101 protein-coding genes and 1 riboswitch (2 of these 102 only partly in view) are annotated in these 115,343 nt (G+C 53.6%); of the genes, 62 read left to right on the forward strand and 39 right to left on the reverse strand.

Annotation, left to right across the window (positions count from 1 at the left end; all coding sequences use genetic code 11):
• The 5 genes from O1V65_RS00760 to O1V65_RS00780 form a co-directional block, all read right to left on the reverse strand.
• Nucleotides 1-1,681 carry the 5' portion of an ATP-binding protein gene (locus tag O1V65_RS00760; protein WP_227977668.1) on the reverse strand. It extends 1,073 nt beyond the left edge of the window, so 1,681 of the gene's 2,754 nt are visible here — the first part of the coding sequence; its start codon is at nt 1,679-1,681; its stop codon lies off the left edge, out of view.
• A gap of 23 nt (nt 1,682-1,704) precedes the next feature.
• Entirely contained in the window at nt 1,705-2,340 is a 636-nt protein-coding gene (locus O1V65_RS00765) for a response regulator (RefSeq protein WP_017490240.1), read from the reverse strand.
• 10 nt (nt 2,341-2,350) lie between these two features.
• Nucleotides 2,351-3,616 carry an MASE1 domain-containing protein gene (locus tag O1V65_RS00770; RefSeq protein WP_269130084.1) on the reverse strand — a complete coding sequence of 422 codons (1,266 nt, stop codon included), beginning with the start codon at nt 3,614-3,616 and terminating at the stop codon, nt 2,351-2,353.
• A 195-nt stretch (nt 3,617-3,811) separates the two neighbouring features.
• On the reverse strand, nt 3,812-4,195 hold the full coding sequence (locus O1V65_RS00775) for a winged helix-turn-helix domain-containing protein (protein ID WP_017490238.1): 384 nt from the start codon (nt 4,193-4,195) through the stop codon (nt 3,812-3,814).
• A gap of 410 nt (nt 4,196-4,605) precedes the next feature.
• The gene (locus tag O1V65_RS00780; RefSeq protein WP_017490237.1) at nt 4,606-4,806 is read right to left on the reverse strand and encodes a DUF7736 domain-containing protein; all 201 of its coding nucleotides are present in this window, start codon (nt 4,804-4,806) and stop codon (nt 4,606-4,608) included.
• A gap of 1,219 nt (nt 4,807-6,025) precedes the next feature.
• On the opposite strand from O1V65_RS00780, the gene cspE reads away from it, so the two are divergent.
• The 7 genes from cspE to O1V65_RS00815 all read left to right on the forward strand — a co-directional run bounded on the left by cspE (nt 6,026) and on the right by O1V65_RS00815 (nt 12,449).
• The gene (cspE, locus tag O1V65_RS00785) at nt 6,026-6,238 is read left to right on the forward strand and encodes a transcription antiterminator/RNA stability regulator CspE (protein WP_017490235.1); all 213 of its coding nucleotides are present in this window, start codon (nt 6,026-6,028) and stop codon (nt 6,236-6,238) included.
• Nucleotides 6,239-6,497: 259 nt separating this feature from the next.
• Nucleotides 6,498-7,268, forward strand: coding sequence for an alpha/beta hydrolase (locus tag O1V65_RS00790; RefSeq protein ID WP_017490234.1), 771 nt, complete (start codon nt 6,498-6,500; stop codon nt 7,266-7,268).
• Between the two features lie 73 nt (nt 7,269-7,341).
• Nucleotides 7,342-8,016, forward strand: a complete 675-nt coding sequence (locus O1V65_RS00795) for a heavy metal response regulator transcription factor (protein WP_269130085.1) — start codon at nt 7,342-7,344, stop codon at nt 8,014-8,016.
• A complete protein-coding gene (locus O1V65_RS00800) occupies nt 8,013-9,482 on the forward strand; it encodes a heavy metal sensor histidine kinase (protein WP_017490232.1) in 1,470 nt (489 codons plus the stop codon). Before O1V65_RS00795 ends, O1V65_RS00800 begins: the two co-directional genes overlap by 4 nt.
• Nucleotides 9,483-9,495: 13 nt before the next feature.
• Complete coding sequence (locus O1V65_RS00805; protein WP_139802780.1) at nt 9,496-10,125, forward strand: Qnr family pentapeptide repeat protein; 630 nt, start codon at nt 9,496-9,498, stop codon at nt 10,123-10,125.
• Nucleotides 10,126-10,227: 102 nt separating this feature from the next.
• Entirely contained in the window at nt 10,228-11,196 is a 969-nt protein-coding gene (locus O1V65_RS00810; protein WP_165429285.1) for a beta-propeller fold lactonase family protein, read from the forward strand.
• A gap of 95 nt (nt 11,197-11,291) precedes the next feature.
• On the forward strand, nt 11,292-12,449 hold the full coding sequence (locus O1V65_RS00815; protein WP_269130086.1) for a DUF1615 domain-containing protein: 1,158 nt from the start codon (nt 11,292-11,294) through the stop codon (nt 12,447-12,449).
• 60 nt (nt 12,450-12,509) lie between these two features.
• Here O1V65_RS00815 and O1V65_RS00820 read toward each other — a convergent pair whose 3' ends face one another.
• The gene (locus O1V65_RS00820) at nt 12,510-12,779 is read right to left on the reverse strand and encodes a hypothetical protein (RefSeq protein ID WP_192504017.1); all 270 of its coding nucleotides are present in this window, start codon (nt 12,777-12,779) and stop codon (nt 12,510-12,512) included.
• Between the two features lie 183 nt (nt 12,780-12,962).
• On the opposite strand from O1V65_RS00820, the gene licT reads away from it, so the two are divergent.
• The 3 genes from licT (at nt 12,963) to O1V65_RS00835 (ending at nt 17,375) form a co-directional block, all read left to right on the forward strand.
• Nucleotides 12,963-13,823, forward strand: a complete 861-nt coding sequence (gene licT / locus O1V65_RS00825; RefSeq protein WP_269130087.1) for a BglG family transcription antiterminator LicT — start codon at nt 12,963-12,965, stop codon at nt 13,821-13,823.
• Between the two features lie 246 nt (nt 13,824-14,069).
• Entirely contained in the window at nt 14,070-15,962 is a 1,893-nt protein-coding gene (bglF, locus tag O1V65_RS00830) for a PTS beta-glucoside transporter subunit IIABC (protein ID WP_084912143.1), read from the forward strand.
• A 15-nt stretch (nt 15,963-15,977) separates the two neighbouring features.
• Nucleotides 15,978-17,375: a glycoside hydrolase family 1 protein gene (locus O1V65_RS00835; RefSeq protein WP_227955805.1), complete on the forward strand. Its 1,398-nt coding sequence runs from the start codon at nt 15,978-15,980 to the stop codon at nt 17,373-17,375.
• Between the two features lie 6 nt (nt 17,376-17,381).
• Here the strand turns inward: O1V65_RS00835 and O1V65_RS00840 are convergent, their stop codons facing one another.
• Nucleotides 17,382-18,026: an SDR family NAD(P)-dependent oxidoreductase gene (locus O1V65_RS00840; RefSeq protein WP_265578413.1), complete on the reverse strand. Its 645-nt coding sequence runs from the start codon at nt 18,024-18,026 to the stop codon at nt 17,382-17,384.
• A gap of 23 nt (nt 18,027-18,049) precedes the next feature.
• Between O1V65_RS00840 and O1V65_RS00845 the strand changes: the two genes are divergently transcribed.
• Genes O1V65_RS00845 through O1V65_RS00855 form a run of 3 tightly spaced genes read left to right on the forward strand, consistent with a single transcriptional unit; the run spans nt 18,050 to nt 19,562 of the window.
• Complete coding sequence (locus O1V65_RS00845) at nt 18,050-18,166, forward strand: AraC family transcriptional regulator (protein WP_081601381.1); 117 nt, start codon at nt 18,050-18,052, stop codon at nt 18,164-18,166.
• A 25-nt stretch (nt 18,167-18,191) separates the two neighbouring features.
• A complete protein-coding gene (locus O1V65_RS00850; RefSeq protein WP_269130088.1) occupies nt 18,192-18,863 on the forward strand; it encodes an aspartate/glutamate racemase family protein in 672 nt (223 codons plus the stop codon).
• An 18-nt stretch (nt 18,864-18,881) separates the two neighbouring features.
• The gene (locus O1V65_RS00855) at nt 18,882-19,562 is read left to right on the forward strand and encodes a hypothetical protein (protein WP_017490222.1); all 681 of its coding nucleotides are present in this window, start codon (nt 18,882-18,884) and stop codon (nt 19,560-19,562) included.
• Between the two features lie 541 nt (nt 19,563-20,103).
• Here the strand turns inward: O1V65_RS00855 and O1V65_RS00860 are convergent.
• On the reverse strand, nt 20,104-21,471 hold the full coding sequence (locus tag O1V65_RS00860; protein ID WP_017490221.1) for an L-serine ammonia-lyase: 1,368 nt from the start codon (nt 21,469-21,471) through the stop codon (nt 20,104-20,106).
• A 24-nt stretch (nt 21,472-21,495) separates the two neighbouring features.
• Nucleotides 21,496-22,788: an HAAAP family serine/threonine permease gene (locus O1V65_RS00865; RefSeq protein WP_017490220.1), complete on the reverse strand. Its 1,293-nt coding sequence runs from the start codon at nt 22,786-22,788 to the stop codon at nt 21,496-21,498.
• Between the two features lie 399 nt (nt 22,789-23,187).
• Between O1V65_RS00865 and O1V65_RS00870 the strand changes: the two genes are divergently transcribed.
• Nucleotides 23,188-23,421 (forward strand): hypothetical protein, encoded by a 234-nt coding sequence (locus O1V65_RS00870; RefSeq protein WP_139802777.1) that lies wholly within the window; start codon nt 23,188-23,190, stop codon nt 23,419-23,421.
• Nucleotides 23,422-23,572: 151 nt separating this feature from the next.
• Here the strand turns inward: O1V65_RS00870 and O1V65_RS00875 are convergent, their stop codons facing one another.
• Nucleotides 23,573-24,835, reverse strand: coding sequence for an L-lactate MFS transporter (locus O1V65_RS00875; protein ID WP_017490218.1), 1,263 nt, complete (start codon nt 24,833-24,835; stop codon nt 23,573-23,575).
• Nucleotides 24,836-25,225: 390 nt separating this feature from the next.
• On the opposite strand from O1V65_RS00875, the gene O1V65_RS00880 reads away from it, so the two are divergent.
• Together O1V65_RS00880 and O1V65_RS00885 are read left to right on the forward strand one after the other, a co-directional pair.
• Nucleotides 25,226-26,071: a VOC family protein gene (locus O1V65_RS00880; protein ID WP_017490217.1), complete on the forward strand. Its 846-nt coding sequence runs from the start codon at nt 25,226-25,228 to the stop codon at nt 26,069-26,071.
• 387 nt (nt 26,072-26,458) lie between these two features.
• A complete protein-coding gene (locus tag O1V65_RS00885) occupies nt 26,459-27,085 on the forward strand; it encodes a LysE family translocator (RefSeq protein WP_017490216.1) in 627 nt (208 codons plus the stop codon).
• A 103-nt stretch (nt 27,086-27,188) separates the two neighbouring features.
• Here the strand turns inward: O1V65_RS00885 and O1V65_RS00890 are convergent, their stop codons facing one another.
• Entirely contained in the window at nt 27,189-28,088 is a 900-nt protein-coding gene (locus O1V65_RS00890) for a LysR substrate-binding domain-containing protein (RefSeq protein ID WP_017490215.1), read from the reverse strand.
• A 105-nt stretch (nt 28,089-28,193) separates the two neighbouring features.
• Between O1V65_RS00890 and O1V65_RS00895 the strand changes: the two genes are divergently transcribed.
• The 9 genes from O1V65_RS00895 (at nt 28,194) to glnB (ending at nt 36,804) form a co-directional block, all read left to right on the forward strand.
• Complete coding sequence (locus O1V65_RS00895; RefSeq protein ID WP_017490214.1) at nt 28,194-28,508, forward strand: carboxymuconolactone decarboxylase family protein; 315 nt, start codon at nt 28,194-28,196, stop codon at nt 28,506-28,508.
• A 12-nt stretch (nt 28,509-28,520) separates the two neighbouring features.
• A complete protein-coding gene (locus O1V65_RS00900; protein ID WP_017490213.1) occupies nt 28,521-28,925 on the forward strand; it encodes a tautomerase family protein in 405 nt (134 codons plus the stop codon).
• A gap of 12 nt (nt 28,926-28,937) precedes the next feature.
• Nucleotides 28,938-29,474 (forward strand): DUF4865 family protein, encoded by a 537-nt coding sequence (locus tag O1V65_RS00905; RefSeq protein WP_227955808.1) that lies wholly within the window; start codon nt 28,938-28,940, stop codon nt 29,472-29,474.
• Between the two features lie 245 nt (nt 29,475-29,719).
• The gene (locus O1V65_RS00910) at nt 29,720-29,998 is read left to right on the forward strand and encodes a hypothetical protein (protein WP_227953683.1); all 279 of its coding nucleotides are present in this window, start codon (nt 29,720-29,722) and stop codon (nt 29,996-29,998) included.
• A gap of 243 nt (nt 29,999-30,241) precedes the next feature.
• On the forward strand, nt 30,242-32,188 hold the full coding sequence (gene mrdA / locus O1V65_RS00915) for a penicillin-binding protein 2 (protein WP_017490210.1): 1,947 nt from the start codon (nt 30,242-30,244) through the stop codon (nt 32,186-32,188).
• Between the two features lie 532 nt (nt 32,189-32,720).
• The gene (locus O1V65_RS00920) at nt 32,721-34,160 is read left to right on the forward strand and encodes a sensor histidine kinase (RefSeq protein WP_017490208.1); all 1,440 of its coding nucleotides are present in this window, start codon (nt 32,721-32,723) and stop codon (nt 34,158-34,160) included.
• Between the two features lie 13 nt (nt 34,161-34,173).
• On the forward strand, nt 34,174-34,941 hold the full coding sequence (gene qseG, locus O1V65_RS00925) for a two-component system QseEF-associated lipoprotein QseG (RefSeq protein WP_269130089.1): 768 nt from the start codon (nt 34,174-34,176) through the stop codon (nt 34,939-34,941).
• A 19-nt stretch (nt 34,942-34,960) separates the two neighbouring features.
• The gene (gene glrR / locus O1V65_RS00930) at nt 34,961-36,301 is read left to right on the forward strand and encodes a two-component system response regulator GlrR (RefSeq protein ID WP_017490206.1); all 1,341 of its coding nucleotides are present in this window, start codon (nt 34,961-34,963) and stop codon (nt 36,299-36,301) included.
• 164 nt (nt 36,302-36,465) lie between these two features.
• Nucleotides 36,466-36,804 carry a nitrogen regulatory protein P-II gene (gene glnB / locus O1V65_RS00935; RefSeq protein WP_017490205.1) on the forward strand — a complete coding sequence of 113 codons (339 nt, stop codon included), beginning with the start codon at nt 36,466-36,468 and terminating at the stop codon, nt 36,802-36,804.
• A gap of 91 nt (nt 36,805-36,895) precedes the next feature.
• On the opposite strand, the gene hmpA is transcribed toward glnB, so the two are convergent.
• Nucleotides 36,896-38,086, reverse strand: a complete 1,191-nt coding sequence (gene hmpA / locus O1V65_RS00940) for an NO-inducible flavohemoprotein (RefSeq protein ID WP_192504013.1) — start codon at nt 38,084-38,086, stop codon at nt 36,896-36,898.
• A gap of 384 nt (nt 38,087-38,470) precedes the next feature.
• Here hmpA and glyA point away from each other — a divergent pair, with 384 nt between their 5' ends.
• Nucleotides 38,471-39,724 carry a serine hydroxymethyltransferase gene (gene glyA, locus O1V65_RS00945; protein ID WP_017490203.1) on the forward strand — a complete coding sequence of 418 codons (1,254 nt, stop codon included), beginning with the start codon at nt 38,471-38,473 and terminating at the stop codon, nt 39,722-39,724.
• Nucleotides 39,725-39,856: 132 nt separating this feature from the next.
• On the opposite strand, the gene csiE is transcribed toward glyA, so the two are convergent.
• Nucleotides 39,857-41,137, reverse strand: a complete 1,281-nt coding sequence (gene csiE / locus O1V65_RS00950; RefSeq protein ID WP_165429293.1) for a stationary phase inducible protein CsiE — start codon at nt 41,135-41,137, stop codon at nt 39,857-39,859.
• A gap of 221 nt (nt 41,138-41,358) precedes the next feature.
• On the opposite strand from csiE, the gene O1V65_RS00955 reads away from it, so the two are divergent.
• The 3 genes from O1V65_RS00955 (at nt 41,359) to O1V65_RS00965 (ending at nt 44,428) form a co-directional block, all read left to right on the forward strand.
• Nucleotides 41,359-42,015, forward strand: coding sequence for a DUF1007 family protein (locus tag O1V65_RS00955; RefSeq protein WP_227955835.1), 657 nt, complete (start codon nt 41,359-41,361; stop codon nt 42,013-42,015).
• Nucleotides 42,006-43,076 carry a nickel/cobalt transporter gene (locus tag O1V65_RS00960; RefSeq protein ID WP_139802775.1) on the forward strand — a complete coding sequence of 357 codons (1,071 nt, stop codon included), beginning with the start codon at nt 42,006-42,008 and terminating at the stop codon, nt 43,074-43,076. Before O1V65_RS00955 ends, O1V65_RS00960 begins: the two co-directional genes overlap by 10 nt.
• Before the next feature lie 299 nt (nt 43,077-43,375).
• The gene (locus O1V65_RS00965) at nt 43,376-44,428 is read left to right on the forward strand and encodes an acyltransferase family protein (protein WP_227955810.1); all 1,053 of its coding nucleotides are present in this window, start codon (nt 43,376-43,378) and stop codon (nt 44,426-44,428) included.
• Nucleotides 44,429-44,487: 59 nt separating this feature from the next.
• Here O1V65_RS00965 and suhB read toward each other — a convergent pair whose 3' ends face one another.
• Nucleotides 44,488-45,291 carry an inositol-1-monophosphatase gene (gene suhB / locus O1V65_RS00970; RefSeq protein WP_017490199.1) on the reverse strand — a complete coding sequence of 268 codons (804 nt, stop codon included), beginning with the start codon at nt 45,289-45,291 and terminating at the stop codon, nt 44,488-44,490.
• Nucleotides 45,292-45,475: 184 nt separating this feature from the next.
• On the opposite strand from suhB, the gene trmJ reads away from it, so the two are divergent.
• The 5 genes from trmJ (at nt 45,476) to sseB (ending at nt 50,551) form a co-directional block, all read left to right on the forward strand.
• A complete protein-coding gene (trmJ, locus tag O1V65_RS00975) occupies nt 45,476-46,213 on the forward strand; it encodes a tRNA (cytosine(32)/uridine(32)-2'-O)-methyltransferase TrmJ (RefSeq protein ID WP_269130090.1) in 738 nt (245 codons plus the stop codon).
• A gap of 203 nt (nt 46,214-46,416) precedes the next feature.
• Complete coding sequence (gene iscR / locus O1V65_RS00980; protein ID WP_017490197.1) at nt 46,417-46,911, forward strand: Fe-S cluster assembly transcriptional regulator IscR; 495 nt, start codon at nt 46,417-46,419, stop codon at nt 46,909-46,911.
• Nucleotides 46,912-47,195: 284 nt separating this feature from the next.
• On the forward strand, nt 47,196-48,362 hold the full coding sequence (locus tag O1V65_RS00985; RefSeq protein ID WP_017490196.1) for an IscS subfamily cysteine desulfurase: 1,167 nt from the start codon (nt 47,196-47,198) through the stop codon (nt 48,360-48,362).
• A gap of 30 nt (nt 48,363-48,392) precedes the next feature.
• Nucleotides 48,393-49,700 carry an aminopeptidase PepB gene (gene pepB / locus O1V65_RS00990; RefSeq protein WP_269130091.1) on the forward strand — a complete coding sequence of 436 codons (1,308 nt, stop codon included), beginning with the start codon at nt 48,393-48,395 and terminating at the stop codon, nt 49,698-49,700.
• Between the two features lie 2 nt (nt 49,701-49,702).
• Nucleotides 49,703-50,551, forward strand: a complete 849-nt coding sequence (gene sseB, locus O1V65_RS00995) for an enhanced serine sensitivity protein SseB (protein WP_017490194.1) — start codon at nt 49,703-49,705, stop codon at nt 50,549-50,551.
• A 49-nt stretch (nt 50,552-50,600) separates the two neighbouring features.
• Here sseB and O1V65_RS01000 read toward each other — a convergent pair whose 3' ends face one another.
• From O1V65_RS01000 to O1V65_RS01015, 4 genes are read right to left on the reverse strand one after another with little or no spacing between them, the layout of a single operon-like run.
• Entirely contained in the window at nt 50,601-51,761 is a 1,161-nt protein-coding gene (locus O1V65_RS01000; RefSeq protein WP_017490193.1) for a DSD1 family PLP-dependent enzyme, read from the reverse strand.
• Between the two features lie 43 nt (nt 51,762-51,804).
• Entirely contained in the window at nt 51,805-52,755 is a 951-nt protein-coding gene (locus O1V65_RS01005) for an ornithine cyclodeaminase family protein (protein ID WP_017490192.1), read from the reverse strand.
• On the reverse strand, nt 52,752-53,741 hold the full coding sequence (locus O1V65_RS01010) for a threo-3-hydroxy-L-aspartate ammonia-lyase (protein WP_084912133.1): 990 nt from the start codon (nt 53,739-53,741) through the stop codon (nt 52,752-52,754). Before O1V65_RS01010 ends, O1V65_RS01005 begins: the two co-directional genes overlap by 4 nt.
• A 7-nt stretch (nt 53,742-53,748) precedes the next feature.
• The gene (locus tag O1V65_RS01015; RefSeq protein WP_169713487.1) at nt 53,749-54,387 is read right to left on the reverse strand and encodes a helix-turn-helix transcriptional regulator; all 639 of its coding nucleotides are present in this window, start codon (nt 54,385-54,387) and stop codon (nt 53,749-53,751) included.
• A 246-nt stretch (nt 54,388-54,633) separates the two neighbouring features.
• Between O1V65_RS01015 and O1V65_RS01020 the strand changes: the two genes are divergently transcribed.
• The 12 genes from O1V65_RS01020 (at nt 54,634) to katE (ending at nt 74,627) form a co-directional block, all read left to right on the forward strand.
• A complete protein-coding gene (locus tag O1V65_RS01020; protein WP_269130092.1) occupies nt 54,634-59,649 on the forward strand; it encodes an alpha-2-macroglobulin family protein in 5,016 nt (1,671 codons plus the stop codon).
• 18 nt (nt 59,650-59,667) lie between these two features.
• On the forward strand, nt 59,668-62,013 hold the full coding sequence (gene pbpC, locus O1V65_RS01025; RefSeq protein ID WP_017490188.1) for a peptidoglycan glycosyltransferase PbpC: 2,346 nt from the start codon (nt 59,668-59,670) through the stop codon (nt 62,011-62,013).
• Nucleotides 62,014-62,197: 184 nt separating this feature from the next.
• Nucleotides 62,198-62,623 carry a nucleoside-diphosphate kinase gene (ndk, locus tag O1V65_RS01030; protein WP_017490187.1) on the forward strand — a complete coding sequence of 142 codons (426 nt, stop codon included), beginning with the start codon at nt 62,198-62,200 and terminating at the stop codon, nt 62,621-62,623.
• A gap of 239 nt (nt 62,624-62,862) precedes the next feature.
• Complete coding sequence (gene rlmN / locus O1V65_RS01035; RefSeq protein ID WP_017490186.1) at nt 62,863-64,098, forward strand: dual-specificity RNA methyltransferase RlmN; 1,236 nt, start codon at nt 62,863-62,865, stop codon at nt 64,096-64,098.
• Between the two features lie 71 nt (nt 64,099-64,169).
• Nucleotides 64,170-64,922 carry a type IV pilus biogenesis/stability protein PilW gene (gene pilW / locus O1V65_RS01040; RefSeq protein WP_038327571.1) on the forward strand — a complete coding sequence of 251 codons (753 nt, stop codon included), beginning with the start codon at nt 64,170-64,172 and terminating at the stop codon, nt 64,920-64,922.
• Complete coding sequence (rodZ, locus tag O1V65_RS01045) at nt 64,912-65,904, forward strand: cytoskeleton protein RodZ (RefSeq protein WP_165429298.1); 993 nt, start codon at nt 64,912-64,914, stop codon at nt 65,902-65,904. Before pilW ends, rodZ begins: the two co-directional genes overlap by 11 nt.
• 69 nt (nt 65,905-65,973) lie before the next feature.
• Entirely contained in the window at nt 65,974-67,095 is a 1,122-nt protein-coding gene (gene ispG / locus O1V65_RS01050; RefSeq protein WP_017490183.1) for a flavodoxin-dependent (E)-4-hydroxy-3-methylbut-2-enyl-diphosphate synthase, read from the forward strand.
• A gap of 150 nt (nt 67,096-67,245) precedes the next feature.
• Complete coding sequence (hisS, locus tag O1V65_RS01055; RefSeq protein ID WP_084912129.1) at nt 67,246-68,520, forward strand: histidine--tRNA ligase; 1,275 nt, start codon at nt 67,246-67,248, stop codon at nt 68,518-68,520.
• 13 nt (nt 68,521-68,533) lie between these two features.
• Nucleotides 68,534-69,154 carry a YfgM family protein gene (locus O1V65_RS01060; RefSeq protein WP_017490181.1) on the forward strand — a complete coding sequence of 207 codons (621 nt, stop codon included), beginning with the start codon at nt 68,534-68,536 and terminating at the stop codon, nt 69,152-69,154.
• Nucleotides 69,155-69,165: 11 nt separating this feature from the next.
• On the forward strand, nt 69,166-70,347 hold the full coding sequence (gene bamB, locus O1V65_RS01065; RefSeq protein ID WP_017490180.1) for an outer membrane protein assembly factor BamB: 1,182 nt from the start codon (nt 69,166-69,168) through the stop codon (nt 70,345-70,347).
• A 304-nt stretch (nt 70,348-70,651) separates the two neighbouring features.
• Nucleotides 70,652-72,136, forward strand: a complete 1,485-nt coding sequence (gene der, locus O1V65_RS01070; protein WP_017490179.1) for a ribosome biogenesis GTPase Der — start codon at nt 70,652-70,654, stop codon at nt 72,134-72,136.
• Nucleotides 72,137-72,368: 232 nt separating this feature from the next.
• Nucleotides 72,369-74,627: a catalase HPII gene (gene katE, locus O1V65_RS01075; RefSeq protein ID WP_017490178.1), complete on the forward strand. Its 2,259-nt coding sequence runs from the start codon at nt 72,369-72,371 to the stop codon at nt 74,625-74,627.
• A 156-nt stretch (nt 74,628-74,783) separates the two neighbouring features.
• Here katE and O1V65_RS01080 read toward each other — a convergent pair whose 3' ends face one another.
• A complete protein-coding gene (locus O1V65_RS01080) occupies nt 74,784-75,869 on the reverse strand; it encodes a LacI family DNA-binding transcriptional regulator (RefSeq protein WP_269130093.1) in 1,086 nt (361 codons plus the stop codon).
• Between the two features lie 213 nt (nt 75,870-76,082).
• Between O1V65_RS01080 and O1V65_RS01085 the strand changes: the two genes are divergently transcribed.
• Both O1V65_RS01085 and O1V65_RS01090 read left to right on the forward strand, forming a co-directional pair.
• The gene (locus tag O1V65_RS01085) at nt 76,083-77,396 is read left to right on the forward strand and encodes an MFS transporter (RefSeq protein WP_017490176.1); all 1,314 of its coding nucleotides are present in this window, start codon (nt 76,083-76,085) and stop codon (nt 77,394-77,396) included.
• Nucleotides 77,393-79,759 (forward strand): glycoside hydrolase family 31 protein, encoded by a 2,367-nt coding sequence (locus O1V65_RS01090; protein WP_269130094.1) that lies wholly within the window; start codon nt 77,393-77,395, stop codon nt 79,757-79,759. Before O1V65_RS01085 ends, O1V65_RS01090 begins: the two co-directional genes overlap by 4 nt.
• Nucleotides 79,760-79,772: 13 nt before the next feature.
• Here the strand turns inward: O1V65_RS01090 and xseA are convergent, their stop codons facing one another.
• Nucleotides 79,773-81,161 carry an exodeoxyribonuclease VII large subunit gene (xseA, locus tag O1V65_RS01095; RefSeq protein ID WP_269130095.1) on the reverse strand — a complete coding sequence of 463 codons (1,389 nt, stop codon included), beginning with the start codon at nt 81,159-81,161 and terminating at the stop codon, nt 79,773-79,775.
• Nucleotides 81,162-81,341: 180 nt separating this feature from the next.
• Here xseA and guaB point away from each other — a divergent pair, with 180 nt between their 5' ends.
• Nucleotides 81,342-82,808, forward strand: coding sequence for an IMP dehydrogenase (guaB, locus tag O1V65_RS01100; protein WP_017493892.1), 1,467 nt, complete (start codon nt 81,342-81,344; stop codon nt 82,806-82,808).
• A 224-nt stretch (nt 82,809-83,032) separates the two neighbouring features.
• On the forward strand, nt 83,033-84,610 hold the full coding sequence (guaA, locus tag O1V65_RS01105) for a glutamine-hydrolyzing GMP synthase (protein ID WP_017493891.1): 1,578 nt from the start codon (nt 83,033-83,035) through the stop codon (nt 84,608-84,610).
• Between the two features lie 68 nt (nt 84,611-84,678).
• Here guaA and O1V65_RS01110 read toward each other — a convergent pair whose 3' ends face one another.
• Nucleotides 84,679-85,458: an NAD(P)H-dependent oxidoreductase gene (locus O1V65_RS01110; protein WP_017493890.1), complete on the reverse strand. Its 780-nt coding sequence runs from the start codon at nt 85,456-85,458 to the stop codon at nt 84,679-84,681.
• Between the two features lie 85 nt (nt 85,459-85,543).
• Between O1V65_RS01110 and O1V65_RS01115 the strand changes: the two genes are divergently transcribed.
• Together O1V65_RS01115 and O1V65_RS01120 are read left to right on the forward strand one after the other, a co-directional pair.
• A complete protein-coding gene (locus tag O1V65_RS01115) occupies nt 85,544-86,446 on the forward strand; it encodes a LysR family transcriptional regulator (RefSeq protein WP_026110794.1) in 903 nt (300 codons plus the stop codon).
• Between the two features lie 123 nt (nt 86,447-86,569).
• Nucleotides 86,570-87,274 carry a molybdate ABC transporter substrate-binding protein gene (locus O1V65_RS01120; RefSeq protein ID WP_269130096.1) on the forward strand — a complete coding sequence of 235 codons (705 nt, stop codon included), beginning with the start codon at nt 86,570-86,572 and terminating at the stop codon, nt 87,272-87,274.
• A 95-nt stretch (nt 87,275-87,369) separates the two neighbouring features.
• On the opposite strand, the gene O1V65_RS01125 is transcribed toward O1V65_RS01120, so the two are convergent.
• The 11 genes from O1V65_RS01125 to O1V65_RS01175 all read right to left on the reverse strand — a co-directional run bounded on the left by O1V65_RS01125 (nt 87,370) and on the right by O1V65_RS01175 (nt 97,723).
• Nucleotides 87,370-88,041 carry a DUF3313 domain-containing protein gene (locus O1V65_RS01125; RefSeq protein WP_269130097.1) on the reverse strand — a complete coding sequence of 224 codons (672 nt, stop codon included), beginning with the start codon at nt 88,039-88,041 and terminating at the stop codon, nt 87,370-87,372.
• Nucleotides 88,042-88,118: 77 nt separating this feature from the next.
• Nucleotides 88,119-88,553 carry a GNAT family N-acetyltransferase gene (locus O1V65_RS01130; protein WP_017493886.1) on the reverse strand — a complete coding sequence of 145 codons (435 nt, stop codon included), beginning with the start codon at nt 88,551-88,553 and terminating at the stop codon, nt 88,119-88,121.
• 58 nt (nt 88,554-88,611) lie between these two features.
• The gene (locus tag O1V65_RS01135) at nt 88,612-89,892 is read right to left on the reverse strand and encodes an OprD family porin (protein ID WP_017493885.1); all 1,281 of its coding nucleotides are present in this window, start codon (nt 89,890-89,892) and stop codon (nt 88,612-88,614) included.
• Nucleotides 89,893-90,020: 128 nt separating this feature from the next.
• Nucleotides 90,021-91,424 carry an FAD-binding oxidoreductase gene (locus tag O1V65_RS01140; protein WP_165429301.1) on the reverse strand — a complete coding sequence of 468 codons (1,404 nt, stop codon included), beginning with the start codon at nt 91,422-91,424 and terminating at the stop codon, nt 90,021-90,023.
• A gap of 37 nt (nt 91,425-91,461) precedes the next feature.
• A complete protein-coding gene (locus O1V65_RS01145) occupies nt 91,462-92,277 on the reverse strand; it encodes an ABC transporter permease (protein WP_017492374.1) in 816 nt (271 codons plus the stop codon).
• Between the two features lies 1 nt (nt 92,278).
• Nucleotides 92,279-93,109, reverse strand: coding sequence for an ABC transporter ATP-binding protein (locus O1V65_RS01150; RefSeq protein ID WP_017492375.1), 831 nt, complete (start codon nt 93,107-93,109; stop codon nt 92,279-92,281).
• Complete coding sequence (locus tag O1V65_RS01155; protein WP_017492376.1) at nt 93,106-94,083, reverse strand: ABC transporter substrate-binding protein; 978 nt, start codon at nt 94,081-94,083, stop codon at nt 93,106-93,108. The genes O1V65_RS01150 and O1V65_RS01155 overlap by 4 nt, the downstream gene beginning before the upstream one ends.
• A gap of 13 nt (nt 94,084-94,096) precedes the next feature.
• The gene (locus tag O1V65_RS01160; protein ID WP_017492377.1) at nt 94,097-94,978 is read right to left on the reverse strand and encodes a creatininase family protein; all 882 of its coding nucleotides are present in this window, start codon (nt 94,976-94,978) and stop codon (nt 94,097-94,099) included.
• A 15-nt stretch (nt 94,979-94,993) separates the two neighbouring features.
• Nucleotides 94,994-95,464 carry a RidA family protein gene (locus O1V65_RS01165; protein ID WP_017492378.1) on the reverse strand — a complete coding sequence of 157 codons (471 nt, stop codon included), beginning with the start codon at nt 95,462-95,464 and terminating at the stop codon, nt 94,994-94,996.
• A complete protein-coding gene (locus O1V65_RS01170) occupies nt 95,454-96,755 on the reverse strand; it encodes an amidohydrolase family protein (RefSeq protein WP_269130098.1) in 1,302 nt (433 codons plus the stop codon). The genes O1V65_RS01165 and O1V65_RS01170 overlap by 11 nt, the downstream gene beginning before the upstream one ends.
• Nucleotides 96,755-97,723, reverse strand: a complete 969-nt coding sequence (locus O1V65_RS01175; protein WP_017492380.1) for a PDR/VanB family oxidoreductase — start codon at nt 97,721-97,723, stop codon at nt 96,755-96,757. The genes O1V65_RS01170 and O1V65_RS01175 overlap by 1 nt, the downstream gene beginning before the upstream one ends.
• Nucleotides 97,724-97,958: 235 nt before the next feature.
• Between O1V65_RS01175 and O1V65_RS01180 the strand changes: the two genes are divergently transcribed.
• The 10 genes from O1V65_RS01180 (at nt 97,959) to thiD (ending at nt 107,809) form a co-directional block, all read left to right on the forward strand.
• Complete coding sequence (locus O1V65_RS01180) at nt 97,959-98,870, forward strand: LysR family transcriptional regulator (RefSeq protein ID WP_165429306.1); 912 nt, start codon at nt 97,959-97,961, stop codon at nt 98,868-98,870.
• Between the two features lie 281 nt (nt 98,871-99,151).
• Nucleotides 99,152-100,141, forward strand: coding sequence for an ABC transporter substrate-binding protein (locus O1V65_RS01185; protein WP_017492382.1), 990 nt, complete (start codon nt 99,152-99,154; stop codon nt 100,139-100,141).
• 11 nt (nt 100,142-100,152) lie between these two features.
• Complete coding sequence (locus tag O1V65_RS01190) at nt 100,153-101,571, forward strand: amidohydrolase family protein (protein ID WP_017492383.1); 1,419 nt, start codon at nt 100,153-100,155, stop codon at nt 101,569-101,571.
• Between the two features lie 29 nt (nt 101,572-101,600).
• Nucleotides 101,601-102,590 (forward strand): isopenicillin N synthase family dioxygenase, encoded by a 990-nt coding sequence (locus O1V65_RS01195; RefSeq protein WP_017492384.1) that lies wholly within the window; start codon nt 101,601-101,603, stop codon nt 102,588-102,590.
• A 45-nt stretch (nt 102,591-102,635) separates the two neighbouring features.
• A complete protein-coding gene (locus tag O1V65_RS01200; protein WP_017492385.1) occupies nt 102,636-103,148 on the forward strand; it encodes a LysR substrate-binding domain-containing protein in 513 nt (170 codons plus the stop codon).
• A gap of 268 nt (nt 103,149-103,416) precedes the next feature.
• Complete coding sequence (locus O1V65_RS01205) at nt 103,417-103,680, forward strand: hypothetical protein (protein WP_017492386.1); 264 nt, start codon at nt 103,417-103,419, stop codon at nt 103,678-103,680.
• Nucleotides 103,681-103,891: 211 nt separating this feature from the next.
• Nucleotides 103,892-105,163, forward strand: a complete 1,272-nt coding sequence (locus O1V65_RS01210; protein WP_084912116.1) for an OprD family outer membrane porin — start codon at nt 103,892-103,894, stop codon at nt 105,161-105,163.
• 311 nt (nt 105,164-105,474) lie between these two features.
• Nucleotides 105,475-105,780 (forward strand): YdgH/BhsA/McbA family protein, encoded by a 306-nt coding sequence (locus O1V65_RS01215; RefSeq protein WP_017492388.1) that lies wholly within the window; start codon nt 105,475-105,477, stop codon nt 105,778-105,780.
• Between the two features lie 277 nt (nt 105,781-106,057).
• Nucleotides 106,058-106,154, forward strand: a riboswitch (TPP riboswitch).
• Between the two features lie 33 nt (nt 106,155-106,187).
• Nucleotides 106,188-106,994 (forward strand): hydroxyethylthiazole kinase, encoded by an 807-nt coding sequence (thiM, locus tag O1V65_RS01220; RefSeq protein ID WP_227955825.1) that lies wholly within the window; start codon nt 106,188-106,190, stop codon nt 106,992-106,994.
• On the forward strand, nt 106,991-107,809 hold the full coding sequence (thiD, locus tag O1V65_RS01225) for a bifunctional hydroxymethylpyrimidine kinase/phosphomethylpyrimidine kinase (protein WP_017492390.1): 819 nt from the start codon (nt 106,991-106,993) through the stop codon (nt 107,807-107,809). The genes thiM and thiD overlap by 4 nt, the downstream gene beginning before the upstream one ends.
• On the opposite strand, the gene O1V65_RS01230 is transcribed toward thiD, so the two are convergent.
• The 7 genes from O1V65_RS01230 to yegS form a co-directional block, all read right to left on the reverse strand.
• Complete coding sequence (locus O1V65_RS01230) at nt 107,794-108,678, reverse strand: hypothetical protein (protein WP_269130099.1); 885 nt, start codon at nt 108,676-108,678, stop codon at nt 107,794-107,796. The two genes, thiD and O1V65_RS01230, sit on opposite strands and share 16 nt — an antisense overlap.
• 115 nt (nt 108,679-108,793) lie before the next feature.
• A complete protein-coding gene (locus tag O1V65_RS01235; protein ID WP_017492392.1) occupies nt 108,794-109,480 on the reverse strand; it encodes a GntR family transcriptional regulator in 687 nt (228 codons plus the stop codon).
• Nucleotides 109,481-109,606: 126 nt separating this feature from the next.
• The gene (locus tag O1V65_RS01240; RefSeq protein WP_017492393.1) at nt 109,607-110,953 is read right to left on the reverse strand and encodes an MFS transporter; all 1,347 of its coding nucleotides are present in this window, start codon (nt 110,951-110,953) and stop codon (nt 109,607-109,609) included.
• Between the two features lie 47 nt (nt 110,954-111,000).
• Nucleotides 111,001-112,290: an MFS transporter gene (locus O1V65_RS01245; protein WP_017492394.1), complete on the reverse strand. Its 1,290-nt coding sequence runs from the start codon at nt 112,288-112,290 to the stop codon at nt 111,001-111,003.
• Nucleotides 112,291-112,411: 121 nt separating this feature from the next.
• Nucleotides 112,412-113,425, reverse strand: coding sequence for a Zn-dependent oxidoreductase (locus O1V65_RS01250; protein ID WP_084912115.1), 1,014 nt, complete (start codon nt 113,423-113,425; stop codon nt 112,412-112,414).
• A 31-nt stretch (nt 113,426-113,456) separates the two neighbouring features.
• Complete coding sequence (gene manD / locus O1V65_RS01255) at nt 113,457-114,671, reverse strand: D-mannonate dehydratase ManD (protein WP_017492396.1); 1,215 nt, start codon at nt 114,669-114,671, stop codon at nt 113,457-113,459.
• 181 nt (nt 114,672-114,852) lie between these two features.
• On the reverse strand, nt 114,853-115,343 hold the 3' portion of the coding sequence (gene yegS, locus O1V65_RS01260; protein ID WP_269130100.1) for a lipid kinase YegS. 409 nt of this gene lie beyond the right edge of the window; the window shows 491 of its 900 coding nt (coding positions 410-900); the start codon falls outside the window, past its right edge; the stop codon is at nt 114,853-114,855.

Genomic DNA, 115,343 nt, shown 5'->3' on the forward strand with positions numbered 1-115,343 from the left:
TCTGAGTGTATTTCACCGCGTTGCTGAGCAAGTTATTGACCACCTGCCTGAGTTTGCCCTCATCAATCAGATAATACTGGCCAAAACAGCTTTCGATATGGGTATTCAGGTTCAGGCCTTTCCTCTTCGCCAGCGTCTGATAGGCCTCGGCAGCACGGGTCAGCAAGGTAAAGAGTGAGACCGGCGTTGGCTTGAGCTGCATTTCACCGGCTTCGATTTTTGACAAGTCCAGAATATCACCGACTATTTGCAGTAGCCCACGTGAGGCGTTATAGGCCACGGCGATAGGAGACTGTGGGTTGTTGAGGCGCTGATTCTCAATCTCTAGCACACCCATGATAACGTTCATGGGTGAGCGGATTTCGTGGCTCATCCGTGCCAAAAATTCGCTCTTCTCATGGCTGAACGCTTTGGCCTCGGTGAGTGCCTGAGCCAGTTGCCCCTCAAGTTTGATGCGCTCGGTCATGTCATACCAACCAATCACCAGACCCTGTGGCAGCATAGATGTATTGCTGTAGGGCGTTATCCAACCGGCGATGCTGTGCAAATTCTGATTGAGGGTATAGTGCCCCTCGAAAAACTGCGGCTCGGTGGCCTGACTTGCCTTTACCAAACCTGCCGTCTCCAGCGCAGGTGAGGTAAAAAACTGTTTGTTCAACCCTTCGACCATACTGCCAATAATACGCCGCCTGTCGATGTTTAGACTTTGGCAAAGTGCCTGATTCACATGAGTTATTATCCCGGCAGCGTTGCACACCAGAACCGGCGTGGAAAGGCTGTTGAGCAACACCTCCCAAAATTTTACCGAGTCTTTTAACCGCTGCTCGGCCTGTCTGCGGCGAACCACCTGCCCAATCAGGAAGCTAATCAGGAAGAGCGATGCGACGCCGACGGCCACCGCTGCGGTATCGAAGTTACGGTGCGTTTGCCTGAGCATGGGCACAATATTCATCAGGGTCAATACGGTGAAATTACGGCTTAGAATATCTTTGATGGTGTCCTGGGGAAGCTGCGGAATGGCCCGATTAAGTGCCGCGAGAACGGCGGGGTTGTCGGCCCGCATCCTTAAATGGGTCTCGGTTACCAGGCTATCGACGTCGCTGACCTGCAGCTCGCCGGGATAAATGTTTTCGCTCAATACGCTGGCGGCGGCCTGACGGCAGAATACCCCGTCCCCTGCACCGGCTTTTAGCAGCGCAATCGCCTCGCCCAATGACGCTGTGGTGATAAGCATCGCCCGAGGGTAACGCTGTTTTAACGCCGAGAGCGGAGCGTCGTTGACGACGATAATATGTTTATCGTTAAGGTCGTTAAGATTTGTCTCGGCATTCTGACGGCGGTTGGGCAGTGAGACGATGCGCCAGTGGGTGGTGAAGAGCGGAAGTGTTTCAATTTCGCCGTCAGCCACTGGCGGGAATGAGGTTTCCATGAAAACGGCGTCGAGGGCGTTGCTGCCCAACAGGCCGTTCTTGATGATGTTGTCGGAGAGATACACCGCCTCCAGAGTCAGCGATGTCTCTCCCTGAGCATGAAGCTGTTGATTAAGTAAGGAAATAATCGCCGGCTCGATGTCATCATTCTGAACGCGGGTGTTAATTTCACTGTAGCGCACGCTGACGTTATCCACGCCGATGCGTAATACCTCGGCATAGGCCTGCTGCGCCAGGCACAGCAGCAACAAAATAAGGACCCTCGAGCTGCGAATCACAGTTCAATCTTAAGCAGATATTCGTACAGATCGGCATCCGTCGTCAGACCTAACTTGTGCATGGCACTTTTTTTCTGTCCACTGATGGTTTGTTTCGAGCGGTGTAGTATTTGGGCGACCTGATTTACCGTCTGCCCCTGTTTCATGAGCCGTAAGACTTCGGTTTCTTTGGGGCTGATAGGTACGTTGTGAGCGTGGCTGTCATCGGCAAGATTTTTAAGCCCCTGAGTCTTGCGGGTTCGTGTCAGGCTTTGCCCCAGCGCCAACGCCTTAAGACAGGCGTTAAGTTCTGTGCTCAGACTCTGTTTATTAATCACGGCCACCACGCCGGAATTCAGCATCAAGTTCGCGATAGCCTGATTTGACAGCACGCTGATAACAATAATCGGCAGTGAGGGATAGGTGCGGCGTAAAAACTGAATCAGGTGTAAACCGTCAGAATGCTGAGTGCCCGGCATGGTTAAGTCAGTAAGCAATAGATCAGGTTGAGCATTTTTGAGCGACGCCAGCAGCTCATCGACGTTGCTCGCGGTGCCACTCAGGGTGTAATCCCTGGCAAACTGCGTCTCCAGGAGCGATTTAAGCCCGAGCAGATAAACGGGATGGTCGTCGGCAATCAGAACTGTTTTCATGTTAGCTGTCTCACTGGCTCGGGTAAGGGCCCTGATAAAGGGTCAGGACGCCGTTCAGGTAGAGGTTTGCGTTGTTGTCGTGGTCACTCAGCAGGGCGATATGCCCCTTACAGAAATCAGAACTGCTTAAAATAAGCCGCACCGGTTGGGTAAATGGCCTTACTGAGGTCTTATTCGCTCCCATAAACCAGGGTGAAAATAATGTTCTGTCATCGGGATGCATACGCCCGAGAATTTGTGCCGGAGTCATGAGTGCTGCCTGCGGTAAAGCGTCAGGCATCTTCAAGACATCGGTCCAGATAACCTTTTGCTGCGTGACGTTTATGCGAAAGGGGTAACTCTTCTGTTCGGCAAAGTTGGCACTCATCAGTAATATTTGGCGCTCGCTTTGCCGTTTTAAAAAATAGAGATCGGTTATCCCGCTTCGCACCAGCAGTGCTGAGATGAATATGGCTAAAAGATAAAGTTGAGAAGCGGTAATACCGTTGTTATCGGAATAGAAACTGTCTGCGAAAGGGCCGCGATTATAAATGGTTGTGATGCTGATAATAAGCGCAATAATGACCTGTAATAGAGCCAGCCTTCGTTCTGTAATAAACAACAACGAAAGCAATATTAGGCCAAAAAGCAAATAAAGTGAGAAATCCACTGTCGGAATATTTTGCTGATAATCGTAATCAGGTAAAAACAGCGCCAACGTAATGAGCAGTATTCCGGTAATCAAAAGTAGGTTCTGGCTTTTAACCCTTTTATTGATAACCAACTGATTAACCATGAAAAGTGGCGCCATTGCCAGGCATCCGGTCGCATTGGAAATGCTCCAGCTTACAAAATGAGAGACGACAGTGGGGTAAGCAAGCATGCGTAAAGCGAACAGGATAGTCATACCGCCGAGTGCGCTGGCGGCCAGAACGATGCTGATAAACAGGGCCATTGCGCTGAGGTTGCTGGCGATACCGCGGCCCTTCATGAGGGTCAACCAAACGTGGGCGCTGAGACAGAGGATAACCAGATTAGTGACGGCAAAAACCAGCGTAATATCCATTGGGCGGTGATGCAGGTAGCTTGCCAGAACGTGCAGTGTGCCCGCGCTAACTAACCATAGCGGCCAACGTGAAAGGGGAGATGAACAAAGAATACCGAGCGTTAAGCCTGCGGGTAACCAAATCGCCGAGGAAAGGCTGCTGCTGTCGCGTGTTTCAAGGCATAGGAAGGCCAGAGCTAAATAACTTAATGAAAATAAAAGCCATTTCAGTGGGAACGCCCATCTGGTCATCAGACTATCTCTTTGCGAGAGGTGAGCTTTCTGGCTCACGAGATCTTAAGTATACAGGCTTAACGCGTTGATATGCTCTAAGGTCAAAATAAGAGCAAATAAATGGGGGGGATTTGTGACTCAGGTCATTCGCTCCTGCCCGAAAGTTATTGAGATCGGGCAAGAGAAGATGCGCTCAGGTGTTAAGGCGAAAGATTAGCGATACAGCGATTTGGCTATCTGACTAATACTTTCCATAAAGCTGTTGCCCAGGGTAGACAGGCTAAAGGGTTTCCTGGCCTGTAACTCAATGGCAGTAATCTCGCCTGGTGCGATTTCTTGCTCTGGGAGTAATGACAGGTCGAGCATGGCGCCATGGCGCGGGATAGTTCTTAGCATCGCCTTCGGCAGATTATTATCGGCAAGCAGATTGCGAAATTTGTGGATCAGTTGATGGTAATTATTATCACTGACCATGCCACCTTGTTCATACCAGACGATATTTATAATATCGTTTTTCTGAGTGACGCCCTTCAGCAGGCAAATAACCAGCCTTTTATGTTTTTCAGTGACTTCAAAGGTTTTGTTATTAATGCTCATTTGATTTCCCTTACAATTAATTATAGGGGAATCAACGAAAGGGTTGTTAAGTAAAATAGATGGTGCAATATATTTTGTATTCACGTTATCACCCAGCTTAATATTATTAAAAGTTTTTAAATAAAATGTACGAAGGTATAAAATGCGTTGCCCTCTTCTGTATCATTTAAATAAGGGTTTTAAGATAACCTTCGATTGTGAAACTGAGCGTATTAAATAGCAAAGCTGGATGTAATACAACGAGATTTCCCGTATGTTGAATTTTTCCGTACTCGTCCTAATCGTTGTTAAAAATTAAATATTACGAGGGTTGGCTGATTGTTTTAATAAATTTCAGAAGTTAAAAGAGGTATTTAAGGGAAGAAACCGGCGCGGCCATGGGGCAGACCGGTTTTATTAAGCTGCCGCAGTTAATCAGGTATCAGCGCAGAGAAGTCTTCTTCATACAATGCCTTGCATTGTTCCATAAACTCCGGGTAGCCGAGCTCTGAGGTCTGGACCTCACGACCCAGCCTTCTTTCCAGATCGGCATGAAACCATTCGAATTCACCGTGCAGTATTCCGGTAAAGCCGGTGAGAATGATGCACTGTTGCTGGGTTAGTTTGGTCACTGGAGATCCTTGATGGAGGGGGTTAACAGTCAGTGGGATGTTTCATCCTCAAGCCTATTTTGCCCCAGGATAGACAGGGATAACAACCCAAAGCGACAGGGGATATTTATCGTTATATTTTTAGGGAAAAGACGAAAAGTGCTCATTCTTTAAACGTGATATTGATCACATTTGCGCTTTTTGCTATTACTAGCGCGAATAGTCAAGGCTTCTTATTTTTGACCGTTTCGGGAAGGCAAATATCTCCCGCAATGTTTCTCGGGAAGGTCAGCGGAAAAGATTTATTGGATTGATTTTTAAGGACAATATGAAGGTTGTAATTATTGCTTGTGCGGCAAGTCTGGCATTTATGGTCATGCTGGATTGGCCGTTCATGATGCACGTTTCTAAATATTAGTGAACGGGATAGGTTTCCTCGTTCTTATCGCGGTGTTCTGAGGTCCTTATGCTGAAATTAGTCATTTATTCCAGTTTGGCTGTACTGCTTGCCAATCTGATCATTGACTTGCCTTTCGTTCTTGAGTCGAGCGGTTACTAACGTCCGACAGCCTACTGGAAACGTCGTCAACCGATAGCCAATTACGCGCATTTATAAAAAATGCTTAAGTTTGTAGGTGCAATCAGAAACCTGCACAGTAAGATGCCGTCGCCAATCAATCCTGCCAACTGTGGTTAGCTCCATCCCGCTGCTTATTTTAAGACAGGTGATTTCCAGCGCCTGTCTCTGTTAACGCGCAACGATATGCAACGGCATATTTTGCTCTAACGCCTTGTCTGGTAAGGTCTAGAACAGCAGTTCCCAAAGGATGATGGCAACAATAGCCAACATGGCAACCATGACTTCTACATCTTGAATGGTAACTTTGCTGTGAGTTTTACCTTGTACAATGTTCATAGTCACTCCTCCATTTGTTAGACAAATAGTGACGCGAATCTGAACATTTTTTTGTGATTTAGATTAAGTTTTATAAAACTAACCGCCTAAATCTTTAAAAAAAATAATGCTTGCGTAATCTTTGATGGCGTGCGTTAATGCACTCCTCGGTTTGTAGTACAGACCTTATGAAAGCAATTTGAGTAAAGTAGTTCACTGTATTAGCGTTATCCTTACTAGATATCTCTTCACCGCGAATTTCCTTCTTTAGTGCCCCATAAGTATCACAACTAAAAAAACAGACCTCCCTCGCCTTATGGCGGTATAAATTTAAAGGAAATTAATATGTCTACTAAAATGACTGGTTTGGTGAAGTGGTTTGACGCTGGTAAAGGTTTTGGTTTTATCTCCCCTGCTGACGGCAGCAAAGACGTGTTCGTACACTTCTCTGCTATCCAGAGCAACGATTTCAAAACTCTTGATGAAGGTCAAAAAGTTGAGTTCTCTATCGAGAACGGCGCTAAAGGCCCATCAGCAGTAAACGTTGTTGCACTGTAATCAGTGAACAGCGAGGCAAACTTACGATAGCGATGATGGTATAGACCGGAGCAGTTAAGTTGGCCCAAACAGAAAAACCCGCCCATAAAGCGGGTTTTTTGCTTTTCTGGGAAAAAGTTTTGAGCGAGAAGCGGCTTAAAGAGCTGCCCTCCGTCATTTTTTTGTAATGATTGAGTCATGTTGATGTGGGACCCCCGGCCATAGACTGGTCCCCATGGTGCAGCAGCATCCTAACATCAACTATCATTAAGGAAAAATCATGAAAAACTCATTTAAAAAACGTCTGATTACTTCGTCTATTACTGCATTACTGTTCGCGGGTGCGGCGGCACCGGCTTTGGCGGCGCCGGTTAAAAATATTGTTCTGGTTCATGGTGCATTTGTGGGCGGTTCGGGCTGGCGTCCTGTGTACGATATTCTGACCCAGGACGGCTATAACGTGACGCTGGTCCAGGAACCGCTGACCTCCTTTAATGATGACGTCACCGCCACCAAACGCATTCTTGATGAGCAAAAGGGTCAGGCTATTCTGGTAGGACACAGCTACGGCGGCGCAATCATTACCGAAGCAGGGAATGATTCACATGTTGCAGGCCTAGTCTATATCGCCGCACACGCTCTCGACGCCGGTGAAACCGAAGCCAGCAACGGTAAGAAGTTCCCAAATTCGGCGCATCCTTTTGCCAAATCAGCAGACGGCTATCTGACCATCAAGCCGCAATACTTCCCGTCCGACTTTGCCGCCGACCTGCCGTTGAAAGAGGCGCAGTTTGAAGCCAACGCGCAGATGCCCACCAACGCCAGCGTCTTCACCGCGAATATTCCTGACCCAGCGTGGAAGGTAAAACCGAGTTGGTATATGGTGGCTGAATCCGACAAAATCATTAATCCCGATCTTGAACGCATGTATGCCGCACGTGCTCACAGCCATAAGGTTGAAATTCCGGGAGCAAGCCACTCGGTATATGAATCTCACCCTAAAGAAGTGGCCGCTTTGATTGAGCAGGCAGCGCAGCACGCACTGAAATAGTCGTAGTGGTTAACCCGGCAGGGCGCAGTCTTATGCGTGCGCCCGCTGTTTTATGCATAACGGGGGAAGCAATGTGAGAATTCTGGTCATTGAAGATGAACCCAAAGCCGGGGAATATATGCGCAGCGGCCTGACAGAGGAAGGATACGTAGTCGATGTGGCGACTAATGGCCTCGACGGTCTGCATCTGGCGCAAGAATTTCTCTACGATCTCATACTGCTCGACGTGATGATGCCTGAAATGGACGGCTGGGAAGTGATGAGACGCCTCGACAAACAGCTGAAAACGCCGGTGCTGTTCCTGACCGCACGCGGCACGCTGGAGGACAAGCTCAAAGGGCTGGACCTCGGTGCCGACGACTATCTGGTTAAACCTTTTTCCTTTGCCGAGCTTTTGGCGCGAATTCGCGTCGCACTGCGCCGTGGAGCACGGGTTAAGCAGGAAGAAATAGTCGAGTTGGCCGACCTGCAGATAGACATTCCCAAACGGCGGGTTATCCGCGCCGGAACGCGTATTACATTGACCAATAAAGAATTTAATTTACTTCAGCTGTTTATGCAGCACGAAGGGCAGGTGCTTTCGCGCTCGGTGATAGCCTCGCGAGTGTGGGACATGAATTTCGACAGCGATACCAACGTCGTCGATGTTGCGGTGCGCCGCCTGCGGCAGAAAATTGACGATCCCTTCGATCTCAAGCTGATCCATACCGTTCACGGCGTCGGTTACCGCTGCGAAGACGAATCATGAAACCTGCCCGCTCACGTCTCAGCGCCTGGCAACACATTTCGCTCACCACGCGTCTGTCGATCATTTTTGCGTTACTTTCATTTATAGTGATCGCCGCCGTCGGTTTTACGCTATATCGCACGCTGGAAAAACAGATCAGTCTCCGCGATGACGGCGCGTTGCTGACCCGCGTAGAACAGATCCGTACTCTGCTTCGTGACGAAGACGTGATCAATCTGATCCACGAGAAACCTCAGTTGTTTGCCAACATGCTGGGCAACCAGGAATCGCTGCTGGTGCTGCGTTTTCCCGGCCAACCCCCGCTTATTGAAGTCAATCCCGGCCATTCACCGGTGCCTGATATTCCCCCTGTTCCTGCCAATAAAGATCTCACGCTTGCGGCAGTTCAGCACAGTGCCTCGCGCGACGACACGCCATTTATCTCGGTCTCTGCCGCGGCACAAACCTCGGATTCGCCGCATGATCTTGAGATTATCAGCGGCCGACTGATGACCGAACGTACGCGGATTTTAGAGGTCTATCGCGAACAGATTTTCCTGCTTGCGCTGGGGGCGGGGGCATTAACTGCGCTATTGGCTTATCTCATTGCCCGGCGCGGGCTTAGCCCACTGCGGCGTCTTGCCGGGCAAACCGCCGAAATTGGCATTCGTAATTTGTCGGTGCGAATTGACAGCACTCAGGCACCGCGAGAGCTGTCGACGCTTATCGAGGCATTTAATGAAATGCTCGACAGGCTGGAGATAAGCTTTACCCAGTTGAGTCAGGTTTCGGCGGATATGGCGCACGATCTCCGCACGCCGATTGGCAATCTGCTTGGGCAAACGGAGGTCGCGCTAAGCCAGCGTCGCGGAGTCGAGTACTATGAGAAACTGTTGGGTTCGAATTTTGAGGAGCTGCTGCGGTTGTCTAAAATGACCGATAACATGCTCTTTTTGGCGCGCGCCGAGCACGCGGACCACGCCATTGAGCGTGCCCAACTTACGCTTGCCGACGAGTTTGAGCGGGTGGGAGAATACTTTGAAGGTCCCGCGGATGAACGTCATGTGAGGCTTAAATTACGCAGCGACGGCAGCGTCTGGGCGGATGCCAACCTGCTGCGCCGCGCGCTGGCAAACCTGTTGGCCAATGCGATTCGTTATGCCGATCCTGGTTCTGAAATCTTGCTGCTGGCCGAGCAAATGCCTAAAGGTACCTGCATCAGCGTGACTAATCTCGGCCCGACTATCGAGTCGCAGCATCTGGCGCGACTCTTTGACAGATTTTATCGCGCCGACGTGTCGCGTAATACCCGATCCCAATCAAGCGGACTGGGTTTGTCTATTGTACGCAGCATCATGAACCTGCATCAGGGGCGTTGGGACGTCACCAGTGAAAACCGCGAGACGCGATTTACGCTGTTTTTCCCGCTGAAAATGCCTGAACCCTTTCCGAAAAATACCCAGAGGGAAAATGACCGTCCAAAATAAAACCTACAGCGATATGCGTTTCGATGACGCCACTTTTTGCGATGAGAAATTGCAAAACTGCCGCTTTATCCGCTGTGATTTTAGCGGCGCTGACTTGTCAGAAAGCGAGTTCATTGACTGTGATTTTTATGATGACAGTCAGCAGGTTGGCTGCTGTTTTCAGCGTGCCAACCTGCGAGAAAGCAGCTTCGTGCGCTGTGATTTGACCATGGCCGATTTTAAACACGTAGAGGCTATTGGCTGCGAAATCCGTGAGTGTAAAGCGTCAGGGGCTGACTTTCGCGGTGCCAGTTTCATGAATATGATCACCAGCCGCTCTTATTTTTGCCGAGCCTATCTCACCAAGAATAATTTTAGCTATGCCAACTTTCAGAAAGTCGTGCTCGAAAAATGCGAATTATGGGAAAACCGTTGGACCGGTGCCAATATACTGGGGGCCAGTTTTAGGGGGTCAGACTTGTCTGGCGGAGAGTTTCATCAAATAGACTGGACGACGGCAGATTTCACCTTTTGCGACTTAACGCGTTCAGAGCTGGGGGATTTAAATATCCGCCGCGTTAGCCTTGACGGAGTGAAGATTGATATATGGCAGCAGGCGCAGTTATTGGAACGGATTGGTCTGATTGTGGTGAGCTCGGTTTAATACGCTATCGCGATAGTGGAAATAAGCGACTATCCTTATGAGTACAGTTAACAGCATAGGGCTATTACCCGTATTTCTTATTGAAAATATCACGGAGCTGACATGTCTTTATCAGAAAATAACAACCGGTACGGTATTATTGCGGTAGATAAGCAGGGTGGTCGCGTATTATTTTTGCATCCAGAAACATTGGAAGTAGAGAAAGTATTAACCGGATTCCCACGCAATCCCCATGAATTGTTGATTATTCCTGAACACGATAAAGCCTATGTGCCGATATTTGGCGACGGCATTCATGGCGATAATCCACATCCTCAGCATCAGGTTGCCGTTATTAGTCTTATCAACCATGAACTCAGCGGATTCATTGAGCTTAGCCCGCTTGAAGCACCGCACACCGCGCGTCTCGGTGCCGATGGCAACGTCTATCTCTGCTGTGAAAATAGCGCCACGATAGCCGTCATCGACCCTAAAACCGATAAAGTTATCCGCCAAATTTCTGTACCTTCAACCTATACGCATCGTCTGAGCGTAACACCGGAAGGAAATAAGTTGTTCACAGACAACGAGGAAGATGCCAGCGTCACGGTCGTAGAATTAAAAAATACTAATGGGAAAGTCATCGATAATATTGACATGCCGGGAGGTGTGAACGGTATTTCCGCTGCACCGCATGCGCCATTTATTGTGACCAGCAATGCCGATAAACCTGAACTAGTTATTATTGATAGCCAAACGCATAAAATTAAAAGATATGTTCCACTGCGTGGGCATAAGAAAGGGGCGCAAATTGTCCGTTTCAGTCAAGATGGTGAATATCTCATTGTGATTGGCGATCAAGAGCCGGTCGCGACCCTGTTTGATGGCGGCCTAAATGAAGTAGCCTGCTTTAACGTCGGTAATAAGCCGATGGACGGTTGCTTCAGTCCGGATAATAAGCGCCTTCTCATCGCTAACGAAGCTGACGGTACGGTGAGTATTATTGATATCGCCAGCAAAAGGGTGATTGCAACCCCGTCCGTGGGGAAAGGCTGTGAGGTTCTGAACTATTTTGTCGAGAAGGCGGCGTAATTTTCCTGCCAACCTTGGTAAATAAAAGCTTTGTTGTTGTCGTTCATTCTGTGAATAATCGGACCAGGTGACTGGTTTGATTATTCAGGGAAAACATGACGCTCAATAACGTTTTATTTACCAACAACGCTCGCCAAGTGGCACTGTTGCCTCGTGCGCGCATTCTGCTGAAACTGCGCACGCAGCCGGTGGTTGGCGCTTTGCTTCTTTCACTGCTCGCAGGATGCAGTTCCGAAAAAAATACCGTCAGCACCCAGCGACCTGAACAGGTACGAGCGGATATTATGTCACTGATGCCGGCCAACGTTGCCGATAAACAGGGATGGGCGAAGGACATCAGCACCGCGTTTATCACGCAAAAAATCGACCCGACGACGGAAAATATCTGCGCCGTATTGGCGGTCACTGAACAAGAATCCAACTTTAACGCCAATGCGCCGGTGCCAGGTTTGGGGAAAATCGCCTGGAAAGAGATAGATAGACGGGCGGCCGAGGTTCATATTCCTGCATTCTTGGTTCATACCGCGCTAAAAATCAACTCTCCCAACGGCAAGTCCTATAGCGATCGCCTGGACAACGTTCGCAGCGAGAAAGAGCTAAGCGCGATTTTCGACGACTTTATCGGCATGGTGCCTATGGGGCAGAAGCTGTTTGGCAACCTTAATCCGGTGCATACCGGCGGCCCGATGCAGGTCAGTGTCGCCTTTGCCGAATCTAAGGCGAGTGGCTACCCGTATCCCATTGACGGCACTATTCGTCGCGAAGTATTTAGCCGCAGAGGGGGCATGTATTTCGGTATCGCGCATTTGCTCGGTTATCCGACGCATTACAGTGAGCCGATTTACCGCTTCGCCGACTATAACGCGGGTTTTTATGCCAGCCGAAATGCAGCCTTTCAGCAGGCGGTGAGTCGTTTATCCGGGGTAAAGTTGGCGCTTGATGGCGACGTGGTGAGCTACAGCGATACGACGGGGAAAACCGAAATGGCCGTGCGCAGGCTGAGTAAAAGGCTGAGTCTGAGTAATTCGGATATTTCTCGCGATCTCAGGCTGGGTGAGTCAATCGATTTTGAGAAGACGCCGACCTGGAAGTTAGTGTTTGCGCTCGCCGATAAAACGGCGGGTAAAAAGGTGCCGCGAGAAATGCTGCCGGGGATTGAGCTAAACAGCCCTAAAATAACCCGAAATCTGACCACCGCCTGGTTTGCCCAGCGCGTGGACGAGCGCAGACGTCAGTGCCTGACTCGAGGTTAACGCGTTATTTTGTTGATAAAATCCACCCTGCATTAATGAACAAATGCAGGGTGTTGATACTTAAATAACGGTTGGCAGCAGAGAAGACACGCAGTTAAGCACGTCAGTGCGGAATTTCTTCGACGCCTCATCAATCTCGCTGGCGTTCAACGCTTCTTTCTCACGTTCCACGAAGGTTTTTACCCCGGTCGTGAAGCTATTTTCAAACTGCGCATTCATGGTGTTGCCGACGCTGCCAAACAGCATGCGCATGGCAGATATTTGAACCAACAGCTCACGGTTGATGCGTTCCAGTTGATCGATTCTTTGGGATAAATTTTCTTCGCTCATTTCAGCCTCCTGTTTAAAACCCGCAAACCCTACCCCAATTTTACTCAATAAGAAACGAGTCCTCGCTTTTTCCTGCCGTTTACTCAAATAATAATGCTTGTTATCCGCTGTTTTTACGGACTCTTTCACCGTTATCAGCGAAGGACACGCACTGGCGTTATCCTTTTTCATTCAGGGAACATGATGAAAATTATAAAAATTCTAAACAATAACGCGGTCATTGCCGTCGATGATTCTCTTCATGAACAGGTCATGATGGGCAAAGGATTGGCTTTCCAAAAAAGAGTCGGCGAACGCCTCGATATGTCGCAGGTCGAGAAGATTTTCTCGCTACAGGGCAATGCGCTTAATGCTCGACTCAGCGAGCTGCTGGCCGAAATTCCGCTGGAGGTGCTGACCACGACCGAAAAAATCATCGATCTTGCGCAGTCGCGTCTTGGGCAGCAGCTTGGTAATAATCTGTATATTGCCCTGACCGATCACTGCCATTTTGCACTTGAACGTTTCAGGCAAGGGATTTCATTGCCCAATGCACTGCTTTGGGATATCAAACGGGTTTACCACCGTGAATTTGCCGTTAGCCTTGAAGCGTTAGACATCATCGAGCAGCGCCTCGGCGTGCGCTTACCTGAGGACGAAGCGGGCTATATCGCACAGCATTTGGTGAAGGGGCAGCTACAGGGCGAGATGTCTGAGGTGGTACAGGTCACACGGATTATTCAGCAAATTATGCACATCGTGAAATACCAGCTGCGCCTCGATTACCGGGAAGATAGCCTGAGTTATCATCGTTTTATTACCCATCTAAAATTTTTCGCCCAGCGAATGCTCAGTAGCATACTGGTCCGTAATGAAGACGAGTCGCTGCACGATGAGGTCAAAAATCTCTATCCTCAAGCCTACCAGTGCGTGCTGACCGTGGAGCGTCATATTCAGAAAAATTATCTTTACGCGCTGACTAAAGAAGAAAAAATGTTTCTGACGATTCACATCGAAAGGGTGCGTAAAGAAACGCTCAATCAGCCAGCGGTTGAAGGGGAGTGATTCGAGAGATCGCTCACAAAATCCAAACGACGGTGAGACGCGTGCTTGAGTAAAGCTTTCTCTCAGGGCATGCTGTTTACCGAAAGTTAGGATTGTTACTGGAAAGCAGGCAAAACCTAAACCGATTTTTTGTTACGGCATTCATGTGCCGCTAACAGGATATCGGTTTAGGTTTTTTTTTGGCCTGAATTCCGGAAAACGCGAGTTATCAAGCCTCATATCTGTACAGGGAAGAAGGTAAACACGATGAAATATAAAGAATTAGCTTCCGAGGTGTTAGGCGGCGTCGGCGGAACGGGGAACGTGGTCAGCCTGGTTCACTGCGCTACGCGCTTGAGATTCAAACTGCGTGACAGTAGCAAAGCGCACACAGAAGCCTTAAAAAAAACGCCCGGCGTCATCATGGTTGTGGAAAGCGGCGGCCAGTATCAGGTGGTCATTGGCAACGATGTCGATCAGGTTTATAAGCCAATAGCAGAGCAGCTCGACGCTTCACCTTCACAGCCTGTGAACAACGAAAGCACCGCTAAAGAAGGGCTGTTGGCTCGGCTTATCGATATTATTTCTGCCATTTTTACGCCATTTATCGGTATCTTGATTGCCGGTGGGGTGCTTAAAGGGCTGCTTTCTATCTCCCTGGCTGCCGGATGGGCGACTCCGCAAAGCGGCACCTATCAGATTCTGTTCGCCGCCAGCGACGCGATGTTTCATTTTCTGCCTATCTTCCTTGGCTATTCTGCCTGTAAAAAATTCCAGGGTAACCCGTTTGTCGGGATGGCCATCGGCGGTGCCTTAACCCATCCGCTGATGCTCGCCGCCTTTACCGCTTCACAGCTGCCGGGCGCGCAGCCGCATCATTTCTTCGGCATACCTGTTGTGATGATCAACTACGGTTCTTCCGTTATTCCGGTGGTGTTGGCCTGCTGGCTCTCTTGCAAAATTGAGCGCGGCGTACATCCTCGCTTGCCCAGTGCGGTGAGAAACTTTGTCACGCCGCTGTTGTGTATCGCGATTGTGGTGCCGCTGACCTTCCTGATTATCGGCCCCGCCGCAACCTGGCTGAGCAATATGCTTGCGCAAGGCTACGAGCTGATTTACGGCTTTAACTCGGTCATTGCCGGCATGTTGATGGGCGGCCTGTGGCAGGTTTGTGTGATGTTCGGCATTCATTGGGGCATCGTGCCTATCATGGTCAATAACCTCAGCGTTGTTGGGCACGACACGCTCATCCCTCTGCTGGTTCCGGCTATTTTCGGGCAGGTTGGCGCAACGTTGGGCATTTTTCTACGCACCAAAGACGCCCAGTTGAAAGGCAATGCGGCTTCGGCAATGGCGGCGGGAATTTGCGGGATCACCGAGCCTGCAGTCTATGGCATTACGTTGCCAAACCGTCGTGCATTTATTTTTGGTTGCGTCGGCGGGGCGATTGGAGCCGGGATCATCGGCTATTTCCAGACGGCGGTTTACTCGTTTGGTTTTGCAAGCATCTTCACGCTGGCCCAGCTTATTCCTCCCACCGGTTTCGACTTCACGGTGGTCGCGGCAATCATTGGCCTGCTGATCTCGCTGACCCTCGCAACGCTGCTGACTTATTTCTTCGGCATGAAGCCCGCCGCGAAACCTCAGGTCCAGGTGCAGGAGGTGGAGCCTGCACCATTGACCTCAACGACCCATGGCGAAGCGGCGCTTGAAAAAATCTATAGTCCGATGAGCGGCCAGCTGCACCCGCTGGAAAACATCAGTGACCCGATTTTTGCCGGTGGTCTGCTGGGCAAAGGGGCGTTCATTACCCCGACGGTAGGGCGTGTGGTATCGCCGATAGACGGCAAGGTCGCCTCATTGTTTAAAACTTTCCATGCTATTGGGCTTGAGTCGCCGCAAGGCGCCGAAATCCTAATCCACGTCGGAATAGACACCGTGAAACTCGACGGAAAATATTTTACCCCGCACGTCAGTGAAGGCGATGAGGTTATTCGCGGACAACTGCTGCTCGAATTCGACGGTGAGGCTATTCGCCGCGAGGGCTACAGCCTGGATACGCCGATTCTGATTACCAATAGCGACGACTTTGCCGACGTCATTATCAATGACGTGCAGGACATTCAAGAAAATACCCCTTTATTGACCTTGGTGCGTTAACACAGGAGAAAGACGATGAGCCAACAATTTCCAAAAAATTTCTTATGGGGCGGGGCGGTAGCGGCCAACCAAGTGGAAGGCGCCTATCTGACCGATGGCAAAGGGCTGTCGACCTCTGACGTGCAGCCAAAAGGTATCTTCGGCGGTGTGGTTGAGCGTGTGGCCGGTGACCGCGGCATCAAAGACGTGGCCATCGACTTTTATCATCGTTATCCGGAAGATATTAAGCTGTTTGCAGAAATGGGATTTAGCTGTTTGCGGACCTCAATCGCCTGGACGCGTATTTTTCCACAGGGCGATGAGCTTGAACCTAACGAGGCCGGTTTGGCATTTTATGACCGCCTGTTCGACGAGATGGCGAAATACAATATTGCGCCACTGGTCACGCTCTCTCACTATGAAATGCCTTATGGCCTGGTGCAGAAGCACGGTGGCTGGGGCAACCGTAAAACTATCGAGTTTTTCGAGCGCTATGCGCGCACCGTTTTCCAGCGCTATCAGCATAAAGTGAAATATTGGCTGACCTTTAATGAGATCAATATGTCACTTCATGCTCCGCTGACCGGCGTGGGTTTGCCGGAAAACAGCTCGAAGCAGGATATTTATCAGGCCATTCACCATCAGTTGGTGGCGAGCGCCAAGGCGGTTAAAGCCTGTCACGAGATAATCCCGGACGCTAAAATCGGCAACATGCTGTTGGGGGGATTGCTGTATCCGCTGAGCAGTAAGCCGGAAGACGTGATGGAGACTTTGCAGCAAAATCGCGAATGGCTGTTCTTCGGCGACGTACAGGTTCGCGGTAGCTACCCGGCTTATATGAAACGTTTCTTCGCCGATCGCGGTATTGAAATCAATATCACCAACGAAGACCGACAGGCGCTGAAATCGACCATCGATTTTATTTCGTTCAGCTACTACATGACGGGCTGCGTGACCACCGACGAAGAGCTTAATCAGAAAGCGCGTGGCAATATTCTTTCTATGGTGCCGAACCCGCATCTGGCAAGTTCCGACTGGGGTTGGCAGATTGACCCACAGGGTATTCGAATTCTGATGAATGAGCTTTACGACCGTTATCAGATACCTCTGTTTATCGTTGAGAATGGATTGGGCGCTTATGATAAGCCGCAGGCTAATGGCGAAATCATCGACGACTACCGTATTTCCTATCTGAACGATCATCTGGTGCAGATTGGTGAGGCGATTCAGGACGGGGTCGAGGTGTTAGGCTATACCAGTTGGGGACCTATCGATCTGGTGAGCGCCTCAAAGGCGGAGTTCTCTAAACGCTATGGCTTCATTTATGTCGACAGAGATGACCAGGGCAATGGCACGCTGGAGCGCCGCCGCAAGAAAAGCTTCTATTGGTATAAAGAAGTGATTCAAAGCAACGGCGCAGCGCTGAAGCGCTAAGCCTCCCTACGACTCATCGGGGTTAAAGGTGACGCCGGTGAGTTGTTCGCTTAACTTCCAGAGCTTGTGCGCAGACTCAGCATCGACCGCCCACGGCATCACGCCATGAAGGGCGTCTTTTTCAATCTTTAGTGTGGCGATGTCGCAGTCTTCGCAGTACACCCCACCTCGACCCTCCAACTGCGGGCTGGTTGCACACCAGACGGCGGTGGCCGCGCCTTGCTCCGGCGTCTTGAATCCAGCTTCTGCGGTGGTTTTTATTTCACCCTGCTCGTTGAGGGCACCCACAACACCATAGTCTTCATGGGCCATAAAGCGCAGTAGTGGGGTAAATATTGCCCCGGGATGCAGGGAGAAAGCGCGTACGCCAACGTTTTTACCCAACGTGTCTAACGCTAGCGCAAACAGAACGTTAGCCGTTTTGGACTGCCCGTATGCCGGCCATTTTTCATAAGGTCGGTGATAATAGTTAGGATCTTCGAAGTGAATGTCTGACAGGCGATGACCGGCGGAAGAGACGCAGACCACGCGGGCCCCGTTTGCCTGTCTTAACGCCGGAAACAGCCGCGCCGTAAGCTGAAAATGCCCCAGATGGTTAGTGGAAAACTGTGACTCATAGCCACGTGCGTCGCGGGTCAGTGGCGCTATCATAATTCCTGCCCCGTTAATCTTCCATCGGTCAGTCTTTGGGTTATGATTCAGACAGTGCGTTTAGTCACGCGTTTAAGCGTATTATGTCCTGCTCACCAAAACAGTATCGCCAGCAGGCCGCTGAGGGTGCGGCTGATTAGCCGACTTCATTCCGGGGGAAAATGCATGAACGCAGAATTACTAAAACAACAAGCGCAGGCAAAGGTTGCATTAATACGCGTAGTGACCTCGCAGGATAAGGATTTCCTGGATATTCATCAGAATATTATCATTGCAAATCATCCAGAATTGGCGATGACAACTTACTGTCTGCCGGAGCAGTATGACGGTATCCATGATGAGCAAACGCTGGCGCTCGCCGTGCCAAAACTTCTGGCTCTCGGCCTTGAGCTGCAAAAATCCTACGATATTCTTTTGATAAGCTGTGCCTCGGATCCGGCGGTAAAACAGCTGCGTCAGTTGCTCAGCATTCCCGTTGTCGGTGCCGGGCAGTCCTGTTGTGAGCAGGCGCTTACCTTCAGCCACAGCGTGGGGGCCATTGGGATCGAACCGCGAGCACCGGCAATATTTTATGAGGTTTTACACGACAGACTGCGCACTTATCGACAGCCGAAGGGCGTAAACTGCACCCACGATATTCATAGCGAGGCGGGCAAAGCGGCGATTATCGAGGCGGTGCTGGGCTGTGAAAAAGACGGCGCTAAGGTGGTTGCTTTGGCCTGCACCGGCATGGCCACTACCGACGTTGCCGCGCTGGTGGCCCCTTATACCTCAATACCGGTGGTGAACCCGGTCTTGGCGGCCGGACTTGCCGTCAGGAAATTACTAAACAGTTAACGTGGACGAGAGGTTTTCATGGGCTGGAGACAGGAAATTCAGCAGGCTTACGATAATGCACAGTCCAGAACCGAGGCGCTGTGGCAAAAGTCTGCGGATATAGGTGTGCGGCGTGCCACGCCATTTTTTCATCCTACGCTGCTGTGTCAAACCATCGCCATTAAACCTCCGCTGAACTCTAAAATTCTCGCACTGCTGGCTCAGCTCAGGCAGCTAACCGAAGGCGATTCGCTCGCCGAGGTGATGTCATCGGAGGCGATACACTTTACCTATCTGGCTATTGGGACGCAGAAATACGGACCGGAAAAGGCCCAGGATATCAGCCCCGACTTGCTGACTATTTTCGAACAATGCTGCGCCGACCAGCCAGTGCATATCTCCGGGCTGAGGTTATTAGCGCTTGCAGATCAAATTTTGCTGGCCGGTTTTCCCGACGAGCACAGCTACTGGCGCAGGCAGGATCTTACGGCCAGAGTGCTCGGGTCGAGCGTGCGCGAAGAAGTCTTAGCCTGCCATAAAGGCGCCATACCGCAGGTTTTTTGGCACAGCACGCTGTTGCGCTATAACGCCGAAAGAATGCCAACCGCGCTGCGTCAGTTTGTTATCGACCATATTGCCGATGATTATGGTGAAGTTTTATCCACTCTGCGGCTAGTACTTACGGACTACAGATGGGAGAGGACTCTCTACCTGCGATAGTGCTGTGTCGAGAGCAAAAAATTTCCAGAAAACACAAGTGGTAAAGCGAGTAACTATTAGCAGAGCAATTATTGTTAAAAACCAAACTGCCAGAGGCGTATTATCAGACTCATCCCCTTGCAGAGCTAACGCCGTTTTAAACGAGTGCCGGAGATAAGCGCCGGGAAAGGGGATTAATCAAAAAGGCCTGTCATTATGACAGGCCTTTTTGTTGTCTTTCATTCTGAAAGATTGGGGAATCTTTGCCGAAAAATGGGTAAAAAAAAGCCCGCACATCGGCGGGCAAATAACAGGGGTACTACAGGGTTTCTACACAACAGGGTTCTTACAGGGGTATCACAACTGCCTACTACATTACTGGTTCACACATTCACACAGGGACATCACTTTCTCTCGATGAATTTAAGATACCAAACCTAATGTATGGTTTTGTCATCGTCCGGTAAGGTTAAGAATCGATGTGTAAAGCGCAGTATTGGCATTTTAGGCAGAAAAAAGGCTTACTTTTCATGTAAGCCTTTGGATAAGGGGAAAGTGTCAGTTAATGACAGGGCACGACTTTAATAGCCAGACCGCCGCGCGAGGTTTCACGGTATTTGGCGTTCATGTCTTTACCGGTTTCGTACATGGTTTCAATGACTTTATCGAGGCAAACCTGTGGCTTACAGGTGCGACGCAACGCCATTCTTGATGCGTTAACGGCCTTGACCGACGAAATAGCATTGCGCTCGATGCAAGGAACCTGGACTTGCCCGGCGACCGGATCGCAGGTGAGCCCGAGGTGATGTTCCATCGCGATTTCGGCAGCGATAAATACCTGAACCGTGTTACCGCCCAGCAATTCTGTGAGGCCTGCCGCTGCCATCGAGCATGCGACGCCGACTTCTCCCTGACAGCCCACTTCGGCGCCGGAAATCGAGGCATTCATCTTGAATAATGCGCCCACCGCACCGGCAGCGAGGAAGAAACGCCCGCTGGCGTCCGGGCTGAGTGGGCGAATAAACTGGTCGTAGTAGGTCAATACGGCAGGAATTATCCCGCATGCACCATTGGTCGGCGCAGTCACGACCCGGCCTCCCGCCGCATTTTCTTCATTAACCGCCATCGCGTACATGTTTATCCAGTCGACAACGCCCATGGGGTCGATGCTGTTTTTACCCTGTGTCACCAGAATATTACGCAGCGCCGCAGCGCGTCGTCTGACTTTCATCGGACCCGGCAGCATGCCTTCGGTGTGGATTCCTCGCTCGATGCCTTCTTTCATAACCTGCCAGATGGCGGCAAAGTGTGCCTCAATCGACGATTTGTCGTTTAGCGCCAGCTCGTTCTGCATCATGACGGCCGAGAGTGAAAGACCTGACTCGTCGCAGTGTTTCTGTAAATCTGCCGCTGAATTAAACGGATAGGGCACCGTCACGGGATTCATTTCACTCTCGCCGAACTCGGCATCGGTGACAATAAATCCGCCGCCGATAGAGTAATAGGTCTGGCTGTGTAGCAACGTATCCTGAGCGTAGGCGCTTATCTTCATGCCATTTTCATGGCGCGGCAGATTGTTGTCGTGAAACTTCAGGCTGTCCGGCAACACAAAGTCGACCTCTTTACCGAAAGCAGTCAGAGGCAGGCGACCACTAAGCTGAACCTGGGCAATAAACGGTGCGATTGAATCGATATCAACAGAATCGGGGAGATTGCCCGCGAGACCCATAATGATGGCGATATCGGTATGGTGTCCTTTCCCCGTCAGTGACAGAGAGCCATAGACATCCACCTGCAGGCGCGTAGTGCTTGCCAGCAAACCTGCTGCGGCGAGCTCATCCATAAAAGCCTTACCCGCTTTCATTGGGCCGACGGTATGCGAGCTTGACGGGCCGATACCAATTTTAAAAATGTCGAAAACGCTAATCATTGTGGTCCCCTCGGGCTTGCTGCATTAACCGAACAGGCTATAAACAATCGCAGACATTGCGATCAGGCCCATTATGACGATAAAGCCGTTGCTGATATGACCTGAATACTTTCTCATCGCCGGGACTTTGCGAATCGCATACATCGGCATAAGGAACAGCAGCATCGCGATGATTGGGCCGCCCAGTGTTTCAATCAGGCCCAGAATACTTGGGTTCAACGTGGAGATTGCCCAGGTTGAAAGCAGCATGAATACTGCCGTAATGCGATTCATTTTCGCGCTGCTGATTGTCTTGCCGCGGCTGCGCAGTGATTTGGTCACGATGCCGTTAAAGCCTTCGCGCGCGCCCAGGTAGTGGCCGAGGAACGACTTGGTGATAGCGATAAAGGCGATGACCGGGGCAATATAGGCGATAAGCGGTGTCTGAAAATGGTTGGCGAGGTAGGAAAGAATTGAGATGTTCTGTTTTTTGGCTTCCATCAGGTCAGCAGGAGAGAGGCTAAATACGCAGCTGAACACAAAGAACATCACCGTGACAACCATCATCAGCGTACTGAAAGTGAGGATTTTAGAGCATTTTTTCTCTGCTTCGTCGCCATATTCCTTGCGTTTTGCCACGGCGAAAGAGGAGATAATCGGCGAATGGTTAAATGAGAAAACCATCACCGGAATAACCAGCCACAGCGTCATCAACATGCCGCGACCTACATCGCCTGTGGTGGATGAAACGTGGGTGAAAATAGAGGTATTCCAGTGCGGAATGAGATAAAGCGACAGCGCCATTAAAACAATAACAAAGGGATAAACAAGAATGCTCATTGCCTTAACAATAAGATGCTCGCCAAAGTGAACCAGAGCCATCAATGCAACAATTAATATCAATGCTAATAACGCACGGGGCGGAGCATTCATATGCATTTGATGGGTGATGAAACTTTCAACAGTATTAGTTATTGCGACGCTGTAAACTAATAATATTGGGAAAATAGCAAAGAAGTAGAGCAAGGTAATAAACTTGCCCGCGGTAATTCCGAAATGCTCTTCCACAACTTCCGTAATATCCTGCCCAGCATTCTTACCTGATAAAACAAATCGGGTGAGGCCGCGATGGGCATAAAAGGTCATTGGAAAAGCCAGAATAACCATGATAATTAGTGGAATAAGGCCACCAATTCCGGCGTTGATTGGCAGGAAAAGCACGCCAGCGCCGATTGCCGTCCCGTACAACCCCAACATCCACATGGTGTCAGTTTTACGCCAAGCGCCGGTGTTTTCTACGCCTTCCTGGGCAAGTACTTCTACTTGAGAATTGCTCATATAACCTCTGGTGAACAAAATTACGTCATCTCAAAATGAGAGACTGAGTCACAATATTAAAAGCTGCCGTCACTACAATGAGGCAGATTTTGGATGGCGGGATGATACTCATGAGGAGTATGAATGTCCGTGATTTGGATCACCTATGGATTAATATAGGGGTAATTTCATACTTGTACGAGAATCGTACTGGGTTTGATTTGATATAAAGATTAATTAACGTTTTATTCATTTTCAATTGCCATACAGGATGCTAAAAATATTCGAATGCAGAGTAGCATAAACCTTATTTCCCTTAAATTGAGAAACACCGTTCTGGCAACAATAATTGAATAACTAATTTCTGAAGTGATTGTATTAAAGGAAATTACCGGCGATTATTGCCCAAGGAGACAAGCCGTGAAATATCCTGAATCGATCTTAATTAGAGATTCAGGAAGAGATAGCAGCGGGGTGTTATTTGAACAGTTCGTTATTGCCGAACAGTTTATTGTTGTTACTGCTTTGGATGCTAGTCAGGCAGTGGGCAGACGACAAATGCGTGGTTTGGCCCGACGGATTGGCCATATCTTGATGGTCTGTGCTCTGATTAAACGCATTATGTTCCACGCAAGGCTGAGCGGGGGCACTTAAAGGAACTTCTGCGGCCTGTGCGTAAAACGCGGTGCCTGCCAGCAACAGGATAGTGGTCAAAATTTTACAGCGGGTCATTTTGGGTGTCCGAAAACAAAGAAAAACGGGAGCCATGGCTCCCGTTTGTCATAAGAAAAGGTCAGAAAACGGGCTACACATGTTGCAGCGTATTCTGCTCCTGAAGTTCTTTGTTCGGTAGGCGAATCGTGGCAGAAATCGCAAGGGAGATAATTAATAGCACAGTAATCAAGCTGAAGGTCACTACAAATCCGCCGAACAGTGAGGCGATAAGTGAACCCAGCACGCTACCGATACCAAATCCTAGATAAAGCAGGCCATAGTTTTTGGTCAGATTGTTTAGGCCAAAGAAGTCGCTTACCAGTGAAGGATACACGGTAATAGTACCGCCAAAGCTAAAGGCGACGCAGGCGACCGAGGCGAAGAAGGTGGCTTCATTCATATGAGTGAAGAGCAGAATACTCATGCCGACCAGTGAAATAACCTGTGCTAGAGAAATCACGCGAATACGGGCCATTTTATCTGACAGCACGCCCAGAATCAGACGACCGCTGAGGTTGGCGATAGCGATTACCGTTACCGCGTTGGCGGCAGTCATTGCGCTGAGGTGCACCATGCCCTGGCCGATATCTTTTGCCACGCCAATAACGTACAGGCCACTCATGCAGGCGGTCAGGAACATGAGTGCCAGCATCCAGTACTGAGGCACACGTATTGCTTCGGCAAGACTGAAGTCTCGCGGCTGTTCCTGATGGTTGTTAACGACTTTCGCTTCCTGACGTGGCGCATCCGTCATCATCAGCCCCCCGATAACGATCATGGTCATCGCCAGCAGCCCCCAGATAATAAAGGTGTGCTCGAGTGAGTTAACGCTTAGCAGATAGCCGCAGATAAATTTGAAACCAAGGCTGCCCAGGCCATAAGCCCCGATAGCGCAGGCGGATACCACGCCTTTACGTTCTGGGAACCATTTGACGCAGTTGGACAACGACATCAGGTAGCCTGCGCCGTCGGCCAGACCGACCAGCACGCCTGCGCTGAGGTAAAGCATGGCCAGGCTATTGGAGTGTGCGGTCAGGAAAAAACCGACCGCCATTAATACTCCCGCGGCGAGGGTGACTTTTTTGACGCCGTAGCGCTCCTGCAGTTTTCCGGCAACGGAAGAGGCGACCGCCAGGCCGAGGCTCAGGAGTCCAAAAGAGAAGGCGACGCGGCTGATGGGTTCGTCGAGCTTGGCAGAAAGCTGGCCGTTGAACAGGCTCCATGTATAAACCGAGCCTAGCGCGAACATGGTGATGATGGTGCCTATCAGCGTCATCCAGCGAGTACGGTTGAGATTGGCCACGGCAACATTAGACTGCGTTCCGGTACGTGTAAGGCCTGACTTATCACTCATAGTGGGCTCTCCCGAGCGAAACTGATGCGTTTAAATTGGCGCTATGATAAGTCCTAATCGGTGAGTTGAATCGTTTCAGGCATGAAATGCCTCAGAGGAGGAATGAAGTGCATAAATATCGGTATGAATGACCTGATTTAGCCTGAGAAAAGCCTGGTTTTCCCCTGAGAATGGCCTTGCAGGCCGCGTCAGCTCTGGGTTTTTGTTGATCTAAATCACGCTTGATTCATTTAGCATTTCAGCAGGATGACGCGTAACGCTGTTTTCGGGCCCCGATCGTTTGTTTATCTCAAAACAGGGATTAGTTTTGCAGAAAACTTCGTTCTTGAAAAAGCCATCACTCTTTATTCTTTAAGTTATTGCTTATAACTAATTAATGAAGAGAGTCTTATGACCGCTATTGTTCCCCATCTTGATCATGTTGTTATCAACGTTGCCGAGGGTCTGAATTCATCAGAGCTGCTGTTTCGCAGGTTGGGATTCAGTCTAACGTCTCGTGGACATCACTCTTTAGGGTCGAGCAATCATCTGGCCATCTTTAATGACAATTACCTGGAGCTGCTGGGCTTTGAGGATCGCAGCACTTTGCTGCGTAAAGAGCTTTGGCAGGCGCCGTTAGGGTTGAACGGACTCGTGTGGAAAACGCAGAATGCCGACGCAGTTTACCAGCATCTTACACAGCGGCAGGTTGATGATGCAGAGCCAAAGGCCTTCTACCGACCGGTAAAACTTAATGATGGGACTGAACCCAACGCACGATTTCAGACGGTATCGATTGATGCGTCGCGTATTGCGCACGGCAGAAGTTTCTTCTGTCAGCACGTAACGCCCGAATTGGTTTGGCGCGGTGAGTGGCAGTCCCATCCGAATGCGGTGTCAGACATTACCGAGTTTGTGATTGCAGCGGCCGACATCCGACAGGCGGCGCAGGTCTATGTCGACGTGTTTGGCGACGAACAACTGCACGAGGTTGATGACCAGGAGTTGAGTCTCTCGGCGGGGCGAGCGCGAGTTCGTTTTGTGACACCGCAAAAAGCTGAGGCGGAATGGGGGATTGCACCCTTTGAACAGGCTTTTGAATCAAAGATGATTGCGCTGACCTTTGCGACGCATTCGCTCGATGCTGCCCGGCAGAGTTTGCAGCGCGGTGACATCCATTTCACTGAGCGAAACAATCAGCTTGTGGTGCAGGTCGGGCAAGGATTGGGGCTGACGTTAATATTCAGTGAACAATGACAAGAAAGGGTAAAATCTGCAACTAACGCCGTTATTGTGGGTCGAAACAGAACAATACGGCGTTAAGAGATACCTTCAGATGACTTCATTGATACGTAGTTTTTACAGGGCCTTTGCGGTTGCACTGGTGCTTATGCTTCTCAATGGCTGCACGGCGCAGAGTGACTCCGGGCAAACTCAGGTTCAGGGAACGAGTACGATAAGTGCAGGGGCTGCATTTTAGAGTGAGAATTTGATGCAACGTGTGGCTAGCCTGAGAATCTCAACGCTCGCCCTAAAAATTTGAAATCAAAAAAGCCATTACCACTTAAGCCCCCATTGATTATTCACACATTAAGTAGGACATTAATTGCCTTAATTTTGTTCGAATATTCATGGAGGTATTAGATGCACGCTGAACTGCTTTCCCTCTTTTCAATTTCGGTTGCGTTAGCCGTTGGGGCGATGAGCCCCGGACCGAGCTTTATCTTTGTTGCGAAAACCTCAATTGCGTCCTCTCGTCGAGACGGTCTGGCGACCGCGCTTGGTATGGGGGTTGGCTGTGCAATTTTGGTCTTGATCGCCTTTTCGGGGTTGCACCAGCTGTTGGTCACCGTGCCGTGGCTTTTCGTCACTTTGAAAATCCTCGGGGGTCTTTATCTCTTCTCTATGGCGGTCAAGATTTTCCGCGGTGCGAACCAGCCGTTGATTTTTGGGCCAGAAGGGCAGGCTGAGAAAATAGGTTTCGGCAAGAGTTTCAGCGTAGGGCTGGTTACGCAGCTATGTAACCCTAAAACTGTACTGGTGCTGGCAGGTATTTTCGCTGCGCTGATGCCGCGCGATATTCCAGGTTATTTCTATTGGGTTTTGCCCGCACTGGGTCTATTTATCGATACGCTTTGGTACACCTTTGTCGCCTTTGTGTTGTCTTCTGCCCGCCCGCAGCGCGTCTATTTACGCTATAAAAAATCGATTAGCCGAATTAGCGGTGGCGTGATGGCATTATTAGGAATTAAATTAATTTTCACTAAATAGTTTTTAGTTAATAAAGCCGCGTTGAGTTAGTTTTTTAAAACCTAACTCAGTGCGGGTGCTATTTTCTTTTTTGTGTGCTGGTTTAGCTCCGACTTTCATTGGCCTACGCCTTGGCCAAAACCTGTATCTGTTGCGGGAAATAGTCAGAAATTGTCTCATAAAGCGAGTGTGCTGCCTCGGGCAGCCGGTTTTCAGCGCGGTGCAGTGTCACGCCAATATCGCCAACCCGGGGTAACAGGGGGGAGCGAATAACCTTGAGGGTAGAAGGCATCCCCATCTCCGTGCGCAGGGTGACGCCCAATCCGGCCGAGGCGGCGGCCCAGATACCGCTCAGGCTTCTGCTGGTGAAGGCGATACGCCATGGGATTCCTGCTCTGTCGAGCGCGGCAGTTGCGGCGGTGCGCATGATGCAGAAGGGTTCAAAAACCAGCAGCGGTAAGGGGAGGTCTTGGGTCAGATAGGGCGTTAAATCAAATCCTTCGGCGGCTATCCAGCTTAGCGGTAATTTACCCAGCGATTGACTAAACGGCGTGGTGTCATTTCCCTGCCAACTCAGCGCCAGATCAAGCTCGTTCTGGCGAATAGCAGAAAGCAGGGGCTCATTGCGGGTGACGCTGGCTGAAATCTGCACGTTGGGATGCGAGCGGGAGAACTGGCCCAGAATTGCAGGCAATAGGGCCTCGCCGAAATCCTCCTGTAGGCCTAAACGCACCTCCCCGCCAACCTCACTGGCCATCAGCAGCGCATAGGCTTCATCGTTCAGACTAAGCAACCTGCGCGCGTAACCCAGCATAAGTTCGCCTTTTTCGGTGAGTACCAGATGACGCCCCGCTTTCTGAACCAGCGCCGTTCCTGCCTGATGCTCGAGCTTTTTAAGCTGCGCGCTGATGGCCGACGTCGAGCGGCCCAACCGTTCGGCCGCAAGCACAAAACTTCCCAGCTCAATGCCGGTCACAAAGGTGCGTAAAGCCTCGGAATCAAAAGTCAGGGGTCTTTTAGCCACGATCAATCATCCTGTTTTTAGGGACTATAGCTGCTGTTATATCTGATTTTATAAATCATCATAGCCCGTTATCTTCTCCATTACACCCACGCCGAGGAAGATAAAATGAGCAAGTTCCCGATAACCCGCGAAACACTGGCCCAGGTCGCACCCAAGTTAGCGGCACTGAGCGAAGAGGTATTGTTTGGTGATATTTGGCAGCGCAGCGAGCTGTCGCCGCGCGACAGAAGTTTGATCACGGTGAGTGCATTAGTGGCGCTGTCCCGCACTGAACAGCTGCCTTATCACCTGCAACTCGCCGAGAAAAATGGCCTATCTGGCAGCGAAATCACCGAGTTAATCACCCATCTAGCCTTTTACTCTGGATGGCCAACTGCAGCCTCGGCACTGACCGTTTTTGCTCAATTAACGTTGGAATAATCGGAGGCCATCATGCCCATTACTCGTATTGCCATTCCAGAACGCCGCTTCAACGCGTGGCAAAGCAAAATCTCCGAAGCGTTACAGCAGTCGCTCGAAAGCTGTTTCTCAGTGCCGGCAAATGACTGTTTTCAACTGTTTGACCGCTATGGTGAAACCGATCGCGTGTTTGACAAACATTATCTCAGCGGCGGCGAGTCTGGGCGCAGCGAGGACCTGCTGGTGTTTCAAATTACGGCGGGAAGACCGCGTAACATTGAACAGAAACAGGCGCTCTACGCCGCGTTGGTTGAACGTCTCCACAAATCGATAGGCATCAACCCTCAGGACGTGATGATAGTTGTCACTTATACCGAGCCAGAGGATTGGTCATTTGGTGGCGGAAAGGTGTTCCACGTGGCGGATATTCCAAAATAGTGAGGTTTTATCATGCTGGCGATGCAATATAGCTTCACCTTTCCCGCCGATTACGACATGGCGATTATTGAACGCCGAATTGCTGAAAACGGTCATCGGCTTGGCGGATTTCCAGGACTGCTGTTCAAGGCTTATCTTTACGCCCGCCGATCGGCACCACAAACCGCAGGTCGTGAGAATCTCTATGCGCCTTTTTATCTGTGGCAAGACGCAGAAAGCATGCACCGTTTTCTGCTCAGCGACGGATTCAAAGCGTTGACGGAGGCCTTTGGCTGGCCAACGGTGCGGGTAACTCCAGTATTAGCGACAGCGCTCTCGGCGGAAATTGGCGAGGCACGATTTGTCTCACGTGTAATCAAAACCATCGAACCCTACAGCATCCTGCCTGAATGGCAGATTTCACCGCCTTTAGAAGGTGCACTGGCGAGGGTGGTGGCCTGGGACACCCAACATTGGCAGCTTATTCGTTTCGCGCTGTGGAAAAATGCGCCTGAAAACATTCAGCAAGATGAACATTATTATCAGGTTGGGCACATTTCTCTGCCGTGAGTTTTCTTTTGCATTAATTGTTTATTCAAGCCCGCGCCGGATTATGCGGGCTTTTTAATGGGTGAGGAGTGGACTATTTATGACTATTTCTTTGCCACCTACTTTCCATAATATTGCCAAGTGATAGGATGTGGCTCACTTTTCTTAGTTGGGATTTTTCAATGGCCAGGCTCGTCGCTTTCATTGCGGTATTACTGACTTTAACTTCATATACAGCGTTTGCAGACACAAACTATAAATGCGTTTTGACCCACAGCATTCAGCGCCCGGACGGCGATGACTCAGCCGAAGTGCTGAATAAAAATGCACACGTGACGGATGCGGGGAATACTTTCACCGTTTCGCCCGATGGCATAAAAACCATTACCAGCCCCGAACTCACCGATATTATCGGCCAGAACAATCAGCCGATGAAGGCGGGAACGGCAAACAATCTGATGTATATTCACGTGCAGAACAGTTTCGTTATTGCTAATGAAACGGAAGGTTATATCTACGCCGACTGTGTAAAAATAGACAAGTAACATCCCGCGCGCCTCAACCCCATAATCCATGGATTGAGGCTGTTATCCCCCCGTAGTCTCTGGCATCGTCCCTTCTAACATTGTCTTTTGCTTAACCATTCATAAATAGAAACATTACTCTTGCTTGATTAGCACAGTTCTTATGGTCCGACTGACCGATAAGCGCTATTCTTTCGCACTTTCTGCAACTCCGCATTTTTCGTATTAGTACTGACGTCTGACAAGAAAGGTAATCCCCCGGTAATGGCCCTATTGAACGAAGAAATCCGCGACCATACGGCTGAGTCCCGGCTCTTTATCCGTCGTGCCGTTATTGCATTTGTCGTCGTTGTCATGCTGTTCGGCGTGCTGACCTTCAATCTCTACCACCTTCAGGTGGGGATGCACTCTTTCTACCAAACCCGCTCAAACCAGAACGATATCAAGATGCTGCCGATCGCCCCTAGCCGTGGGTTGATTCTGGACCGCAATGGCGTGGTGCTGGCGCAAAATATTACCCTCTACGAAATCCAGGTGATCCCCGGTAAAGTGCCGGATCTGAAGGCAACGCTGCAGGCGTTGACGCCGATCGTTGACCTGACCTCGGACGACATGGATAACTTCAAAGATGCGATGTATCACGGTAGAAAATTTGCAGAAATTCCGCTGAAACTGGCGCTGACCGATGAGGAAGTGGCGCGTTTCTCGGTAAACCAGTTTAGATTCCCGGGGGTATCGATAACCAGCTATCAGCAGCGTAGATACCCTTATGGTGCCGAGCTGGCGCACGTCGTTGGCTATGTGTCGAAAATAAACGACCGCGATGACAAAGAACTTTCCGCGGCCGGAGAGGCAGAAAACTACGCCGCCGACCACGATATCGGCAAGCAAGGCATCGAAAAATACTACGAAAAAGAGCTGCATGGCCGCACCGGTTATCAGGAAGTTGAGGTGGATAACCACGGTCACGTCGTGCGTTTGTTGACCGAAACGCCGCCGCAGGCCGGTCAAAACATTAAGCTGACGCTGGATCTCGGCCTACAGCAATATATCGAGCAATTGCTGAAAGGCCAGCGTGCTGCCGTGGTGGTGGTTGACCCGCGCGACGGTTCAGTGCGTGCCATGGTCTCCAGCCCAAGCTATGACCCTAACCCGTTCGTTAACGGGATCTCGGGCAAGGCCTACAGCGCACTGTTGAAGAACCCGGATCTGCCGCTGATTAACCGCGTCACGCAGGGCCTGTATCCGCCGGCTTCGACCGTAAAACCTTATATGTCTATCTCTGCGCTGTTTGCCGGGGTTATCACGCCGCAGACCACGTTCTTTGGTGCGCCGACCTGGACGCTGCCGGGGACCGAGCGCCACTACCGCGACTGGATGAAAACGGGCCACGGCTACCTCAACGTGACCAAGGCGATTGAAGAATCGGCGGACACCTTCTTCTACCAGGTGGCCTACGAGATGGGGATTGACCGTATCCATGAATGGCTGAGCAAGTTTGGCTACGGTAAATCTTCGGGAATTGACCTCGATGAGCAGTATTACGGCAACCTGCCGAGCCGTGAATGGAAGATGAAGGTTCACAAGAAAGAGTGGTACCAGGGTGATACCGTCTCGGTCGGAATCGGGCAGGGCTATTGGATTGCAACACCCATCCAAATGGTGAAAGCGCTGACTATCCTTATTAATAATGGTAAAATCATGACTCCGCACCTGCTAGATTCTATGCAGTTGGGTAAAGTGATTACCCCTTATAAGGCACCGCCAACGTCGCAGATTGCGGACCCGAAATCGCCTTACTGGACCATCGTTAAGAATGCAATGTTTGGTATGGCCAATGCGCCAAACGGTACCGGCTACAAGCTGTTCCACACTGCGCCTTATAAAATAGCTGCGAAATCAGGCACATCACAGGTATTTAGCCTGCGTGAGAACCAGAACTACAACGCCAAGATGACGCCGATACGCCTGCGTGACCACATCTTCTATACCGCCTTTGCGCCGTTCGATCACCCGACGGTGGCGGTGGCACTGATTCTTGAAAACGGCGGCGGCGACGGTGTGGTAGCAGGTCCGACAATGCGCGCTATTCTCGATCACATTTTTGTGAAAGATGATGCTACCGATTGCCAGGATGATAAGAACAAGAGCAGTCCGGCCTGCCAGTTGACCGAACTTAAACCTGGAACCGCCGGCTACGACGAGCACTAATACTGTCTGCATTCGGCGACAGCGAGACTACGGAGTGTCGCCGAATGGCGACACGTAATTCATTGATAAATAAAGAATCCGTTTTAATAGCCAATAATTGTCTCTTTTTAGAGACTAACTGGCGGATTTCTAAACGAAAGTTTAGGTTCAAAAAAAACAGCCATTAACAAATTTTAAATTTAATTCCATTTAATAACATGGTGTTATAATTTCTCTTTAAAAGTTGGCATGTTTCCTGCTATATTACTCGCGGTTGCTCATTCACCCCGTTATAAATGCCTCTGCAGGACTTTCTGCAATCTGCGCTCATAACATTAGAATGACGCCATAGAAAAGGTGCCTATCGTTCACCAGACCGATATCGTTGCTCCGGCAATCTTATCAAGCATCGAACGACACGTTGAGTGAGGCACCACCTCTTCTGCCCTGTAGGCGATTCTTCCCGAATGCCGACAGGGCAAACTCTCGCAGTGCTCCCTCCTTTAATTTCGACCCAGCCTCGGTTAGCATCAGCAAACAGACTGAGAGCGAGATGATTTCCTTGAAAAAGTGGCGTTTATTCCCCGGATCGTTACGACAGCTGGTGCTGATGGCCTTCCTGCTGGTGCTTTTGCCGTTGCTTATTCTGGCCTATCAGGCCTATGAGAGCCTGAATCATCTAAGCCGCCAGGCAGCCGAAATCAACCGCACCACCATTGTCGATGCGCGGCGCAGTGAATCGATGACCAGCATTGCGCTCGAGATGGAACGTAGTTATCGGCAATACTGCGTGCTGGATGACGATACGCTGTCGACGCTCTATCAAAGCCAGCGCCGTCAATACTCGCAAATGCTGGACGCGCACGCCTCTATTCTTCCCGACGTTCGCTATTATCAGAATTTACGCGACCTGCTGACCCAGCTCTCCTCCTTCAAGTGCCAAAACAACAGCCCTGAACCCAACGCCTCGCGCCAGCTTGAGGAGTTTTCACGTTCCAACGCCGAGATGGTGCAGGCGACCCGTGAGGTTATCTATTCACGCGGTCAGCAGTTGCAGCACGCCATTGCCGAACGGGGCAAGTTCTTCGGTTGGCAGGCGCTGGTCCTGTTTCTGCTCAGCGGCATGCTGGTGGTGCTGTTTACGCGTATGATTATCGGGCCGGTGAAGGGCGTTGAACGGATGATCAACCGCCTCGGTGAGGGCCGTGCGCCGGGCAGCGTGGCGAGATTTCGCGGACCGCAGGAGATTCGTGCGCTGGCGACGCGTATTCACTGGCTGAGCGAACGTCTGGCCTGGTTTGAATCGCAGCGCCACGAATTTTTACGCCACATTTCCCACGAGCTAAAAACGCCGCTGGCCAGCATGCGCGAAGGCACCGAACTGCTGCGTGACGAGGTTGCCGGCCCGCTCACCGACGACCAGCGCGAAGTGGTCGCTATCCTCAATACCAGCAGTCGCCGCCTACAAACGCTCATCGAACAACTCCTCGACTACAATCGCCGACTCGCCGATGCGCCTACCGACAAAGAACAGATTAATCTTCCTGAAATCTTCACCAGCGTGGCGGCGGCACATAGTCTGACGGCGCGAAGCAAGTTGATCCATACTGAGATAAAAACGGAGGCTGCTACCTGTTGGGCCGAGTCTGTTCTATTGGTGCGGGTGCTGGATAATCTCTACTCCAATGCGGTGCACTATGGGGCCGAATCCGGTAACATTTGGCTTCATAGCTGGCAGGACGGGCCACGAACAATGATTGATGTCGCCAATACCGGCACACCTATTCCCATCGATGAGCGCGCGATGATCTTTGAGCCCTTCTTCCAGGGGAGCCAACTGCGCAAAGGTGCCGTCAAGGGCAGCGGGTTGGGGCTGAGTATCGCCAAAGACTGCATCAGGCGTATGGAAGGTGAACTGAAACTGGTTGATGTCGACTATGCCGACGTCTGCTTTCGCATTGAGCTGCCGTCAGTCGCCGAAAAAAATAGCTGAGTATAATTAACCCATGCAGACAAGATTTTTATCCTTTTTTAGCCGTCTTGGCCTGATCTTCACATCCGCCCTGTTGACGCCGATGCTGCTTAGCGGCTGTGCGCGTCACCAGAGTGATGGATTATATCAACCCATTGAAGACGTTATCCCCGACAGTAAAGTGGTTGATTTCCGCATCGCGCCCTGTGAAACGCTGTGGGCGCTGGACGACAGCGCAACCCTCACCAACTCGCTGTATTGGCTGAGGGCGATGGACTGCTCCGAACGCATGAGCACGGCGCAGGCAAATTATCAGGCCGCGCAGATCCCCTCATCAGGATGGGCTAATATCTTTAAACAGAGCATTTTAGCGGCGGGCAACGATCCCGATGTTGCGCAGCGCAGAACGTTGCTCAATAACGTCAATGATTACCGCGCCGAGATGCCGAGCGCCGTACGTCCTCTGCTGCAGCTTTGGCGTGAGCGCCAATCTTTGCAAATCGCCTTTGAAGACGAAAAAGCCCGTAACGCCCGTCAGCAAACCTCTAACGAAGCGAAAATAGAGGAAATGAGCAATCAGCAAAAGCTGCTGGAGGCGAGTCTGGGCGATACCCGACGTAAGCTGGAGAACTTGACCGACATCGAGCGACAGCTCTCGTCGCGCAAGCAGTTGCAGGGAGAATTGCCCGACAGTGACGGCGCGCCTTCATCGACGTCGACCAGCGGCAGCCGCAGCGTGACAGGAGGGAACGTGCAAGCTAAAGACACTTACGTGCCGCCTAAAACGAATCAATTTAAATAATTAACGCGACGAGAGACTCATGACCGCAAGGAGAAACGCCAGCCTGCTGCTGGTCGACGACGATCCCAGCTTATTGAAACTGCTGGGAATGCGCCTTTCAAGCGAAGGCTTTCAGGTCACGACGGCGTCGAGCGGTGAGGAAGCGCTGAAGCTGCTGCGTCGCGAACGTATCGATCTGGTGTTGAGCGATTTGCGCATGGACGAGATGGACGGTATGGCGCTGTTCGCCGAGATTCAGAAACATCAGCCGGGAATGCCGGTGATCATTCTTACTGCCCACGGCTCTATCCCTGACGCAGTGGCGGCCACCCAGCAAGGGGTCTTTGGATTCCTGACCAAGCCGGTTGACAGAGATGCGCTTTACAAGGCTATCGATGAGGCGCTGGCGCAATCGGCACCGGCGAGTGACGAGAGCTGGCGTGAGCAAATTGTCACGCGAAGTCCTGTGATGCTGAGGCTCCTGGAGCAGGCCAAGATGGTGGCCCAGTCAGACGTCAGCCTGTTGATTAATGGACAGAGCGGCACCGGTAAAGAGGTGCTGGCGCAGGCGATTCATCGCACCAGCCCGCGTGGCAAAAAGGCTTTTATTGCCATCAACTGTGGTGCGCTGCCCGAACAACTGCTGGAGTCTGAGCTGTTTGGCCATGCCAAAGGCGCGTTTACCGGCGCGGTGAGCAGCCGTGAAGGATTGTTTCAGGCGGCGGACGGCGGCACGCTTTTTCTTGATGAAATCGGTGATATGCCGCTGCCTTTACAGGTCAAGCTGCTGCGAGTCCTGCAGGAACGTAAGGTGCGTCCGCTCGGCAGCAATCACGATATCGACGTTAACGTGCGTATTATTTCGGCCACCCACCGCGATCTGCCCAAGGCGATGGAGAAGGGCGAGTTTCGTGAGGACCTGTTCTATCGCCTCAACGTGGTCAACCTCAAGCTGCCTGCGTTGAATGAACGTGCGGAAGATATTCCCCTGTTGGCGAATCATCTGCTGCGAGAGGCTGCGCGTCGTCATAAGCCTTTCGTTCGCAGCTTTTCAACAGACGCGATGAAGCGCCTGATGGCGGCGAGCTGGCCGGGCAACGTGCGCCAGTTGGTTAACGTTATCGAGCAGTGTGTGGCGCTGACTTCCGCACCGGTGATTAGCGAGGCGTTGGTCGAACAGGCACTGGAAGGCGAAAATACGGCGCTACCGACTTTCGTCGAGGCGCGTAACACCTTTGAACTGCATTATTTACGTAAGCTGTTACAGATTACACGCGGCAATGTGACGCAGGCTGCGAGAATAGCGGGGCGCAACCGCACCGAGTTCTATAAGCTGCTCTCAAGACATGAACTTGAAGCCAATGACTTTAAAGAGTCATAGCCGATTTAAAGAGTCAAAGAGAATTAGGACGCCGCCGTTATCCCAAGGGTGACGGGAATATGATACTTTATGCGCCTGCTGGTGCCTTGAGCACCTAAAAGCTAAGAATTAAATCTTGCCGCTGCCTCTAAAGCATGGGCAAATGAACGATAAAAGGGCCTGCCATGAAAAAGATTGACGCAATTATTAAACCATTCAAGCTGGATGATGTGCGTGAAGCACTGGCTGAAGTGGGTATCACCGGGATGACCGTGACTGAAGTGAAAGGCTTTGGTCGTCAGAAAGGCCACACTGAGCTATACCGTGGTGCTGAGTACATGGTCGATTTCCTGCCTAAAGTTAAAATCGAGATCGTTGTGGCTGACGATATCGTGGACACCTGCGTGGAAACCATCATGACCACCGCGCAGACCGGCAAAATTGGTGACGGTAAGATTTTCGTATTCGACATCGCGAACGTGGTTCGTATCCGTACCGGCGAACAGGACGAAGAGGCTATCTAAGCGCTCTTTGCGGGCTGGTCGTCACCGACCGGCCCCCGTTTTCTGCTCGCAGACCCTTTCATCGCCTCCGGCTGTTCAGCCCTGAACTCGCCTATAAAACCTTATGTGGGCCAAAGCATTCGTAGTGAATGTTGGCAGCGTCAATGCCTGTTTCAATCAGTTGGCGTGCGGCAAACTGCATGAAACCGACAGGACCACAAAGATAGAACTGCATTCCGGCAGGCACCAGACGGTCTTTTATCGCCGAAAGGTCGAGCAAGCCTTTATGCTGATAGTCCTCGCCCGGCCTGTCTTGTTCGTCAGGATGCTGATACCAGACCTGCGTTTCCAGCAGCGGCAACCCCTTCTCTAAACCCTTCACTTCGTCGGCAAAGGCGTGCACCTGGCCGTTTTCTGCGGCGTGGATCCATTGAATTGGTGCCCGATGATGCTGTGCCGCCAGCTGGTTGAGCATGCTCAGCATCGGGGTTTGGCCAACGCCAGCTGAGATAAGCGCGACGGGGGTCTGCGGAGTCACGTCGAGACAGAAATCGCCGTGCGGCGGCGCGAGACAGACCCTATCGCCCACCTGCGCCTGCTGATGCAGGTAGTTGGAGACCAGACCATGGGACTCCCGTTTCACCGCAATACGATAGGTTTTGCCGTTCGGGGACTGGGTCAGCGAATACTGGCGAATTTCCTGATTCTCAAACTTTTCACTCTGCACGTAAACCGACAGGTACTGACCGGCCTTGAATCCGGCGACCGGCAAATTATCGACCGGCTCCAGCTCAAAACTGGTTATCAGTGAACTCTGTGGTTTTTTCTCTTTGATGCGAAACGCACGGGTGCCTGTCCAACCACCGGTTTGATCGGCGCTGTTCTGATAGAGGGCGGATTCGCGCTGAATAAACACTTCTGCCAGGACGCCGTAGGCTTTTCCCCAGGCATCCAGCACCTCCTGACCCGGGCTCAGCAACTCGTCCAGCGTTGCTAATAGATGAGTGCCCACCGCCTGATATTGTTCAGGCTGAATGTTCAGGCTGGTGTGTTTCTGTGCGATGCGCTCGACGGCGGGAAGCAGCGCGGCAAGATTCTCAATATTGGTCGCATAGGCGCAGATGGCGTCAAACAGCGCCTGGCGTTGGTCACCGTTACGCTGGTTACTCATGTTAAACGTGTCTTTTAGTTCGGGATGATGCGTGAAAAGTCGGTCATAAAAATGTGCGGTGAGTTTCGGGCCGGTAGCGGTAAGAAGGGGAAGGGTAGATTTGACGATAGCGATAGTTTGACTGTCAAGCATGAAGAGCTCCTGAGGGCACGGTCCAATGGCGTTAAGCCACTTTTCGGTTGAATGTTTCACGGTTAAAAATCGTTAAACTTAAAGATGCATTTTAAATGCATGTTATTACCGGGGCCGTAGTTTGTAAATACCCTTAGAAATTAAAAGGAGAAGCAGCACGCTGCGTGCTGGCTCACAAAGCTGAAATATTTGCATGCAAGAATGAAGAAAAGTCCCTTGAACGGGCTTTGTGTATCTCAGATCAAAGCCTTGCCCCAGCTGAAGCCAATCGTTTGCTTAAAAACCTGCGACTGAGACTATGCCAAGGGGGTAAAAACAGTTTACACTGTTGCCCAGAACCCATCTGGGGCGTTTTTTTTAAGTTTGTTGAGTCAGGAGATGCAGATGTTAAAGCGTGAAATGAACATTGCCGATTATGATGCCGAGCTGTGGCAGGCAATGGAGCAGGAAGTTGTACGTCAGGAAGAACATATCGAGCTGATCGCTTCAGAGAACTACACCAGCCCACGTGTTATGCAGGCTCAAGGCTCACAGCTGACCAACAAATACGCCGAAGGTTATCCGGGCAAGCGCTACTACGGTGGCTGCGAATACGTTGATATCGTTGAGCAACTGGCTATCGACCGCGCGAAAGAGCTGTTCGGTGCTGACTACGCAAACGTTCAACCTCACTCCGGCTCACAGGCTAACTTCGCGGTATACACCGCGCTGCTGCAACCGGGCGACACCATTCTGGGTATGAACCTGGCACACGGCGGCCACCTGACTCACGGTTCTCCGGTTAACCTGTCCGGTAAGCTTTATAACGTTGTGCCTTACGGCATCGACGAAAGCGGCAAGATTGATTACGAAGATCTGGCGCGTCAGGCAGAACTGCACAAACCAAAAATGATCATCGGCGGCTTCTCTGCGTTCTCCGGTATCGTTGACTGGGCTAAAATGCGTGAAATCGCAGACAGCATCGGCGCATGGTTCTTCGTTGATATGGCTCACGTAGCGGGTCTGATTGCCGCAGGCGTTTACCCTAACCCGGTTCCACACGCACACATCGTGACCACCACCACGCACAAAACTTTGGCTGGCCCACGCGGTGGTTTGATCCTCGCTAAAGGCGGCGACGAAGACCTGTACAAAAAACTGAACTCCGCGGTGTTCCCGGGTGGTCAGGGTGGTCCTCTGATGCACGTGATCGCAGGTAAAGCCGTCGCGCTGAAAGAAGCGATGGAACCTGAGTTCAAAGCTTACCAGCAGCAGGTTGCTATCAACGCCAAAGCGATGGTTGAAGTGGTGCTTGAGCGCGGTTACAAAGTGGTTTCTGGCGGGACTTCCAACCACCTGTTCCTGCTGGACCTGGTTGACAAAGGCCTGACCGGTAAAGAAGCCGACGCTGCACTGGGTCGCGCAAACATCACCGTGAACAAAAACAGCGTGCCTAACGATCCTAAGAGCCCGTTCGTAACCTCTGGTGTGCGTATCGGTACCCCAGCTGTGACCCGTCGTGGCTTCAAAGAAGCTGAGGTTCGTGAACTGGCTGGCTGGATCTGCGACGTTCTGGACAATATTAACGACGAAGCGACCATCGAGCGCGTTAAGCAAAAAGTTCTGGATATCTGCGCACGTCATCCTGTGTACGCATAATCTTCCTGCTTTTTTGCCCGAAAAACCACGTCCCCGGACGTGGTTTTTTTATGGCCGATTTTTTATATTCAGGCTTCCCGCAGTGTAATCCGGCGTTTTCTCCCTATCATTCAATAGTTCTGTCGAAGCAGGCTAATGCGCCTCCAGCAATGAGCGAATTCTCTTTCTTTCTTCCTTGGTCAGCGGCAGCTGGGTAAAAATAATCAGCGGATCGGCGTCGATAGTTTGCGTGGGGTAAGGGGTCACTATCATCGCAACGCCGCTCGGCGCACCCTGTTGATGAAAATCATCCAGCGTCTGGTATTTGATATTCAAAGGTATCAGTGTCGCCTCACGAATCTGTTGCTCTACCGCCTGTTCAAGTTCCGCATCAGCGTCGGTCAGCAGCAGGATCTGCTTCTCCTGCAACGCGTTGCCCTGCATGAGCCAGGCGCCAAAAATGACCGCCACCAAGCCGACTTCCTCATCGGAAAAGGTTATCTGATAAGCGTCTTTGAAACCTTCCAGCGCGTCGCGGGTGGTGCGCATCAAGCGCGGGTACATGCGATTGACCTCGTCCTGCATCTGGCTGTCCACGGTGATAGCAAAACGGCAGCGTTCAATCGCCGGCCCCAGATGGGCAAATAGCTGACTTATCAGCCCCTCGTAACTGCTAAATCGCATACCTGAGACGTCTTGAAAATGCGCCACCAGTTCTTCAATCTCGCGCATCAGTTTTCGGTCTTCGTCCGACCCCGAACTTTCATAGCTGTGATTTTTAATCAGCCTCAGCAGCAGCGTAATGAAGTCGCGTTCACATTCGGCAATAGGTTCGGCGCACAGGGTTTGAAGCTTGTCGAACACCAGTGAGGCCGCGATATATTCCGGTTTGTCGTGCAGCCACAAACGTTGCTGGTCGGTGAATTCAAGCTGCGTCGGGCTGATATTCTGCCACAGGCAAATCTGCAAAAAGAGGCGCAGGAACTGTTCATCGCGTCCGGTGAACTCACGGTTCAACTGCTGACTCAGACGCTCGATAATTCGGGGGAATTGCTCCTCATAGTGGACATTATCGACGTTGGGCATTTGGCTGAGGAGCTGCTTTAACTGCGGGGAGAAACGGCGGTTAACAAAATCTGGGCTACTGCGTATTGCTCGCCGCAGGCCGTCAATCAGGCAGATGCGCTTATCCAGAAGGCTGCCATATAGCTGACAATGCTGTTCGCCGGTCACGATGATTTCCAGCCGATGCAGGCGCTGAATGTCGGCCGATAGCTGCGCTATATCCTTCTGCGTAGTCGGTAGGTCCACACCGTTGATTTGACCGACGTTCTCCAGTTGTACCGCCTCTAACGGCGCATACAGCATCAACAATAGATTGCAGCGACGTTGTTGAGCTGAGAGCTCAGGCACAGGGGAGGTGTCCAGGCTCATATCACCTTCTGTATTCGCATTATTGAAAATTCTTCAATAGCATAGCAAACCATTGCTGTTTCAACGCGGTACGGCGCGGGCTTTTACACCGGCTTACAACTCAGATCACAGATATTTATCGTGAGTAGCTTATTTGCTTTGTTTTAAAATGTTACTTTATAACAAATTTTGTGAGTTATTGGTTTTCGGACACCCTTTTGGAACAGCAAAAATCGCGCCCGATGAAAAAATATCATGCCCTGAAAACAGCCTGTCGACTAACAGGCATTGCGCTATTAGCGGCCGTCTCGACGTCTGTGTTTGCGCATCCGCACAGTTTTATCGATATGCAAACGACTCTGGTGACCCGCGACAAAAATTTAATTGGCCTGAAAATGGTCTGGACGATGGACGAGATAACCTCCGCCGACCTGTTGTATGACGCAGGCAAGGCAACACCGGACTCCGTAGTGTGGAAGAAACTGGCGGCAGAGGTCATGGCGCGCGTGATGGCTCAACATTATTTCACCAATGTCTATCGCGACGGCAAGCCGGTTAACTATATGCGTCTGCCGAGCGAATATACCCTCTCGCGCAGCGGCGACAAGGCGGTGCTGGAGTTTATTATTCCGTTGGCCGAGCCTGCGCCATTAGCGGGCAAGCCGCTGCTGATTTCCACCTTCGACCCAAGCTATTTTGTCGATATGACCTACAAGGGCGCACAGGCGTTGCATCTTCCGGCTGACGCGGCGGCGGCGTGTAAAATTTCGCTGTTTACCCCGGCCCCCAACGCGTCGCTGCAGGCCTACGCCTTATCGCTGGATAAGGCCGATGCGCCGCCGGAAGACATGGATCTTGGCCAGCAGTTTGCACAAAAGGTAACGCTTCAATGTCAGTAAAAGATACCCTAACGCAGTCTCAACACCGCGTCGCTGGATGGCGCAGGGCGCTGCCTTTCTGGCCATTGGCGTTTTTTTTACTGCTACTGGGCGTGGCCTGCGGCGTGTTATGGCACTTCTGGCCGCGCATATTGTTAAGCAGCATCATCTGGCAGCGCGACCTGCATCAGCAGCTCGCCAGCATTCTGCAACAGGTAAAAACCCATCCAGCGCAGGCAGGCCTCAGCCTCACGCTGTTTAGCCTTTTTTATGGCGTAATCCACGCGATAGGGCCGGGGCATGGCAAGGTCGTGATCACCACTTATCTCGCCACGCATCCCTCACGTCTGAAAAACAGTCTGCGGCTAACCTTTGCCTCTGCCGTCGTACAGGGACTGGTTGCGGTATTGCTGGTTACGCTAGTGTTAGGCGTCCTGCAATTGTCCTCACGTCAGCTTCATCAGAGCAGCTCCTGGCTGGAGAAAGGCAGCTTCGTTCTGGTCATACTGCTCGGCGCTATCCTCTGCTGGCGGGCGATTGGCAAGGCAATCGCCGAACTAAAGGCGGCGCGCAGACGCCAGGTTTTATCTTCGTCTGTGGGGATTAAGATTCAGCGGATCCGTCCTGCCACGGAAAATAGCCTGCTGGCGGCCTCTCATCAACATCATGAAAACTGCGGCTGTGGTCATCAGCATGTGCCAAGTGACAGCCAGCTTCAGGCGGGGACCGGCTGGCGTACTCAGGCGGCGGTCGTACTGGCCATGGGGCTTCGGCCTTGCTCCGGCGCGATTATGGTGCTGCTGTTTTCGAAGGTGATAGGCGTTTACATGTGGGGCGTGCTGTCGGCGCTGGTGATGGCGTTGGGGACCTCGCTGACCGTGTCGCTGGTGGGCTTTCTGGTGTTCTATAGCCGTGAACTTGCGGTCAGGCTCAGCGCCAATCGCGCCTCGTCGGGTTGGGTTCCGCTTGTTTGGGCGATGCTCTCATTAACCGGTGGGCTTATCCTTATCGCGGCCGGCGTGATGCTCTATCAGACCAGCGCCTCGGCATTCGGCGGAGGAATGGGGCCGTTCGGACACTGATAAAATTATTATCAAGAGCTGAAGATAATAAATAAAAATTCAGCTCTTTAATTTATAACGCTTTGTTGATTTAAAATATAATCATCTTGCTTACTTTATAAAAAGAAGCTTATATTCAAGGCTCGCCGTCTGACTCTTTTTACACCTCTTATTTTCCTGCCTTACCTATGTGGTTTTCTTAACCTTAGCGGCGTTTTCTCTGACTCAGTATTTATTTCGGACTTTATTTATCAATTCAGCTTAACTGTTAAATAGTTATTACCTTTCGTGTTTGCCACAACGTCCGGGGAATACTATAGATGAAGACTAACGAAAATATACAGTACCTCAGAGGCGCAGCGGCACTGTCCGTGGTGATGGCGCATACACTTTCTACCTTCACGGAGTTTAAAGACGTCGGCGGTTTTATGAGCGTCATATTGAATAATCTGGTGCTGGTGGGGCAGGTGGGCGTCGGGGTGTTTTTTATTATCAGCGGCTATATTATGTCGATGACGACGGTAAATAAAACAGGAGGAGGGGAAAATGCCGGTAAGTTTATTTTCAAGCGCGCGGTAAGAATATACCCAATCTATTTTATATGGACCAGCGTGCTCATTGGTCTATGGTATTTTGGCTTTATACTTAAATCCCATGAGTATACCTCCGGGAAAATAATCGCCTCGTATTTATTACTGCCTTATATCTCATTCAAAGGCGATGTCATTGATCCTATCCTGCGCCAGGGCTGGACGCTAATCTACGAAGCCTTTTACTATCTCGCCTTCGCTGGGCTAATCTTGTTCGACAAACACCGCAAGCGCGGCATCTACATACTGACTGCCTTCTTCATTCTTTTAAATATTTTGTCTGAATTCGTCACTTCTCCCACGGCCCAATCGTTCTTTTCAATTCATGACATCTATCTGTTCGTGGTAGGAATGTTGATCTTTCAGCACCAGCACAGGCTCCTTCAGGCGATAAAAACCAAGGCATCTCGCTGGCTTCTGCTGCTGCTGTTCTGCGTCCTGTTAGCAACGATTACCCTGAAAGATGCCGCAATGGGTGACTATGCCCAGTACGTTCATTATCTCGCGGCGGTCGTTTTCTTCCTCTATATATTTACCGCCAGGCAGGTCTCAGGATGGGTCCTCGAAATCGGCAACTCTTCCTATTCGCTCTATTTAACGCACGGGTTTGTCGCGATGGCCTATGCGGTACTGGCGCGCTCTGGCCGGTTCGGCACGCCAATGCTCATCGTATTAGGCGTCGTCACCTTCGTGGTGGCCGTTATCGTTGGCGAAATATCCTATCGTCTCATAGAAAGGCGGCTTATCTTTAAACGATCCACCGTCGCGCCCGCCGCGTCCTGATGCTGAAAAACAGGCATAAAAAAAGGACGCCGCAGCGTCCCTGTTTCATTACAAACTGATTAGCGCTTCAGCGCTTCGCTCAGTTCGTCACGCATCGCAGTCAGAATACCTTTAACGACGCGCGGGTTACCGGCAACAATGTTACCTGAAGAGAAGTGGTTGTGACCGCCAACGAAGTCGGTAACCACGCCGCCAGATTCACGAACCAGCAGCTCGCCACCGGCGAAGTCCCAAGGCTTGAGGCCGATTTCAAAGAAACCGTCAACGCGGCCAGCGGCAACGTAGGCCAGATCCAGCGCAGCCGAACCCGTACGACGGAAGTCAGCGCACTGAGTAAACAGTTTGCCTACCACGTTGATGAACGGGGTTGCGTGCTGTTTAACTTTGAATGGGAAGCCGGTCGCCAGAATGGTGCCATCGAGATCTTTCGCGCTGGTGCCGCGCAGGCGGTAACCGTTCAGCTGTGCGCCCTGACCGCGGGTGGCGGTGAACAGTTCGTTACGCATTGGGTCATAAACTACGGCAACTTCGGTGCGGCCTTTAATGCGCACAGCGATAGATACTGCGAAATGAGGGAAACGTTTAACAAAGTTGGTGGTGCCATCCAGCGGGTCGATAATCCATTGTACGTCTTGGTCTTCACCCACCAATTCACCGCACTCTTCGCCGATGATGGTGTGTTTTGGATATGATTTGCGAATAACGTCGACGATCATGCTTTCTGCATCGCGATCTACGTTGGTAACAAAGTCGTTAGAACCTTTCTGAATGGATTCTACAGAATCAGGCGTTTCGTAATGTTTGGCAATTAAGTTACCGGCCTTACGCGCAGCGCGCACGGCGATGGTGAGCATCGGATGCATGGATATCTTCCAACTAGGATGTTAAAGAACGGGAAACGGCGCGCAGTATAGCAATACTTATTGTAAACGCCAACGACTTTGGGAAGCGCTTTTTTATAACATGCCAACGCCGCACAGGCTAAACCATGACGCGGCCACGGTTTGTGATAAACTGTTGCGATTTTCCGCAACGCTCAGAGTTTGTATGCTACACAATATCCGCATTGTCCTGGTTGAAACCTCCCATACCGGGAATATGGGCTCCACCGCCCGTGCTATGAAAACCATGGGATTATCCAGCCTTTACTTGGTTAATCCACTCGTTAAACCTGATTCGCAGGCGATCTCGATGTCTGCGGGCGCCAGCGACGTTATTGGTAATGCCACTATCGTTGACACACTCGACGAAGCGCTTGCCGGTTGCAGCCTGGTGATTGGGACCAGCGCCCGCTCCCGTACGCTGCCATGGCCGATGCTCGAGCCCCGCGAGTGTGGCGAGCACAGCGCCAAAACGGCGTTGACCGCGCCTGTTGCCCTGGTATTCGGTCGTGAACGCGTTGGCTTAACCAACGAAGAGCTGCAAAAGTGCAATTATCACGTCTGCATTCCTGCTAATCCGGAATACAGCTCACTGAATCTGGCGATGGCCGTTCAGCTGATTGCCTATGAAGTTCGCGTTGCCTGGCTTGCGCAGCAGGAAGCGGCCAAGCCGCAGCTTGAATACGAAGAAACGCCTTATCCGCTGGTCGATGACCTTGAGCGTTTTTATCAGCACCTCGAGCAAGTCCTGCTGCAAGTCGGCTTTATTCGCAAGCAACATCCGGGTCAGGTCATGAGCAAACTGCGTCGTTTGTTCACGCGCGCACGCCCTGAAGCACAGGAACTCAACATCCTGCGCGGCATTTTGTCGTCGGTCGAGAAGCAAAAAAACGATAAAGAATAAGCATTTTCATTCTGTTATAAGGTTGTTTATCAAAGTATTACATGCCAACTTTGCCGGGATAAAATAACCCCGAAAACGATGCATGTAATACTTGAGTAAATTACTAGGTTAAATAGTTGACTAAATTAGTCGGGAATGTCAGACTTCTTTCCATGTTGTCCCCCATTAGTATTTTTTGAATTTCACTGACAGGTAATCATGTTATGAGACTGACATCTAAAGGTCGTTATGCTGTTACTGCTATGCTCGACGTGGCACTGCATTCTCAGGAAGGCCCCGTGCCTTTAGCCGACATCTCTGAACGTCAGGGCATCTCTCTTTCGTATCTGGAGCAGCTGTTCTCTCGTCTGCGCAAACACGAACTGGTTGCCAGCGTTCGTGGTCCGGGCGGGGGTTATCTGTTGGGTCGTGACGCAGTTGAAATCTCTGTCGGTGCAGTCATTACCGCGGTTGACGAGTCCGTTGACGCCACCCGTTGCCAGGGTAAAGAAGGCTGTCAGGGAGGCGAACGTTGCCTCACTCACACCCTGTGGCGTGACCTGAGCGAGCGCATCAGCGGCTTCCTTAATGACATCACCATCGGTGAACTGGTTAACAACCAAGACGTGCTTGAAGTGGCCGATCGTCAGAATAACGACCTGCGCCGCATGCCGAATGGCCGTCCGCAAGAAACCATCAACGTTAACCTGCGCGCCTGATTCGAATTCGTCAGCACCAACCGCAGAATAACCGACCTCAGCCAACGCTGGCGTCAGACAAACCGGGTAGAACAAGACAGAGACTCTTCGTCACTGCAACCTTGTCGCCCGGTTTTCTTTTGTCCTTTTTTTGCTATAGGCACTGCCTGAATAAGCATATTCTGCTCTGAACCTCTTCTGTGGCATGATTTCCCTTTTAACCGGTGGTCAAGCCGTTTTAAACTAGCTCGTATATAAAGAAAGCCGCGTTCATTTTGGCGCGTGCTGTACGGAGCACTTTTGCCATGAAATTACCGATTTATCTGGATTATTCGGCCACTACGCCGGTTGACCCACGCGTAGCCGAAAAGATGATGCAGTGTCTAACGCTGGACGGTACTTTCGGCAATCCGGCCTCCCGTTCCCACCGTTTCGGCTGGCAGGCGGAAGAGGCGGTTGACGTGGCGCGTAACAACATCGCAGAGCTTATCAACGCCGACCCGCGCGAGGTGATTTTCACCTCAGGTGCGACCGAGTCTGACAACCTGGCGATTAAAGGCGCGGCGCTGGCCAACTCGCATAAAGGCCGACACATTGTTACCAGCACGACGGAGCATAAAGCCGTACTGGATACCTGCGAGCAGCTTGAGCGCGAGGGCTTTGAGGTCACCTATCTCAATCCGCAGCCAAACGGCCTGCTGGATCTTCAACAGTTGGAACAGGCTCTGCGTGATGACACGGTGCTGGTATCGGTAATGCACGTCAACAACGAGATTGGTGTGATTCAGGACATTGCGGCAATCGGTGAGATGTGCCGCAGCCGCGAGATCCTGTTCCACGTCGACGCCACGCAGAGCGTCGGTAAACTGCCGGTGGATCTCGCCGAGCTGAAGGTCGATCTGATGTCCTTCTCGGCGCACAAGATCTATGGCCCTAAAGGGATCGGCGCGCTTTACGTCAGCCGCAAACCGCGCGTTCGCGTCGATGCGCAGATCCACGGTGGTGGCCACGAGCGCGGCATGCGTTCAGGCACATTGCCGGTGCACCAGATTGTTGGCATGGGTGAAGCCTATCGCATCGCGAAAGAAGAGATGACCGAAGAAGCGCTACGCCTGTCTGCACTGCGTGACCGCTTGTGGAACGGTATTCGCCAGATTAAAGACGTGTTCCTCAACGGTTGTGAAGGCCGGACCGCGCCCAACATCCTCAACGTCAGCTTTGCCAACGTAGACGGTGAATCGCTGATCATGACCCTGAAGGATCTTGCGGTTTCTTCAGGATCTGCCTGCACCTCGGCGAGCCTTGAGCCTTCTTATGTCCTTAAGGCGCTTGGGCTTAATGATGAGCTGGCGCACAGTTCTATCCGTTTCTCGGTGGGGCGTTTTACCACCGAAGAAGAGATCGATTACAGTATTTCGCTTATAGAAAAATCAATAAGCCGCCTGCGTGAGCTTTCTAACGCTAATCATTGAAGATAAACCTAACAAATTTGGAGTGTAGTCATGACGACTAAAGCGACCACTAATGATGTAATGCCTGTTCTACTGTCTTCAAAACCTGCGGACGCGCGTTGGGGCGAAAAGGCCCTGTTAAGTACTGATTCTGAAGGTATTACTATCCATTTCACGGCTGAAGACACGCTGACCTCAATTGCACGCGCCGGGCGCCGCATTGATGGCCAGGGCGTGAAAAAAGTGAAGCTTGAAGGGGCAGGTTGGGATCTCGAAAACAGCTGGGCGTTCTGGCAGGGCTTCCGTGGTCCTAAAGGCACCCGCAGCGTAGAGTGGGCCGAACTGTCTGAAGCGGACACCGAGAGCCTGCAACAGCGCCTGAAGATCATCGACTGGGTGCGTGACACCATCAACAAACCGGCTGAAGACTTGAGCCCGGAAAAACTGGCTCGCAGCGCGGTTGATCTGCTGTGCGAATTTGGTGACTCGATCAGCTATCGCATTACCAAAGGCGATGAGCTGCGCGAAAAAGAGTACAACGGCCTGCATACCGTAGGGCGTGGCTCTGACCGTCCACCGGTTCTGCTGTCTCTGGACTACAACCCTACCGGTAACCCGGAAGCGCCTGTTTTCGCGTGTCTGGTAGGCAAAGGCATCACCTTCGATACCGGTGGCTACAGCCTGAAACCCAGCGCGTCTATGGACTCGATGAAGGCCGATATGGGGGGCGCGGCGACGCTGACCGGTGCACTGGCGCTGGCCGCCGCGGGCGGTCTGAACAAACGTGTGAAACTTTACCTGTGCTGCGCTGAGAACATGGTAAGCGGCAACGCACTGAAACTGGGCGACATCATTCACTATCGCAACGGCAAGACGGTTGAAGTAATGAATACCGATGCTGAAGGCCGCTTAGTGCTGGCCGATGGCCTGATTGATGCCTCCAAGCATAATCCGACGCTGCTGATTGACGCGGCAACGCTGACCGGCGCGGCAAAAACCGCCCTGGGCAACGACTACCACGCGCTGTTCAGCTTCGACGATGCGCTGGCTGCCGAACTGTTGTCCAGCGCTGCCGAAGAGCACGAGCCGTTCTGGCGTCTGCCGCTGGCTGAGTTCCATCGCAACCAGCTGCCGTCAAACTTTGCCGAGCTTAACAACATTGCAGGCCCTAACTACGGTGCCGGTGCCAGCACAGCTGCGGCATTCCTGTCTCACTTTGTGAAAAACTACAAGAAAGGCTGGCTGCATATCGACTGTTCAGCAACCTACCGTAAGAGCGCGGCTGACCAATGGTCTGCGGGCGCTACTGGCCTGGGTGTGCGTACCGTTGCTAACTTGCTGTTAGCCAAAGCGAAATAACTATGAGCGTCCCGCACGATATTCCTGCTGCCTCGCAGCAGGATGAAAATGAACTTGAGCGTTTGCTCAGGCTTTCTGTGACACAGGCGGCGTATCGCCCAGCTTTCTATCAGAAGCTGCTGGAGTCAACGGTGTGGGTTTTGGGCGATGCCGGGCAGGAAGCGTCAGAAATTCAACAGGATATCTCTGCCGGTAGCGAGCTGAATCTGCTGCACTGGGAAAAACAGGATGGCAGTTCGATCATTCCTGTGTTTTCGTCGGTCGAGGTGCTCGAGCGTGCCGTCGCGGGAGAAAGTGAAGACGAACAGTCTTTCGTCGCACTGCCAGCGCGTATCCTCTTTGAGATGACTCAGGGTGAAGAGCTGTTTCTCAACCCTAAGTCAGAATACGGCAAAGAGCTGTATCCAAGCGAAATCACCATGCTGCTTAACACCGGGGGGCTCGCCGCACCGGCCGAGCTGACGCTGGACGCCGAAAGTCAGCTGCTGATTGGTCAGCCGGAACAATACCCTTCGGCGATGGTTGACGCGCTGACCACGCTTTTTAGCCAGAAGAAGCCGGTTCGCCGTGCCTTCCTGGCGTTGATCCACGACAAGGCCGCTGACCCGCAACCCAATCTGCTGGTTGGCGTCGAGGCTGACGGCACCGAGGCGGAAGTTGACGCGTTGATCCGTGAAGCGGGCAACGTCGCGGCTGAAACCTCGCCAGACGACAGCCCGGTAGATTTCTGCATTGTGAATGAGAAGGAGAGGGGGCTGAGCCATTATCTGGTGAGCCATACTCAGCCTTTTTATCAGCGCAAGTGGGGAAGCTGGCTACGCAATATCATTCCTTCGTCGGGCAAAGCCTGAGATAAGGTATCCCGCTAAAGGCCGCCACTGTGCGGCCTTTTTATTACTCTTACCACCCGTGGATAATCGGCCACAGCGCCTCAATGTGTTCACTTCCATCGCGTATGACGGCGAATTCACCGTGCTGGCTGACCGTTGCACAGGCGTGATTAGGCAGGATACGCACCCGACTGCCGTAGGGGAGATAAGGCAGCGTTTGCTGGCTTCCCGGACGCAGCGCCACAATGCCGTGCTCCTGGTTAGCGTCTACCATCAGAAGATCGCCCAGCGGATTGCCAGCCATATCGCACACTATGCCGTAACGCTGGTCGACCGCCTGCGCCGCCGTGCCTCTGTCGCGTGACATCGCCATCCAGCCGGCATCAATCATTATCCAGCCTTTTTCACGCTGGTGGCCAATCACCGTGGCCACTACAGACAGCGCGATATCCGAGGTTTGGCAGACGCCCGCGCCGGTCATCACCAGATCAAACAGCGTGAAAACGCCGGCACGAACCTCGGTAACGCCGGTCAAGTCTTTGCTGAAATGCGCGGTCGGCGTAGAGCCGACGCTGACGACCGGACTCGGCAGACCCGCGTGACGCAGTGCATCGGCACAGGCCACGGCGGCGGCGCGCTCTTTCTCTGCCATCGCCTGATGTTCCTCCAGGCTCTTGCAGTGATAAGACTCACCGGCATGAGTGATAATGCCGCGTAGCTCAGCGCCGTCGTGATGCAGAATGCGGCCGATTTCAATCAGCAGATTGTCGCCCGGCGCTACGCCGCTGCGATGACCATCGCTGTCGATCTCAATCAATGCCGGGATGGCGATGCTCGCCTGGCGGGAGTAGTCGGCGACGGCACGCGCCTGCTCCAGGCTGTCTAAAATCACGCTGATATCGGTGCCGTCTTTTAGCAAGGCAACCACGCGGGCCAGCTTTTGCGGTGCGATACCCACGGCGTAAATCAGATTTTTGCATCCAGCGGCGGCGAACACCTCTGCCTCTTTCAAGGTGGAAACCGTGGCCGGCCCGTTACCCTCAGTAAGGATCAAACGCGCCGCCTCAACGGATTTTACGGTCTTCAGGTGTGGCCTCAGCGGCACGCCGAAACTGTCGGTGTGTTCGCGCAGTCGCGCAACGTTGCGTTCCAGCTTGTCGCGATTAAGCAGCAGAAAAGGCGTTTCTTTGTCGTGAATGCTGACGCCGTTCAACGGGGTATTATCAGTCATAGTCTGGGCCTGGCTAGCGATAAAAAGTCATAAAAGACCGGCATCAGGCGCCGGCGTTATCCAGCGCATTCAGGATGGCGGCGGCGATAAACAAATCCTGTAGTGCGACGCCTGAGCTGTCGAAAATCGTAATCTCTTCGGGACCGCGGCGGCCAAAAGCGTTGCCAATAATGACGTTGCCGATAGCCGTAATAGATTCATCATCGTGTTCCGACACCCTGGGCGCATGCTGAAACTCGCCAAGGGTGCGCGACTGTTCAGGCAGGTCGGCAAACAGCCTGGCGCGTGCAAAGAGTGCGGGCGGGAGCTCCTGCTTGCCCCTGGCATCCGACCCCATGCTGGCAATATGGGTACCAGGCTTGACCCACTCTGCCTGAAACAGCGGAGTGGTTGAGCCGGTCACGGTCACAATGATATCAGCGGTCCGGCAGGCGGTTTCAGCATCGCTAACCCCCGCGTTTACCCCTTTCTCTGCCAGAGCGTCACAGAGCGCTTCGGCTTTTTGCCGGTCTCGATTCACAATCAGCACGTCGGTAATAGGGAAGCGCTCGAGCAGCGCCTCGGCCTCGTACTTTGCCTGATGTCCGGCACCAAAAAGGACCAGCCGCGAGGCGTCCGGACGCGCTAAATAGTGTGCGGCAACTGCATCGGCGGCGGCGGTGCGGAAAGCATTAACTTGCCCACCTTCGAGCACCGCGTTCAGTGCGCCGGTGTCATCGTCAAGCAGCAGTATGTAAGAGTTGTGGCGCGGCAGCCCGTGTTCGCTGTTTTTTGGCCAGTAGGTGCCGACTTTTAATCCGGTCAGCGGGACGTTCACCGACTGGGTCGCCGATTTGACCGTAAAGCGGGTGCCTGGCTCTGAGCCGTGACCGATAACCACGGGAAAAAGCGTGCTGGCGGGCGATGCGGTAGCCACTAACGCCGCCTTTATTGCCTCGAAGGCAAGCCGGTGAGTGACAACTGGACGACATTGCTCTGCGGAGATAAATCTCATCGCGCTGTCTCTTGAGTATTGGCATGCTCGGCTAGCAGGTGCGCGAAGTTGTCGAGGTCGACGTTACCGCCGCTGATGACGACGCCGATACGTTTACCGCGCAGGTTCTCTGCATTGGCACGCAGTGCGGCCAAACCCAGGCAGCCCGTAGGTTCAACGATAAGCTTCATGCGCGAGGCAAAGAAGGCCATGCTGTCGACCAGCTGCGCATCGGTGGCGGTGTAAATATCGTCCACGTCGCGTTGGATAATCGAGAAGTTAATCTGGCCGAGCGACGGTGTCTGTGCGCCGTCGGCAATTGTTTTTGGCGTGCTGATTTTGACGATACCGCCGCTGCGAAACGACTGTTGCCCGTCGTTACCGGCCTCTGGCTCAACGCCATAGATTTTACAATCTGGGGAAAGGGCGCGTGCCGCGAGCGCAGAGCCTGCCAGCAGACCGCCGCCGCCGAGCGGCACAAACAGTGCGTCCAGCTCACCTACCTCTTCAAGCAGCTCTTTTACCGCAGTGCCTTGTCCGGCAATCACCGGCGCGTAGTCATAAGCTGGAACCACCGCGTATCCGTGCTCTTGGGCCAGTGCGTGAGTGATAGCCTCGCGGTCCTGCGTATAGCGGTCATATTCAACGACTTTGGCACCGTATCCCTCGGTGGCGGCACGTTTGGCTTTAGGCGCATCCTTTGGCATGACGATGGTCGCCGGGATACCCAGCAGTGAGGCCGCCAGCGCGATACCCTGCGCATGATTGCCGGAAGAATAGGTGATCACGCCTTTTTCACGCTGTGCTTCATCGAGCAGTGCCAGTGAGTTAAAAGCTCCGCGAAATTTGAATGCCCCCATGCGCTGAAGGTTTTCGCATTTGAAAAAGACCTCGGCACCCAAGGCTTGGTTAAGGATACTCGACTGCATCACTGGCGTTTTATGGGCATAGCCCTCAATTCTTTTTGCGGCGGCTAAAACATCATCAAAAGTAGGCAGTGTATTCATTTCTTCCTCAGAATTTAACGTCGTTATACAGCGTAGCCCTTGATACGCCGAGATGCTGGGCGATGGTGCTTACCGCTTTGCGAACCTCGAGATAACCGGCCTCTTTTAATTCGGCCAACAGTTGGCGGCGCTCTTCGGCCTTCAATGCCTGTGGCGCTTTTGAGCGGCTGGCGGAAAACTTGTCGATGTGCTCACGCAGGGTGTCGGCATTGGCCGGATCCAGCGTCTCAGTGATATCGACACTCCCTGTCTGGCAAAACTGCGCCAGCATGCTTTGCATTTGCCCAAAAAGATTGAGATCGACATTCATGCACAGTGCTGCAACGTAGCGGCCCTGTGCATCTTTAATGCCGATTGAGGTACTTTTGGCGCGACGTCCGTCTGCAAAACGGTTGGCGTAGTTGGCGAGAACCTGCGGATACTCGGGGTCGTTGATGCGCGCCAGACCCAGTTCGGTGGCCGGTGCGCCAATCTCACGGCCCGAGAGATTATTTTGAATCGACAGGATGGCGTGCTTGGGGTCCAGCAAGTCGTGAACCACGACCTCGCAAAAGGGCGCAAAGGTTTCGCCGATGCCTTTGGCTATCTGCTCGAGCTGGCTTAAAAGCGCCTGATTGGCCTGCTGTTCGGGTGTCTGTTTTTTCATCATTGACAATTTATCTAGTATTATACAAATCGTCAATTTTTTACTGTTCCTCCCTTCAGGCCTGAATTCGAATTTGGGAGATGTGTTCCAGCATAAAAAGCAATTAATGTCTTTCGGTTAGTTTTTGCGTACTGCGGTAACACAATTTTTCAAAACATGTGGTTGTATTTCTAAATCGGCTGGCGCATGTTTATTCGCATTCAGGCGTAGTGAGTTTTTACACATCTATTATCAGGGAGAAGTCGCATGGGGACGTCTTTAGGCTTGGGATTAGGCAGGTTAAGCAAGCGCTGGCAGACACTGACCGTTGGCCTGGCGTTACTTTGCCTGAGTGGCTGTGATGATCCTAAACCTAAAGATCCCCCTAAAACGCCCCCTGCGCAAATCGCTGAGAAAGCCACTGCGCCAAAAGCCGCCGAGGCTGCGATGCCCAGGCTCGACAATGCTCAACGTGAAGCTTTGGCTAAAAAGAGTGCGGGGCAGCCTCTTTCGCTGTTGGATGCTTCCGAGCTGCAGCTCGACGGTGCCAGTGCATGGGTCCTGACCTTTTCTGTGCCCCTCGATCCGGCACAGAATTTTGCTTCGCTGGTGCATCTGGTCGATACCAAAAGCGGAACCCCAGACGGTGCGTGGGAGCTGTCCGACAGTCTCACCGAACTGCGTTTCCGCCATCTGTTGCCTGACCGTCAGCTGGTGGTCACGGTTGACGGCGCTCTTAAAGGGCTCAACGGCGCACAGCTGGGGGCTGAACAGCAAAAGACCCTCACCACCCGTAATATTGAGCCTAGCGTTGGGTTTGCCAGCAAAGGATCCCTGCTGCCCACCAGACTGGCAGAAGGTTTGCCGGTTATCGCCTTGAATATTAATAATGTGGACGTGAATTTCTTCCGCATTAAAAGTGCGGCGCTGCCGGAGTTTCTGGCTGACTGGCAATCGAACAGCGCACTTTCATCCGGAGAGTCTGACACCCTGCTGAAGCGGGCCGATTTGGTTTACACCGGCCGTTTTGCGCTAAATCCTCAGATTAATACCCGCGAGCACCTGCTATTACCGATCGGCGGTATTGATGCGCTGAAGCAACCGGGTGTCTATCTTGCCGTGATGCAGCAGGCGGGGCGCTACAGTTACACCAATCCGGCGACGCTCTTCACCCTCAGTGATATCGGTGTTTCGTTACACAGCTACAGTCAACAGGTTGATGTCTATACTCAGGCGCTTGAGGCGGGCACACCGCTGGCAGATATTCATTTGCAGACGCTTGACGAGAAGGGCCACCCGCTGGCGCAGGGTAACACTGACGCTCACGGGCACGCGCAATTCGCCAAAGATCCAAAGGCGGTCTTGCTGTTGGCACAGCACGGCGGCGAAACTAGTCTGATTAACCTCAATGAACCGGCGCTGGACCTGGCCGAGTTTGATATTGCCGGACCCCAGGGTTACAGCAAAACGCTTTTCGCCTTTGGGCCAAGAGATTTATACCGCCCGGGTGAAACACTGCTGCTGAATGCCTTACTGCGTGACGCTGACGGCAAACCCGTGACGGCGCAGCCGGTGAAGACGCAACTGATCAAGCCCGATGGTCAGGTTGCCCGCACCTTTATGTGGCAGCCGCAAAACGGCCTTTACCAGTACCAATATCCTATCCCGCAAGACGGGCCAACCGGCGACTGGAAGGTCAGCTTCAACCTTGGCGATAATCAGCTGCGCTATTACCCTTTCAAGGTTGAAGACTTTATGCCAGAGCGAATGGCGCTAGATTTGAGCAGCAGTCAGGAGCCGGTTCTCGGCGATGCTGCGGTGACCTTTGATGTCACGGGCCGCTATCTCTATGGGGCACCGGCTGCGGGTAATCGTCTTCAGGGGCAGCTGTATTTGCGTCCGCTGCGTGAGGCGGTACCTTCCTTGCCGGGCTATGAGTTCGGGGCTATCAATGAAGAAAACCTCTCACGAACGCTGAGCGACGTTGACCAGACGCTAGACGCCGAGGGGAAAGGCGCTGTTACCGTTGAAAACAGCTGGAATACGGTGCGTTCGCCTTTGACGGTGATTCTGCAGGCCAGCCTGCTGGAGTCGGGTGGGCGTCCGGTAACACGGCGGGTCAGTCAGGCAGTCTGGCCTGCGGAGGTCTTGCCCGGTATTCGCCCCTTGTTCAACAAACAGGATATTTACGACTATCGCACCGACAAGACGGTATCGCAGGCGGTGGTTGATGAAAACAGCCAGGCGGATTTTGAGATTGTTTCTGTTAATAAAGCAGCACAGAGGCTCGCGGCGAAAGGTCTTGAAGTTCGGCTGGTGCGCGAACGTCGCGACTATTACTGGCAATGGTCCGAAAGCAGCGGCTGGCAGTCGCTGTACGATAAAAAGGATCTGGTGCTGGCCCGTCAGCAGATAGATATTGCCGCCGACGGTTCGGCAAAAGTCAGCTTCCCAGTCGAGTGGGGCGCTTACCGTATTGAAGTTGAAGATCCGCAAACTCATCAGTTGAGCAGCCTGCGCTTCTGGGCCGGCTACAGCTGGCAGGACAATACCGACGGTACGGATGCCGTGCGCCCCGATCAGGTGAAACTAAAGCTCGACAAACCGTCCTATCAGCCGGGTGAGCGCGCAAAAATACATATTCAGGCTCCGGCGGCAGGTAAAGGCTATCTGTTGGTAGAGTCGAGCGATGGTCCGCTCTGGTGGCAGGAGATTGACGTGCCTGAGGCAGGCGTCGATATTGATGTGCCGATTAATAGTGAATGGCGACGCCACGATCTCTATTTCAGCGCGCTGGTACTGCGTCCCGGTGACAAAAAGCAGCAGTCGACGCCAAAGAGGGCGGTCGGTTTGTTGCATATACCTTTAGCCTCCGAGGGCCGCAAGCTAAGCCTACAGCTCGATGCCCCAGCCAAGATTCGTCCGAACCAGCTTCTGACCGTCAAAGTCAAAGCCTCGGTGGAGGGCAAGGCGGTTCCACACTCCATTAATCTGCTGCTGTCGGCGGTGGATGCTGGCGTGTTGTCGATTACAGGTTTCAAGACTCCCGATCCTTACGACGCCTTCCTGGGGCGTAAACGTTATGGGGTCGATCAATACGACGTCTACGGCCATTTGATCGAAGGAAAGGGCAGAATGGCCAGCCTGAGTTTTGGCGGCGACGGCGATGAAGATCCTCTTTCGCGCGGCGGTCAGAAGCCAGTTACCGAGGTGACCATTGTCGCTCAGCAGGCAGTCCCTGTGACGCTCGACGACAATGGCGACGGTGAGGTACAGATCCCTATCCCTGATTTTAACGGCGAGCTGCGCCTGATGGCTCAGGGCTGGAGTGACGAAGACTTTGGCAGCGCAGAGTCGAAAGTTGTGGTGGCTGCCCCCATCATTGTTGAGCTTGCAACGCCACGCTTTATGGCAGATGGCGACAGCGCAAATCTGGCCCTTGATGTCACCAATCTCTCGGGCGCTGTGCAAACTTTCAACGTTGAGGTCGTTACCGACGGCTTAATTCAGCTTGTCAATTCAACGGCCGGGCAGAGCGTTTCGCTGGCACAAGGCGAGCGCAAAACCCTGTCAGTCGCTGTGAAAGCGCTGTCAGGCTTTGGTGCGGGGCAGGTGAGCGTCAAGGTCAGCGGCATGACATTGCCGAACGAGAAACTTCAGGACTACCACCGAAGCTGGTCGATTGGCGTGCGGCCTGCTTTCCCGGCGCTGACGCGTAACTTCGCGACCGTACTTCATCCGGGAGAAACCTGGCAGTTGTCGTCTGACGCCAATGCGCAGCTGGTGCAAGAGACGCTACAGGGGCGCTTAACGCTCAGCAGCAAACCGCCGCTGAATCTGGCACGTTATATCAGTGAACTGCTGGCCTATCCTTACGGCTGCCTGGAGCAAACGACCAGCGGTCTTTATCCGTCGCTTTACACCAGCCGTGCACAGCTGGCGGCGTTGGGAATCAAAACCTCGACCGACGATGTACGCCGTCACAACATCGATATTGGCATCGACAGACTGTTAGGTATGCAGAAAGAGAGCGGTGGCTTTGGCCTGTGGAATAAAGACAACCCTGAGGAGTATTGGCTGACCGCATATGCGACTGACTTCTTGGTTCGTGCCGCGCAGCAGGGCTACAGCGTGCAAACGGAAGGGCTGGAGAAGGCCAAAAAACGCCTGCAGCGCTATTTGCAGGACCCGAATCAGATAGACGTTCGCTACAGTTCGCAGCCAGACAGTACACGCTTTGCTGTTCAGGCTTATGCTGGGCTGGTGCTCGCCGGTCAGCAGCAGGCACCGTTGGGTGCACTGCGCCAGCTGTTTGACAAGCGCAGTGCGGCACAGTCGGGCCTGCCGTTGGTTCAACTGGGCATTGCGTTGAAAATGATGGGGGACATGCCCCGTGCTCAAACGGCGATTGCCGAAGGCGTTGCCAAAGTTCGACCAGAGAAAGATTACTGGCTCGAGGACTATGGCAGTCCGCTGCGCGACAATGCGTTGATCCTGTCGCTGCTGAGTGAAAACAATATGTTGCCGGACGTCCGCGACCGCCTGTTGCTGACGCTTTCCGAAAGTCTTAACGGTCAGCGTTGGTTGTCTACTCAAGAAAGCAATGCGCTGTTTATGGCCGGTCGTGGGCTCCTTGGCAGCGCGGAGACGCCGTGGCAGGTGACAATAGACGGAGATTCGCAGGCGTTGTCCTCGACCTCGGCAGTGACCCGTTCATTCAATGCTACAGCCCTGCATCAGCCGGTTATGCTGAAAAACAGCGGTGATACTGCGGTGTACACTCGTTTTGATATCACCGGTTACCCTCAGCAGGCACCCGCTGAAAGCGGCAACATTTTGCATATTAAACGCAATTATCTCGGCATGGACGGGCAACCGATATCACTGGCGTCGCTTGAAAGTGGCAGTCTGGTGGTTGTGCATCTTGACGTTTGGGCCGACACGCACGTGCCGGATGCGCTGGTAGTCGATCTTCTGCCCGCAGGTCTTGAACTCGAGAACCAGAATCTGGCCGAAAGTAGCGCTAGCCTGGGGGATGCGGCCAGTAAACTGACTGAACTGATGGGCGATATGCAGCAGGCGAACATCAAGCATCAGGAATACCGAGATGACCGCTATGTCGCTGCTATCGACGTCGATGGCTACCGCCATGTGGCACTGCTGTATCTCGCCCGTGCAGTAACGCCGGGCAGCTATTCCGTGCCTGCTCCGCAGGTCGAGTCCATGTATGTTCCTGCATGGCGGGCTACCGGTGCGACACCGCAACAGATGAATGTACGCTAGGCGAGGAGATCCCGGGCAATGAAAGGTCTCAGCGGTGAGCGCGGCTTCTTTTGGCTGAGAATCGCGCGTTTTTTTCTCCTGCTGATACTGACGGGAGGCGCGCTGCTGTGGGCGGCAAACCGTATCTGGCCACTGCCTCTGCAAGAGCTGCCGGTCGCGAGAGTGGTGACCGCAGAGGACGGTACGCCGCTTTGGCGCTATGCCGATGCACAGGGTGTGTGGCGTTATCCCGTTAAACTGGATCAGGTCTCGCCGTACTATTTGCAGGCGCTGTTGACCTACGAGGACCGCTGGTTCTGGGATCATCCCGGCATTAATCCGCTGTCGCTGCTGCGTGCCAGTTGGCAAAATATTCATCACGACGGCATCGTTTCAGGCGGAAGTACGCTGTCGATGCAGGTCGCGCGGCTTATCTGTCCCCATCCGCGCACTTTTGCGGGCAAACTGCGCCAGATTGCCCGTACTCTCCAGCTCGAGTGGACGCTGTCGAAATCGCAAATTCTTGAAATTTATCTTAATCGTGCCCCCTTCGGCGGTACCTTACAGGGCATAGCGGCGGCCAGCTGGACCTACCTGGGCAAACCGCCTTCTGAGCTAACGCCAGGCGAGGCGGCGCTGCTGGCCGTTTTACCGCAGGCACCGAGTCGGCTGCGTCCCGACCGATTCCCCGAACGCGCTCGTGCCGCAAGAGACAAGGTGCTCTCCAGACTGGCGGAGTATCACGTCTGGCCGCAGAGGCGCGTCGACGAGATTCGTCAGGAGTCCATCTGGCTTGCCCCGCGTCAGGTGCCACAGCTTGCCCCGCTGCTGGCGAGAAGGCTCACTAGCCATAATAACCGCACCATCGTGACCACAACGCTCGACGCTAATCTGCAAAGGCAGCTTGAGGAGCTGGCGGCAGGCTGGAAAAACCAGCTGCCGGCGAAAACCTCCGTCGGGGTTATCGTGGTTGAAAGTTCGACGATGGCGGTAAAGGCCTATCTTGGCTCGGTCGATTTCAAAGACAGCAGCCGCTTTGGGCAAGTCGATACGGTCAGCGCATGGCGCTCGCCGGGGTCAACCCTCAAGCCTTTCCTCTATGGGCTGGCGCTGGACGATGGCTTGATAACTGCGGAGTCGCTGTTACAAGACGTACCAAGGCGCTTCGGGGATTATCGTCCGGGCAATTTTGACACCGGTTTTCATGGGCCAGTCAGCGCCAGCGAAGCGTTGGTCAGGTCGCTCAATCTCCCTGCTGTGCAACTGCTCGATGCTTACGGGCCAAAACGTTTTACTGCGAATTTACGCAACGCCGGTATTCACCTGCGTTTTCCCGCTAACAGTGACCCCAGTCTGGCGGTCATATTGGGTGGCACAGGATCGCGGCTAGACCAACTGGCACAGGCTTACAGTGCGCTGGCGCGGGGCGGTAAGGTCGCCAGATTACGCTTTGAACCTCAACAGCCTTTGGTCGAACGCAGGTTGATGTCGCCGGGAGCGGCATGGATTATCCGACGTATCCTGGGCGGGCAGGCACTCCCGCAACCCGACAATACGTTGCCCGGCACGGTTCCATTGGCATGGAAAACGGGCACCAGCTACGGCTATCGCGATGCGTGGGCGATGGGGGTGAATCCGGGATATATCATCGGCGTGTGGGTAGGGCGCCCTGACGCCACGCCGGTTGCCGGTCAGTTCGGCTACGCTACGGCAGTGCCGCTGCTCAATCAGGTGAACAATTTGTTGGTCAGCTCGGCGCGTTACAGCCCGAAGATGGCGGTGAGTGACCCGCGTCCGCCATCGGTTGGGATTGCCACGCTGTGCTGGCCCGGCGGACAGCCGCTCAAGGCGGGTGACACCAACTGCCGCCAGCAGCGCCAAAGTTGGACGCTCGACGGCACGCTGCCGCCCACGCTCCCAGCGCCTGGGCAGGAGTCGCAGGCCGGGAGTCTGATTACGCTGTGGGTCAATTCACAGGGCCAGCAGGTCGCGGCCAACTGCCCGAATTCTCACGCTACTCAGGTGGCGCTATGGCCGACGCCGCTCGAACCCTGGCTGCCGCCCGAAGAGCACCGTAGTCAGCGTTTGCCGCCGCATGACGCGAGCTGCCCGCCGCTGGGCAAATCTGCAGTACAGCCGCTTTTGCTATTGGGAATACGCGATAACGCGATCCTCAAGCCTCTGCCGGGGCAACGCAGTCTCTCTCTGCGAATCGAGTCGCAGGGCGGGGCTGGGAGACGTTGGTGGTTCCTCAATGGCGAGCAGGTGGAGAACGGCGCCGACAATCGAATCTTTCAGGCCACGCTAAGCCAGCCGGGCCAGTATCAACTGTCGGTGCTGGATGAGAGCAGTCAGGTTAGTACGCTCAATTTCACCCTTGATTAATGATTTTGTTTATAGAAAATGAGGCCTTTGCGCCACAAAGTGAATCAGTGACACATTTTTTTAATCAAATGTTGTTATTCCTGTAGGCAAGCGTTACTTAGCCCCCTATAATCGGCGCCATTTTCCGGCAGTGTTAACATTTAATCGACCTGCACAAACTCTAAAGTCAGACAGAGGTTTTTTTATGACTATCGAACGTACTTTCTCTATCATCAAGCCAAACTCCGTAGCTAACAACGACATCGGTGCTATCACTGCGCGTTTCGAACGTGCTGGCTTCCAGATCATCGCTTCTAAAATGATCCGTCTGAGCAAAGAAAAGGCTGAAGGCTTCTACGCTGAGCACAAAGGTCGTCCATTCTTCGACGGTCTGGTAGAGTTCATGACCTCTGGTCCAGTTGTTGTTCAGGTTCTGGAAGGCGAAAATGCCGTTCAGCGTAACCGTGACATCATGGGCGCAACCAACCCAGACAACGCTCTGGCGGGTACTCTGCGTGCTGATTACGCTGACAGCTTCACTGCTAACGCCGTTCACGGTTCTGACGCGGTTGAGTCTGCACAGCGCGAAATCGCTTACTTCTTCGACGAAAGCGAAATCTGCGCTCGTTAATAAGAAGTTAGGTTTAGGTCGGTTTACTACGCTAATTGGCTGATACAATAAATTTGTATTAGCTGGCTTTCATTAATAGCCACCTCGCCTTAAAATTTGTACAATGTTGCGCCCCAAGGGTTTTACTCTTTGGGGCGTTTAATTATTTCTGTAGTGGTTTGAGCAATGAGCATTCGTGGGCGATTTAAGGCCCGCACTTCCTTCGAGCCATAACGTGTAACAACGAGGCCAATAAAAATATGTCCAGTACCATCGAATTAGATATTCCGGTTCTCAGCTCGTCTGAAATCGACTCCCTGAACGTCATCCGCGCTGAAAATGCTGCTAAAGCAGAATTAGCTGAGAAATCAGCGGCCCCGGTGAGCGCCAAAATTAACCTTCTGGATTTGAACCGCAAACAGATGCGCGAGTTTTTCATCAAAATGGGTGAAAAACCGTTCCGTGCGGATCAGGTCATGAAGTGGATGTACCATTACTGTAGCGATGATTTCGAGGAAATGACCGATATCAATAAAACGCTGCGTAACAAGCTGGCGAGCGTTGCCGAAATCCGTGCTCCGGAAGTTGCCGTTGAGCAACGTTCTGCAGATGGCACCATCAAATGGGCTATCCAGGTCGGCAATCAGCAGGTTGAAACTGTTTATATTCCTGATGGCGATCGCGCCACGCTGTGTGTGTCCTCACAGGTAGGCTGCGCGCTGGAATGTACTTTCTGCTCAACCGCTCAACAGGGCTTTAACCGCAACCTGCGCGTTTCTGAAATCATCGGTCAGGTCTGGCGTGCCGCGAAGATTATCGGTGCGGCAAAAGTTGCCGGTACTCGTCCAATCACCAACGTGGTGATGATGGGCATGGGTGAGCCGCTGCTTAACCTGAACAACGTGGTTCCCGCGATGGAAATCATGCTCGACGACTTCGGTTTCGGGCTGTCAAAACGTCGCGTGACCCTGTCTACTTCCGGTGTGGTTCCTGCACTGGACAAGCTGGGCGACATGATTGACGTGGCGCTGGCTATCTCCCTGCACGCACCGAACGATGAAATTCGTGACGAGATTGTGCCGATCAACCGCAAATACAACATCGACACCTTCCTGGCTGCCGTTAATCGTTATTTGGGGAAATCTAACGCTAATCAGGGTCGCGTGACCGTTGAATACGTTATGCTTGACCACATCAACGACGGTACCGAGCACGCGCACGAGCTGGCTGAAAAGCTGAAGGATACGCCGTGCAAGATTAACCTGATCCCATGGAACCCCTTCCCGGGGGCGCCATACGGTCGCAGCTCCAATAGCCGCATCGACCGTTTCTCCAAGGTGCTGATGGACTACGGCTTTACCGTTATCGTGCGTAAAACGCGCGGCGACGATATCGATGCCGCCTGCGGACAGCTGGCGGGCGAAGTTATTGACCGTACCAAACGTACTTTGAAGAAAAAAATGGCCGGTGAATCTATTATGGTTAAAAGCGTATAAATAGATCGTGGTTCTGAGCTTGCATGGGTCTTCTTATCGGTAGAAGGGTAAAAGGATTTAATATGGCGATAATGCAGTGGAAAGGGTTCTTCGCCGCGAGCGCGGCAGTCTGTCTTCTGGCGGCCTGTTCGGGTTCAAAGCAACCGCCGGTCGAGGCCGCCTCGGGCGCGCCTCAAACCCAACTTCAGTTGGGAATGGAGTATTTGTCGCAGGGGAACATGCCTGCGGCAAAGGCCAATCTGCAACAGGCGGTCGACGCCTCGCCTCAGGATTATCGTAACCAGCTGGGAATGGCATTGTATGAGCAAAAAAACGGCAATAACGACGCCGCGCAAAGCCGCTACCAGCAAGCGTTAAAGCTCGCCCCTCAAAATGGAACTGTCCTGAATAATTACGGTGCGTTTTTGTGTAGTTTAGGGCAGTATGTACCGTCACAACAGCAGTTTAGCATCGCTGCCCGTTTACCTGATTCCGGTCCGGTAGCTGACAGTCTTGAAAGTGCAGGCTACTGTTTTCTGAAGGCTAATCAGTATGATGAAGCAAAAGTGTTGTTGAGTCAGGCGCTGAAAAACGATCCTGACAAAGGCACGCCTTTGATGACTCAAGCCAACGGGCAGTTTAAAGCAGGGAATCGCGCCGACGCGCAAGTATTACTGGATGTATATCAACATGTTCTGCCAGCCAGCGCTGACAGTCTTATGTTACAAATTCGTTTCGCGGCGTTAGCAGGCAAACCGGACAACGTTCAACGTTACGGCAAGCAGCTTGCGCGGAATTTTCCACAATCCCAACAGTACCAGCAGTTCTTAGCTAATGAATACTGAAGCCACTCAAGATAAAAGTACTAAAGTGACCGCGGGTGAGCGCCTGCGTCAAGCTCGTGAGCAGTTGGGACTCAGCCATCAGGCTGTGGCAGAACGTCTTTGCCTAAAGCTTTCGACTATTCGCCAAATCGAAGAAGGAAATACGCCAACCGACCTGGCGCCGACTTTCTTGCGCGGTTATATCCGCTCTTACGCAAAACTGGTCCACGTTCCTGAAGAGGAACTGGCATCGTTAATTGGCAAGCAGGCGCCAATCAATGTGCCAAAAGTGGCTTCTATGCAGGGCGTATCGTTACGCAAGTCGCGCAAAAAGCGTGATGGCTGGCTGATGGGCTTTACCTGGTTGATAGTTTTCGTGGTGCTCGGCCTGACCGGCGCATGGTGGTGGCAAAACCATCAGGCGCAGCAGGAAGAGATTGCCAATATGGCGGACCAATCTACCGCACAGCTAAACCAGGATAATGCTCAGGGGCAGTCAATTCCCTTGAACACCGGTAGCGCATCTTCTACAACCGCAGCCCAATCTGCTGCTCCAGCGACTGCCTCTGGCAACGCTGCGGCTACGCAGGCGCAAAACGCTGTGCCGCTGAATACGACGCCAGATACCGCTGCAAACGCGGATCCAGCGCAGACTCAGGCCCCGGCTGCGGACACTACAAGCCAGCCGAACTCGGCTGAGACTCCGTCTTCTGCATTGCCAACCGGTGATGCACAGGCTAGCGCCACTGCGGCTGATGCAGACGCTGTGGCAATGACTTTCAAAGCAGACTGCTGGTTGCAGGTTAACGACGCTTCCGGAAAAACATTGTTCAGCGGCGTGAAGAAAGGCGGAGAAACGCTAAACCTGAAAGGTAAAGCGCCGTATAAATTGAAAATCGGTGCACCTGGTGCCGTCGAGATTCAATACCAAGGTAAGCCGGTTGATCTAAGCCGTTTTGTTAAATCAAACCGTGTTGCTCGTCTGACTTTAGCCGCTCAGTAACAGCGTCTTGACTCTGGCCTGCCCTTGCAAGAGGGCAGGCCAGGACGATCGCAACGATGGAGAGTACAAATGCATAACCAAGCACCCATTACCCGTCGCAAATCAACCCGGATTTACGTCGGCAAGGTGCCTGTCGGTGATGGTGCACCAATCGCGGTGCAATCAATGACCAACACCCGCACCACCGATGTCGCCGCAACCGTCGCTCAGATTAAAGCCCTTGAGCGCGTCGGTGTGGACATTGTTCGTGTTTCTGTTCCAACCATGGACGCTGCTGAAGCCTTCAAGCACATCAAACAGCAGGTTAACGTTCCGCTGGTTGCCGATATCCATTTCGACTACCGCATCGCCTTGCAGGTTGCCGAATACGGCGTGGACTGCCTGCGTATTAACCCGGGCAATATCGGTAATGAATCGCGTATTCGTTCAGTCGTTGACTGCGCGCGCGACAAAAATATTCCTATCCGTATCGGTGTGAACGGCGGCTCACTGGAGAAAGATCTCCAGGAAAAATATGGCGAACCTACGCCTCAGGCCCTGCTGGAATCAGCGATGCGTCACGTCGATATCCTCGACCGACTGAACTTCGATCAGTTCAAGGTCAGCGTTAAGGCGTCTGACGTTTTCCTGGCCGTCGAATCTTATCGTCTGCTGGCCAAGCAAATCGTGCAGCCCCTGCACCTCGGTATCACCGAGGCCGGTGGCATGCGCAGCGGCTCGGTAAAATCAGCGATCGGCCTCGGCCTGCTGCTGTCTGAAGGTATCGGCGATACGCTGCGTATTTCACTGGCGGCGGACCCGGTAGAAGAAGTGAAGGTTGGCTTTGATATCCTCAAGTCGCTGCGTATTCGCTCGCGCGGGATTAACTTTATCGCCTGCCCGACCTGTTCTCGTCAGGAATTCGACGTGATAGGCACCGTCAACGCGCTGGAACAGCGTCTTGAAGACATCATCACCCCGATGGACATCTCGATCATCGGCTGTGTGGTGAACGGTCCGGGTGAAGCGCTGGTTTCTACCTTGGGCGTGACCGGCGGTCATAACAAGAGTGGTTTCTACGAAGACGGCGTTCGTCAAAGAGAGCGTTTTGATAATGAGCTGATGATCGATCAGCTTGAAGCGAAGATCCGCGCCAAAGCGGCCCTGATGGATCAAAGTAAGCGCATCGTTATCAATCATCTCGAAAAGTAACCTGAGCTCGCGCTGCATTGCCAGCGCGCCTGCCCTTTGGGCTGAATTAGACTGAACCCGATATGAGGCGTTGACGTATCCGCATTGAACCTCAGGATACAAAACCCCTATAATCGGGTTCATTTTTATAAAAAAAGATAGAGAACTGACGTGGCAAAGAACATCCAGGCTATCCGCGGCATGAACGATTATCTGCCAGCAGACACTGCACTGTGGCAGCGTATTGAAGGTACGCTCAAGCAAGTCCTTGGCACCTACGGCTACAGCGAAATCCGTATGCCGATTGTAGAGCAGACCCCGTTATTCAAACGCGCGATCGGTGAAGTCACCGACGTGGTTGAAAAAGAGATGTATACCTTCGAGGACCGCAACGGCGAGAGTCTGACCCTGCGCCCTGAAGGCACCGCTGGCTGCGTTCGTGCCGGCATCGAGCATGGTCTGCTGTACAATCAGGAACAGCGTTTGTGGTACGTCGGACCCATGTTCCGCTATGAGCGTCCGCAAAAGGGCCGTTACCGTCAATTCAATCAGCTGGGTGTCGAAGTGTTTGGCCTACAGGGTCCAGATATCGACGCAGAGCTTATCATGCTTACCGCCCGCTGGTGGCGTGAACTGGGCATCGCCGAGCACGTTTCCCTCGAGCTGAACTCTATCGGTTCACTGGAAGCGCGCTCCAACTATCGTGATGCGCTGATCGCCTTCCTTGAGCAACATATTGAAAAGCTCGACGAAGACTCTAAACGTCGTATGTATACCAACCCGCTGCGCGTTCTGGACTCTAAAAATCCAGAGGTTCAGGCATTACTGAACGATGCACCGGAGCTGGCGGACTACCTCGACGAAGAATCTCGCGAACACTTTGCAGGTCTGTGTGAACTTTTAGGCCTCGCAGGTATCCCATATACGGTCAATCAACGTCTTGTACGCGGTCTGGACTATTACAACCGTACCGTATTCGAGTGGGTAACCACCAGTCTTGGTGCGCAGGGGACAGTCTGTGGCGGCGGTCGCTATGACGGTCTGGTTGAGCAGCTTGGCGGGCGTGCGACCCCGGCAGTAGGTTTTGCCATGGGTCTTGAGCGTCTGGTGCTGCTGGTTCAGGCCGTTAATCCTGATTTCAAGGCGCCGCCAACGGTCGATGCTTACGTGATTTCTTCCGGTTCGGGCACGCAGGGCGCGGCGATGCAACTGGCTGAAAAACTGCGTGACGCACTGCCAGAGCTGAAAGTCATGACTAACTACGGCGGCGGCAACTTTAAAAAGCAGTTTGCCCGTGCCGACAAATGGGGGGCGCGTATCGCCCTGGTATTAGGCGAGGACGAAGTCGCGGCTCAGCAGGTCGTCGTTAAAAATCTGCAAAGTGGTGAGCAAGAAACGCTGGCGCAGAGCGATTTGGCTGTGCGTCTGGCCTCGATGTTAGGTTAAGGAGAAGGACCACGTGGAAGTCTATACCACTGAAAATGAACAGGTTGATGCCGTCCGCCGCTTCTTTGCCGAGAATGGTAAAGCGCTGGCTATTGGCGTCGTCGTGGGTATTGCTGCCTTAGGCGGTTGGCATTACTGGCAGACTCATGAGAACACCGCTCTGACCGAAGCCTCGGCGTCTTATCAGCAGGCAAGCACTGCGCTGACGTCTAACAAAGCCGATGGCGTGGCCAATTTAGAGAAGTTTGCTCAGACCAACAGCAACAGTTATGGCGTTTTTGCTGCCTTGCAGCTGGCCGATCACTTCGTTGAGGCCAAAGATTTCGTTAATGCCGAAAAACAACTGACGCAGGCGAGCCAGCTGACTAAAGACGAAAACTTATTATCACTGGTTAACTACCGTCTGGCACGCGTTCAGCTGCAACAAAACAAGCTGGATGACGCGCTGAAAACCCTCGACAACGTCAAGGGCGACGGCTGGATGGCGATGCAACAAGAGGTCCGCGGTGACGTTCTTCTGGCGAAGGGCGATACCAAAGGTGCCAGGGATGCATACAGTAAAGGCCTTGATTCCAAGCCATCTCAAACGCTGCAGACTATGCTGCGTATGAAATTGAATAACTTATCCAGCTAAGGGGAACCCCGATGCAATTGCGTAAAACACTCTTGGTGGGATGGGTTTCTGTTGCCCTGCTGAGCGGCTGTTCATTGTTTGGCGGCGAAGAAGACGTCGTTAAAATGTCCCCGCTGCCAAAAGTTGAAAATCAGTTCACGCCGACCGAAGTGTGGAGCACTTCCGTGGGTGATGGCGTAGGTCAGTATTATTCTCACCTGCATCCGGCCTGGCAAGACAACACCATTTACGCCGCCGACCGTTTTGGTATCGTGAAGGCGCTGGACGCCAGCAACGGCAAAGAGAAGTGGAAGGTTGACCTGTCCGAAAACCCGGGCTTCTTCTCTAGCAACATCTCCGCCGAGCTCTCTGGCGGCGTGACCGTTGACGGTTCAAACCTGTATATTGGCAGCGAAAAAGCCATCGTTTACTCGTTGAACACCGCTGACGGCAAGCTGGCGTGGAAAACAACCGTAGCCGGTGAAGCCATTTCTCGTCCGGTAGTCAGCGGCGGTCTGATCTTGATTCACACCAGCAACGGTATTCTGCAGGCGCTGAACCAGAAAGACGGTAGCATCGCGTGGAGCGCCAACCTCGATATGCCAACGCTTTCCCTGCGTGGTGAATCGGCGCCAGCCGTTGCCTTTGGGGCTGCCATCGTTGGCGGTGACAACGGTCGCGTCAGCGCGGTGCTGTTGAAAGAAGGCCAGATGATCTGGCAGCAACGTATTTCTGAGCCAAGCGGTGCGACCGAAATCGACCGTCTGAGCGACATCGATACCACGCCTGTTATCGTTAACGGCGTCGTATACACCGTTGCCTACAACGGCAATCTGGTGGCGATGGACCTTCGCTCCGGTCAGATCATGTGGAAGCGTGACGTCGGTTCGGTTAACAACATCGTGATCGACGGTGACCGTATTTACATGGTCGACCAGAATGACCGCGTGATGGCACTCAACACCCAGGGTGGTGTCACTATCTGGACGCAAAGCGCACTGCTTCACCGTCTGGTGACCGCTCCAGTGCTGTACAACGGCTATCTGGTGGTTGGCGATGCTGAAGGCTATCTGCACTGGATGAACACCAATGATGGTCGCTTTGTCGCCCAACAGAAAGTGGACTCCTCTGGCCTGTTGAGCGCGCCGATTGTGGCAAGCGACAAGCTGGTTGTGCAGGCTAAAGGCGGCGAGGTTTACTCCTTCCAGCGTTAATCCCCTGCGTCCTGGACGCTGTAGCGGCGTTGGCTTTGCTCACGCACCCTGGCTACAGCGTCAATTACTTGGGTATATGCTTTGGTTATATGCCCAAATGATTTAAGATGCGGGTATAATAGCTACGCCATTAAACGGCTCCTGAATTGCTCAGGGGCCGTTTCGTATTCTAAAAACAGCAAGAATGGTTACCCCTTTTCTGTTGTAAGAAATTGAATTTTAATGATTTGCATTATAGCGGTTGGATGTTGTAGCCCGTCGGGTTACGCATGTTTATCGGCTATAAAAAAATGAGGCTTCAAAAATGATACCTGTCGTCGCGCTAGTTGGGCGCCCGAATGTGGGTAAATCCACCTTATTTAACCGTTTGACCAAGACGCGTGATGCGTTGGTGGCGGATTTCCCCGGGCTAACGCGTGACCGCAAGTATGGTCGTGCCGAAATCGAGGGCAACGAATTCATTATTGTTGATACCGGTGGTATCGACGGTACCGAAGACGGTGTTGAAACTCGCATGGCGGGTCAATCCCTGCTGGCAATCGAAGAAGCAGATATCGTGCTGTTCATGGTGGATGCTCGTGCGGGCGTGATGCCTGCGGATCAGGGCATTGCCCAGCATCTGCGCAGCCGTGAAAAAGCCACTTTCCTGGTTGCCAACAAAACTGACGGTCTCGACGCAGACAGCGCGACCGCAGATTTCTACTCTCTCGGTCTGGGCGACGTCTATGCTATCGCAGCCTCTCACGGCCGCGGCGTAACGCAGCTTATCGAGCACGTGCTGGTGCCGTTCGTCGGTGAAAAACCTGAACAAGTTGAGCTGACCGAAGAAGAGGCCAACGCCGCTTACTGGGCAGAGCAACTGGGCGAGAACGAAGACGAGATCCCGGCCGACGTTGAAGAAGACTTCGACCCGACTACCTTGCCTATCAAACTCGCGATCGTGGGCCGTCCAAACGTCGGTAAGTCAACGCTGACCAACCGTATTCTGGGTGAAGACCGCGTTGTCGTATACGACATGCCGGGCACCACCCGTGACAGCATCTACATTCCGATGGTCCGTGACGAGCGTGAATACGTGCTGATCGACACCGCCGGTGTGCGCAAGCGCGGTAAAATCACAGAAACCGTCGAGAAGTTTTCGGTTATCAAAACCCTACAGGCGATTGAAGACGCCAACGTGGTGCTGTTGGTCATTGACGCACGCGAAGGTATTTCCGATCAGGACCTTTCTCTGCTCGGCTTTATCCTCAACAGCGGCCGCTCACTGGTTATCGCGGTGAACAAATGGGACGGAATGTCTCAGGAAGCGCGTGATGCGGTGAAAGATACCCTGGACCTGCGTCTTGGCTTTATCGACTTCGCGCGTATCCACTTCATCTCCGCATTGCACGGCAGCGGCGTAGGTAATCTGTTCGAATCAATCAACGAGGCTTACCACTGCGCGACTAAACGTGTGAGCACCTCGATGCTGACCCGTATTATGCAGATGGCGGCAGACGACCACCAGCCACCGCTGGTCAACGGCCGTCGCGTGAAGCTGAAATATGCCCACGCCGGGGGTTATAACCCGCCAATCGTGGTTATCCACGGTAATCAGGTGAAAGACCTGGCCGACTCCTACAAGCGCTATCTGATGAACTACTTCCGTCGTTCACTGGAAATCATGGGTACGCCAATCCGTATCCAGTTCAAAGAGGGTGAGAACCCGTTTGAAGGCAAGCGTAATACCCTGACGCCAAACCAGATGCGTAAGCGTAAACGGCTGATGTCGCACCTGAAGAAAAAATAATCGCGACCCTTTAACGCGATAAACAGAACTGCATCCCAACTTTTGGACTCGAGTCTGAAACATTAAGATGCAGTTTTTTATTGTTAACTCCAGCCCCCAGCATGACCCGCTCTCCCGCCGATTTTTCCTGCGCTCTCACTTTTCACAAGGCCCTAAAAAAGCAGTCCCTGACACAGTGACTATAATTTTTTGGTAACCCTTTTTTTTGTGAGTATTAAATGGAGAGTCGTTAATGTCAGATCATAAAGATAATACAGGAAGTAAACATGGTGACCTGGAAAACAAAACCGCCTCTGTGAAACCCCATCTGGAAGACACTGCCCCGAAAGGCGCACCGATAAAACCGCAAAAAAGCGTGAGTCCACCCGGTGCGGAGCCGACCTTTGCAGGCAGTGATAAAACCCCATCGACCACCAACGCCAAACTAGAACAACTTGATGCTTATCGTGAAGACCCGGACGGCCAGGCATTACGCACCGATCAGGGCATCAAAATCTCTGATAACCAAAACTCGTTGAAAGCCGGTGCACGCGGTTCTACGCTGCTCGAAGACTTTATTCTGCGAGAAAAAATCACCCACTTTGACCACGAGCGCATTCCTGAAAGGATTGTTCACGCGCGCGGTGCGGCGGCACACGGCTATTTTCAGGTTTATCAGTCACTGCATGCGCTGACCAAGGCGGGTTTCCTTACCGATCCTGGGCTGGATACGCCGGTATTTGTACGCTTCTCTACCGTACAGGGCGCTCGGGGTTCGGCAGACTCGGTAAGGGATATCCGTGGATTCGCCACCAAATTTTATACCCAAGAGGGTAACTTTGATCTGGTGGGCAACAATACCCCGATATTCTTTATCCAGGATGCCATCAAGTTTCCCGACTTTGTGCACGCCGTAAAACCGGAGCCACACAATGAGATCCCGCAGGGACAGAGTGCCCACGATACCTTCTGGGACTACGTGTCGCTACAGCCTGAAACGCTGCACAACGTGATGTGGGCGATGTCCGACAGGGGTATCCCGCGCAGTTATCGCATGATGGAGGGCTTCGGGATCCACTGCTATAAGTTGATCAACGCCGAAGGCAAGAGCCACTTCGTCCGATTCCACTGGAAACCGACCTGTGGCGCGGCATCGTTGATTTGGGACGAAGCCCAAGTGTTGACCGGCAGGGATCCTGATTTCCATCGTCGCGAGCTTTGGGAATCTATCGAGGCGGGCGACTTCCCAGAGTTCGAGCTTGGCCTACAGATAATCCCGGAAGAGGACGAATTCAAATATGACTTTGATATCCTCGATCCCACCAAGTTGATCCCTGAATCACTGGTGCCGGTGCAGATAGTCGGCAAGATGGTGCTGAATCGCAATCCTGACAACTACTTTAGTGAAACCGAGCAGGTCGCCTTCTGTCCCGGCAATATCGTACCTGGCCTGGACTTCTCCGACGATCCGCTGCTGCAGGGCCGTTTATTCTCGTATCTGGACACGCAAATCAGTCGCCTTGGCGGCCCCAATTTCCATGAGATCCCTATCAATAAACCCGTGTGCCCGTTCCATAATCATCAGCGAGACGGCATGCACAGAATGGGGATTTCGGGTAAAGCGAACTACGAGCCTAACTCCATCAACAACAACTGGCCGCGTGAAACGCCGCCGGCCAAAAAGGACGGCGGTTTCGCCACCTCTCCACAGCCGCTGAACGGGCAGAAGGTGCGCGTCAGAAGCGAATCCTTCAATGACTATTATTCCCAGCCGCGTCTGTTCTGGCAGAGCCAGACCCAATTCGAGCAGGATCATATCGTTGGTGGCTTCAGCTTCGAGTTGGGCAAAGTTGTGCGTCCGTGGATTCGTGAGCGCGTCGTTGATGAACTCACTTATATCGATGGTGATTTAGCGGCCCGCGTGGCGGCAAATATCGGCCTTGAGCTGAGTGACGAGCAGCGTGCGCATCCGATCCCGAAAGACGTTAACGGCCTGAAAAAAGATGACGCATTGAGCCTGTACGGCGACAAAGTGCATCCGGTGAAGTCCCGTCAGGTGGCGATTCTGGTTGCCGACGGCGTCTGCGGTGATTCGGTTGAGAAAATTACCGCTGAGCTAAACGCGCTGGGGATTCATACCAAGATTTTTGCGCCACGTCTGGGCAAAATCAAAACGCTGCAGGGTAAAACGGTGAATGCCGACGGCACCATTGAGGGTAACCCTTCGGTGCTGGTCGATGGCGTCATCGTTGCTACCGGCAAGGACAGCATCGAGGCTCTGAAGAAAAATGGTAATGCCAAGAACTACCTGCTTCAGGCCTTCAAGCACCTGAAGGCGATCGGCTTACAGGGCGATGCGTTGAAGCTGTATGAGGCGCTGCCGCTGCCGAAACCGGATGAAGGCGTCATTGTGGATGACGATGCCAAACAGGTGGCCGACAAGTTTATCGAGGTGCTGAAGAAACACCGCGTCTGGTCACGCGAGGCCGCCGCACAGGAAGTTCCTGCCTAGTGTAAAGGTATCACCAGCGTTGTTTAGAGGCTCCCTGCTTATGAGGGGGCCTTTTTTATATTTTCAACCGCAGGGCTGAGGGGGATTTTTTACCGGTGTGATGTGTTAATCCGAATCTGCTTTCTGGTTAGTTTGATGCAGGACCTGGTGTGTTGATCATTGGCGATTCGGCTGGGGATCATAAAGTTGGTGCTGACGCAGTGCGATCGGTCGCGCGCTGGCTTTTCTGACCGACTCACGTACCACCAGTTTGCCCTGCAACAGCTGAGTGGTGAAGGGGGCGTCTGGGCGGAAGATGCGTCGTTGTAACAGAGCAATCGCTTCTGCGCCGAGCTCGTCGCGGGGAACCTGAACCGCCGTCAGTGCAACGTCTTGAATTTCAGCCAGATTAAAGCCGTCGGTGCTCATGACGCTGATATCGCGCGGCACCGATAATCCTCTCTTACGCAGCGCCGCCACTGCACCCGCCGCCATAAAGTCGCCTCCCGCAAGAATGGCCGTCGGCAGCGGTGCACCATCTTCCAGACTGTCGATGTACTCAAGCAGCGTTTGCTCGGCCTCCTGCGCGCCAAATCCTGATGTGCTCAACAAATGCTGGCTGTCGCTGAAGGTTTGATGATTGCGTGTAAAGGCGTTTTTAATGCCGTTGAGGCGCAGTTCCATGGTCTGCCGACGCAGACATTGTAGCGTCACGATATGTTGATGCCCCTGGGCAAAAAGATAGTCACAGGCGAAGTCACCCATGCTTTGATGATCGGGTGACACGCTGTCGTGGCGCATCAGCCGGTCCTGACAGTTCACCAGTACGCAAGGTTTGCCGACGTCATTGGCCAACTGATGGATATGTGGATCGTCGATGCCGACCAGCAGTACGGCGTCGGCCAGCGGGTCAGTCATCTTGGCGATAAACAGCGCCGCATCGGCGTTCTCCTCTTCCATCGCGAAATAGCGCACCCGCACCTCGTGGTGTGCGGTAGCGGCGAGGATCCCCTGAATCAGCTTGTAGTAAAAGATATCGCTACGCACGTCGAACGCCCGTGCCGGAGCAAACAAAATGAGGTTGTTGAGCATCAGTCTGCCGGTCGAGAGGTCATCGAGGGTGCCCTGTGAGCGAGCACAGGCCAAAACGCGCTGTCGTGCCTGCGCGCTGGTATTGCTTTTTCCGGCCAGAACCCGTGAAACCGTGCTGATTGACAGCCCCGTTTGGTCAGCAATTTGCTGGATATTTAACTTTCCTTTCAAACTGTGATCTCCTTCAAATTCATCCATGCAAATTTTTTCACCAGAGGCGAGGCCGAGTGGATAAGCTCTCGGACGACCCTGTTTCAGTGATGAAGTTATAGCGTGAAAGCTTTTGCAAAAAATCACGTTTCGCTCACAAATCGGCCTGCCTACTCTTCCTGAGTACCTGACATAAACATCATCTGCACACTGAATGACGGATGGGAGAAAGGCATGACAACTGAAATCAACACCGCTTCGACGGCCGTTGTCGGACGAAGAAAGTTCAAGGCGCTACGCTGGTGGATGCTGGCGCTGTTTCTGCTTGGGGTCACCGTAAACTACATAACGCGCAACTCTCTCGGCCTGCTGGCGCCAGAGCTGAAAACCAGCCTGAACATGAGCACCGAGCACTACTCCTGGGTCGTGGCCGCTTTCCAGCTGGCCTACACTATTTTCCAGCCGCTGTGTGGCTGGGTCATTGACGTCATTGGGCTCAAGCTGGGCTTCATGATTTTCGCTACCGTTTGGGCAGTGGTGTGCATGTTGCACGCTGGCGTCGGCAGTTGGATACATCTGGCGGTGCTGCGTTTCTTCATGGGCAGCGCCGAAGCCGCCGCCACGCCCGCCAATGCCAAAGCGATTTCTGACTGGTTCCCGCGCAAAGAGAGGCCGGTGGCCGCAGGCTGGGCGGGGGTCGGCTTTTCGATTGGTGCGATGCTCGCACCGCCTATTGTGGTCATCGCGCATCTGTCCTTCGGCTGGCGTGGTGCTTTTCTGTTTTGTGGTTTTCTAGCGTTGCTGTGGGTGGTGCTGTGGTGGCGTTTTTATCACGAGCCCGAGAGCCATCCTAACCTGAGCAAAGACGAGCTGGCGTTGATTCGCCAGGACAACGAGCCGCAGCAGTCGCGCCTGCCGTTCCTTGCTTCACTGAAAATCGTGAGTAAAAACAAAAAATTCTACGGCATCGCTATCCCGGCCTTTCTGGCTGAACCCGCATGGGCCGTCTTTAGCTTTTGGGTGCCGTTGTATCTCGCCAACGATCGCGGAATGGACCTCAAACATATTGCCATGTTCGCCTGGCTGCCGTTTCTCGCTGCCGATATCGGCAGCGTGGCGAGCGGATACCTCACCACGCTTTACCGCAAATGGTTCCACTGCACGCGCATCAACTCGGTGGTGGCCAGTTCCGTGACCGGCGCATTCATGATGGTCTCGCTAGCCTTCGTCGCGATGACGAAAGATCCCTACCTGGCGATTGCGCTGATCTCGATTGGCGGATTTGGGCATCAGGTTATCTCCTGCATGTTGAGCGCGTTGGTGGTCGAGTCTTTCGATAAAAATCAGGTTGCGACGGTCAACGGCATGCGCGGTTCCTCGGCGTGGATCGCCAGTTTTCTATTTTCACTGCTGATCGGCGCAGTCGCCGACAACATCGGTTTTAATCCGCTATTTATCGCCATGGGATTTTTTGATTTAGTTGGTGCAGTCTTCTTGATTGCGCTGATTGCTGAACGTCGTAATCCAGCAAAAGGGGAGCATGCATGAAGACGTTAAAACATTGGGAACTCGAGAAGCGCCACGAGGCAGGCATAGATTTGCGCGTCGACGGCAAGCATATTATGAGCCTGCGGGTGCTCGAACAGGGGCTGTTTCGGGTACTTTTGCAGCGCGAAGGTCGGCTGGAACTCAACAGAACCTGGAGCATTGCGCCACAGGAGGACGTGCCGGTGGAGGGGCGAAATCGCCTGAGCAATGCCGGTTTCAGTCTGCCCGAGTTTACCTTTGATCAAAGCGAGAACCAGCTGCGCCTGGCGACATCCCAGCTGCGGGTCACCGTTCACCAGCCGCTGCGCCTCGAGTGGGAAGGCCTTAACCAAGAGGGTGAGTGGCAGCTGATTGCGAGCGACAGGCCAACGGGGGCGTACCTGCTGCCGTCGAAGGGCGAGGGCGTGGAACATTTCCAGCGTCGCTATGCGCAGGACAATTACTACGGCCTCGGCGAGAAAGCGGGGGATCTCAACCGCACCGGTCGCCGCTTCGAAATGCGCAACCTCGACGCGATGGGCTACAACGCGGCCAGCACCGACCCGCTCTATAAGCACGTTCCCTTTACCCTGACGCGACACGAAGGCGTGAGCTTTGGGCTGTTTTACGACAATGTAAGCAGCTGCCGTTTCGATTTGGGGAACGAGCTGGATAACTATCATCTTCCTTATCGACGCTTTAGTGCCGAAGCCGGTGATCTCGACTACTACCTGTTTATCGGCCCTACGCTGCTCGAAGTCACCAAGAAGTTTGTGCGCCTGACCGGAAAAACCTTCTTCGGTCCGAAATGGAGTCTGGGCTACAGCGGCTCAACCATGCACTACACCGACGCGCCGGACGCCCAGCAGCAGCTGATGAAGTTTATCCGCCTGTGTGCCGAGCACCGTATTCCGTGCGACTCCTTCCAGCTGTCGTCAGGCTATACCTCGATAAACGACAAACGCTATGTGTTCAACTGGAACCATGACAAGTTTCCACGGCCCGAGGCGATGACCGCCGCGTTTCATCACGCCGGACTGAAACTGGCCGCGAACATCAAACCTTGCCTGTTACAGGACCATCCGCTGTATGCCGAGGTGGCCGAGCAGGGGCTTTTTATACAAGATTCAGAAACGGCCACGCCCGAATGCTCCAGCTTCTGGGACGATGAAGGCTCGCATCTCGACTTCACCAATCCGGCCACCTTCGCCTGGTGGCAGGCACAGGTCACGCGTCAGTTGCTGGAGAAAGGCATCGACTCCACCTGGAATGACAACAACGAGTTCGAAGTCTGGGACGGCGACGCGCGTTGTTACGGTTTTGGGGAGCCGATCGCCATCAAGCATATTCGCCCTGTTATGCCGTTGCTGATGATGCGTGCGTCCTTCGAGGCGCAGCTAAAATTTGCCCCGCATAAACGGCCGTACCTGATATCTCGATCCGGCTGTGCGGGCATGCAGCGTTATGTGCAGACCTGGAGCGGAGATAACCGCACCGACTGGTCAACGCTGCGCTACAACACCCGCATGGGATTAGGTATGAGCCTGTCGGGGTTATACAACGTCGGCCATGACGTAGGCGGCTTTGCGGGTCCGAAACCGGAGGCAGAACTGTTTGTGCGCTGGGTGCAGAACGGTGTGATGCACCCACGCTTTACCATTCATTCGTGGAACGATGACAGCACGCTGAATGAGCCGTGGATGTATCCCGAGGTGACGACGGCGGTGCGAGAGGCGATTGAACTGCGCTATCGGCTGTTGCCCTATTTTTATACGCTGCTGTGGCAGGCATACGCTGACGACGAGCCGATGCTGCGTCCGACGTTTCTGGACAACGAACATGACGCGAGCACCTTCGAAGAAAACGATGATTTTCTGATAGGGCGTGATCTGCTGGTGGCCAGCGTGGTCGAGAAAGGCCAGCGTGAGCGCGAAGTCTATCTGCCCGATAACGCAACCGGTTGGGTCAATTTTTACAGCGGAGAGTGGTTCCGTGGCGGTCAGCGAATCCTGCTGGCGGCAGCCCTGGACCGGTTGCCCTTAATGGTGCGCGGCGGCAGCGCGCTGCCGTGTTCGGCACGACTGGCGCACTGCGACGTGGAGCTGGACACTCAACGCAGCCTGCAAGTGTTCCCGCTGCCGGGCGCGGGCAAGGCCAGCGGTAGCCTGTTTGAGGACGACGGCGAAAGCCACGACTGGCAGCAGGGGATGGCGCTGTGGCTGGCGTGGGACATCGAATATACCGATCAGCGAATCAATCTGCGCTTTACGCGCCGTGGAGAATATCGTCCACGCTGGCGCGGGCTGAACGTTGTTCTGCCCGTCGGAGAAACGCGCGAAGTATGGATTGAGGGCGAGAAGACCTCCAGCTATTTGCTGTGGTGAGGCCTGTTCTGCGTTAGTCGGTTTTTTTACTGGCGGCCGCGCGCTTGCGCGGTTTTTTCTCGACGGTGACTGATTTCACTTCGCTCTCGATCCAGCCGTCTTCCAGTCGAGTCTTGAGCATCGCGCCCGGTGCCGTCTGCGCGGTATGCTTCAGTAATTCCCCCTGCGGCGTGGTGGTCACGCTGTAACCGCGCGCCAAGGTTGCCAGCGGGCTAACCGCTTCAAGCTGGGTACAGGCGGTGCCAAAGCGCTGGCGACTGTCGCCGAGCTGCGCCGTCATCGCCTGCTGAAGACGATACTGTAACTTCTGCACCCGCTGCTGCATTTGATGAATGCGGCGCTGCGGCTGATGCTGGCTCAAACGCTGTTGCAGGCTCTGATCACGGCGCAGCAGACGACGAAGGTGATTTTGCATCGCCTCGTCCAGGCGGCTGCGCAGTTTGAACAGTGCGGTTTGCTGGCGTGCCAGACGCAGATGAGGATGCTGCTGCTGGAGGCGATGGTTGAGTCGCGTAAAGCGCTGTGCCATCTGCGCCAGATAGTAATCCATCGCCATTTCCAGACGCTGCTGCTGTGACTGAATCTGACGAAGCAGCTCAAGCTGGTTTCGGCTGATCAGTTCGGCGGCGGCCGAGGGAGTCGGGGCGCGCAGGTCGGCGACGAAATCGGCGATAGTCACGTCGGTCTCATGGCCGACGGCGCTGACAATCGGCAGACGGCTAGCGAAAATCGCCCGTGCGACGCGTTCGTCGTTAAAACTCCACAAATCTTCAAGCGACCCCCCGCCACGCCCGACTATCAGCACGTCACACTCGTTTCGTTGATTCGCGAGAGTGATAGCCCTGACGATTTGCAGCGGCGCGTCGACGCCCTGAACCGCCGTAGGATAAATCACCACCGGCAGAGACGGGTCTCGGCGTTTCAGCACCTGTAGGATATCGTGCAGCGCCGCGCCGCTGGCAGAGGTAATGACCCCGACGCATTGAGCCGGGGAGGGCAGCGGCTGTTTGTGTTCGGTGTCGAAAAGCCCTTCGGCGGAGAGCGTCTGCTTCAACTGCTCAAACTGCTGCTGCAACAGTCCGTCACCGGCAGGCTGCATGCTTTCGGCAATCAGCTGGAAATCACCGCGCGGTTCATACAGCGTAATCGACGCGCGAACCAGAACCTGTTGACCATTTTGCGGGCGAAAAGGGGTGCGGCGATTACTGTTGCGGAACATCGCGCATTTAACCTGCGCGCGCGCATCTTTTAGCGTGAAATACCAGTGGCCGGAAGAGGGCTGAGAGAAGTTTGAGATTTCGCCGGAGAGCCAGACCTGACCCATTTCGTTTTCCAGCAACTCACGGACCGTCTGATTGAGGCGGCTCACGGTAAAAATCGGTGGCGAAGAAGGTAGTGGCATGTGACCCAGATCAAATTCGAAAACAGAGACTTAATCAATCGATACTACAGGCACGTTCGAGGTAATCAAGAGTTTTTTATAAAAAATGTGAAATAGTACTAGAGCAAACGATTGAGTGCCTGTATACTCTCGCTGCAATATTTTATCTTTTCCGCATACCACCTTGGTGAGATATTGCCCATGCTACGTTTAAAGAAAGAAGCACTAACGTTTGACGACGTTCTCCTTGTTCCAGCCCATTCCACAGTTCTGCCTAACACAGCCGATCTCAGTACTCAGCTGACTTCTAAAATCCGTCTGAACATTCCTATGCTGTCTGCAGCCATGGACACCGTTACCGAAGCGAACCTGGCGATTGCCCTGGCTCAGGAAGGCGGGATGGGTTTCATCCATAAGAACATGTCTATTGAGCGTCAGGCTGAAGAAGTTCGCCGCGTTAAGAAGCATGAAAGCGGCGTTGTTGCCGATCCTAAGACCGTAACGCCAGCAACTACGCTGCGTCAGGTTAAAGAACTCACCGAAATCAACGGCTTCGCAGGTTATCCTGTGGTGACCGAAGGCAACGAGCTGGTCGGTATCATTACCGGTCGTGACGTGCGCTTCGTGACCGACCTGGACCAGCCAGTGACCGCGGTCATGACCCCGAAAGAGCGTCTTGTGACCGTTAAAGAAGGTGAATCTCGCGAAGTTGTTCTGCAGAAAATGCACGAAAAACGCGTTGAGAAAGCGCTGGTTGTCGACAGCCAGTTCCACCTTCTGGGTATGATCACCGTTAAAGACTTCCAGAAAGCAGAGCGTAAACCTAACGCCTGTAAAGACGAAAACGGCAGCCTGCGCGTAGGCGCTGCGGTTGGCGCAGGTGCTGGTAACGAAGAGCGTATCGACGCACTGGTTGCTGCAGGTGTTGACGTACTGCTGATCGACTCCTCACACGGCCACTCCGAAGGCGTTCTCGGACGTATTCGCGCGACGCGTGCAAAATATCCTGATCTGCAAATCATTGGCGGTAACGTAGCGACTGGCGAAGGTGCTCTGGCACTGGCTCAGGCTGGCGTGAGCGCGGTTAAAGTGGGTATCGGCCCTGGCTCAATCTGTACCACTCGTATGGTTACCGGCGTAGGCGTTCCACAGATAACTGCCGTCTCTGACGCGGTTGAAGCGCTGGAAGGCACCGGTATTCCGGTTATTGCCGACGGCGGTATTCGTTTCTCCGGTGATATCGCTAAAGCTATCGCGGCGGGCGCAAGCTGCGTGATGGTTGGTGGCATGCTGGCAGGTACCGAAGAATCTCCAGGTGAGATCGAACTGTACCAGGGGCGTTCATTCAAGTCTTACCGTGGTATGGGCTCACTGGGTGCGATGTCCAAAGGCTCTTCAGACCGTTACTTCCAGAGCGATAACGCCGCTGACAAACTGGTACCAGAAGGTATCGAAGGTCGCGTTGCCTACAAAGGCCGCCTGAAAGAGATAGTTCACCAGCAAATGGGTGGCCTGCGCTCCTGTATGGGTCTGACCGGTTGTGCTACTATCCAGGACCTGCGCACCAAGGCTGAGTTCGTTCGTATCAGCGGCGCGGGTATTCAGGAAAGTCACGTACACGACGTAACCATTACCAAAGAGTCACCAAACTATCGCATGGGTTCTTAATTTGGTTATTGGGGCTGCTGCGCTTCGGCAATACTGCGTTGAACTCAGGCTCAAAAATGCTCATTTACGCATGTAAACTGCGCTTTTTTCGCCTAAGTCCCTTTTGCCTTGGCTCGCTGGCCCCTTGATCGAGTTGATTGAGTCTGTGTTAAACCCGGTTTCGGCCGGGTTACCCGTTTCTTAGTTCTTTTTTAAAACTTTAACCGCTCTGGAAAATCACCCGCATGAGTGAAAATATTCATAAGCATCGCATTCTTATCCTCGATTTCGGCTCCCAGTACACCCAACTGGTAGCGCGTCGCGTTCGTGAACTCGGCGTGTACTGCGAACTCTGGGCCTGGGATGTGACCGAAGCTCAAATCCGTGAATTCAACCCGAACGGCATCATCCTGTCTGGCGGCCCGGAAAGCACCACCGAAGAAGGCAGCCCGCGCGCGCCGGATTACGTATTCGAAGCCGGTGTTCCCGTTCTTGGCGTGTGCTACGGCATGCAGACCATGGCAATGCAGTTGGGTGGACGCGTTGAAGGCTCAACCGAGCGTGAGTTTGGCTATGCACAGGTTGAAGTGCAGACCAACAGCGCCCTGGTTCGTGGCATTGAAGACGCCCTGAGCGCCGACAACAAGCCGCTGCTTGATGTGTGGATGAGCCATGGCGATAAAGTCACCGCGATCCCTTCAGACTTCGTTACCGTTGCCAGCACCGACACCTGCCCGTTTGCCATTATGGCCAACGAAGAAAAGCGCTTCTACGGCGTGCAGTTCCACCCGGAAGTGACGCACACCCGTCAGGGCCTGCGCATGTTGGAACGCTTCATCATCGATATCTGTCAGTGTGAAGCGCTGTGGACCCCGGCTAAAATCATCGAAGACGCGATTGAGCGTTTGAAAGTGCAGATTGGCAACGACCACGTGATCCTCGGCCTGTCCGGTGGCGTTGACTCTTCCGTTACCGCGATGCTGCTGCACCGTGCAATCGGTGACCGCCTGACCTGCGTCTTCGTTGACAACGGCCTGCTGCGTCTGAATGAAGCCGACCAGGTTCTGGAAATGTTCGGTGACCGTTTCGGTCTGAACATCGTCCACGTTGCTGCCGAAGAGCGTTTCCTGTCTGCTCTGGCGGGCGAGAACGATCCTGAAGCCAAGCGTAAAATCATTGGCCGCGTGTTTGTTGAAGTCTTCGATGAAGAAGCCTGTAAACAAGACGCAGTGAAATGGCTGGCGCAGGGCACTATCTATCCTGACGTTATCGAGTCTGCGGCCTCTGCTACCGGCAAAGCGCACGTGATCAAGTCTCACCACAACGTTGGCGGTTTGCCGAAAGAGATGAAGCTGGGTCTGGTTGAGCCGCTGAAAGAGCTGTTCAAAGACGAAGTGCGTAAAATTGGTCTGGAACTGGGCCTGCCTTACGACATGCTTTATCGTCATCCGTTCCCGGGTCCGGGTCTAGGTGTTCGCGTACTGGGCGAAGTGAAGAAAGAGTACTGTGACCTGCTGCGTCGCGCCGATGCTATCTTCATCGAAGAACTGCACAAAGCCGACCTGTACCATAAAGTCAGCCAGGCATTCACCGTGTTCCTGCCGGTGCGTTCCGTCGGTGTGATGGGCGATGGCCGTAAATACGACTGGGTTGTTTCACTGCGTGCAGTAGAGACCATCGACTTTATGACCGCACACTGGGCGCATCTGCCATACGACTTCCTTGGCCGCTGCTCAAACCGTATCATCAACGAAATCGACGGTATTTCCCGCGTTGTTTACGATATCTCTGGTAAACCACCTGCGACTATCGAATGGGAATAAATTCATTATTTATTAATGAATTAGCCTGGTGAAAATGAAAGCCCCCGAAGAGATTCGGGGGCTTTTTTTTATTCCTTCAAATGTACCCCAAATCCTCTCTGACCTTCGGCGAACGCCTCTTTCAGCGTCAGCGCCGGAATTTCATAGTCCCCGCCGTTCTGCTGGCGATAGGGAATAGGTGGGGTGCTAAACAGCGTATCCAGTCGCTGCCCATAGGTGTCACAAAGCTGCCGGAAACGCGCTTCATCGGTCTTGCCGGTGCGATAAAACACCAGCGGTGGCAGCACGTCGAAACCAGGGTAATACAGCACGCCGTGTTGGATTGGGAAAAGGAGATCGTCGACGGGACCATTAATACCGCGTGCGCTGTAGTGCGATTCCCAGCCGCCGGTGGTCACGACCAGCATGGCGCGTTTTCCCGCCATATTCCCCTCGCCGTAGCGGTCGCCCCAATGGCTGTCCGAATGCTCTCCGACGCCATAGGCGAAGCCATAGGCATACACGCGCTCAACCCAGCCTTTCATAATCGCCGGCATTGAGAACCACCACAGCGGGAACTGGAAAATCACCGCATCGGCCCAGGCCAACTTCTCCTGCTCGGCGGCGATGTCCTGGCTCTGCGTGCCTTGTTCATAGGCTCGGCGGGAGTCGACAGCGGGGTTGAACGGGCCATCATTGACGTAGGCGAGGTTGTCCGCCGAGTCTATTTGCGGCTTCCAGTTCATCGCGTAGAGGTCTGAAACCTCAACGCGATGGCCTGCGTCTTCGAGCCGTTTTACGGCAAAATCTTTTAGCGCACCGTTCAGCGACTGGGGTTCAGGGTGGGCATAAACAATCAGGATATTCATCGCAAACTCTCCGTTAAGTGATAAACGCAGAGTAGGTGGCCGTGAGGTATAGTAGAAATGAATTTAAAATATAACAGGTATAGCCATGAACAATTTCAGGAGAATGGATCTCAACCTGCTGCTGACGCTCGACGCGCTACTGACCGAGCATAATGTCACGCGAGCGGCGCAGCGTCTGAATCTCTCGCAGCCGTCGGTAAGCGTTCAGCTGGCTAAACTGCGTGATATTTTTAACGATCCGCTTTTGCTTCCCGGCCCAAGAGGGATGCTGCCGACCGCCAAGGCCGACGAACTCCGCCAGCCGCTGCGTGAGGCCATCGAACTGCTCGAGCGCGCGGTATCTCCCGATAGCGAATTTAATCCTGCAATCAGCAGCAAAACGTGGAACGTATCGGCGTCAGACTACGGTGAGTCGGCCATTTTGCTTCCCACGCTGAGCGCATTCCGCGCGGTTGCACCGCACGCACGGCTAGCAATATTTGAGACCCAGCCTGCGGGGGTGGCCAAAAAAATGGAGCAGGGCGATATCGATGTGCTGTTTCACACCGGCGACGGCGTTCCGGCAGGTCTGCGGCGTAGAAAGTTGTTTGACGAAAGTTATGTCTTGGTCAGCCGCAAGGGGCATCCCCGCCTGGCCAAGCGGCCTACGCTTGCCGAATTTACCGCGCTCGAGCACGTGATGGTCTCGCCAGAGGGCGGAGGTTTTTATGGCATCACCGATAAAATGCTCGAAGAAACCGGGCTGAAGAGAAAGGTGGTGCTGTCGGTTCAACATTTTCTGTTTGCGCTCTCCGCGCTGGCGAGCACCGATTTGGTTGCGATGCTGCCTGCGCGACTGGTCAAGGAGAACAGCACGCTACAGATCTTCGAGCCGCCCATCGAGATACCGGGTTTTGAAATGGCGATGCTGTGGCACGAGCGCTGCCATCGTGACGTAGCCCACCGTTGGTTAAGAGATTTTTTTGCTGCCAGATGTTTAGAAAGCTAGCCGTTCAGGTATTTTGAAAGCAGCGGACGTGAACCCTCGCATTTTAGGCGCGGATGAAATTCACAATCCCTATCACTCCCCTTCAGGAAGCCCAACGCGACGACCTGATAAATCATGAGATAAATGACAATGACTCAAGCAACGCCAGTAGAGGTTATTTGCGCATTCGTGGTGCGCTCGCCCTTCGATGCAGAAATTTTACCCGCGTGGGAGCAGCAGGGTCACGCAGTGCAGGTTAAGTGGGATACAACGTCGGTGATTATGGAGAGCATCCGCAGCGGGTTTCGTTCCGACGTCGCACTGGTTACGGTCAGCGCAATGGATGAACTGGTTGCGGAAGGTATCGTCGACGCCGACAGCCGCGTTGAGCTGGTCGAGTCCAACATTGGCATCGCGGTGAAAGCGGGTGAAGCGCATCCTGATATCTCCAGCAAAGCGGCGTTCATCGCCACGCTGCTGGAGGCCCGTTCGGTGGCCTATTCACTCGGCGGTGCCAGCGGTATCTACTTCAAATCACTGATTGAGAAACTGGGCATTGCCGCCGAGATCAACGCCAAAGCCACCACTCTCCCCGGCGGGTTTACGGCGGAAAAACTGCTGACCGGTGAGGCGAGCCTGGCGATTCAGCAGATAAGCGAGTTGCTGGCGGTACAAGGCATCGAAATAGTGGGCCGCCTGCCGGACGCGGTGCAGAAACCCACGTCGTTCTCCGCCGCGGTGTTTAAAGAGGCGAAAAATCCGGCATTGAGCCGAGAATTCCTCAAGCATTTACAGTCCAGCAGCGCCGCCAACGCCTATCAGGCCAAGGGATTAGACCCGTTATTTTGAGGTCTGCGCCTGACTGCATGGGGGAGCGTCAGTGCTCGATCAATATTTTTCTGCCTCCCGGTGGCCCGCGTTGTCCGCCGGGAGTTCAGAGACGATTACTGCGCAGCTTCGTTAAACTGCGTCACGTCAACCGCCATATTGTCAATGACGCTTTTCAGGTCGTTAACCGTGACCTGTTGAGAGGAGTTCGGCACCGATTTGCCTTCTCCCATGCGTACCACTTTAACGACGGCTTTACCGGTGGCAGCATCGATAAGCTCGCCTTCGAAAAACAGCTCGGTATTTTTGGTACGATGCCCGGTCGCGGTTTGTGTACCCGCGATAACCAGCGCCACCGGGATGACCTCATAGAACTGTATTCCCTGCGTCGAGGTGCTCACGCCAGTAATCGCCCCTTTGAAGATGAGCGAGCCGGGGACCGGCGTGTTGGTTAGAGGCAGCCGTCTTTGCATCGCCGTTTTCAGCCGGGTATTGGCATAGTCGAGCACGCCGTTGAGCGTGTCCTGGCTTATCTGATCGGTGGGTTTAGGCGTTGGGAAGTAAGTCAGAGGTTGGTAGAACAGGGAGGTGTAGTGAGATTTGTTAAACGACGGATCTATCCAGCGCATCACCGTTTTGCCAGAAGGCGTAGTCACCGGCTTTAACTGCGAGTAATCACCTAAAAATCCGGAATATTTCTCGGGTTTCGTCACCTGAGAACTGCATCCATTGAGCACCAGCAGTCCGCCCAGCACGGAAGCCAGCATAACCTTGTTGTATGTTTTCATTGTTAACCTGTTAGTAACTGAATGTGACTAATTAGGTATAGCAGTGATTACTTGTCGTTGAATTGTTTTAAATCAGACTACCGTTTGATCCGAAAATGAAACAGGTAATATTCACCCGTCTCGCTGTCGCCGGTGGAGATAATTTCCCAACCACGGCTTAAATAGAAGGTGACGGCTTTCTCATTTTTGACCAGGCATTTCAGTGAGCCGGTGCGAGTGAAGTTTTGCTCGACGATGCCGAGAAGGTGGCTGCCGACGCCCTGACCTTGTGCGTCAGGAGAGATAAACAGGTTATGCAGAAAGTTTTCGTGCAGATGAATCGACGCGAAACCCAGTATTTTGCCGTCTTGCTCGGCCACAATCACCTTTTCGCCAATGACTTTGCGGTCGAAATCCTCAAGCTTCCAGTCGCTGCTGTCCAACCAAAAAAAAGCCTCTTTGCGCGATGCCAAATACAGGGTGCGTAAGAAGGGGCGGTCGGCTTCCTGATACGGGCGGATTTGAATGGGCAATAGCGACTCCTCTAAGAATAATATTCCCGGGGAAGCCTCCCCGGGAAATTCATTCTAATTAAAAATCGTATTCCAACGCCAGACGGTTCTGCCAGAAGTTTGCATCCGAGGTCGAGGTCGTCTGCACGCCCACGAAATCGGTCACGCTGAGGCCCTTGAGTACGCCGCCAAAACTGTAAGTGCCGTAGACCAGATATTCGGACTGGTTGCTGCTTGACGCGCCTGAGCTGGCGGTCAGGTCCATGAACGAGTAACGGGTACCGACAGAAATGCTCTCGGTCGCCGTCCAGTTCAAGTCGGTAGAGTAGGCGTTGCCGCTGCCCAGGTCCTGAGTACTGGTGAAGAACGGCTGTGCGAAGTACGGGCCAGAAGAGCTGTTGTGCGCATAAGGCGTTACCAGCGCACCGTCGCCGTAGGCGTTATCGCTGGCGGCGATGTGGTCGTAGTTCAGAGACCAACGCAGAGACGGGGTAAAGTTCATCGCGAACTGTGCGCCGTAGCTGGTGCTGTTCACTTCACCTGCTAACGCCTTGCCGTCGCTCACGCCGCGAATAAACTGTAGGCCAATCTTGGGTTGGGAAGGGAGATCCGACCAAGACAGGTAGCTGTCGGCGTACACCATCTTGGTGTAGTTGTTGTAGTCTTCATACCACAGTTGGCCAGTCAGCTTCTTGTCGTCGAGCTTGAGCGCACGACCGCCGCCGATAGCCCACATGCCGTTGGTGGTGCCGTCTGCATCGGTGTATTCGGTGGTGTTCAGGAACTGATCGTCACCCCACGGCTTGAAGCGGGTCACTTTGGTGGCATGCAGGAAGTTGTCGGCGTCGCCATAGTTTGCGTCGATACCGCGGTACAGAATCGGGGTAATACGCCAGTCGTAATCACCGAGGAACGGAATGTTGAGGCGTTGGTCACCGGCGGTAATGCGGAAATCTTGATAGTGCCAGCTCAGGTAGGCTTCGCCGAAGTTGGTCTCGTTTGGACCCAGTTCGCTTACCAGATGGTCTTGATTGTGGTCGATACCACGCTGGAAGATGCCGCTTACACCGAGGCTCAGGCCGTAGTATTCCGCAGTGGTATATTTAACGCTGCCGCCGTAGCTGAAGGTATCCTGTGAGTAACCTTTCGAGAAATAGGCGTTGTGCGTTGAGTAGTCGAGCATACGCAGGCTACCGTGTACCGAACCACAGGTGAACATTTGGGTCAGTGAGTCGGCGACGCCGGCGTCGCAGTCTGACATTGCGGGTGTTGTGGCGGCCAGTGCGTGCCCCATAAAGAGTGCCTGTGAAACCAAAAGCGCGCCCAGCTTCAAAGAGAAGCTGAATTTGTTCATTGTCATGTATCTCATCCTGTCAAAATTAGTATCATTTGCGAGCAGCAAAAAGCTGCCAATATTTGTTGTTTCCCGGATTGCACGCAAACGGTTGCCACCGCACCGATAAAGGGGCGGGGGCATAATAGTTATTTTTATCGGTCAGTCAATAAGAGAGGGTTATCATCAATAATTAACTGGTCGCGTATTTCCCAGCCGCGCAGCTTTCCGGGATTAAGTAACCCATTGGGATCCAGAGATTTTTTAACGGAAACCACCTCCGGACGGATATTTCCCTGTTTACCGTCTTCAATTTGAAAAACGTGCGGGTTGTTTATTTTTACGTCACGCTCGCGGAAGATTTGCATTATTTCATTCAGTCTCTCCTCGGTGGAATAACGTACTAACTGCAAACCGCTGGCGGTGATATTTCCCTCGTTATCGCGCAGAAACTCAATGTGCGAAATAACTTCATCGCCAAATAAGGTATTCATGTTAATTATTTGTTGGCGATAATTAGAATAATTAAAAGCTGTTTGTAAATAGGTTAATGAGCTGTCGACTTTCAGCGCATGGAGCGTGGTGTGGTTCCAGCAATATTCCAGCAGTGAGGTATTTGTCTCGCGCGCCTCCTCCGCCGTCTGACGGACCGCGTTATGGCCGTTAAAGCGCGCGACTAAACCATGACTCAACCCTTCGCTCTCCTGGGCGACGACGCTGATGACCGCGTGCTGTGTCGCGCGATAGCTGCCGTTCAGGTGGCTGAAATAGCTGGGGATCGGGGCAGCAAATAGCGCAATCTGGCGTTTAACCAGGCCCGGCGAGCGGGCCAACGCGTCGGCGTAATCGAGTGCGTCGGTGAAGTCATCAAAGGCGTCGAGACGTTCAATCCAACGATGAACCGGTGCCAGAGCCAGCTCTACCTCGAGCACAATGCCATTGCTTCCATAAGCGTGATGCAAAAGCAGGGCCTGAGGTGCGGGTACGCTGAGCACCCGCGGCTCGGCTTCAACGGTCATCACTTTTACGCTGAGTACATTGCCCGTCGCACCCAGCGGACCGTAGTTGATGGAACCTATACCGCCAAAGCCCCCGCCGTACAGGCCGCCGAGGCTGGCAAGACGATAGGTGGACGGCATACAGCGCAGCTCCCATCCATGGGGACGGGTGTGGGTTTCAATCTCTGCCAGCTTGATCCCGGCCTGTGCACGTACTGCGCCATTACCGAACTCACAGACCTGATTAAACGCCGTCATGTCGACCAGAATCCCGCCCTCGAGCGGCACCAGCTGACCGTAGTTGCCGGTCGCTCCCCCGCGCATAATCAGCGGCAGTTGATGCCGCACGCAGGCTGCCACCAGCAGGCGCAGCTCTTCTTCGTCGCTAGGGCGTACCACCGCATCGGCCTGCTTGTCTTCAAGCTGGCGTTTCAGTACCGGGCTAAACCAGTGAAAGTCACGCGACATGCGTTTCACCTTCGGGGCCTGCAACGTCCACTCGAGGTCGGGCAGCGCCTGCTGTATCTGCGCTACCGCCTGTTTGCGTTGTTCACTTTCCATCTTCTTCCCTCAATCGATTAAAACCTTTGCGCGACGGTCAATGTGACTGCACCGCTTCACTTTCATGCCAGGCGCGGAGTGCACGGCGGGAGATCCATGACATCACCCCAAACAGCGCGATACCGGTCAGGGAAATCAACAGCAGTGCGGCGAACATAAGCGGGATATCCAGCTGATATCCGGCCTGTAAAATCTGATACGCCAGCCCGGTGTTATTGCCACCGGTACCGGCCACAAATTCCGCCACCACGGCACCAATCAGCGATAAACCACTGGAAATGCGCAGCGCACCAAAGAAGTAAGGCAGCGCCGAAGGTATGCGCAGGCGCAGCAGAATTTGCAGACGGCTAGCGTGACTCAGTTGGAAATAGCTCAGCAGTCCCGGCGACACGCTGCGTAGCCCCTGCGTGGTGTTGGAGATGATCGGGAACACCGCCATCAGCGTCGAGCACACCACCAGCGACAGCGTCGTGTCCTTGACCCAGATAATGATCAGCGGCGCGATAGCGACAATCGGCGTGACCTGTAAGAACACGATGTAGGGAAACAGCGCGGTTTCTACAAAGCGGTTCTGCACCAGCACGAAGGCCACCAGTGCACCGATAACTATCGACAGCAGGAATGAGATCACCGTGATTTTCAGGGTATAGAGCAGCGACATCATCAGCGAACCGAGATTGATCCACAGGCTCTCGAGCATCACCATCGGCGAGGGCACCAGAAACTGTGGGATCTTGAAATAGCTGACCCAGCCCTGCCACAGCAGGATCACGGCGACGGCAACCAGCGTCGGATATAAAATTTTGCGAAAAGTAGGATTACTCATCCACGGTGACGTTTTGGCAGTATTCATCTTATGACTCCATACCCGATTGGCTGGCCTGCAGCAGACTGTCCTGTAGCTGTCTGGCGTAGCGTGCGAAGGTGGGACTGACGCGAAAATCCTCGTCGCGTGGGAAAGGTTCGTTGATGGCGATGTCTTCCACCACGCGGCCCGGCCTCGCTGCCATCATGATCACCCGCTGCGAGAGGAACACAGCTTCGTGGATTGAATGAGTCACAAAGACCACGGTGAGGCCCTGTTCGCGCCACAGGCGCAACAGGTCGCTGTCGAGCCTGTTGCGGGTGATTTCATCCAGTGCGCCAAAGGGTTCGTCCATCAGCAGCAGTTTCGGGCGCGTCACCAGCCCTCGGGCGATCGACACGCGCATCTGCATGCCGCCCGAAAGCTCGCGCGGCAACACCTTGGCGAACTTACCCAGTCCGACCAACTCCAGCGCCTCGCTGACCCGGGTATTGGCTTCGGCGCGCGGCACACCGGCGAGGTCCAGCGGCAGACGCACGTTGTTATGCACGTTGCTCCACGGCATCAGTGTCGCCTCCTGAAACACAAAGGAGAGCGGCACCTGCGCCTTCTCGCGGCTATCTTTGCGCCACAGCATCAGCTTGCCGTCGCTCGGTTCAACCAGTCCGGCAACCATTTTCAGCAGCGTACTTTTTCCACAGCCGGACGGCCCGAGCAGCGTCACAAACTCACCCTGATTAATGGTCAGATTCACCGGCAGCAGCGCGCGCGTGCCGTTGCTGTATATTTTCTCCGCCGACAGCACCTCAATGGCCGGTGTGCCGAGCGCGTGGTGGGGGCGTTCTTCGCCTATCACCGTCAGATTGGGGGCGGTATTCATGGCATGACCTTTGCGTCTTTGATCAAGTCGAGGCTGTAGGTCTGGTCAAACGGCACCTTGCTCGGGTCGATCAGCTTGTTTTTGACCAGCATGTCCCAGGTCTCTTTCAGGCGTGGCACGGTAATGATGCCGATGCCGCCGGTCTGAGCATCACCGCCGGTAACCAGTTGGTATTTCTTCATTTGTGCAATCCCGAAGGCAATCTGGTCGACGCCCATGCGTGGGTTATCCTTGCGGATCAGTTCGTTACCCGCCGTAGGGTCCTGCAAGTAGGCTTTCCAACCCTGCATCGACGCCTTGATGAAGGCAGCCAGCGCGGCCGGGCGTTTCTTGACGGTGTCGGCCATGCAGATAATCGAGTTGCCGTAAGGTGGATAACCCCAGTCGCTAAGCGGGTAGACATAGAACGGCTTGCCGCCCTTTTCAACCGAGAAAGGCTCCGAGGTCACGTAGCCCTGCTGCACCAGGTTGTTGTCGGCCAGGAACGGCTGCACGCTGAAGGTATAAGGACGGATTTTGGCGTTGGCGAGACCCAGCTCGCTTTTGGCCCACGGCCAGAAAGAGGTGTAGGCCTCAGTCGCCAGCAGGAAGGTCTTGTCTTTCAGCTCTTCGGGCTTATTCACCTTGTCGTGGCTGATAAACACCGTTGGCGAATGTTGGAACACGGTTGCAACCGTCACCGCGTGCACGCCTGCCTGCCAAGTTTCCAGCGCCTGACCGTTGTCGCCCAGAGTACAGTCGGCCTGACCGGCGGCCATCAGTTGCATCACGTTAACCTGCGGGCCGCCCATTTTAAGGGTGACATCGAGACCGGCGTTCTTGTAAATCCCCTTGGCCTGCGCCTCGTAAAAACCGCCGTGTTCGGCCTGCGCATACCAGTTTGTCAGGAAGGTGATTTTCTCTTCTGCCTGCGCGGAAAGCGACGCTGAGGCCAACAGCAGGGCAAGCAGGGTATAGCTCGGTGAAGGTTTCATTGCGGACATTCCTTTATTCAGAGGCCAAGGAGGACGAAGGAGGCGTAAAACTGCTCTGCACGAAGCCATTCCAGTGGTGTTTGCCCCACGTCGGTTCGCTGCGTGTTTTCCACTCCATCTGGTGGATTTCGGTAATGGCCTGCGCCCAGCTTGCGGCGAGGGAGTCGAGGATCGCATGGCCCTGTTCGGCGGTCGCCGGGGTCGGGTCGCCAAGTACGCCACTCGGCCCAAAGTCGTAGGAGGCCCAGGCGGCGGCAGGGCGGCCGTTCGACAGCGTCGGACAGGGGAATTCCGGCGGATAATTGGCTACGGCATGTTCCATGTGTACGCATTCGGGGGCCAGCGCCAGCATCACGGCGGTTTCGCTGTGACCGGCATGCATCGCCATTTTTTGCTCCTGGGCACTCAAATAGCGGGTCTCAACGTTAGGCACGCGGAACACGTCGTGCGGGATCATAATCATGTCGCCGTGACGCAGGCGCATCTCGCGCGAGGCCATTTGCAGCACCTGCGGTTGTCCACCGTGCCCGTTGATCATCAGCAGCTTGCGAAAACCGGCGCGATACAGGGACTCGGCAACCTCGAGAATGGTTTGCAGCAGCGTGTCGCCGGTCAGCGTGAGCGTGCCGGGGAAGTTAAGATGCTCGTCGGACTTGCCGTAGGTGATAGGCGCAATAGCGTAGGCCGGAATATCGGCCGGCAGGCGAGCCAGCGCGTGACCGGCCACGCCAGAGGAGATGACGCTGTCAACCGAACACGGCAGGTGCGGGCCGTGCTGCTCGATGGCACCGGTCGGCAACACAATCACGGTGTTGGCCTTGTCAGGCAGGGCAGCGATGGCCGTCCAGCTTAGAAACGGGAGAAAGCGCGCTGCGGGAATGTAGCCGTTAATCATACTGTGCCTCGTCGTTTATTTTATTAAGGAGGACTGTGGCAGCCATGCTGTGGCCTCCACTTCAATTAACACCTCGGCGCTGGGCAACATTTCGCTGACCTGTACCACCGTCGAGACCGGCGGTTGTCCGGGATAAAACAGCTTTCTCACCCGGCTGTAGTAGGGGAAGTGGTCGAGGTTACGGAAGTACTGCACCAGCTTGATGACGTCACTCATTTGCCCACCGGCCTCTTCGAGGGTGTGGCGTATGCTTTCCAGTACGTACCAGCTCTGCGCCAGGATCGGTCCCTGTTTGGCGTCGGTCGAGAACTCGCCGGTCTCACCGAGCAGCCTGCGTGCCTCGGCGGGAATATCCGCAAAGCCGCGCACGATAGTGGCCGTCTGCGGATTCACCGGAATAATCCCCGACAGGAAAATGTAATCGCCTGCACGTCGCCAGGCGGCGTATTGCGCGAGCGGTTTGCCCGCACCGGCTTCAAGACTCATGGGTAAACTCCTGATTCCACATCCGTTGATAGGTGAGCTTGCCGTGGCTGATAACCCGGCGCGCCGCGCTGTTTAGAGGCCAGGTTACGCTGTCGCTTCCCGGGAAAATCACCAAATTGGCCGCACTGCCTGCGTTCAGCGGTGAGCTCTGTGCTTTTGCGCCGGTCAGCGCGCCGAGGTCGCAGATAAGCCGCGACTGCTGGTCAAATACCTGGTTGAGCTGGGCGCTAAACAGGGCACAGCTAAGGGTATCGAGCGGGTCATAGCTGCCTGCGGGACAAAACGCGTCCTGCACGTTGTCGCAGCCGAGTAGAGTGGGGATGCCCGCTGTCTGCGCCTCTTTAAGTCGGGTGATGCCGCGCTGGCGCGGGGTACGGCCGACAACCGCGTCCTGCAGCAGCAGGTTGGTCATCGGCAGTGCAATCAGCGTCACGCGATGCTTTGCCAGTTCGGCCAGCACCTGTTGCGCCTGTTGTTCGCTGCCTGAGGCCAGAGCGCAGCCGTGGCTACAGCAGATGTGTCCGGGAAAGTCGTGCCTTGAGAGATAGTCGGCCAGCCACACTAGCCCGTTGGCGCGTTCTGACAGCTCTTCGTCGATGTGCAAATCGAGGTTAAGACGCCAGCGGGCGGCGCTTTCCATCAGGTTCGCCATGGCGGACGGGTTCCAGTTCGACGAGTGTATAAAGCCGCCGAGCAGGCAGCTATCGCCGCTCTGCGCCACTGCGCGTGCGATGGCATCGGCCGAGTTAACGTCGGTGAACAGCGTCAAAGGCGCCAGCGCTACCCGTTCAAGCGTCAAGCCTGTTAGTGCGAGTGCAGCCATCTCGTGCCAGGCAACCGGCGGCGTCGGGTCGAACCAGTCGATGTGGGTGCGTAAATGCGTGACGCCGTGCGCTGCCGCCCACGTCAGACCGCGCAAGCCGCGCTGGCGAAGATCCTGCGGCGTCCAGTGCTGGCGGTCCTGATGCATCGCCTCAATGGCGGCCAGCAAACCCGGCCCTTGCGGACGACTGCGGGTGAGGGTAAAGGTTTTATCCAGATGGGCGTGGGGCTCTATCAATCCCGGCAATACCAGTGCGCCGCCAAGATTCCATAAGTGTTTATTCGACGCCTGGCTCGGCGTCAGTAAGGTAATCAGACCCTGACTGAAATGGATATCGGCCAACACGGGCTCACCGTTTTGCTGCGGCCAGTCGGCAGGAAGCGTCCATGCGGGCAGGCGAGCATGGGCGAGGCCGTTTAACGGCGCGTTGAGGCTCAGGTTCGCCATTGACTGGCTCGGCGTAGACATCACAGGTCCAGCACCAGAACGGGGCTTTTCGAACGAGAGCAGCACAGCGTAATTTGCGTATTCTCGGCGCGCTCTTCCTCGGTTAATACGCAGTCGCGGTGATCGGGAATACCCTCGATGACGTCTGTAATGCAGGATCCGCACACGCCCTGTTCACAGGACAGCATAATATCAACCTTTGCGCTTAACAATACTTCGGCAATGGTTTGACTCGGCGTCACTAAAAATCTTTGTCCGGTCGAATTTAACTGAATATGGAAGCCCTGATTATCGGCGTTGTTATTTAATTCGGCATTGCTAAAACGCTCAAACGATAATTGCGCAGGCTGCCAGCGATGAAACTGCATAATATCCTGTAGGCGTTTAATAAAGCCGTCTGGACCACAGGCCACTACCGCCGTTTCGGCATCCGGTGAGCGTAAACAGGCAGGCGTACGCGCGCGCAGGGAATCGTTTGCGTCGCTGTAGTGAAGAAAGACGTGATTGGCCAGCATTGGCGCACTGCAACGCGACATAAACGCCGTTTCCTGCTCGCGTGAGACATAGTAATGCAGTTCAAAATCAATATTTTGTTTAGCAATTTCCTCCGCCATTGCCAGCAGCGGCGTAATGCCAATGCCGCCTGCAAACAGCAGGAAACGCCGCGCCTGCGGCAGAGGGAAATGATTGCGTGGTGCGGAGATTTTTAGGCCGTCACCGACGTTGAGCTGGTGGTGAAGATAGTGCGATCCGCCGGTTGATAATGGTGCCAGTTTAATACAAATCTCGTAATATTCTTCGCCGCCATTTTCACCGCAAAGAGAATACTGCCGTGGACCTTTTTCAGGAATAAAAACGTCGATGTGCGCGCCCGGAGAATAACGCGGTAAAACGCTTCCAGCTTGGGCAATAAGCTGTAATGAAATATTCCCTGCACCATTATTATTCATTTTTTTAACTGTGACTGGAATTAACTCTGCATCTTTCATTATGATTTGCCGTTTTACCCTTAATTAATCACGTTGAGTTTTTTTGTGATGAATGTGGACTCAACCCATAAACGCGTTTAACCGCACCGTCGGCGGGATACCCGCTAAATCGATCGCTTTATGTGCTTTGAAACGAATGTTCCTGTTGCCTTGAAAACTACGTTATTGTTATAAAACCGTTGCGTCCAGCGCTTTGATTCGCACATCCCGTTGCATAAAAGAGAGCACTCGAAATATGTTCGCATTCTCCCGTTTTCTACTGTATTTCACGGAAGTTGCCCGTCAGGGATCGTTTCGCAAGGCCTCGGAAACCCTGCACGTTGCCGCCTCATCCATCGACAGGCAGATACTGCGGGTTGAGAAAGAGCTGGCGATGCCGCTGTTTGAAAGACACCCGACCGGGCTGAGACTGACTGCCGCCGGGGAGCTGTTGCTGCATGCGGCCAATAACTGGAAGAAAGATTTCTCCCGCGTCTGCGAACAGCTCGACGACCTGCGTGGACTGCGACGCGGGCATGTGCGTATCGCGACCATCGACGCCATCAACCGGCACTTCTTCTCGTCGATGCTCAAAAAGGTCCATCACGAATATCCGAATATCTCTTTCACGCTGACCACCATGAACAATATCGATATCCAGCAGGCGTTGATGTCGGGCGACGCCGACTTTGGCATCATGCTCAATCCTCAGAGCTCGAAGGAGCTACAGGTGCGGGCGTTCGCCGAGATTAATCTCGGCATCGTGGTGCCCAAAGAGCATCCGCTGGCAGGGCGGAGCGGAGTGCGTTTCAGCCAGTGCATCGAGTATCCGTTTATCATACCCTCGGCGCCGTTAATGCTGTCGGAGCCGGTCGAGGCGCTGGTCAATATCAACGGTGGCAGGGTTAACGAAGTCGCTGTTTCCAATAATATTCATATGATCAGGTCATTAATCAAAGAGCAGATTGGCATCGGTATTCTGTGCTGGCTGGATATCATGGACGAGGTCATCAGCGATGAACTGGCGTTTATTCCGTTGACCGATCCCCAACTGAAATCCTTCACCCTGTCGCTGTGCGTTGCGCCTTCGCGCCAGTTGTCTTTAGCGGCCTCGATGATGCTCAAACAACTGGAGATGCTGTTCAGCCAAATTGAGAACCGCGCTTAGCTGTCGTCCAGGTGCACTATTTTGGTGCCTGCTGCTCTGCATTGAATCAAAGGTTGCAGAGTGGGCCGGGTTTTTTGGGGGGCAATTTCCGCACAAAGGGCATGGATAGGGCATTGGTCAACTTGGCACCGTTTTTGTATAACTGAAAGTGAGTAGAAGCGGTCAGTGCGGGAACTCCGCGCGGGACATTGCTCAGCAACCATTTCGCATTTCACACTTTGCGCCGATGGGAGGCTGAGCCGCGTCTGCTTTGCCCCTCTTCGGCAACAATGAGAGGAGCAATGAAAATGACATCTCGATTGCCGCTGTCATGCTGTGTTCTGGGCACGCTGCTACTTGGCGCCTTTTCGCAGGCCGCTCAGGCCGATGAAAAGATTGCCCTGCTGACGTCCTGGTACGCTCAGGCCGAGCAGGGCGGATATTATCAGGCGCTGGCGACCGGCATTTACAAACGCTACGGGCTGGACGTCAGCATTCAGTCTGGCGGTCCGCAGGTCAACGGCATGCAGTTGCTGTTGGCCAAGCGCGCCGACGTAATTATCGGCTATGACCTACAGCTGCTCGATGCCGTGCAGCGTGGCTTTCCGGCCAAGGCTATCGCCGCACCCTTCCAGTTTGACCCGCAGGGTCTGCTGACCCACGCTTCCGTCACCTCGCTCGATGGCCTGAAAGGCAAAACCATTCTGGTCTCCAGTTCGGGGCAATCCACCTGGTGGCCATGGCTGAAAGCGCAGTATCACCTCACCGACGCGCAGGCGCGCCCCTACACCTTCAACATTCAGCCTTTCGTGGCCGACGACAACGTCGCGCAGCAGGCCTACGTCAGTTCCGAGGTGTTTCAGGCGCAGAAGGCGGGCGTAAAGTCGAACTTCTTCCTGTTTTCCGAGCACGGTTATCCGCCGTATGGCGGGATCCTGATCGCTCGTCCTGACCTGATTGCCAGCCGCAAAGAGGCACTGGCAAAGTTCGTTCGCGCCTCGATGGAAGGCTGGGTGAGCTATTTGCAGAATCCGGCACCGGGCAATGCCTTGATCAAGAAAGATAATCCGAAGATGACCGACGATTTGCTCGCCTGGGGCGTATCGCAGATTAAACAGCATCACCTGATTGACGGCGGCGACGCGGCAACGCAGGGCTGGGGCACCATGACCGATGCGCGCTGGCAGAAAACTCGAAACTTTATGGTCAACGCCGGTCTGCTCAAGGCCGACACTGACTGGAAGCAGGCCTACACCACAGACATCGTGCAGGGCCTGCACGTTGAACCTTAAGGAGCGCTGCCATGACACTGCTGATTAGAAATGCTCACGCGATCCTCACCGGTCTGCCGGGTGCGGCGTCGCGCCATGCGGGGCCAGACATGCGGATTCGCGACGGCGTTATCGAGGCAATGGGCGCACTGAGCCCGCTGGCCGACGAGCGCATCATCGATGCCCGCGACTGCGTGGTGTACCCGGCATGGGTTAATACCCACCATCATCTGTTTCAGTCACTGCTGAAAGGCGAGCCGCAGGGGCTGAACCAGAGTCTGACCGCGTGGCTGAGCGCAACGCCTTACCGTTTTCGCGCGGCGTTCGACGAAAGCACTTTTCGGCTGGCGGTGCGCGTTGGGCTGATTGAGCTGCTGCGTTCCGGCTGCGCCACCGTGGCCGACCATAACTATCTTTATTGGCCGGATATGCCTTTCGATACCTCAGATATCATTTTTAGCGAGGGAGAAGCGCTGGGAATGCGCATCGTGCTGTGTCGCGGTGGAGCAACCCAGTCGCGCGCCATTGAGCAGGACCTGCCGCTGGCGCTGCGTCCGGAAGGTTTCGACGCCTACATGACTGACGTTGAACGACTGGTCGGGCGTTATCACGACTCGCGCCCCGAATCGCTGCGTCGCGTGGTGATGGCGCCGACCACCTTGCTGCACTCTGCGCCGGGTGCACAGCTGCGTGAGATGGCGAAGCTTGCACGCCGTTTGGGTATTCGTTTGCACAGTCATCTCTCAGAAACCGTGGACTATCTCGACGCAGCCCGAGCCAAATTCGGCATGACGCCGGTTCAGTTTTGCGCCGAGCATGACTGGCTAGGCAGTGACGTCTGGTTCGCGCATCTGGTCAAGCTGCTGCCGGAGGAAATCACCTTGTTAGGGGCGACGCGCACGGGGATCGCGCACTGTCCGCAAAGTAACGGGCGTCTCGGCAGCGGCATTGCCGATCTGCTGGCGCTTGAAAAGGCTGGGGTGCCAGTTTCGCTCGGCGTTGACGGCGCGGCCTCCAACGAGGCGGCGGATATGCAAAGTGAGGCGCACGCCGCGTGGCTGTTGCAGCGCGCACGTAAAGGCATGCTGGCACAGCCGCGCTACGAGGGCGGCACCTTTGAAGGCGGAGCCGATGCCGCCACCATCGAAGACGTGGTGCGTTGGGGGAGTGCGGGCGGTGCGCAAATCCTCGGGCTATCGCGCAGCGGCACGCTACAGCCGGGCATGCTCGCCGATATCGCCGTTTATCGTCTCGACGATCCGCGCTACTTCGGGCTGCACGACATGGCCATTGGCCCGGTGGCCTGCGGGGGACGCGCCTCGCTGAAAGCCCTGCTGATCAACGGTCGCATGATTGTCGAAAACGACAGCGTGCCGGGCCTCGACCTTGACGCCCTGCGCGTCGACGCGATGGCGGCGGTAAAAACCTTACAGCAGCGTGCGCTCGCATAAACCCTATGATAAAGATCAGGAAAAACATCATGACTCAGACTACTCAAAACCAAGCTTACGCACTGAAAGAACTGGAGAAAGAGGCTCAGATGGGGGCCATGGGGGAAGAGACCTTTACCCGCGAGGTGCGCTGCATCGACCTTTCTGATTTTGAAAAACGCAAAAGTGAGATAGCAGACCAGCTGTGGCAGGCGGCGGTAGAGATTGGCTTCTTCCAGGTAAGCCACCACGGCATCGATTTGGCCGATATCCGTCGTGCATTTAACATGACAGAGAGCTTCTTCTCGTTACCGAACGAGGTGAAGGCGCAGTATCCGCTAGCGAGAAACGCTGGATGGGAGAACAAGTCGCAGGTGCGTCCGTCAACCAAAACGCCGGATCAGAAAGAGTCTTATCAGATCACGCGCCCATTGATGGACCCGCTGTGGCCAAGTGAACAGGAGCTGCCTGCGTTTAAAAATACCATGCTGGCCTTCGAGTCGCAGTGCTGGCAACTGGGCATGAAGCTGCTCTCCTGCTTCGCGCTCAAGCTGGGGTTTGCCGAACACTTCTTTGAGGAGGCGCATAATCCGAATCGTGAAACCTATCAGAGCACGCTGCGCATGCTGCACTACTATGCGACGGAGCAGTCGCAGCAGGGCATGTGGCGCGCCGGGGCTCATACCGATTTTGACTGCCTGACGCTGTTGTTCCAGCGTCCGGGGCAGGGTGGATTGCAGGTTTGCCCGGGTAAAGACCACGAAAGCCAGCAGTGGACCAGCATTGAGCCGCGTGAAGAGGTGATCACCTGCAATATCGGTGACATGCTGATGCGCTGGAGTGACGACCAGCTGCCGTCGAACTTCCACCGCGTCAGAAGCCCGCTGCCGGGCGAATATCAGGGGCCGCGCTACAGTCTGGCGTTCTTCTGCCAGGCAAATAAGGACGTCGAGATTCTGGGGCCGGGCGCGAAATATCCGCCCATCAGCGCCGAGGATTATTTGCAACAGCGTATTCAGGCGAACTTCTCGAAGGGATAAACCCCCCTCTTAATTGAACGTTGCGGATGATATAGCCATCAAGCGATGGCTATATTTTTATCTGCCGCAGCATATTTAGCCGATCCTGCCGTCGTGATTAGTCGCGATGCACCCGATCGTCCTTTAATCAAACCGTTGACCGATATTAGCTCGGGTCTTTACGCCAGTCCTGAATATATGAGTCAGTATGCGGCGATTGAGAAACCCGAAGACTTGCCGCGTTATGACTATATTTTGCTGCGGGGTTTCGCGCATACCATCGTGTTACCTTTTCGCAAGGAAAAGCAAAAGTTGGACATTGAGGTGCGAAGCCGTTTTCGAGCCAATAACAGCACAATATTACTGAGCTCGGCGGTAGCTGGAACGGGTATTGTGTATATTCCCGACTATATGGCGCGTGAGGCGATGAGAAAGGGGGAGTTTATCCGTATTTTGCCCGAATGGAAAATGGATACTTACCGTGCCTGGATGCTATTTAAGTCGGAAAAAACGCTCTCTTTCAGCGTTAAACGTTTTGCCGAAGATCTCCTACGGCGGATCCAGCGCGAGTCGGTGTAGAAAGGCTGTGCTTCATTGGGTGATCGCTATCTCAAAACGGGTATTTTTCAGAACCTCAAAAGGTTGTAGAATTAAATAATGTGGAAGAGAATGAAGATATAATGCCTTATTTTTCAATATGACATTATTTTTATAACAATAATTATTGTCTTAATGCTACCTTAATCATTAATGTGATAAAAGCCGCACATTCAAAATGTTAACCAAGATACTTTTACCGTCTATAGTTATCAGCATCAGGTATAAACATCAGAGAAAAGGAGCGACTATGGTGTGTAAACACAACCCGGCGGACATCGCGCCTATGTTGCGGAGTATGGACAGCCTTATGCGCTGGTGCTTTATGGCAAGCATCGTTGCTGCGCTTTCGGCAATCATCAATTATGTCTCCCTGCCTGAACCCACGCCGAGATTGCTGATTCAGACGCTTCTGGCCTTGGGCTGTGTAGGATTGGGGATATATCTTTCACTGCGTATTTCTAAATTAGAATCCAATCTCGATCATTCGGTTAAAGGTTATCCGAGAACCTGACGTTTTCCACATATTTACAAGTATTTAACGATGCCCTGATCTCTCAGGGCATTTTTTTTCTGTCATCGCGCCTAAAAAAAATAGGCTTAGGACGCGAATTATTTTTTTGGCATTTTCGCAAGTAGGGTATGCTTGCCCCGCCGGAAATAGGGTTTTCCGGATTTGTATATTTATGAATCACTTTAGATAAGAAAAAACAGGTTAACGCACCGTGAAAAAAATTTTGCCATTATCGCTTTTGGCAGCGCTTTGTGCGCAGTCTGCCTATGCCGACACCGTCCAGGATAACAATGGGTTTATCGCCGATAGCCATCTCAATGTGCTGCTGCGCAATGCCTATATCGACCGTAACTACAAACCAGACGGCGTGCGGACGCGTGAAGAGTGGGGCCAGGGCCTTATCGCCAACTTCACTTCTGGGTTTACACAGGGTCCGGTAGGTTTCGGCTTTGACGCGCTTGGCCAATACGCCGTTCGCCTCGACGGTGGTCGTGGTCATAGCGGCGCAGGCGGCATCGACTTCTTCTCGCAGGACCAGGACGGACGCGCCAAGTCTGACCTCGCCAAATTTGGCGCAACGGCCAAAATGCGTATCTCCAAAACCGTTCTGAGTTATGGCACCCAGGCACCTGAGTTGCCTATCCTCACCGCCGATAGTTCACGCCTGCTTGATGAAACCTACACCGGTTTTATGATTGATTCGCAGGAAATCGACGGGCTGGATATTACCGCCGGTCATTTCACCGACGAACAGCAAAAAAGTGATGACAGCCACAACAGCGGCCTGCACGGCCTGAGCTTTGGCGGTGCGCGCTACCAGTTTAACGATCGTCTGAGCGGCTCACTGTATGCATCGAACGTAGAAGGCGTGCTGAACAAGCAGTATCTGGGCATGACCTATCGTCAGCCTTTGGCGCCAGAGCATGCGTTGATTTTCGACTTCAACGGCTATAAATCACGCCTGACTCAAGACTATGCCAACACGCTCGATACCGGGCGCAGCAACGATATTTGGAGCCTGGCAACTAGCTATGTCGCCGGCATCCACACCTTCAAACTGGCTTACCAGCAGAGCAACGGCAGCACCGGCTATAACTACGGCGGCTACCGCAAAAATGGCGGGGTTGGCGATGGCGGCAACACCATCTGGCTGTCAAACTCCTACTGGTCAGATTTCAACGGTCAGGGCGAGCGCTCCTGGCAGCTGGCTTACTCGGTTGACCTCAGTGGGCTTGGCGTTCAGGGCCTGAGCTATGACGTGGCATACGTGCGCGGCGATAATATTCAGACCTCCGAAACCACCAACGGCCACGAGCACGAACTGTTTAACCAGATTCAGTACAAGGTGCCAGACGGCGTGGCGAAAGGCCTGAAGCTCAAACTGCGCTACTCGGTTCTGCGCGTATCTTCCGATGCCTCTTCGTATAACGTAGGCGGTAACGAAGTGCGCGTTTACGTCGAATACCCAATTTCTATCTTCTAATCGACCTCGACTAAGCGCACTATCTGCCTGAGTGAGCTCTTCACTCAGGCAATCTCTGCTAAAACACCATTTCAAAAAAAGCCAAACTGTAACTAGCTGGTAATATCCTCATTAAAAACTATTTAAAATATTTCTAAAGTTTTCTTAACAATTATTTAGCAACTAAAGCTAAAACTGCCGCTGCAGAAAGGTATTTATTAGGGACGAAGCCGTTAAATGATTTAGAAAGGTAATCACCTGGATTTATCAATGGCGCTGAATAATCCGCTTCAAAAGCTCCAGTTTGAAGACGAATACTGAGGAGTAAGGCTATGAAAGATTTAGTTAAAGACGTTTTATCAATATTCTCTCCACACGACGTTAAACCGGTTCTGATCCGTTCTGGGTTATCACATCGTGAATTAGCCTCCATGCGCGCCGTCGGCGTGACCTCCGTCAGTTGGGCGACCACCCTGGAGGAATTAAATAGCGCTTTTGTTAAGAAAGCTTTGGATGCCGGTGCCGTCGGCTACCACATCACCAACGTGGAATCCCATAAACAGGGCAATGAAGGACAGCACGTCATGGCAGGTACGGCCACGCTCTACAATATTAATCATAAACTGGCCTACGATTAACGCCCCAATGTCCTGACAAGATAATCAAACGCCGCAATTTCGAAAGATTTGCGGCGTTCAAAAACCTGTATTCGCGCAGGCCATTGTTAAGGACCAAAACGTAATAACCAGAATACCCGCACGCTATTTCCAACCCTTAACCCACTGTTTATTTAACCGAAAACCCCGCAGGCTTCGGCGATGGTTTATGTCGTGTATATTGTGGGTACAGGCCGTGAGAGAGAGCAATAGAGAGCTTGCTGTAAGTCACCTACATCCCTTATGCTAACCCCTTAGCTTCAATGACTCGGGGTGCCCTTCTTTGTGAAGGCTGAGAGATACCCGTATTACCTGATCTGGATAATGCCAGCGTAGGGAAGTCGTGGTATCCCACCGGTACCCCTTCTTGATCGCCGGTTGGGAGTTTTATGACCACTCGACCTACCGTTTTTCCCGGCGCATACGCCGCCAGTGCCTTACAACATCTTCGTCAAGCTTCTCCGCTGGTGCATTGCATCACCAATGACGTGGTGCAGTCGATCACCGCGAACGTTCTTCTGGCACTCGGGGCTTCTCCGGCGATGGTGGTTGACCCGCGTGAAGCCGCGCAGTTCAGCGCCATGGCCAGCGCGCTGCTGGTGAACGTCGGTACGCTCACCGAATCCCGTGCCGAATCCATGCTTGCCGCCATTCACGCCGCTAACCAGGCGCAGAAGCCGTGGGTGCTTGATCCGGTTGCCGTCGGCGCACTCAACTGGCGCTCAGAGTTTTGTCAGGAAATCATCAGACTTCAGCCTGCTGCAATCCGCGGAAACGCGTCTGAAATCATGGCGCTCAGCGGCCTGGCGGCTTCTGGTCGTGGTGTCGACAGCGCCGACACTTCATTGGCCGCACTGCCTGCTGCGCAAACTTTGGCTCGCCAGACCGGTGCGATTATTGCGGTCACCGGCGAGATTGACTACGTCACCGACGGTGAAAACAGTGTGTCAGTGCCGGGTGGCAATGTGCTAATGACCCGCGTAGTGGGCACTGGCTGTGCGCTCTCGGCCGTGGTTGCCGCTTTTACCTCTTTGCCGGGCGACCGTTTGGCAAACGTGGCTGCGGCCTGCCGCGTGATGTCTCGCGCCGGTGAGCTCGCCTGCGAGGTGGCTAAGGGGCCGGGCAGCTTTACGCCGGCATTTATGGACAATCTCTATCTGCTTGATGCTGAAAAGCTTAACGGAGGGGCGCTATGACCCGACGTATTAATGCGCTCACCATTGCAGGCACTGACCCAAGCGGCGGTGCGGGTATTCAGGCTGACCTGAAAACTTTCTCCGCGCTGGAGGCCTATGGCACCAGCGTTATCACCGCACTGGTGGCGCAAAACACCCGTGGCGTGCAGTCGGTCTATCACATTGATCCGCTATTCGTGGGGGCACAGCTCGACTCGGTGCTGAGCGACGTGCGCATTGACAGCGCCAAAATCGGCATGCTGGCCAACACACAGGTGGTGGAAGTGGTCGCAGAGCGGCTGCGCTATTACCGTAAGCTGGAAAAGGCTCCGGCCTACGTGGTGCTGGACACCGTGATGCTGGCAAAAAGCGGTGACCCGCTGCTGACGCCGGACGCCGTGGAGGCGCTGCGTAAATGGCTGTTGCCGCAGGTGTCGCTGATTACGCCAAATCTACCTGAGGCGGCGGCGCTGTTGGACTGCGCCGTCGCGACCGACGAGCGTGAGATGTGCCGCCAAGGTGAAGCGCTTTTGGAGATGGGGTGTGAAGCGGTATTGATGAAAGGAGGCCATCTGAGTGACAGTGAAAGCCCTGACTGGTTAATGACCGCTCACTATCGTGAACGCTTTACTGCGCCGCGCATTGCCACCCGTAATACGCACGGCACTGGCTGCACACTCAGCGCCGCGCTGGCTGCAATCAGGCCGAGAAAAGCTAACTGGATTGACACCGTCAGCGCAGCCAAAGACTATTTACAGCAGGCGTTGCAGCAGGCGGACTCTCTGGAAGTGGGTGAGGGCATCGGCCCGGTTCACCATTTTCATCGCTGGTGGTGACGCTGTTGCTCAAAGCAGCCTAAGGCACCTTCTGCCCGTTCAAACATTTGTAGCGCATCGTGTAGATGCTGCGCATCGAAGGGGTTTAACGGGTAGAACTTCTCCTGCTTGTGGGGTCGAAGTGAAAGCCTGAGGCGAGTGGGGCCAGTATTCTTTTTCAATATTTCAAACAGATAGCTGGCCACCGCGTGGGTCTCGGGATGTTGCCAGGCCAGCATAAACGCTGCCGCACCGTCGTTGCGTCGGGCAATAAACATCCCCTTGTGCCACAGTCCCTCGAACTCTCCCTCTTTTTGCAGCTTACCGTTGGTGAAGAACAGGCTATTGCACAGTCCGAGCAGCCTGTCGGCCGTGATGCTGTCCTGCAACGCGTTCCACAGCGGCTGGCCGTTTTCCCGCTGCCAACAGGCGAGCCCCAGATAATCATTCAGCTCGCGCCAGTCGGCCTCAAGCCGCGCCTTAACCTCGTCTTCCTGAATATTTTGATATTGCTGAAGCCCATTCTGCGTGGTGTCTAAACGATTGTAAGTAATCACTTTCATTGTCCTTGGCCGGCGACGAAAGGTGATCCACAGTAAGGGTTTGGGGATGCTAAACATGACCGACTGCACGCTCAGGCGGTACTGATTGCTGCGGGTGAATACGATACCGTCGGCGCTGCCGCGTTTGTTTTGATAGCGGCGGATCAATACCACCGGATTGAGCGCCATCCAGCCGGTGACGTAGTGCTCTTTGTCGCTGCCCACGCTGTCGAGATCGCGGGCAATCTGGCAGATCTTCTCTTCGTCGAGATGAGACAACGGCAGCGTATTTTGGGCATTGTAGTAGAGTTTTTGCAGCGGCGTAGATAAAGCGTCAATGACCGTCATCACGTGTCTCCTGCCAGTAAGTCGTGGTAGTTAGCTTACTCTACCCTGTTATACAGGTTGGCTCGGACTGCATAAAACGTGGAGCGGATCGCACTCTATTTGCGGTTGATTGCCGTTATTCGACGTCGAACCATTCGCTGTTTTGTTCCGCGATGGGCGTGATAGAGAAGATCATCTCCTGCAAATGGGCACGCAGCGCCTGCTCGGCGGCGTCGGGGTCTCTTGCCTCGAGGGCGGCATAGATAGTGTAATGCTGGGCGATAAGATTTTCTGGTGGAGAGACTTTGCTCAGTGAAAAGAAGCGCACACGGTCCATGGTGGCCTTGATATTCTCAATCGTTTCCCACGCCAGTCGGCAGTCAATAATCTGTGCAATCAGGCGGTGAAATTCGTCATCCAGCTGCAAAAACTCCTGCGCCTGATGGCTTTTTGCCGCCAGTTCCTGGCGTTGAAGATTGTGTGCCAGCAGAGAGAGGTCGTGGTCTGTCACTACGCCTGCCGCCCGGCGAATAACCGCCGTCTCCAGCGCCTCGCGAATAAAACGCCCATCGGCAACGCGTTTGGCTGAAATCTTCATCACGAAGGTGCCGCGCTGAGGCAGCACCTGGACCAGTCCGGCCTCGGCCAGCTTGATAAAGGCCTCGCGGACCGGCTGGCGGGAAACGTTGAACCGTGCCGAGATTTCTTTTTCGGAAAGAAACGCGCCGGGCGGTATCACGCAGGCAACGATATCCTGTCGCAGGGTGCGATAAATTTGCTGATTTACCGGTACGTTACCGTTCAACTCATAAGATTCTGTCATGGCGAAGGCGGAATTCCGAAATTGAGATAGCCTCATAATAGCATGACTTTCCAAGAGGTTTTGCGCTGGATGTTGTTTTGGCTGCGGGCAAAGGCCTATGTCTGAAAAGACTTTGCCCGCCAAGGTTTAGCGTTTTTCTCCCCAGCTGTGGTATTCGCTACCGCGCACGCCGGGTGCGGTTTCTGGCATGAGCATTAGGCCGATAAAAGAGATGATACCTAGTACAATCATATAAATAGCTAGCCCATGGTAATCGCCGCCGGTCGCCTGCAGGATTTTGACCGCCACCAATCCCAGCACGCCGCTGCCAATGAGTGAGCCAATCTGCCAAATTAGCGCGATGCCGCTACAGCGAATGCGGGTGGGGAACAGCTCCGGAAAGTATGACGCCTGCGGGGCATAGCACATGCTGTGGCCAAAGGTCAGCGCCAGAATCATCGCTATCTGCGTCATCCAGAAGGTGTCCTGCTTCAACACCAGAAAGAAAGGCACGATACCTATCACTAGCAGCAGAGTACCAGCCATGTAAACCGGCCTGCGGCCGACTTTATCGGAAAGTTTACCCATCAGCGGTATCGAAATAATTTCCAGAATCACCGCAACAATCATCGTATCGAGCAGCACGCTGGCGCTGAGGTGATTGGCCTTGCCGAAGGCGAGCACGATAACGGTAAACATCGCGAAGGCGCAGGCCTCGATAAGCTTCGCGCACACGCCTTTGACGATAATGCCGGGATAGCGGCGAATCACCTCGATAACCGGCCGCGACTCGACCGCTTTGGTTTTACGGATTTCAGCGAAAACCGGTGATTCGTCAATTCGTAAGCGGATAAACAAGCCAATAATCACCAGCAGCAGGCTAATCAGGAACGGAATGCGCCATCCCCAGGCCAGCATTTGTTCGGCGCTAAGCTGTGAGTTCAGCACCGCAAACAGGGCCGAGGGCAGCAAAAAGCCAAGCGGCGCGCCAATCTGCACCCAGCTGGCGAAGAATCCACGACGTTCAGGGCGCGAATATTCGGCGGTCATTAGCACCGCGCCTGCCTGTTCGCCGCCGACGCCAAATCCTTGCAGCACGCGGATCAGAATCAATAATACCGGCGCCCAGAAGCCAATTTTTTCATAGGTGGGCAGCAGGCCGATACAGAAGGTGCCCAGCCCGACAATCAAAATGGTGATGACCAGCGCCTTCTTGCGGCCGACCTTGTCGCCGATATGGCCGAAGACGATACCGCCAAGCGGGCGGGCCAGAAATCCGACGGCATAGGTGGCAAAGGCCGCCAGCGTGCTGACCAGCGGATCAGAGCTCGGGAAGAACAGCTGGCCGAAGAACAGCACGGCTGCGGTTCCGTAGGCAAAAAAGTCGTAGTACTCGGCGGCCGTGCCGATGGCCGATGCTCCGGCGACGCGTTTTAACAGCGAACGTTCTTGCTGAGACATCGCGGCCTGAGACGAGGTTGAAACCTGTGTCATTGTAGGGTGCTCCAGGTATCCCCGACCGTCAGGCCGGGGGAATGGGCTCAGGAGTGAGAGATACGGGTCTGGGGCTGATGTTTTGGTGGTTTGATAACAAAGAACACCAGAATTGCGCCCAGCGCCGCCACGCCACCGGCCAGAATAAAGGCGCTGTCGAAGTGACCGGTATTTTGCACAATAAAGCCGGTGGCAATCGGACCAATAATGCCGGACACGCTGCCGATGAGATGAATAAAGCCGCTGGCGCTGCCGACTTTCGATTTATGCACCACGTCCTGAATAATCGCCCAATAAATTGCGCCGGTGGTGTAGAGGAAGAAAATAGACACCGACATCAGCATTACCGCGGGTACCACGCGGGTCACTACGCCCGCCAGCGCGACGCAAATCGCTGCCGCCAACAGGCTGACGACCAACACAATTTTGCGTGATAACAGCAGGCGGCCAGTGAGGTTAAATATTTTATCGGAAATAATACCGCCGAGTGCCAGACCAAAGAATCCGACAATCCACGGAATAACCGTCGTCAGACTCATCTCTTTAATATTCAAGCCGTGCGCCTGCACCAGATACGCCGGGAACCAGCTTAAGAAGAAAAACAGAATATAGTTGTAGCAGAAGAAGGCGAAGGCGGTGACCAGAATAATAGGCTGGCGCAGATAATACCCCAGCGTCTGCGCAGATTGGGTCAGGTCCTCTTCGTCATTGATTTTCTCGGTTTTCAACCGATTAACCCACTGGCGCTCATGCTCGGTAACGCGATGACTTTTCTCTGGATTATCGGCAGCAGTGAAGAACCATACCAGCATCCAGACAATACCTATTGAGGCGATAATCATAAATGCCGGACGCCAGCCGAAAGAAATCGCCAGATAGCCGACAATCGGGCCAGCGACTGCTCCGCCGAGCGGTGATCCGGCGCTGAGTAAGCCCATCGCGGTCGCGGCCTGTTTTTTCGGAAACCAGCCGTTGATCATTTTATTCGCCGATGCGCAGATAGGGCCTTCGGCCATGCCGAATAATACCCGCAAAATCAGCATCGAATAAAAACCGGTGGCGATGGCGGTCATGCCGCAGAATATTGACCACAGCCCGACGGCGAGACCCATGACTAACGTCGGGCCAAATTTATCGACCGCTAATCCGCCAAGGAAATTAAATATGGCGTAGCCGAAGAAGAAGCTGCCAAATATCATCCCAAACTGCTCGGGATTAATAGTCAGCTCTTTCTCTATCATCGGGACAGTAATCGAAAGTGCAACGCGATCGAGGTAATTTATCATGTAGACCAGACACAGCAGGAGTACGATGATCCAGCGTAGATTCTTAAACATGAGCAGCTCCACTTGGTGTTATTTTAATAGTGATGCGTGAGGTTTTTAATTAGGGTATTCAGGGTTAAGACTTTTGGTATTAAATAAATGGGCCTCAAATTTCAGGCCCATAAATAAAGCATTAAAACTTGAGCAGCACTTTGCAGCAGGCGCGCTGATCTTTCTCGAATAAGGTCATTGCGGCTTCAATCTCTTCACCTGGCATACAGTGCGTCACCAGTTTTTCGGGATTAAGCTTGCCCTGCGACATCCACTCAATAACCTGCGGAAAACGATGGCTGTTGAGGCGCGACGAGAACAGTGAAATTTCTTTACTGGTAATGCTTTGCTGCGTGATGCTGCTGGCCTCGCCGGAGAACCCCATCATACCGATGCGAGCGGCAGGAGAGGCGACGTTGATGGCCTCCTGCAAAATGGCCGGATGACAGGCGGCGTCAATCACCAGCGTTGGGCGTATGTTTTCCACCGCCAACGGTTCTGCCACCGACTGATGCTGATTGTTGATAGCCCAGTCTGCCCCGTTCTCGCGTGCCATTTGCAGGCGTTCATCGATGCGGTCAGTCACAATGACCTTCTGCACGCCGTAAACGCCCTTGAGAACCTGAATCACCGTCAGCCCCATTGGGCCTGCGCCATAAACCAGGGCGGTATCCTGAGGCGTCGGCTTCAGGAAGGCGGTGATGTTGGCCGCGATAGTAAAAGGTTCAACCATGCTGGCGAGTGAATCGGGAATTGACGGCGGCACTTGATAGGCGTTTTGCGCCGGGGCGACGGCGTAGTCGCTGAATCCTCCATCACGGTGTACACCGATAACCTGCAATTCGCTGCACACATTGGGACGACCTACCGAGCAGGGATAGCAATGGCCGCAGCTGACCACCGGGTCAATCACCACGCGTTCGCCGATGCGCGCCGGGTCAACGCCTTGGCCCACGCTGTCTATATGGCCGAAGAACTCGTGGCCGATGACCCGTGGGTATTTGGCGAAGGGGTTGTGGCCGTGAAAAATGTGTACGTCCGAGCCGCAGATACCGGCGTAGCTGACTTTTATGCGCACCTCTCCCGGTGCAGGTTGCAGCAGCGGGCGGGTCTCGATAGTCAGTTTACCCGGTTGCTGAATAACAATACTTTTCATGATGTTGCTCTCAATGAAGGCGTTGATTCGATTACCAGCTCCACAGCGTGCCGTCTTCCAGTCTTGCGACGGGCAGATACGCCGGATCGTAGGGATATTTCGCCGCCAGCTTCTCGTCGAATTCGATGCCTATCCCCGGTTTTTCGCCCGGATGCATGTAGCCGTTATCGAAGGTCCAGTTATGTGGGAACACCTCGAGCATCTGCTCGGAATAACCCATGTATTCCTGCACGCCGAAGTTCGGCACCCACAGGTCGAAGTGCAGCGCGGCGGCCATGCACACCGGCGACAGATCCGACGGGCCGTGCGATCCGGTACGCACCTGATACAGCGAGGCGAAGTCGGCGATGCGGCGCATACCGGTCACCCCACCGGCGTGGGTGATAGTGGTGCGGATATAGTCGATCAACTGCTCTTCAATCAGCTGTTTACAGTCCCAGATACTGTTAAAGACCTCGCCGACGGCGATCGGCGTGACGGTATGCTGGCGGATCAGTCGGAAACATTCCTGATTTTCAGCTGGCGTCGGATCCTCCATCCAGAACAGGCGATAGTCCTCGACGCTCTTGCCGAACCGCGCGGCTTCAATCGGCGTCAGGCGGTGGTGCATGTCGTGCAGCAGGTGCTCGTTAAAACCATATTTATCACGCACCGCCTCGAACAGTTTTGGGGTGAAATCGAGGTATTTTTCAGTCGACCACAGCTGTTCCTCTGGCCAATTGCCTTTGGTGGCCGGTTCGTAGGCCAAGCCTTTGCCTTTGGTGACGCCATAGCTGGTTTTCATCCCCGGTACGCCGCACTGCACGCGAATGGCCTTGAAACCTTCTTCTTTGTGGCGCGCATAGTCTTCCAGCACTTCATCGACAGAATGGCCGGTGGTGTGGCAGTACACCATCACGCCGGTGCGCGATGCGCCGCCCAGCAACTGATAAAGCGGCATGTTGGCGGCCTTGGCCTTGATGTCCCACAGCGCCACGTCAACGGCTGAAATCGCCGACATAGTGACAGGGCCACGACGCCAGTACGCGCCCTTGTAGAAAAACTGCCAGATATCCTCAATCTGATGCGCGTCGCGGCCTATCAGCTGCGGGCAGACATGGTCTTTCAGATAAGAGGCTACGGGCAGTTCACGACCGTTCAACGTGGCATCACCCAGGCCTGTGAGGCCGTCGTCGGTGGTAATTTTGAGGGTCACAAAGTTGCGACCTGGGCAGGTAACGAACACTTCGGCGTTAACTATTTTCATCAGACAAGACCTTTTGCAGGAGAACAGGCGTTATGCATTGATGAAAAAATACGCCCTTATCTAACTACCATACAAGTATGCAGATCGATTTTTGCAGGATGAGATCACAGTTTGTTGCGCGATTGTTATTCACTCAGTCGGGGACGTGCAGAAGGAAGCGGTAAAGCAAAACTGCCGGGGATTACCCCAGCAGTGCACAGTGTGGCGGCAGGCGGCACTGTAGCGCATTTGGCAGGATGTCGATGCGAAAATGCTTTCCGGTGAGCGGTTCACCGTCGAGGTTAAAGGTCATATCGTGAGGGGCATTGATTTCCAACCACGGCAGCGAGGCCGAGAGAATATTCTTGTTCTCTTCGTCGCTCAGTAGGCTGCGCAGAAACGATGGCAACAGCTCTTCCGCCGTCAGCAGGCGGAGCTGTATCAGCCCGTCGTTGATCAGTGCGTCGGGACAAATCACCTGACCGCCGCCGGCCTGACGTCCATTGCCAATGCCAATGACCAGCGCATCGCCTTGCCATGTGAAGTCGGGGCCAGTAATCTCGCAGCGGTCGGCTTTGAGGGTATCCATTCTCAACAGGCCGTGGATAAAGTATGAAACGCCCCCCAGCGCAGACTTGAGTTTTTCGGGCGTTTCGGTGGTGATCCGCGTGCCGAAACCGCCGGTCGCCATGT

Source organism: Rouxiella badensis, from assembly GCF_026967515.2.
GTDB classification, from domain to species: domain Bacteria; phylum Pseudomonadota; class Gammaproteobacteria; order Enterobacterales; family Enterobacteriaceae; genus Rouxiella; species Rouxiella badensis.

Bases quoted from the DNA above. Each gene is read 5' to 3' on its own strand.
- O1V65_RS01190 (WP_017492383.1), top strand. From the start codon at position 100,153: ATGACACTGCTGATTAGAAATGCTCACGCGATCCTCACCGGTCTGCCG.
- rodZ (WP_165429298.1), top strand. From the start codon at position 64,912: ATGAATACTGAAGCCACTCAAGATAAAAGTACTAAAGTGACCGCGGGT.
- thiM (WP_227955825.1), top strand. From the start codon at position 106,188: ATGACCACTCGACCTACCGTTTTTCCCGGCGCATACGCCGCCAGTGCC.
- O1V65_RS01115 (WP_026110794.1), top strand. From the start codon at position 85,544: ATGAACAATTTCAGGAGAATGGATCTCAACCTGCTGCTGACGCTCGAC.
- pilW (WP_038327571.1), top strand. From the start codon at position 64,170: ATGCAGTGGAAAGGGTTCTTCGCCGCGAGCGCGGCAGTCTGTCTTCTG.
- O1V65_RS00800 (WP_017490232.1), top strand. From the start codon at position 8,013: ATGAAACCTGCCCGCTCACGTCTCAGCGCCTGGCAACACATTTCGCTC.
- O1V65_RS01215 (WP_017492388.1), top strand. From the start codon at position 105,475: ATGAAAGATTTAGTTAAAGACGTTTTATCAATATTCTCTCCACACGAC.
- O1V65_RS01200 (WP_017492385.1), top strand. From the start codon at position 102,636: ATGGCTATATTTTTATCTGCCGCAGCATATTTAGCCGATCCTGCCGTC.
- bglF (WP_084912143.1), top strand. From the start codon at position 14,070: ATGAAATATAAAGAATTAGCTTCCGAGGTGTTAGGCGGCGTCGGCGGA.
- O1V65_RS01120 (WP_269130096.1), top strand. From the start codon at position 86,570: ATGACAATGACTCAAGCAACGCCAGTAGAGGTTATTTGCGCATTCGTG.
- guaB (WP_017493892.1), top strand. From the start codon at position 81,342: ATGCTACGTTTAAAGAAAGAAGCACTAACGTTTGACGACGTTCTCCTT.
- glyA (WP_017490203.1), top strand. From the start codon at position 38,471: ATGTTAAAGCGTGAAATGAACATTGCCGATTATGATGCCGAGCTGTGG.
- trmJ (WP_269130090.1), top strand. From the start codon at position 45,476: ATGCTACACAATATCCGCATTGTCCTGGTTGAAACCTCCCATACCGGG.
- O1V65_RS00885 (WP_017490216.1), top strand. From the start codon at position 26,459: ATGCACGCTGAACTGCTTTCCCTCTTTTCAATTTCGGTTGCGTTAGCC.
- O1V65_RS00955 (WP_227955835.1), top strand. From the start codon at position 41,359: ATGAAAAAATATCATGCCCTGAAAACAGCCTGTCGACTAACAGGCATT.
- O1V65_RS01185 (WP_017492382.1), top strand. From the start codon at position 99,152: ATGAAAATGACATCTCGATTGCCGCTGTCATGCTGTGTTCTGGGCACG.
- licT (WP_269130087.1), top strand. From the start codon at position 12,963: ATGAAAATTATAAAAATTCTAAACAATAACGCGGTCATTGCCGTCGAT.
- O1V65_RS01175 (WP_017492380.1), bottom strand. From the start codon at position 97,723: ATGAAAGATGCAGAGTTAATTCCAGTCACAGTTAAAAAAATGAATAAT.
- O1V65_RS00835 (WP_227955805.1), top strand. From the start codon at position 15,978: ATGAGCCAACAATTTCCAAAAAATTTCTTATGGGGCGGGGCGGTAGCG.
- O1V65_RS01010 (WP_084912133.1), bottom strand. From the start codon at position 53,741: ATGAATACACTGCCTACTTTTGATGATGTTTTAGCCGCCGCAAAAAGA.
- O1V65_RS01230 (WP_269130099.1), bottom strand. From the start codon at position 108,678: ATGACGGTCATTGACGCTTTATCTACGCCGCTGCAAAAACTCTACTAC.
- O1V65_RS00860 (WP_017490221.1), bottom strand. From the start codon at position 21,471: ATGATTAGCGTTTTCGACATTTTTAAAATTGGTATCGGCCCGTCAAGC.
- O1V65_RS01085 (WP_017490176.1), top strand. From the start codon at position 76,083: ATGACAACTGAAATCAACACCGCTTCGACGGCCGTTGTCGGACGAAGA.
- O1V65_RS01005 (WP_017490192.1), bottom strand. From the start codon at position 52,755: ATGAGATTTATCTCCGCAGAGCAATGTCGTCCAGTTGTCACTCACCGG.
- O1V65_RS01165 (WP_017492378.1), bottom strand. From the start codon at position 95,464: ATGAGTCTTGAAGCCGGTGCGGGCAAACCGCTCGCGCAATACGCCGCC.
- O1V65_RS01205 (WP_017492386.1), top strand. From the start codon at position 103,417: ATGGTGTGTAAACACAACCCGGCGGACATCGCGCCTATGTTGCGGAGT.
- O1V65_RS00960 (WP_139802775.1), top strand. From the start codon at position 42,006: ATGTCAGTAAAAGATACCCTAACGCAGTCTCAACACCGCGTCGCTGGA.
- O1V65_RS01015 (WP_169713487.1), bottom strand. From the start codon at position 54,387: ATGAAAAAACAGACACCCGAACAGCAGGCCAATCAGGCGCTTTTAAGC.
- guaA (WP_017493891.1), top strand. From the start codon at position 83,033: ATGAGTGAAAATATTCATAAGCATCGCATTCTTATCCTCGATTTCGGC.
- manD (WP_017492396.1), bottom strand. From the start codon at position 114,671: ATGAAAATAGTTAACGCCGAAGTGTTCGTTACCTGCCCAGGTCGCAAC.
- O1V65_RS01125 (WP_269130097.1), bottom strand. From the start codon at position 88,041: ATGAAAACATACAACAAGGTTATGCTGGCTTCCGTGCTGGGCGGACTG.
- der (WP_017490179.1), top strand. From the start codon at position 70,652: ATGATACCTGTCGTCGCGCTAGTTGGGCGCCCGAATGTGGGTAAATCC.
- O1V65_RS00805 (WP_139802780.1), top strand. From the start codon at position 9,496: ATGCGTTTCGATGACGCCACTTTTTGCGATGAGAAATTGCAAAACTGC.
- O1V65_RS00850 (WP_269130088.1), top strand. From the start codon at position 18,192: ATGAACGCAGAATTACTAAAACAACAAGCGCAGGCAAAGGTTGCATTA.
- sseB (WP_017490194.1), top strand. From the start codon at position 49,703: ATGAGCGTCCCGCACGATATTCCTGCTGCCTCGCAGCAGGATGAAAAT.
- rlmN (WP_017490186.1), top strand. From the start codon at position 62,863: ATGTCCAGTACCATCGAATTAGATATTCCGGTTCTCAGCTCGTCTGAA.
- O1V65_RS01160 (WP_017492377.1), bottom strand. From the start codon at position 94,978: ATGATTAACGGCTACATTCCCGCAGCGCGCTTTCTCCCGTTTCTAAGC.
- O1V65_RS01155 (WP_017492376.1), bottom strand. From the start codon at position 94,083: ATGAAACCTTCACCGAGCTATACCCTGCTTGCCCTGCTGTTGGCCTCA.
- bamB (WP_017490180.1), top strand. From the start codon at position 69,166: ATGCAATTGCGTAAAACACTCTTGGTGGGATGGGTTTCTGTTGCCCTG.
- xseA (WP_269130095.1), bottom strand. From the start codon at position 81,161: ATGCCACTACCTTCTTCGCCACCGATTTTTACCGTGAGCCGCCTCAAT.
- O1V65_RS01150 (WP_017492375.1), bottom strand. From the start codon at position 93,109: ATGAATACCGCCCCCAATCTGACGGTGATAGGCGAAGAACGCCCCCAC.
- pbpC (WP_017490188.1), top strand. From the start codon at position 59,668: ATGAAAGGTCTCAGCGGTGAGCGCGGCTTCTTTTGGCTGAGAATCGCG.
- O1V65_RS01020 (WP_269130092.1), top strand. From the start codon at position 54,634: ATGGGGACGTCTTTAGGCTTGGGATTAGGCAGGTTAAGCAAGCGCTGG.
- cspE (WP_017490235.1), top strand. From the start codon at position 6,026: ATGTCTACTAAAATGACTGGTTTGGTGAAGTGGTTTGACGCTGGTAAA.
- O1V65_RS00810 (WP_165429285.1), top strand. From the start codon at position 10,228: ATGTCTTTATCAGAAAATAACAACCGGTACGGTATTATTGCGGTAGAT.
- O1V65_RS01235 (WP_017492392.1), bottom strand. From the start codon at position 109,480: ATGACAGAATCTTATGAGTTGAACGGTAACGTACCGGTAAATCAGCAA.
- csiE (WP_165429293.1), bottom strand. From the start codon at position 41,137: ATGAGCCTGGACACCTCCCCTGTGCCTGAGCTCTCAGCTCAACAACGT.
- O1V65_RS01140 (WP_165429301.1), bottom strand. From the start codon at position 91,424: ATGGAAAGTGAACAACGCAAACAGGCGGTAGCGCAGATACAGCAGGCG.
- iscR (WP_017490197.1), top strand. From the start codon at position 46,417: ATGAGACTGACATCTAAAGGTCGTTATGCTGTTACTGCTATGCTCGAC.
- O1V65_RS01245 (WP_017492394.1), bottom strand. From the start codon at position 112,290: ATGTTTAAGAATCTACGCTGGATCATCGTACTCCTGCTGTGTCTGGTC.
- hmpA (WP_192504013.1), bottom strand. From the start codon at position 38,086: ATGCTTGACAGTCAAACTATCGCTATCGTCAAATCTACCCTTCCCCTT.
- O1V65_RS01240 (WP_017492393.1), bottom strand. From the start codon at position 110,953: ATGACACAGGTTTCAACCTCGTCTCAGGCCGCGATGTCTCAGCAAGAA.
- O1V65_RS00965 (WP_227955810.1), top strand. From the start codon at position 43,376: ATGAAGACTAACGAAAATATACAGTACCTCAGAGGCGCAGCGGCACTG.
- O1V65_RS00775 (WP_017490238.1), bottom strand. From the start codon at position 4,195: ATGAGCATTAATAACAAAACCTTTGAAGTCACTGAAAAACATAAAAGG.
- O1V65_RS00790 (WP_017490234.1), top strand. From the start codon at position 6,498: ATGAAAAACTCATTTAAAAAACGTCTGATTACTTCGTCTATTACTGCA.
- O1V65_RS00900 (WP_017490213.1), top strand. From the start codon at position 28,521: ATGCCCATTACTCGTATTGCCATTCCAGAACGCCGCTTCAACGCGTGG.
- O1V65_RS00985 (WP_017490196.1), top strand. From the start codon at position 47,196: ATGAAATTACCGATTTATCTGGATTATTCGGCCACTACGCCGGTTGAC.
- O1V65_RS01250 (WP_084912115.1), bottom strand. From the start codon at position 113,425: ATGAAAAGTATTGTTATTCAGCAACCGGGTAAACTGACTATCGAGACC.
- O1V65_RS00815 (WP_269130086.1), top strand. From the start codon at position 11,292: ATGACGCTCAATAACGTTTTATTTACCAACAACGCTCGCCAAGTGGCA.
- O1V65_RS00820 (WP_192504017.1), bottom strand. From the start codon at position 12,779: ATGAGCGAAGAAAATTTATCCCAAAGAATCGATCAACTGGAACGCATC.
- thiD (WP_017492390.1), top strand. From the start codon at position 106,991: ATGACCCGACGTATTAATGCGCTCACCATTGCAGGCACTGACCCAAGC.
- glrR (WP_017490206.1), top strand. From the start codon at position 34,961: ATGACCGCAAGGAGAAACGCCAGCCTGCTGCTGGTCGACGACGATCCC.
- O1V65_RS01000 (WP_017490193.1), bottom strand. From the start codon at position 51,761: ATGACTGATAATACCCCGTTGAACGGCGTCAGCATTCACGACAAAGAA.
- O1V65_RS01170 (WP_269130098.1), bottom strand. From the start codon at position 96,755: ATGTCTACGCCGAGCCAGTCAATGGCGAACCTGAGCCTCAACGCGCCG.
- O1V65_RS01145 (WP_017492374.1), bottom strand. From the start codon at position 92,277: ATGAATACTGCCAAAACGTCACCGTGGATGAGTAATCCTACTTTTCGC.
- mrdA (WP_017490210.1), top strand. From the start codon at position 30,242: ATGGCCCTATTGAACGAAGAAATCCGCGACCATACGGCTGAGTCCCGG.
- O1V65_RS00840 (WP_265578413.1), bottom strand. From the start codon at position 18,026: ATGATAGCGCCACTGACCCGCGACGCACGTGGCTATGAGTCACAGTTT.
- O1V65_RS01090 (WP_269130094.1), top strand. From the start codon at position 77,393: ATGAAGACGTTAAAACATTGGGAACTCGAGAAGCGCCACGAGGCAGGC.
- katE (WP_017490178.1), top strand. From the start codon at position 72,369: ATGTCAGATCATAAAGATAATACAGGAAGTAAACATGGTGACCTGGAA.
- O1V65_RS00770 (WP_269130084.1), bottom strand. From the start codon at position 3,616: ATGACCAGATGGGCGTTCCCACTGAAATGGCTTTTATTTTCATTAAGT.
- O1V65_RS01135 (WP_017493885.1), bottom strand. From the start codon at position 89,892: ATGACAATGAACAAATTCAGCTTCTCTTTGAAGCTGGGCGCGCTTTTG.
- glnB (WP_017490205.1), top strand. From the start codon at position 36,466: ATGAAAAAGATTGACGCAATTATTAAACCATTCAAGCTGGATGATGTG.
- suhB (WP_017490199.1), bottom strand. From the start codon at position 45,291: ATGCATCCGATGCTCACCATCGCCGTGCGCGCTGCGCGTAAGGCCGGT.
- O1V65_RS00895 (WP_017490214.1), top strand. From the start codon at position 28,194: ATGAGCAAGTTCCCGATAACCCGCGAAACACTGGCCCAGGTCGCACCC.
- O1V65_RS00905 (WP_227955808.1), top strand. From the start codon at position 28,938: ATGCTGGCGATGCAATATAGCTTCACCTTTCCCGCCGATTACGACATG.
- O1V65_RS01195 (WP_017492384.1), top strand. From the start codon at position 101,601: ATGACTCAGACTACTCAAAACCAAGCTTACGCACTGAAAGAACTGGAG.
- ispG (WP_017490183.1), top strand. From the start codon at position 65,974: ATGCATAACCAAGCACCCATTACCCGTCGCAAATCAACCCGGATTTAC.
- pepB (WP_269130091.1), top strand. From the start codon at position 48,393: ATGACGACTAAAGCGACCACTAATGATGTAATGCCTGTTCTACTGTCT.
- O1V65_RS01180 (WP_165429306.1), top strand. From the start codon at position 97,959: ATGTTCGCATTCTCCCGTTTTCTACTGTATTTCACGGAAGTTGCCCGT.
- O1V65_RS00855 (WP_017490222.1), top strand. From the start codon at position 18,882: ATGGGCTGGAGACAGGAAATTCAGCAGGCTTACGATAATGCACAGTCC.
- O1V65_RS00920 (WP_017490208.1), top strand. From the start codon at position 32,721: ATGATTTCCTTGAAAAAGTGGCGTTTATTCCCCGGATCGTTACGACAG.
- qseG (WP_269130089.1), top strand. From the start codon at position 34,174: ATGCAGACAAGATTTTTATCCTTTTTTAGCCGTCTTGGCCTGATCTTC.
- O1V65_RS00765 (WP_017490240.1), bottom strand. From the start codon at position 2,340: ATGAAAACAGTTCTGATTGCCGACGACCATCCCGTTTATCTGCTCGGG.
- O1V65_RS00875 (WP_017490218.1), bottom strand. From the start codon at position 24,835: ATGAGTGATAAGTCAGGCCTTACACGTACCGGAACGCAGTCTAATGTT.
- O1V65_RS01110 (WP_017493890.1), bottom strand. From the start codon at position 85,458: ATGAATATCCTGATTGTTTATGCCCACCCTGAACCCCAGTCGCTGAAC.
- O1V65_RS00865 (WP_017490220.1), bottom strand. From the start codon at position 22,788: ATGAGCAATTCTCAAGTAGAAGTACTTGCCCAGGAAGGCGTAGAAAAC.
- ndk (WP_017490187.1), top strand. From the start codon at position 62,198: ATGACTATCGAACGTACTTTCTCTATCATCAAGCCAAACTCCGTAGCT.
- O1V65_RS00880 (WP_017490217.1), top strand. From the start codon at position 25,226: ATGACCGCTATTGTTCCCCATCTTGATCATGTTGTTATCAACGTTGCC.